Genomic DNA, 99,617 nt, shown 5'->3' with positions numbered 1-99,617 from the left:
AAAAGTGGGAGAGTAGATAGCCGCCGTTTTAGTAAGCGAGAGCTGAAAGGTAGAAAGGAATCAGTCGAAAGATTGGTTCCTTTTTTGTTTATATGAATCCTTAATATGTAAATGCGTATTCTTATATTTGTATTTAATCTAATTAAACAGGAGACAAACGTGGCGAATACAATAGAACAGGACCATACCAAACAGATCAATCGGGTTATTGATTATATAAACTCAAATTTGAACAGACAGATTTCAATAGAAGAACTTTCATCTCTTATTGATATTTCTACTTACCATTTTCATCGGATATTTACATCTTCTATGAGTGAACCGGTCGGAAAGTATATCCTTCGGAGAAGATTGGAGCGTGCTGCTAATGTATTGCTGAGCGATCCTGTAGCTATCAAAGATGTAGCTTATGATTGGGGATTTTCTTCCGCATCTTCTTTTTGTCGTAGCTTCAAGCGTCATTTCGGTGTATCGGCTGAAGAGTACCGTCGCAAAAATGGACAGCAGAATAGCAAGAAATGTCAATTCAAAAGCATAAACGAGCAACATACCTCACTTTATTCACGGTATTTTTGTCGTGATAAAACAATTAAAGTAAATGGTATGAATATGAATTGCACTTTTGAAATTAAACAGATGCCAGAGAGAATCATTATTTATTGCCGCCATCAAGGTGCTTTGGACCAGATGCAGGAGGCTTTTGCTAATCTTATGAAATGGGCTTTACCCAGGGGATTTATCTCTCAACCGGATATGCGATTATTGTCTGTCTATCATGATGATCCCCGTGTAACTCCGGTTGATAAATTAACGGCTGATGCAGCTATGTTTGTATCTGAAGAGGTGAAACCGGAAGGTATGATCGGCTGTTATAGATTATCAGGTGGTTTATATGCGGTTGGACGTTTTGAATTATCGATGTCTGAGTTTCCCTCTGCCTGGAATGCGATGTTCGATCTGTTAGAAGAGAATGGTTGTAAATGTGGTTATGGATATCATTATGAGATTTATCAAAACAATCATGATGAGCATCCGGAAAAGAAGTTTATTGTGGATATTTGTATACCGGTTGAACCCGTGTAAACTGTATTTAATAGAAAAGCCCTATTCATTAGAGCTTGAATAGGGCTTTTCTAAATATGATTGATTTTATAAAGAATCACTTAATACATATCTTAACTGATCCATCATCAGGGATATTTCAGTATCTTCTATTCCGGCCACGATCAAATCCGGGATATCCTGATTGAACTCTTCCTGAAATTTATAGAAATCTCTGTTTTCTTTCTCTACAGCTTGCCTATAGAACTCTATGGCTCCTTTTATGTTTTGTAATGCCCATTCCGTATGGCCTGCGTTTAGCAGATCCTGTGTATTAGGTTGATTGGATAGTATCTTTTTATAGTAGTTTCGTGCCTGGTCATATTTACCGGTCAGGAATGAACACCATGCTATTGGGCGCCATGCCTTATTGTTACCATCCAGGTAATCGACTTTATAGAAACATTTTAAGGCTTCACTGTAGTTCCTGAGTTCCAGATAACAATGTCCTATACTAATTGTAATTGACAAATTGTCGGGATTCAGTTTCTCGTATCTGCGATAATACTTTAATGCTTCTTCCGGTTCTTTCAACGAACGGTAACAGCCTGCTATGCGGCGGATAACCCATTTGCTTCCCGGATTTAAAAGATCCGCCCGCAGATAAGCATCCAAAGCTCCCTGTAAATCGTCATTCATTTGTTTACAGTAACCTATTTTCTGGAAAAGAATATCACTGTCCTGATTTGTTTCGGCAAGCTGGTTGAATATGGTCAGCGCATCACTGAAGTAATTTTTACGCAGATAAAATTCAGCAATGCTGCTTAGACTTTCTTCATCAGAAATATAAGGACGCAGAATGCTCAAATTATGGAAGTCAAGCGGCATAGTAAAAATGTCGTTGAAATCCAGATGTCCCGGATATATTTTAAAGAAGCGGTATAAATCTTGTATATATTGTCCTGTGATAGCTTCCAGTTTTCCCCGTTTGCTGATCAATTCTTCTTTATTCTGTTGGATCATCTCTGTAGCCTGGCTATCGAATTGATTCATCATCATTTTCTTGGCCTCTTCTGGTAATTGCATCATACTGAAGTATAACGAATATTTATCGGAATTGCACATAAATGCAGCAAGCGTCATGGAGTCCAACATCAGCTTTTCGCCGTTGTTCTGATTGAAACGATCGCCGAATGATGAATGTTCGGTTGTGAACGGCAATAGCCAGTTACTCAATTCGCGGAAAAAGGGGAAACTTTTCAAATGAACGAATGTAGAATGCATCACATCGGCCCCTTCCTGTTGTAATTCGCTGAATTCTTCCATTTTTTTGCCTAAAGAGCTGTCTGCAAATATATTTTCCCATTCCGGATTCATTTCTTCTCCCAACTGTTCCGGAGTAATATCCTTCAGATTGATTTTATTGCTGATCTTCGGGCTTAATTTCATCATCTCAGGGATAATCTCATTTTGTAGTTTCCGGGTGATCTTCTCTGTTTCACGAGCCAGGATAAAACGTAATGTGATAGTCCGTATCGCTTTAGTGAAGCCCGGAGTCTCGGAAAGAGCATCCAGCCTATTCGTTATTTGCGGATAAAGAGCTGTTCTTTTTCTGTAAACATATAACGTCAGCAGGATTGAAATCAATGCACGCACTTTTATCTCTTCATTTTCATGATTGGCTGCATCAAACAATAGCATTAGTTTTTCCGGATCGAAAGCAGCTTGTAGTCCTAGCATCAGTGCTGAAACAATCTGGCAACCGGCGGTGAACGGCAGTTCGTTATCGAAAAGTATATTTTTGATTACTGCAGCCTCTTCAATAGTAAAAGGATCGGACACCCATATCTTATTGAACAGGACGATCAGCATAGCGTCGTATTCAGCTCTGTTGCCTGTAGCATAATGCTTGCTTAACTGAAGGTGCAGATTCTCAAACGTCACATTCGGCTGAACCTGCAAACTTCTGCGTCGGCTATAGAAAGCCAGTGGCGACTCGATCGCCAACGCCTTGTTTCTGATACGGTCCGCCAGTTCGTATGAAGACGTCTGTATCCTGTTGTATATCTGTTCCTGCATCGGGTCTTTTGCCCCTTCGATGCGGTAGCGTAACATATATTTATATGTGTCCTGCAGCTCATTCAACTTATCCTGAAACGATATTTCACGACTTCCGGATATGAGCGACTGGATAGAATCAAAGGCATTCTTTAATTCTTTACTGTCCAATGAACCGATTATGCGGTTATATGCTTTATTTATTTCTTGTAGTGTCATATAATATTAACAACAAATGGTATGCCAAAAGTATAGTTTTTGACCTAAAATTCCTATCTTTGCACACCTAAAATAAATTAGCACATGAAGAATATCCGCAATTTCTGTATTATTGCTCATATTGACCATGGTAAGAGTACTTTGGCTGACCGTTTGCTTGAATATACGAAGACAGTCGAAGGCAAAGACTTACAAGCGCAGGTCCTCGATGATATGGATCTGGAACGTGAACGAGGCATTACGATCAAGAGTCATGCCATCCAGATGAAATATAATTATAAAGGTGAAGAATATATCCTGAATTTGATCGATACTCCGGGACACGTAGACTTTTCATATGAAGTTTCCCGCTCTATTGCAGCATGTGAAGGTGCTCTCCTCATTATCGATGCCGCTCAGGGAATCCAGGCGCAGACTATATCCAATCTGTATATGGCGATCGAGAACGACCTGGAGATTATACCGGTAATGAATAAGATCGACCTTCCCAGCGCCATGCCGGATGAAGTGGAAGATCAGATCGTCGAACTGCTGGGCTGCCCTCGTGAAGATATTATCCGGGCAAGCGGTAAGACGGGTGAAGGAGTTTTTGAAATACTTGATGCAATCATTGAAAAGGTCCCTGCTCCGAAGGGAGATCCTGAGGCACCGCTTCAGTGCCTTATCTTTGACTCTGTATTTAATTCGTTCCGTGGTATCATTGCCTATTTTAAAGTAGTGAACGGTGTGATCCGCAAAGGAGACCATGTGAAATTCATTGCGACAGGAAAAGAATATGATGCAGATGAAGTCGGTATATTAAAACTGGATATGTCTCCACGTAGTGAGATCCGCACCGGCGATGTCGGTTATATCATTTCCGGGATCAAGACTTCCCGTGAAGTTCGGGTAGGGGATACGATCACTCATGTAGCTCGTCCGGCAAAAGAAGCTATCGCTGGTTTTGAAGAGGTGAAACCGATGGTATTTGCCGGTGTTTATCCAATAGACAGTGAAGATTTTGAGAATTTGCGTGCTTCGTTGGAGAAGCTGCAGTTGAACGATGCTTCCCTGACATTCCAGCCGGAAAGTTCGGCCGCTTTGGGATTTGGTTTCCGTTGTGGTTTCCTTGGTTTGTTGCATATGGAGATCGTGCAGGAACGTTTGGATCGTGAATTCAATATGGATGTGATCACGACGGTGCCTAACGTATCGTATAAAGTATATGATAAAAAGGGAAATTGCATGGAAGTGCACAATCCGAGCGGTTTGCCGGAACCAACCTTGATCGATCATATTGACGAACCGTATATCCGTGCATCTGTCATAACCAATACGACTTTTATTGGTCCGATCATGACACTTTGTCTGGGTAAGCGTGGTATTTTGCTGAAACAGGAATATATTTCAGGTGATCGTGTAGAGATCCATTACGATATGCCTTTAGGTGAGATTGTGATTGACTTTTATGATAAATTGAAAAGTATCTCTAAAGGATATGCTTCTTTCGATTATCATATCCATGATTTCCGTCCGAGTAAACTGGTGAAGCTGGATATCCTGTTGAACGGTGAGCCTGTGGATGCTTTGTCGACTTTGACACATGTGGATAACAGTGTGACATTCGGCCGTCGTATGTGCGAGAAACTGAAAGAACTGATACCGCGTCAGCAGTTTGATATTGCTATTCAGGCAGCTATCGGTGCGAAGATCATTGCCCGTGAAACAATCAAGGCTGTGCGTAAGGATGTAACGGCTAAATGTTATGGTGGTGATATTTCACGTAAGCGTAAATTGCTGGAAAAACAGAAGGAAGGTAAGAAACGAATGAAACAGATCGGAACAGTGGAAGTTCCTCAGAAAGCTTTCCTGGCCGTATTAAAGTTAGACTAAATATTCCTTCATAAGCGGTTTATATAAACGAAGCGATTAATAATCAAAAAATATAAGGTGATGTTGTCTGTTTAGGACGGCATCACCTTTTTATATGATATGACTCTCTTACCTTTTAGAGGAAACACTGCATATTTTAACTTGTCAGATTATATGTAATTAATGATAAGGTTTGTACAATCTGACTGTTCGACCTGGGTGAAACATAAAGTCGGCCTGGGTCGAACTTGTATTTGACCTTGGTCGAATATGAGTTTCACCAAGGTCAAACGTTTAAAATATTATGACTGATGATATAAGAGGTAGTGTCTTTTTACATAAGAAACTACATATAAAAAACTAAATATCTTTAGGCGGAGATATCTTTTTATAGAATGTTGTACTATTCAGGTAACTGCTCCTGATTTTTTACCAGACTTATACCACCATCTTCCAATGTGATAAGATGTTGTTTGTATAGAGCACCGACGGCCTGTTTAAAACTCTTTTTACTACATTGAAAAAGTGACTGAATGACTTCCGGATCACTTTTGTCATGGACAGCGATAAACCCTCCCTGACTTTTTAAGGATTCGAGAATGGTTCCTGCCAACCCTTCTATTTTCTGATATCCCTGTGGCGTGAGGCTTACATCGATCTTTTCATCTTCCCTGACTTCTTTGATATAGCCTTTGATTTCTTCGCCTTTTTCCAGACGGCGGAAGACTTCATTATAATATAGCAATCCCCAGTGTAGGTTGTTTATAATGACCTTGTAACCGATTTCTGTTTCATCGGCCACTAACAGATTGACTTCCTGATTGGGTGTATATTCGGGCATGACATTGTCCAGGTACTTGTCGATACGCGCAGAAGCAACGATCCGTCCTGTGATATGATCGAGATGGACATACACCAGATACCACTTACCTTCGCGCATCGGCATTTTTTGTTCCTTGAAAGGAACCAGCAGATCTTTCATTAATCCCCATTCCAGAAATGCTCCCGTGTTATTTACCGATTTGACTTCCATAAACTTAAACTCACCGACAATAGCCAACGGATGAGCTGTAGTAGCTATGAGCCTGCCTTCATTATCATGATAAATAAAAACTTCCACCTCATCTCCCGGTTTCACGTTTTTAGGAACATATCGGGCCGGAAGAAGTATCTCTTTCCCATTGCCCCCATCCAGGTAAACCCCGAAATCCAGGTCTTTTACTATTTTAAGTGTGTTGTATTTTCCTACTTCTAACATAACATTTTTGTTTTGAGACAAAAGTACATGATAATTCAAGATAGAGGGATAAAATCTCTTATATTTTTACTTTATCATGCAGCAATATATTAATAAATGCATCGTTATAAATGTAACTTGGACTAGAAGAACACATTTATGTGGTTTGGGGTTGAACTAAAAGTCGTATATTTGCAACTTATTTGAAGAAAAACAAAATTATGAGATTGAAATTAGCTTCGGCAGTGTTGTTTATTATCTTGATGGGAGCTTGTTCTGTTCCTAAAGATATTACTTATTTTCAAAAGGGGAATGATATAACAGTGGACGATATAACTCGTATGAAGAATTATATCGACCCAATGATTAAAGTAGGTGATGTTTTAACGATTGCAGTGTCATCGACAGATCCTTTAGCTGTTGCCCCCTTTAATTTGCCTTTGGTTTCTTTTGTGAAGGAAGGGGGAATTGTATCTAGTTCATCTAATGGAAGTAATTCTGCAGGAACAAAGGATATTGGAGCATCGCAAGCAATGCAAACATATACAGTTAATGCTTTAGGATATATAAATTTTCCGGTATTAGGCGAATTAAAAATATCGGAAATGCGTAAACAGGAAGTAATTCAGTTAATACAAGACAGAATACGTAAGTATGTGAAAGATCCGATTGTTAATTTGAATATTATAAACTATAAGGTAACGGTATTAGGAGAGGTCACCAGACCGGGTAGTTATTCCGTTGGAACTGATCGTGTATCTATTTTGGATGCATTAGGATTTGCTGGTGATTTGACAATTTTTGGTGATCGTAAGAATGTAAAGGTGATTCGGGATATAAATGGTGTTAAACAGATTATAGTATTTGATTTAACAGAAAGTGATTTTTTGATGGATCCTGATTTCTATTTACAACAAAATGATGTTGTGTATGTTGAACCTAATGATAAGAGGAAGAAGAACTCTCGATATAGCCAAACAGAACAATTTACTCTTTCAGTAGTGACCGCTATTGTTAGTGTTTGTTCTACTGTAACTAGTATTATCCTTGCAATAACTAAATAAAAACGAATCGATCTATGGAAAAAGCAGAAATGAAAGAGGCTCCATTGAGTTTGTTTAGAGGGTTGAAAGAAATTATGCAGTATTGGAAATGGTTTCTGATATCTGTAGTAGTTTGTTTATTTTTGTCAGTTTTATATGTTTATATGACTCAACCGGTTTATCAAGTCGATGCAAATGTGTTGATAAAAAATGAATCGGATAAAGGGGGAGGCGCTGGAATGGCTATGTCTTCAATGTTGCAAGGCTTTTCTTTCGGTAGTTCGTTGACTATGGGAGGTGGTTCTGTTGATGATGAGTTATTGCTAATTAATTCTTATACCTTGATTCGTAAATCTGTTGCTGATTTAAATTTGAATACGATTTATACTTCAGGTAGTTTTTTCTCAAAAAAAGATTATTTTGGAGATTCTCCGTTTTTAATAATGCCAAAGGATAGTCTTTTGCCTGAAACATTCTCCAGCGCTTTAGTTTTTAAATTGAATGTAGAACGTGATGGAACAGTGAAAGTTAAAGCAAAAGAAGGTTGGTCATCTGTCGGTGAAGTGTCAGGTAAAACTTTTCCTTTGACTTTATCCGTTGAAGATTATGGAGATTTCCTTATAACAAAGACGCCTTACTTTGAGAAAAATCCTGTGGAATCAATGAAAATAGTTTTTCTGGGATATAATTTGACAACTGAGTCGATTATGAAAAACTTAGTTGTTTCTATAAAGGAGAAAAAGGCTAATGGTATAAATTTGACGGTAGAAGAAACAAATATAAATAGAGGAAAAGCTCTTTTAAATACTATTATCAGAAAGTATAATGAAGAGGGTTTGCAAGATAAAAATACATCGGCATTACGCTCAGTTGATTTTTTTGATCAGCGTATAGCTCTTAATGAAAGAGAGTTAGAACAAATCGAGAAACGTTTGGAAGCTTTTAAGAAAGATAATAATTTGACAGATCTGGAAACAGAAGCTGAAATTATGTTGACAAAAAATGGTGATTTTAAAGAAAAATTGATTGATTCGGAAATTCAATATGCAACAGTAAGTTTAATAGAGGACTTTTTGAAGGATCCGGAAAATAAATTTGCTTTGGCTCCATTTAATTTGGGCATTACCGAAAAGACTGCTGCGGAAGGATTGCAACAATATAATGATTTTTTATTAGCTCGTAAAAGATTATTGAATACGACAACGGAAGATAATCCCAATGTTCAATTGTTAACTGAACAAATAGAGATTATGCGTAATAATGTATTGGAAACATTTAAGAGCATTAAGGCTGGTTTTAATTTTGCACGGCAGGATTTGACGAAACAGGAGCAGGATTTTATTTCCCGCATTAAGAAAATGCCTACCCAAGAAAGAGAATTCCTTGATATAAAACGTCAACAAATGATTAAGTCGGAGTTATATTTGTATTTGTTGCAGCAAAAAGAAGAAGCAGGTATGAAATTAGCAACTTCAATGGAAAAGGCTAAGGTTATAGATTCGGCTTATAGTCTTAGTAAGCCACTTAAACCCAATAAATTATTTGTTTTCTCGATAGCTTTGATTATGGCAATATTTGTTCCGACTGTTATATTGATAATGAAAAGTCTTATGAAAGATATTTAATTGTTTCAGAAGGAGTAGAGTGATGAATAATGAGAAAATACTTTTCTTACTTGGAAAAATCGATTATTTGATTCTTGTTTTGGGGTTATTTTTGATAGTCGTATTAGGATATAGGAATCAATTAATTTCATTCGGAGTTCCATTAGTAGTGTCTGCATACTTTATAGGAAAAAACTTATTAGTTTTGAAGGATTTAAAAGTCCTTATTCCTCTTAGTTTACTATTGGTAATAGGAACGCGAATAGGAAAAGGTTATTTTCTGATCAATATATTGCGTGATTATGCTTATTTTTTATCTCCAATTACAGCTTTTATTATGGGGTATTTCATGCAAAAATATATGTCTTTAAGTAAATTCATGTTATTGATTGTTTTTTTTGGAACATTATATTCCTTGATTTACTTTTTGCAAATTACATTTATTTTTGATACTCTGTTTGTCGCGGATGCTGAGGATACTAGATATTCAGTCGGTACAGGGCTTCCTGCTCCTATTTTGGCTTTGGTTTTTATTGTTTTGGGTAAAAAGTATTTGAAAGAATTTAAGATAAGTTCATTGTATTGGTTTCTTTTTGTTTTAGTCAATCTATTAGCTTTTTACTATTTTGCTTCACGTGTTTATTATTTGACATTGTTATTATATTTTATCCCGCTACTTTATAATTGGCTTATCCGAAAATATAAAAAGATTGGTGTTTATATGTTTGGAATGGTCATAATGATTATAGTCACAGTTATAGTAATATTGTTGAGTGGGGATAATTTCCTGGCTGAAAAAATGCGTAATTCTTTGACAGAAATGTTTATCCAGTCATTTGATGATTACGATTCTGTGATTCATAATTGGCGTGCATATGAACTGTTTGAAGCTATTAAAGCTTTTATGAATGGAGGTTTATTGGATAAGTTTTTGGGTTATGGTTTTGGTAAAACCATTTATTTGGAATTTGAACTGATTATGCCGTTATTAACGATAAGTGAAATCCCTATTTTTCATAATGGATTTGCTTATCTACTTATCAAAACAGGGCTATTGGGACTCGCATTAGAATTATTTTTTAGCGCGTTTTTATTTTATAAGGGATATATCTATTCAAAAGGTAGAGATGATCTGAAATTTCAATTTTATATCTTAGTTTCTTCTATATTATCTTTTAATTTTTCATTATTAGTAGTGAATGGCTTTTTCTCTGGAGAATCTTGTTGTTTATTGATATTGAGTGGCTTTATTTATTCTTTGTTAAAAGATGAAAATCAGAAGGAGATGTTGCTATGAAAAAAATCAGTATAATTATAGCTACTTTTAATGCAGCAGAGACCCTGAGTGATTGTCTTGATGGTATACGTGTACAAAAGAAACATGATATCGAATTGTTGATTATAGATGGAGGATCGTCCGATTCAACAGGAGAAATAGTATCTCGAAATAAGGATATTGTGGATTTTTATATTAGTGAACCTGATAAAGGACTTTACCACGCATGGAATAAAGGTATTTGTAAAGCACGTGGTGAATGGATTTTGTTCTTAGGTGCAGATGATTTTTTGTTGCCTTCTACGTTAGATAGATATAGATCTTTCCTTGATGAAAATGTATTTATATGTGAATATATATCAGCCCGAGCTTATTATGTGGATGAGAATGACAAGCTTATTAAAATAATAGGAGAAAAATGGAATTGGAATGCTTTTAAGAACCGCATGACAGTTTCTCATGTAGCTTCTTTACATAAAAGATCTTTATTTGATGAAATAGGACTTTTTAATCTGGATTTTAAAATATGTGCAGATTATGAATTTTTAATGAGAAAAGAAGATCAGTTGAAAGCTCTTTTTATAGATGAAGTTGTAGTTAAAATGAAATCAGGAGGGGTTAGTTTAAGTAAAAAAGCAGTGAGGGAGACTTGTATAATAGTAAATATGCATACTAAAAAGAAATACTTGAATAGATGTATTTTTGCTTTGGAAAAGTATATAAGTTATTATCTGTTTTTGTTAAGAATAAAAGTAAAAAGGTTTATTTGATATGCAGATTATTAGTTGGTTTGAGAAATTAATGAGAATACGAAATCCTCATTTTTCGTTATCTAAGAACATAACGAACTATACGTTGATGCTGTTTATCTTGCATTTATTTTTCTGCAAAGTCAGAGGTTCTATTATCTCATTATTAGGAGGTAAGATAGTATGGAGTCTGTTTTTGGAAAAAAATGTTTCTTTATATTATTTGAGAAATATGAAAATCGGAAAAATGGTATTAATAGAAAAAGGTTCAATAATATCTGCAATGCATCCTGGTTCTCTTTGTATTGGTGACAGTGTTAAAATATCAGCTTATTCAACCATTCATGTGTCTAAAAATTTGCAGGATATTACAGGCCATATCAAAATTGGAAATGAAGTGGGGATTGGTGAATTTGCTAATTTAGGTGGAGCAGGAGGTTTGGAAATAGGTCATAATTGTATTATTGGAGCTTATTTCTCTTGTCATCCAGAGAATCATAACTTTGAAAATCATGATAAGTTGATTAAACATCAAGGTGTTTCGCGTAAAGGTATTGTAATTGGTGATAATTGTTGGATAGGTGCAAAAGTAACGATACTGGATGGTGTTAGAATTGGTAATTCTTGTGTAATAGCAGCTGGTGCTGTGGTAAAAGGTGAGTTTCCGGATCATTGTGTCATTGCTGGGGTTCCTGCTAGAGTAATTCGTAAATATTGAGTTGGAAAATGAAAAAAATAGTATGTTTCCATTTATATAATGACTATAGTGGTAGTCCTAAAGTTTTTTCTATGATCATTCGTGGACTACTTTCGAAAGGATATCAGATAGAACTTTATACCTCTAGGACAGAAGGCTTTCTTACCGATATAGACGGCGTTACTTACCATACTTTTAGTTATAAATGGACAAAAAGTAAGGTTATGACTCTCTTTAGAATGTTTTATGCTCAGTTGTATATTTTTATATCGTCGCTGAAATATAAACAGAAAAAAGATACATTGTTTTATATTAATACAATATGTCCTGTAGGAGCGGCATTTTCTGCTCTATTAAACCATATACCGGTCTTATACCATGTTCATGAAAAGTATGTTAATCCAAACGCTTTACATCTTTTTTATGAAAAGACTTGGAAGATATGTGCAACGAGAACAATTTTCGTATCTAAATATCTTCAAAAACAGTACGATAAAAAAAATATGGAGTCTGTGGTTGTGTATAACACTTTGTCAGAAGAATTTTTGAGTCATATAGAAATAAAAAATAAAAGGAGCAGACCCTATAATATTCTGATGATTTCTTCATTGAAAATATATAAAGGGGTGGATGTTTTAGTGGAATTAGCCAAGCGGTTACCGCAATATAATTTTTCTTTAGTTTTAAATAGTTCACAAAGCGAAATCACATCTTTTTTTTCTGGTATCTCCTCAAATTTGAAAATATACCCAGCGCAACCAACTGTATATAAATTTTTGCATGAAGCTGATTTGGTTTTAAATTTATCCAATCCTTCATTATGGGTTGAAACTTTCGGTTTAACGTTATTAGAAGCAATGGCTTACCAACTTCCGGTTATTTGTCCACCTGTTGGAGGACCTATTGAACTTGTAAAGAATGACGAAAATGGTTTTTGTATCGATTCTAGAAATATGGATGAATTGATAGAGAAAATTATTTATATTTTGGAATCAGGGAATTATGAAAGATTATCTAAAAACGCAAAAGCCCAATCCTTATTATTTGATTATGGGAATATGATTGATGAAATAGAAAATCAAATTAAAAGAGTCTAACATGAAAATTGCTATTTTAGGGACAAGAGGAATACCTAATAATTATGGAGGGTTTGAACAATTCGCGGAATATCTTTCTGTTTTATTAGTAAAAAAGAATCATAAAGTAACAGTCTATAGTCCTCATTTTCATCCGTATAAGAAAAAAGAATATAAGAGTGTGCATATTAAATATATCTATAGTCCTGAAAAGTATATAGGAGCATCTGCAAATTTTGTGTATGATTTCTTATGTCTGCGTGATGCTCTAAAAGAAGATTATGATATTATTCTGGAATGTGGATATCATAGTAATGCTCCTTCTTATTATTTAATGCGGGGAAGAAAAAGACCTGTTTTGATAACTAATATGGATGGTTTAGAATGGAAAAGGAGCAAATGGAATATTATCACTCGATGGCTAATAAAAAAATTAGAAAAATTAGCGGTCAAGAAATCACATTATTTAATATCTGATAATACTGGTATTCAACAGTACTATTTGAATGAATTTGGTGTTAATTCTTATTATATTGCTTATGGAGCGAATCCGGTTTATGCTTTTAACGAAAATATTTTATTGTCTTATTCTCTATCAAAAGAGAATTATTATGTACTGATAGCCCGTTTGGAACCGGAAAATAATATTGAAATGATATTGGATGGTTTTATATTGTCAAAATCAAGTTTACCTTTTGTCGTCATAGGAAATCATTTAACAAAATATGGTGTCTATCTTAAAAAGAAATATCAAGGATTTAATATTCATTTTATTGGGGGGATTTATAATAAAGATATTTTGGATAGTTTACGATATTATTCTAAAGCATATTTTCATGGGCATTCTGTAGGTGGGACTAATCCTTCCTTGTTAGAGGCTATGGCAAGCCAAGCATTGATTGTTGCTCATTCGAATGATTTTAACCGGGCTGTACTGAAAAATAATGCTTTTTTCTTTTCTTTAGATCGTGATGTGGCTCATGTTATTAATAGTTTAGATAATATGATGAATGATGAGATCGCTATGAAGAAAAAAAATAATTGCGAATTAATAATAAAGGAGTATTCATGGTCTGTAATAACAAATCAGTATGAAAAATTATTTGAAAACATTTTAAAAGATTCTTTATTCTAAGAGATTGATTGATAAAAAGATAATAGAATATCTATATTTCTTTTTTCTTCAGTTTCCTTGGATGTTAAGTAACTATATATATATTTATTCCTGTAGTTATTGTCTATTTTTGATATTTCGATTGATTGAAAATTGCAGGAATCAATATTATACACTTTTTTGCCAAGTATATTGGCTAATACTTTTATCCGTTTTGCTAAAATTGGGGCTGAATTATAGTCGTCAGTAGTGATAAATACCGGCGACTTGTCCCCTAAGACAACATATGAAATTGCATTGCTGGCATGAAGAATTACAATTTGTGATAAGTATATGAGTTCATTTGTCTTATATTTAATGATTGTTCTTCCATTAAATTCATCTCCTTTATATTCGGATTTTGGATGGGCTGCTATTACAACAGGAATCTGATATTTTTCTTCCAAGAATGAGAAGAATTTATTTATGCTTTTATGATATTCCTTGCCATCGTTTTCTTTTATTTTATAGACATGTTTTAGATCAGGATGATAAGGGAAATATGTATCAACGAATACTATATATTGTTTTTTTTGAATATCATTAGTGTTGTTTTTTTCTAGATTCTTGAAATCTTCATAATCTGGATGATTTATTTTGTCTGTGTGAGAAATGATTTCAGAAGATGTGAAAAGTCTCTGAAAAGATTGTATATTGTAATACTTCTTATATATTCTATAAAGAATCCTGTTAGTAAAATTAGATATGGATGTAAAGAAATTTTTAGTGAATAGTTTTCGTATTTTTTCTTGTAAAGGAATAGGTAAAACACTATTACCGTACATGTCTATACATATAGTGTAACAGTTATATCTGTTTAATAACCGGAAAAATTGTCTATTTTTCCAATATTCGTTGACTTCAATAATAAATATATATTGTGAGACATCAATACTTTTCAATTGATTCTCTATCATTTTCAATGTGTTAAATTTTTTAATATAAATCTCTTGTATTTCATCATTTAAATGCATGCCTGGATAAAATACTTGTGAAGCATCCCAGTATGAAGTTGATAATCCTTTTTCAAGATACTTGTCTATAAAAAAATTAGATTTATTTTTTTTTGTCAAAGGCTCATGTCCAATAATAATAATATTCTTCATATTATAATTTTATTTCTGAGTTAGATTTGTTTATTATTTTGCGACTACAAATGTATACAAAAAAAGTGGTACAAATAGAAATAAATAAAGATATATATGCAGTCCATATCATACCGTACCTTGTTAAACATAAAGACAATATACCCTGTATAAAAGACAGAGAAAATGTGATGTACATCAACAAACGAGTCTTCTTATAAAAGAATAAGTAATTTACGTACAATAAATAGATACATTGAAAAAAAGCAGATAAGCATAGGGGAGGTAATAAATAGATTGCATCTTTATATTTAGGTAAAAAAATCGGGATGAAAAGGCTTACAGTAATGAACGTAACAATGGATAGGCCCAGGAAGAATAAAAACATAAGATGTTCTTGTTTACGAAGCGTTATTTGAACTTTTTCATTATTGTTTGATAGCTGCTTATATATAAAAACAGAGTTTGTTGCATTGAAAGCATTTCCTACAATACTTATTATGTTGGCAAAGTTCATGGCGAAACTAAAGATCCCAACTTCTGTGGCTGTAAAAAAGTAATTGATAATGTTCCTGTCTAATCCCTGTCTAAACCAAAAGGATATATTGTGAGGAATGAGTGGGATGCCGAATTTTAAAGTGTCAATAATGATCTTTTTTTCAGGTATTTTGATAGTCAAATATCCTCTTTTAATCATTATAATAATACTTAGAATGAAAAAAATAGATACTACTAACATTTGTGCATAAACTCTACCTAACCATCCCTGGTGAAATATAATTATTAATAATAAAGATAATCCAAAGTTTAAAATAACAGATGACAGACTATAAAAACCATAAGCTATTGTTTTTTCTTCAATTCTCCAAATTTCCAGATTAATTGATGTATATAACTGCATATAGCATATAAGTAGTGCAATAAATTGATATTGGGTAGATATTCCAACCCATTTTTCTACAGATTGATTAAATATGAGTAATATGAAACTGATAAGGACTAATGTGGAAGTTGAGGTAAACAATACAGTATTAATAACCTGTCTAAATTCTTTTTGCGTTTTTTTAAAAAAAGAGACAGGGATATATCCTATTGTACTGAGTGAAATAAAAATACTCAGTAATGATATTAATATGTTAAATAAATTTAATTGGCCATATTCGTTAGGAGTGATATAGTTTGCAAGGATGATTAGTAATAAAAAACTTATTCCATTATTGGCAAAAGAGAATATCGTAAATAAAGTTCCTCTTTTTAATGACGAATTATGTAATAATGATTGAATGTTCATTCTTTCTGATTTATATTTAGATTATTTTTTGAAAAGAGAATAATTTAGTCGGTAAAGATTGATGGAGGTTCCTTCCTTGTAATAAGAAACAATAAAGTTTTGATCATCAAGATTTACTATATCTCCATAACCGATATCGAAACATTCGCTTTTGTCTATAATAATGGGAGCACTTGCTATTTTTCCATCTTTTAAAAGGATTATTCGAAATGAATAATAGTTGTTATTTTTATTAATTTCAATATCCCGATAACTCATAACTAGATAATTATTATGTGCTATAAGGGAAGGAGCGTGGCCCTTTATAGGTAACTCTTGCCAGTTTTTCCATGTCTTACCAAAATCATGACTTTCTGCTATTAGTAAGTTAAGAGGTTCAAATATATCTCTTCTGCAAACTAAATACATTTTATTTTTGTGATAGCATAAAGATGTTTCATTCATCTGGATGTTTTTAATATTATCATTGTCCACTTGTTCATTCAATGCGCAAACGAAATCCCAGGTATATCCCATATCTGTGGACTTTATTAACCAAGTCTCGTTATTAATATTGTATAAGACAGAGTAAATTGTATTATTTATTAAGACCATATTCCCTTGAGTTGCTGTATATGATTCTGTATCTCCGGCATAGGTCATTGGAATCATCTGGGTATAAGAATCTCCGTTATTGTTGGATCTGATTAAATAAACAGAACTGGTATTATCTAATCTTCTTTCAAAAAAACGACATATCAAATCTCCATTGGGTAGATAAAGATATTGAGGATCACGAGCATCTTTACCTTCTGAAGGTTGATAAATGGTTTGGGGAGCCGTCCAAGTCTTCCCTCGATCTTCACTTATCATTTGCATGATTTTTCCATCATAACTTGCGTGATCTGTTCCTTGTCTAAATGCCAATAGTATTCTTTTAGAATTATTAGTTGTAGTAAGTGAAGTAAAAGCAATATGCCATCCGTTATAAATTATACTTTTGGGGCTTATTTCATCCTCTTCTTCTTTTTGGCAGCCAACCAGTATTGATAGCAAAAAAAGAAGACTTAATGTTTTGTGAAATATTATAAATGGATGCATTTTCATAATATTTTGTAGTTTATTGATGAAGACTGCTTAATATTTCTAATCCATAAACCTCTAATATTATGTGTTCTACAAATTCACGAAATACTCCTTCACCTCCCTTTTTAGAAAGAACTATTTGTGCCTGTTCTTGAATATAAATTGGTGCACTGGCTGGTGCTGCAGATATTCCTACTGCATTTAATGTCGGAATATCATTTATGTCATCTCCAATATAAGCAATATCTTTTAAATCAATATTTATTGATTTACATAGATCCGATATGACCTGTAATTTATTTTGTACTCCTTGATAAAGATAATCTATTTTAAGTTTTTTAGCTCTTCGAGCAACTATTTCAGTGCTTTCGCCAGTAATGATTCCAACAGGAATTTTTAATTTGTGACAAAATAAAACACCTGCGCTATCGTATGTATGGAATTTTTTCCATTCATTTCCTGTCTGATCGTAGTACATTCCACCATCCGTCCATACGCCATCAATATCCGTTAAAATTAATTTGGGAAGAATCATATTTTTTTAATATAATTTGGATAAATAATTTCATTTGCTGATATTTCTTTTAGAACCATTTTTCCTACGACTTCATTTTTTTGTGACCATTTGAATCCATCACCGGGACTAAGCAAGTGTATGTCTCTTTCCTCTATAATATCTCCTGGGTATAATGTCTTTTTCGTGGCAATGGAACGTTCAAGTTTTATTTTTGCAGCTTGTACATTTGGTTCAATATATAAGTCTTCTGTTCCTAACCATCGTTCAGCGATGCGGATGTCTCTAACCATTCGGTTTACGCCATCTGGACCTAAAGAGCCTATTTGATCTGTACCTTTCATGTGTCGATCTATAGTGATGTGTTTTTCTATAATTTCTGCTCCCATACCGATTGCAACAATAGGTGCAGATATGCCAATTGTATGATCTGAAAACCCAATCTTATATTGCCCATAATGTTTTTTCAGATAGGTAATACTTCGCAGATTTAGATTATCCGGATGGGTTGGATATTGTGAGACGCAATGCAATATAGATATATTCGAATGATATTTTGTAATCACATTTAATGCAATATCTAGTTCTTCTTTTCCTGCCATACCGGTAGATAAGATTATTGGTAATTTTGTTTCAGCCATGACCTCCAATAAAGGTAAATTAGTTAAGTCCCTACTGGCAACTTTAAGTATGTCTGGTGTAAAAAGTTTTAAGAGTGATAAACATCCTATGGAACATAATGTTTCAACAAATTCCAGTCCAAGACTTTTTGCATATTTATAGATTTCGAAATGATCTTCATCACTTAGTTCAAGAAATGCCCTATGCTCTCCATATGTTTTCCCAAAAGAATTGGGATTATTATATGGCTTGTTCATTTGGGATTGGGTTAGTTCTTCATTAAGATCTCTCTTTGTAAGTTTCACGGCATTGACTGTTTTGAGGTCAATATTGAAGACATCTTCATGTACGGGTCTGGAAACTAGTTCGATGATCAATTTTGCTATATCAACAGAACCATTATGATTCTGTCCTATTTCTCCTATTATGTATGTCTCTTTTGTATTCATTATTTTTCATTTTTTATGATTTCATTTTGCATGGAAAGAAGCCAGTCCGGATGTTTTTCTAAAAAAAATGCTATTTCCGAAATTGTAATATTAGCAGGATCTGTAAGACTTGTATAAATTTTTTGTATAGTTCTGAAATCTTTTTCAGTATCTATGGTCAATCTAATATCTGTTCTTCCGTTTAATTCATCAGGTCCTTGTAGCCATTTTATATTAAAATTTTCAGGATGAGTATATATGTAATTAGTAACATGTTCGTGATATAATGACTCATTTGTCATTGCTTGTATTTGTAATAAAGCTTTTAGTGTGACAAACTCTGTCCAAAATCCAAAATGTGTTTTAATAGAAGGTTTTCCGTTGATATTAAAGCTTATATAATCGGCATTTGTTCGTTTGGCTTCTTGAACTAACAAATTGATGGAGTTTTTTTCTAAAAAAGGATTATCAGAGCATATTCTGATAATTTTGTCTACACCGTAATATTGAGCAGCCTGAACAAACCTATCTAATACATCATTTTCGCATCCTCTGAAAATATGTGTATTTTTATCTTTGAGTACTGTTTCTAATACATCGTTTTCTGAATTAGCCGGTGCTGCTATAATAATAGGTATTCCAGAAAATGAAGACAATTTCTCTACCAGTAATTCTAAGATAGATTTTTCTTTATAAAATGGTAACAATATTTTATTCGGTAATCGAGTAGAACCAACTCGTGCTTGAATTATAAATGCAATCATAATAATCTGTATTTTATTGTTCTATCAGTGATAAAACGAAATATATATGTTTTTGTTGTAGTAAAAACTTATATTTTGTTTAAAAAAGTTTTCTCAAAAATTAAACGCCAGTGTTCCCAGTTTAATTTGTTGTTGTACAGGTGATTACATCCATCTTTCAGTGAGGGGAGTTTATTTTGTTCTACTACCGTTTTTATTTTTTGCGCAAAATCCTCACCAGTACATGATAGAGGTAATCTGTATCCATTAATTCCGTTTTCTACGTAATTGGGTATTCCTCCAGTATCATAAGTGAATATGGGAAGTTGGTATGCGGATGCTTCGCAAAAAGCAATACCTGCACATTCTGCTTTAGTGGGAAGTAATAATATGTCGCATTGTTTTATTATTTTAATAAATTGACAATATTCATTTTCCTTGTTTTTATTTAGAAATCCGATTGATTCTATAAATGATTCATTTTTGTGGTGAATAGGAACATCTGTACCGACTATATATAATTTTGTGGGTATTCTCATCTCATTCAGGCGTTTCACACAGTCTATGGCAATTTCCCCTCCTTTACGTTTCCATTCGACAGCTAAAAAAAGGATATTTAACATGCTGTTTGATTCTTTTTTAGGGGTAACAATATTGTTTTTAATATCTTTTTCATCGACATTCGCTCCAAATTCAATTACATAAACTTTATTTGGATTGATCCCATAATCATTTTCAATAGAAGCCTTACACCAATCGGAACTAGCTATGATTTTTGATGCTTTGTTCAAGGCTGTTAGTTCTATCAGGTTTCCCTGTTTGACATTGAATGGAAGAAAATTACTTACTCTATCATAGTAATTATATAATAATGTAAATGTCGCATCAGCTAAATAAATAATAGGTTTTGTTGTTTCTAGTTTATATAAGTATTGAGATCCGGATACGGCAAATATCAAATCGACAGATTCCAAAAGTGACTTATCAATGGATCTGGATAGTTGTTTGGCAACGAAAGTAGTGTGTATTATCGAATATCTTTTTTTTAAAAGTCTGGTAATTAGAAATAAACATATTTTATATATATGTGTGTGAAAATTGAATTTAACTGGAATCCAGATAACTTCAACATTACATTTACTAATTTGTTCATAGATTTTAGATTTTGTACCAGACCATGTTCTTTTATCCCATGGCATATTGTCTGATATGAAACCTATCTTCTTTTTTTTCATAAATAATTCCTATAACTCTTTGTGATAAACTTATAGTACAAAGGTAATAATAAATTTGTTCATTAGTGTTCATAGAAAAATTAAGTTTTAATTGTATGTTATTTTAACAACAGGAGTACATATAGTTTTGTTTTTCTTTGTTGTATAGTGTTGGTTAACAGTAGATTAAGTTATTGTTTTTAGTGATATAAGGATGATTTGTTGTATTTGGCTTGATGTGTTTTTTTGCTTTTTAAACTACATCCTTTACAGGAACAACCGCAATCCTTTCCTTTTTTATATTGGAAAAAAATATTATAATATTTTTTTCCAATATAAAAAAGGACTACTATGCCAATTAGCCATATTGTTATTTCCTGCCACATAATCAAAGATTTTTTAATTCAATAAATTAATAAACAAACTCCCTGTCTGATAAACCACGAACGAGACGATCCATGCTAAAACACATGTATATACAATCACAAATATTCCCCATTTCCACGATCCTGACTCATTGACGATGGCTGAGATCGTTGCGATACATGGGAAATAGATAAGGACAAATAACATCAGACTCAAAGCGATAAGAGGCGTAAAGACCGGATTTCCTTCTTCATCCAGATCCTGTTTTATGCGCTCGGATAAGGCTTGGGCGTCTTCTTCTTCACCAGTGTATAGCACACTCAAAGTACTGACAACAACCTCTTTGGCTGCCATGCCAGTTAACAGGCTGACGCTCATTTTCCAGTCGAATCCTAACGGACTAAGAACCGGCTGAATGGTCTGTCCTATTGTACCGATATATGAGTTTCTTTGATGCTCCATATTCTTTAACCGTTCTAACTCTGCAATTGTTTCCGTTTTTTCTTTGGAATCCAGTTCTGCATTTTCTACTTCTGCGATTTGCTGGTCAAATGCGTCTCCCATCTCGCTGTGACGGGGGAAATATCCTAAGAACCAGATAATGATGGAAGCCACTAAAATGACGCCCCCCATTTTGTGCAAATACTGCTTGGCTTTCTCCCACATATGGATCATGATCGACTTTCCTGTCGGCATACGGTAGGGAGGGAGTTCCATTACAAAAGGAACATCTTCTTCATTAAATAGAAAACGCTTGAATAGCCGTGCCATAATAACAGCCAGTAAAATTCCGCAAACATATAATGACAAGAGTATAAAACTTGCATTATTCGGGAAGAATGCCCCGGCAAGCAGGACATAAACCGGTAAACGTGCACTGCAACTCATTAACGGATTGATCAGCATAGTGATCATCCGGCTATTGCGGCTTTCGATTGTACGGGATGCCATAATAGCTGGAACATTACAACCGAATCCCATAACCAGAGGTATGAAAGATTTACCATGAAGCCCCATTTTATGCATGATCTTATCCATGATAAAAGCGGCACGTGCCATATATCCGGAGTCTTCCATGAATGAAATGAACAAATACAATATCAAGATGTTAGGAAGGAAGACAATAACACCGCCGACTCCACCTATAATACCATCGACAAGCAAATCCTTTAGCGGGCCTTCGCTCATAGTACCCCGTACAAAATTTCCGATCCAGCCAACCAGGTCTTCAATCCATTCCATAGGGTATGCACCCAAACGGAATGTCGCTTCGAACATGATCCACATAAAAAGGATGAATATTGGAAATCCCAACACTTTATGGGTGACGAATAAATCGATGATCTGCGTACTGGTCGCTTCTTTTATTTTATTTTGTTCGTAGGTCTCCCTCAATGCACCGGAGATAAACCCATAACGGGCATTTGTGAATGCAGTTTCGGAATCCTCCAGTAATAATTCTTCTATTTGGACAACATTCCTGTCCCGTTCTTCCAGGATTGTATCGGAACCGGGTAATGTTTGGATGAATTTTTCTATTTCCGGGTCTCCCTCCAGTAACTTGATGGACAAATAACGTTTGGAAAGGCTTTTAGCTACATTCCCATTTTGTTTTATCGCATTTCTGACATTTTTAATTCCTTTTTCCAGAACTTCTCCATAATTTATATGGATATGACGGATTACAGGATCTTCTTCCTCGTATACTTTTATGACCCGTTTGAACAGTTGTTCAATACCGAAACCGGTTCTACTGATAGTCGGAACAATAGGAGTTCCGATCATCTGGGACAGAGAGTTATGGTCGAATTTATTACCTGATCGCTCCAATTCGTCGTACATATTCAATGCGATGACAGACCGGATATCCATGTCGATGAGTTGGCAAGTCAGATACAGATTTCTTTCCAGGTTGGATGCGTCGATAACATTGATCACCACATCCGGTTGCTCTTCACTGAGATGTTTGCGGACATACAACTCTTCCGGCGTATAAGCGGATAAAGAATAAGTTCCGGGTAAATCTACAATACGGAATGTATAACCGTCTTGCTGAAAAGTACCCTCTTTGGCATCGACGGTTACTCCGCTGTAGTTGCCCACATGTTCATGTGCTCCGGAAGCGAAGTTAAAGAGGGATGTTTTGCCACAATTAGGATTTCCTACCAAAGCGACGTTGATCGTTTTACCCTGATGTATGGCGATTGCCTGTAAATCTTCAGTAGAGGGTAATGTATAAGAGTCTGCGGAACGGGTTTCATTTTGCTGGGATATCTGAGCCTTGGCAAACTCTGCAGAACTGACCACTTCGATCATTGCAGCATCGTTCCGCCGTAAAGAGACGTCATATCCCATTACACGATAATGAATAGGGTCTTTGAGCGGAGCATTTTGTATAACATCCACTTCTTTCCCTCTTATGAATCCCATTTCAATAATGCGCTTACGGAAAGCTCCGCGCCCCATTACTTTTACAATAACACCCTTCTCGCCAGTGTGAAGCTCCGATAATCTCATTTTTCTTAAATTCTTGTGCAAAGTTATAGTGAAATACTTAGATGACCAATACCTATTAATTGGTATTTTTTTTAGTTTTGTATTCAGTAAGGAATGAAAATTAGTATGGCAAATAGAATTATATTAAGTTTGGGGTCAAATACGGACCAGGAAAGGAATATTGCAGATGCGGGCCATCTGCTGGATAGTAGTTTTGTTTCCATCAGTTTTTCTGTTCCGGTTTACACAGTTCCTATAAACATATCCTGTTCCGGTCATTTTCTGAATCAGGTTGCAATTGCATTTACGGAAGAAGGACCGGATGAGGTTAATTATCGTTTGAAACAAATAGAGCGGCAGTTACGACGTACGCCTGAGGGGAATGCAACCGGAGTTATCCCTATCGATATCGACTTGCTTCAATGGAACGATCTTATTCTGAAGCCGGAGGATCTGCAAAGAGATTATGTAAAAGCCGGGATTCGTTTCCTGCAAGAGATAGAATCCGGTGGTCATCAAAAGATAAACTGAATAAATAAATCGTATGGTTAAATACATTGTACTTGTCGTTTTTCTGGTACTGAAGTTCTTTACATTGGATAATTGTTTTTTCTGGGATAATATAGCCGGTTATTCCAAGCCGGCCAGTTACTTGTTGGAATATGGCTTTCTTTCTTTTGTTTATCCGCCCGACTATGTATCGGAACCTCCTTTGGCTCATATGTATTTGGCCGCATTATGGTCCCTGTTTGGCAAAAATCTGTTGATTGCCCATTTGTCTGTAACCTTATTTTCATTGGGTGTCATCTGGCAGGTTTATCGTTTGTGTGAAAAATTGAATACGAAATATACTCCCTATATCTTCTTGCTGGTATTATTGGAGCCTACGCTTTCTACCCAACTGATACTTATTTCGCCTGATGTTATTATGTGTTTTTTTGCATTGTTAAGCATCAATCTGCTTCTGGAGAATAAGAGAGGCTGGCTGGCGTTGTCTGCTTTTTGCCTGGGAATGGTTAGTATCCGGGGACTTGTTGTTTGTGCCGGGTTAGGACTGGGTTATTTAGTCATCTCGAAAGTAATCGATAAAAAATCTTTCAAAGATGCGTTTTTCTATGTTTTCCCTTCTTTTATTCCGGTTTTGCTGGCTTTGGGTGCATGGTTTCTTTACAGAAAACTGGAAACCGGATATTTTCTGTATCAGCCGGGTTTTGAATATCAGGAGCATCGTGAATTGGCAAGCCTGAATCATATAATTAAGAATATAGCGAGTTTGGCAATACGAATGCTCGATTCGGGTAGGGTCGTTGTCTGGATACTTTTGTTTGTGGCTGTAATCAAGATGGGTATAAAGAATTTTATCTCATTTGTCATTCATTCCCGCTTGAGTATTATTTACCTGAGTGTGCTGTTCACCATGTCTCTGGTGACAATACCCGTGACGAATCCTTTTGGTGACCGCTACTTTATCGTATTATATATTTTGTTAGCGTTGATTACCGGCCAGCTTTTGTCGAAAATTTATGAGACAAAGAAAATTAGGGTTATTTTTATCAGTATGATACTGGTACTGGTCAGTGGAAACTTTTGGGTTTATTCCGAAAGAATGTCTAAAGCATGGGATAGTGTTCTTTGTCATCTTCCGTACTATTCGTTACGGCAGGAAATGATTGCATATATAGAAGAACAGGGGATAGACGTGAATGATGTCTCCGCTTCGTTCCCTCTGGTTTCTTTCTTTTCAGATACGGAAGCAAATACGGATAACCGTTCTTTTTCATCTTTGAACCTGGATAAGAGCCAGTACATAATATATACAAATATTTATAATTGGAATGACGAATCTATCAAGACTCTTCATGCTGATTGGAAATTACAGAAAGAGTTTAAGCGGGGATTGATTTTCATTCAATTATATGTCCCTAAATGATATGATATTACCTCCGAACGAAAGTTTAGAAATGACTTATTCGGATATGCTGTTTCTTCTGATCCGGCATAAATACCCCAGTTTATAAAAGGCGAACAGTTTGAGCGAGGGCTTTTCCCCTGTCAGATTTTTCTCGATAGCAGATTGGGTGATCTGGAAAATCCGGGCCACAAATCCGGTTAGCCCGCATCGCTCTAGTTTGGTATACCATTGAAGAAGGCGTACATGGGTTCGTTGTTTCTCTATATTCCGGGAAAGGATGTCGATTGCATTACGTATTTTTCTCAGGTATTCCCTGGAAGGCTCTTTACTGAGGTGATATACCGGATTATCGATGTGGTGAAGAGGTATATGTTTTTGTTCCAGCAGTATGCCGAAGTAAGTATCTTCATATCCGATATGCATGGCTTCATCAAAGCGGACCTGTTTGAATACACTACGATCGGCCAGGAAACTCATCGATATAAATTGTGCATAAGGATGACGGTTTCTTTCTGCTGCTGTTTTTTCTTCGACATGAATACCGTAATAATAGCGTAAGGCATGTTGTGCTGACGGTTTCCCACGCTGGTAGCAGAAGCCGCCGCAAACGACACCTCCTTGTATTGCCTCCTGTAAATAATCTGCGAGAAAAGTCGGGTGAACAGGCAAAACATCCGTATCTAAAAATAAAATATATTGATATTTAGCTTGGTCTGCCAGCCTGTTCCGAAGGCGTGCCGGTCCGATGTTTTCTGTTGCCGGAAAATAACAACAGTTACTCAGTGTTGCTATATGCCGGTTTATTTCATCTATTTCAGATCGGGAACCATCGTCGGCTACCAAAATTTCGAAAGGAATATCTAACCTGGTTGCTTCCGCATGTATTCGAGCGACCAATTCTGTGCATATTGCATTATATGTTGGAATTAATATAGATAACATTTTATCGGATGATTACGGTTTCAAAAATTTCAGAAAACTGTCCAGCCTGTTCTTTACGGGAATAATTTCTCAATACTTTTTTATCGGTCTGCGAAGTCGTATATCCTTTTTCTTTCCACTCCGTAAAGCAATCTTCCAGAAAGCGACAGGCTTCTTCTACATGACGTGCTGCTATACCGGCTTTTGACTCTTCGAGAGCTGATTCCAGATAACTTTCGTCACTGCGGACACAAAGAATCGGTTTTTCAACTGCAAGCGACTCAAAGAATTTTGTTGTCATAATTCCTTTCGGGCCTTTCTCTTTCGAACGGTTGGCAAGCAAAAGCAAGACAGAACTGTTATTGAGTACAGATGGTATTTCCGTAGCTTGTACATATCCCTTAAAATCCATGAAAGACGATACACCGGCTTTATCAGCTTCAGCAGTAATTAGTTTTTGCGAAGCCGGATCGACATACCAGTAAACACGGCATATCTGGTCGTTGATGATATTTTTATCCGATAGTATTTTTAATGCCTCCAATAATAATCCCGGATCGCGCATGGCTGTACTCATCAACCTGCCGGTATATGTAATGATGAATTTGTCTGTCTTTTTTTGTTCCGGATAAAATAATTCAGGATCGAATCCATTATAAATGAGTCCGACATTCGGATTATATTGCTTTAGCGTTTCCACATGCCAGGGCGAGACTGTCGTGACAAAATCAGCCATTTTCAAGGCCCGGTTTCGTTCGTGAAGACTTTTCTTTTTGAAGATCGAAATGTACAATTTATTTAATCCGAAGATATCCGGTAAACGATGTGACATAAATTCATCTCCGGTAAATTGTTCGATGATATCCCTTAAATCGACGACTAGAGGTAATTTATATGTATGGGCGATGCGTTGTGCTGCTGGTAAAGGAAAACTTCTGAAACTACTGCATAATACCAGTTCGAATTTATTCTTCCGAATTAATTTTTGAGCTTCCCGGTACATCCGTACATCTTTATATCCCCAAAGAAGATCGAAAAGAAGTATACAGGCCCATTGTAGTTTTCTGATGATTTTGTTTTTGGCCGTATAGAAATTGATATGGGTGACCTCGCATTTATTAGCCAGGAATGTAAATGTGTTTTGTTCAACGTGTTCAGCCAGAACAACAGGTTCCCACCCGTAATTCCGTAGGTATTTGCATAAATATCCCATACGCGGACCAAAAGCAGGTGGGAAAAGGTCGCAAATAATCAGTATTTTCTTCATAACAAATCAATGATATTTTTAGAAGCATTTCCGGTTCCGTATTCCTGAATTTCTTTTCTTTCCGGTTGATTGCCGAGGCAATACAGGATATTCTCTTTTTTATATCCGGCAATCTGATTCCAGCCAGCTTCGACAGTCTCTACCCATTCTGTCTCATCCCGTAGTGTTATGCAAGGGGTATGATGGAAGTAGGCTTCTTTCTGTACGCCTCCCGAATCTGTCAGGATTGTGGCAGCATGTTTTTCCAGCATGACCATATCGAGAAAACTTATCGGAGGAATGATCAGTATTCCTTCCTGACTTTCGAGTGATTCGAACAGTTCGAGTTTTTCCAGGCAGTTTCGTGTACGGGGATGGAGAGGTAGAACAGTCGGGCAGGAATGAGAAGATATCTCCTTTATCGCATTGACAATTCCGGATATCCGTTCCGGGATGTCTGTGTTTTCAGCCCTGTGTACCGTACAAAGCCTGAACTGTTTGCTGGTCAGGTCCAGGCGGTCGAGTATGTCTGATGTACTGTCTGCCAATTTGCCGAAGGTTAATGCCGCATCGTACATCACATCCCCGACATGGTGGACTCCCTGCTGTATTCCTTCGTTGGCCAAATGCCCGACGGCAGCAAAAGTCGGACAGCACAATAACGTTGCCATATGGTCGGTCAGTATACGGTTGATCTCTTCCGGCATCTGTTTATTGAAACTACGGAGGCCGGCTTCCACATGAACTACCGGTATATGCAGTTTGGATGCCGCTAATGCACCAGCCAGTGTTGAGTTTGTATCGCCGTAGACCAATACATAATCGGGTAGCGTGTCCTGTAATATTTTTTCTATTTCAATGAGCATACGACCGGTCATCTCTCCGTGTGTCCCGTTTCCGCATTGCAATTGCCAGACAGGTTGAGGGATTCCCATGCTTTTGAAAAAGATGTCGCTCATATTTGTATCGTAATGCTGCCCCGTATGGAGAAGCAGTTCTTCATACCGTGTATCATTATTATTGTTGTATTCAAGGATTGCCCGGCTCACCATGGCTGCTTTGACAAACTGAGGCCTAGCTCCGACAATAGTAACAATTTTCATTTTTTTGCGAGTTCGTTTAATAAATGGCTATAAAGTTTACGTAAATAACTACCGGAGTTTTCCATGGCACTGGTGTTATGCCATAGAAGAGTCAGTTCTCCGCCTACGTTTTTTACTTGTTCGATAAGATTCAGGCTATATGCCTGTGCCTCTTCATAACTTAATCCCATATATTTTTTTTCTTCTAAAGAACAATCCATGATAGTGAGCGGATGCTGTAAAATGGAAGAGAGACGCCGGGTAACCGGATTTATCCAGCGTACCGGATAACTGGTACCTAACCTGAATCCGGCCACATCTGCATACCCCATTGTAAAATCATCCGTTATACCGGCAGCTTCCAAATGTGTCATGTCTTCCGGTTCACGGCTGGAAAGAAAATGGTGGCGGTTCAGACGGATACTTTTGCCCGTATTCTCTTCAAGTATTGTCTTTTCTTTTTTTATCAGAGAAGGAGATTTACCGGCTTGATAACTACTGTGAAGGCCGATTTTCATATCATTGGACAAGACGGACTCTATCAGTTGAGATATATCTTTACTGTGCAGGCTATAATGGGGTTTATCTTGTTTGCATTTGCCCCCGCTGCGGATGAAAAGAATCGCTTGGCAGATCTCTTTGCCTGTTTGTTCCCGTAATAAATTATTTTGCTCGAATATCCACGGGAATGTGTAATACGGATCATTTTCCACGGGACCCAACTTCCCTTGTATGGATGAAATAAGCCCTCTTTTATCCCGTATCGAACGGATAAGCCCTTTCCATGTGCGGTAAAGAGTGGGAGCGTCCAGGTCGTGTGTCAACCAGATATGTTGTATCTCTTTCTTTACTTCCGGTAGGCAGAGCCCGTATTGCTGCAACCATTTGCGTAAGAGCAGACGATATTCATCCACGATCGGGCGGTGTAGAAATCCTGCCCGGTAGGGTAGAGACATCTTTCCTGGAAAACGTCCGTGTTCATCTCTTATATTGCGTTGTATAATTTCCTCATAACGGGTTATAAGAAAGTAGGTGCTGGCAATAATGTCTGCATGAATGACCAGTGTGCCGCCTACTTGTTCGACAAGGGGAGAACCGAATAGGAGAGGAGTACCTTCGATCTCCTGTAACGGCAATTCCGGAAGAGAAGAAGTCGTCCCGTATGTATGGTTGGTGAAAAAGCCGGACGGTATGATTACGATACTGTAACGTTCAAAATGTTTGCTGTTATTCGTATATCCGATAGCAGCTACAATTTCTTCGGAAATATCTTCTCCGAGAAGGAAACGTATTATGTAATGTATAGCATGATTGTTCATATCCGTTCTTTTATCTTTAGCCAAACTCTATATAATAAACTGAGATTTCCTTTGGTTATTGTAAAGAAAGGGGTTTGAATTGCTCCGAATTCACGAAAGAAGCGTTCTACTCCGGGGATCATCGAACCTTCGAAGTCGAACAATACCGTGTGACGAGAAGTATAACGGATACAATCCCAAAGAAGCAGGCTATGTGCTCCGGAAGCTCTTAAGGCCGGATCGCCACCTCCTGCCAGGTAATAAGCGGAACTTTCCTGCCAGGCAATGAAAGCTACTGCATGCAAATTCCCTTTATCGTCATACGCTCCCCATAAATCACCCTGGTTCCGTTGGCGGCAGGCTGAGATGAGTCGTATCAGGGTATCCTTTTTTTTAGGAGGAGAGAGGTGCTGGCGTTCGAAAGTCAATGATTGTATCTTTAGAAAATCATCTACGGATATTCCTTTCCGGGTTGTGATGAAGAACTTCTCTTTTGCTTTCGTTATGTTCCGCCGGATATTGGGACTCATATTTTCCCAAAGAAGGTTTTCATCCTGTATATTATTCAACAGGTAAGTATACCGTGTCGTTTGTTTATATCCTTCCCAGTAAAAAGGCAACCAATCTGTTATTCTGTAATTGAAGTTTTGCAGGAAATGGGGATACGCCTTTAGGATGTCGATAAATTCTTTGCATATCGCCTGGCGTTGTCCCAATGTCCGGGTATATTTGGCATCTTTGGGTTCCGGAGTAAACCAGGGACCCATTGTTTGCGTATAAACAGGCATCGATACGACTCCCTCATGGGGAATGTAAAGAGGCATGGCGGCACGTATCTTCCCTTTCTCTTCTGCCAGCAAGACATCCCATTTTGTTTCGCCACAAGCTGCATCCAACCACCAGTCCCGTGAAAAAAGCGGCAGGCTGCTTTCATTACTGCACAGGAGGCGATATTTGTCTTTGTTTGTCATGGCAGGAAGAAAAATATTTTTACTTAATTAGGAAGAGACTGTATCAAAAGTCACAATATGGCACACAGATAACACTGATTGAACAGATGACCACAGAACGTTTATATTCAATATATAATCTGTGATCATCTGTTTGATCTGTGTACTATTTAGTATTTTGACACAGCTCTATTAATATATTACTATACTTAGCTTATCCTTTCAATGCTTCAAATATCAATCCGGATAACTCTTCAGCCAGTTCAGGATTATCATTGACGCATTGTTTTGCAGCATCGCGTCCCTGTCCCAGTTTTGTATCGTTGTAACTGTACCACGAACCACTTTTCTTGATGATGTTCAGATCTGCTCCCAGGTCGATGATCTCTCCGGCCTTGGAAATACCTTCGCCAAACATGATATCGAATTCAGCTTTACGGAAAGGAGGTGCTACTTTATTCTTCACCACTTTCACGCGAACCTGGTTACCTTTCACTTCGTCGCCATCCTTCAATGTACCGATCTTACGGATATCCAGACGTACGGAAGCATAGAACTTCAGTGCATTACCACCGGTCGTTGTTTCCGGGTTACCGAACATGACACCGATCTTATCACGCAACTGGTTGATAAAGATACAAGTCGTGTTTGTTTTATTGATTGCACCGGTCAGTTTACGCAGTGCCTGTGACATCAAACGAGCCTGCAATCCCATCTTGCTGTCGCCCATATCGCCTTCGATTTCTGCTTTCGGTGTTAATGCCGCAACAGAGTCGATAACGATAATATCTACGGCAGACGAACGGATCAGCTGTTCGGCAATTTCCAAAGCCTGTTCACCGTTGTCCGGCTGCGAGATCCATAAGTTTTCCACATCGACCCCCAGCTTTTCAGCATAGAAACGGTCGAATGCATGCTCTGCATCGATAAATGCTGCGATACCACCCGCTTTTTGTGCTTCGGCAATTGCGTGGATTGCCAGGGTTGTCTTACCGGAAGATTCCGGTCCGTATATTTCGATAACGCGTCCTTTCGGATAACCGCCGACGCCTAAAGCGGCGTTCAGTGCGATGGAACCGGTCGGAACCACTTCGATTGCTTCTATACTTTCGTCACCCAACTTCATGATAGAACCTTTTCCGTAGTTCTTCTCAATCTTGTCCATTGCAGCGCGCAATGCTTTTAACTTGTCGGCATTCACAGCCGGTTTACCTTCCGGGGTTTTTCCCTCTTCGAATAAATTGTCTTCTTTTGCCATCCCTTTTATGAATTAAGGATTTGATTAGCATGGTCTTTCGTCTTCACCTCTTTCGGACCGATTATCTTTTCGATGACACCGTCTTCGTTGATAATAAAGGTGGTACGGAGAGTCCCCATGTATGAACGTCCGTACAGTTTTTTTTCTGCCCATACGCCAAAGGCTTGTTGCAGGGCTGTGTCCGTATCAGCAATCAGGTTGAAAGGCAGATTCTGTTTCGCAATAAATCCCTGATGGGATTTTGCACTGTCTTTACTTACCCCGACCACTTCATAACCGGCTGCCTGTAGTTCCTGGTAACCGTCACGCAGGCTGCAGGCCTCTGCCGTACAACCGCTGGTGTTATCTTTCGGGTAAAAGTAAAGAGCTAACTTCTTACCTTTGAAATCGCTGAGTTTTATTTCATTTCCGTTCTGATCAATCCCCAGTACTTCGGGGGCTTTGTCTCCTACTTGTAATGCCATATTATAATTCCAGATCTACATTAAACATTTCGTGCCAGGGTAAGCCCTGCTCGTTCAGTTCCTTCATGAACGGATCGGGGTTAAATTCTTCCACGTTCCATACACCCGGCTTTTTCCATATTCCCTGCATAAAGAGTTTGGCACCGATCATGGCGGGAACGCCTGTCGTATAACTTACACCCTGGGCGCCTGTTTCTTTGTAGGCTGCTTCGTGGCTACAGTTGTTGTAGACATAGTAGGTCTGTTCTTTTCCATCCTTGATACCGCGGATACGGCAACCGATCGAAGTCTCACCCGTATAGTTTTCACCCAGATCGCCCGGGTTAGGCAGTACGGCTTTCAGGAACTGGATCGGGACGATCTCCTGTCCATTGTACATGATCGGGTCGATACGTGACATGCCGATATTCTGTATTACACGTAAATGAGTCAGATATTCCTGTCCGAACGTCATCCAGAAACGGGCGCGTTTGATGGTCGGGAAGTTCTTTGTCAGACTCTCCAGTTCTTCGTGATACATCAGGTACGATTCGCGCGGACCTACATTCGGATAGTTCAGCGGCTTGTGTACCGACAGCGGATCTGTATCTTTCCATTCTCCGTCTTCGAAATATTTACCACGCTGGGTAATTTCGCGGATGTTTATTTCCGGATTGAAGTTCGTAGCGAATGCTTTGTGATGATCGCCTGCGTTGCAGTCGACGATGTCCAGATACTGGATTTCGTCGAAATGATGTTTCGCTGCATAAGCTGTATATACCCCTGTTACGCCCGGATCAAATCCGCATCCCAGAATCGCTGTCAGCCCCGCTTTTTCAAAACGGTCTTTATAGGCCCATTGCCAGCTATATTCATATTTCGCTTCGTCCAGCGGTTCGTAGTTGGCGGTGTCGAGGTAGCTGACACCGTAAGCCAGACAGGCGTCCATGATGGAGAGGTCCTGATAAGGTAAAGCCAGGTTGACAACCAACTCAGGCTTGAAGTCATTAAATAATGCAACGAGCTCGTCCACGTTGTCCGCATTGACCTGTGCTGTCTTCACCTTCACGTTCTTGATATCGGCAGCAATCTGGTCGCACTTGCTTTTCGTGCGGCTGGCTACCATGATATCGGTAAAAACATCAGCGTTCATCGCGATCTTTTTAACAGCAACGGTACTTACGCCCCCTGCACCAATAACTAATACTCTTCCCATTTACAAATAGAATTAATCTTGTTAATATACAGTTTACAAGGTTTTAAACCAAAGGACAAATATACGATTTATCTTTGGAAAAAAATCAAACAGTTGCCTAAAAACAATCAACCTGCTAATAGCCTGTTCTCTCCGTATCGGCAAGGGGAGAAGAGGTCATGGGTTTTGAAAATAGAAGTAGGGACTTTTGATGATGAAATAAGGGACTTTTGAAAACAAAAGTCATAAGCTTTAAGTACGAAAGGGGGAGTTGGATGATAAAAAAAATAAAAAAATCAGATGTCTTATATATCTTTATATATAGTTCTTTCTATATTAAAGAGGGAATTTCTAACCTTCTTACAAAATAATTTCATGATGTCGTTTAATGTGTTTATTCTTAGTTGTTTAGGTAGAAGGGTTTGGTCTCATTTTCAATTTCACTGAATCGGATGAATTTGCGGAGGTTAGTGATGTAAACGTTTCCTGAAGATGCAGCGTTTGTAGACCAAACGGCATCTTACCTAATGAGAACCCAATGTTAGGATAAATATTAAAGTTAAAGTATATATAAATGCTTGGTTCTTATTGGGAACGCGTTATATTTGTATATAGAATGCGAGATTTTTAGAGTTATTAAGAGTGCGCATTTAAACCCTGGCGATGGAAACAGAGTCTAAACAGTAGAATAAATATATTAATGTAGAGGAGAAACGAATATGAAACCCATGAAATTAACATCTTTAGTGGTGATGCTTCTGGTCGGCTTCAGTGCCGCGGCCCAGGAGGAGTTCTTTGATGATGTGTATTTCTCTTCAAGTAAAGAAAAAAAGAAAGAAAAGACAGAAGAGAAGGTTATACAATCCAAAAAAGAAGATGCAAAGGATTCTTCATCTGCAATCGTATTGGCTTCGGCATCGGATTCACAACCGACGCTCGTTAAAGATAGGGATGTGGATGAATACAATAGACGATATACATCTGTCGACGTTGAGGAACCTTATAACGAGGATCTGGATGAGGAGGACGGTACTTATATCGAAGAGTTACCGGATAACAATCAGAAGGTAACGAAGAAATCGGAACGTCGTTCGGATACCGAATATACCGAACGTATCGTACGTTATCATTCTCCGAGTAAGATCACGATTGCCGGTGCAGACCAGGTGGATCTGTATCTGAGCGACGGTTATTACAGCTATGGTTATGATACGGATTACTCCGACGGTAATACGAATGTAAATGTAAATATCAACATGGGTAATAGCTGGGGAGGCTGGTATGGCTGGAACTCTCCGTGGTATTATAACTGGTATGATCCGTGGTATAGTTATAGCCCCTGGTGGACTTACTCATCCTGGTATGGCCCTCGTTGGGGATTCGGCTGGGGCTGGGGTGGCTTCTATGCAGGTTGGAGTAGTCCTTGGTACGGCGGTTATTGGGGCGGTGGTTATTACGGCGGCTACTATGGTGGCGGCTATTGGGGACACCATCACCATCATAATTACTATAATCCCTATAGTTATAGGTCATCCGGACGTTCGACGTCAAGCCGTTATACTTCAGGAAGAAGCTCTTCAAGCAGGTATAATAATAATGGGGTAAGCAGTAACCGGTATTCATCTAACAGAAATTCGTCGACTCGCGCGACATCATTGAGAAGCGAAAGTAATCGTTCGTCCAGTGCCAGAAGTTCTGATCGTTATTCAACGCGTTCCTCTTCTTCGTCTTCAGTAAGAGGGGAATCAACGACAAGAAGTAGTAGTTTGCGTTCTAGCGGAGGTACTTCTTCCGGTCGTGTACAGTCGGATGCAACCGTACGTACCCGTCCAAGTACAACTACCCGCAGAAGTGAATACAGCGGTTCAAGCACTCGTTCTTCATCAGGATCTTACTCAGCTCCTGCCAGAAGTAGCAGTAGTTCTTCCCGCTCAAGTTACAGCACTTCTCCTTCCAGAAGCCAGAGTACCTATTCTGCTCCTGCCAGAAGCAGCAGCAGCAGTAGCCGTAGTTCCGGATTCAGTAGCGGAGGTAGCAGTAGCAGCCGTTCAAGCGGTGGCGGAGGAGGCGGTGGCCGTTCTGGTGGTCGCAGATAATAGAAAAAGAGAATTGGTATAATGTAAGGGCTGGTATTTACTTGCCCTTATATATTTTAATGTATAAGAAATAACAGAAACGATGAAAAGAATAACGTGCTTATTTATATCGGCGTTTTTTTTAGCCGGAGGTATTGCATATGCACAAGGTGAGATGGATGCGTACAAAATGTCACGAAATGAATTGAACGGGACGGCCCGTTACTTGGGAATGAGTGGTGCTTTTGGTGCATTAGGTGGGGATATATCGTCTATGTCTACCAATCCTGCCGGATTGGGGATATATCGTAGTTCTGAAGTTGTTACTACGATAAGTCTATCATCTGCGAAAACGAATTCCGATTGGAACGGCATGAGCGTAGATAAAAGTAAGACAAGGTTTAACTTTGACAATATTGCTTATGTTGGCTACTTTCCGACAGGAAATGATGAAGGAATTGTCGGTTGGAATATTGGACTTTCTTATAACCGGGTAAAGGATTTTAACCGTTCTTACCGGATGAATGGTGCCCAGGCTTATTCAGTCGCTGATTATGTGGCTGATTTATTGTATGGCACAGATCAAAATGATCTTAGATATGGTGATAAAAATTATGATCCTTATTTTGACAGCAGTATCTCATGGCTGGGAATTTTAGGTTTTGACGCCGGTTTCGTGGATAATTATGCTGGAAACAATAAGGAATACCATTCTGCATTCGGGCATGAAAAAGATGGAGAATGGCTTAATTATAGTCCTCAGAACGTTAATCTGCTAGTGAATGAAAAAGGTTCAATAGGGCAATATAACATTTCTTTTGCAACCAATATCTCCGATCGCTTTTTCTTGGGAGCAACGGTTGCGATAACAGATTTGGATTATACTCTTAGTACGGAATATACGGAAGACTTTACTCAAAATAGCCAGTTACGGTTGGATAATGGATTGTCTACTGATGGTACGGGCTATGCATTCAATATTGGGGCAATCGTTCGTCCGGTAGATTTTCTGCGTGTGGGTGTGGCATATAATTCTCCGACATGGTATAAAATGACGGATTATTTTCACGGAACAGCTGGGACAACCATTAATAATAAAGACTGGAATACACAAAATACGCCTGATTATCAGTCTGGTGATTATCGTCTTCGTACGCCGGATCGTTGGATCTTTAGTATTGCCGGTGTCGGACAGAATTTCCTGATTAGTGCCGATTATGAATTGACGAATTACAAGAGGATGGTGTTGAATGACGTGGATGGTTATGAGTTACGCACTACTGAAGATATTAAAAAAGATTTTGGAATGTCTGGAACTTTGAAGGTCGGCGCTGAATATAAGATTACTCCCCAGTTTTCTGTTCGTGCCGGTACCTTATGGAAAACATCTCCGATGAAGCAGCATGTAAAAGATGGAATTCCGCCGAAGAATGAGAAGGGGGAATTTGAAGTCGATGCTATAGGTATCGTAGGTACTATTCCTAGCTATACAGTTGATAAAGGTACAAATTCCTATTCGGTAGGTTTGGGATATCGTTTCACTCCAAATTTCTATATGGATTTGGCTTGCGTTTATCGTGTATATAAAGAAGACGGGTATGCTTTTCCCAGTACATATCAGGCAGGAATAAGTGATATTAATAAGTTACTGGATGAGGGTGTTGTCGTTAAATCCGATCCCGCCTCATTAAAGACTAAAACAACACAGGTCGCTTTAACTTTGGGTTATAAGTTCTAAAGAGTATTTTATATATAATATAGGTGGTACTTCTAATATTGAAAGTATCACCTATTTTTATGTTTGTATTTATGATTAAAGATAACAATAATATACTCTTTATATGTATAAAATTTTACTAGTGGTGAGGTGTTTATTTTATTTCTTTTTTTCTATAGTCTGTATTAGTTGTAATTTAAAAAGTTCTCAACAAATACAAATTGAAAAAATGGAGTTTTTGTTGGACTTATATCCTGACAGTGTTTATTTTGTATTGGATAGTTTAATTAATGAGAACGATTTGAATGAGATTTGTTTTGCTAAATCTTGTCTTCTGGTTTCGAAAGCGGCAGATAAAACAGACAAAAGACTACTGAGTGTAACAGATTATGAAAAGGTTCTATGTTGGTATATTGATTGTGGGACTATTGATGAACAAGGCCAAATTAATTATTATTTAGGTCGCTCGTATTTGGAAGACATGCAATATGAAAAAGCAATGAATGCTTATTTGCATGCACTTAGCCTTTTTAAAAAAATACAAGATTATGATAGTGCTGCATATGTTTCCAGTTATATTGCGGATTTGTTTGAGATACAAAATGATCCTGAAAGTGCGCAAAGAAATTATGAGTTAGCAGCCGAGTATTTTTATAAATCAGGAAATACAAGAAGTTATACGTTAGCTTTAAAGGATATCGCCAGGGAGCTAGCTTTTCAGGACTCATGCGAATTGGCTTTGTCATATTTAGAACGAGCTGATTCATTAGCATTTGTATTGCAAGATTCTATAGTAAAAATAGCCGTTTATAATAGCTTTGGAAACGTATATAGAATTATGAAACGGTATGCAGACTCTGAAAAGTATTTACTTCGTGCGGCCGCAATTGATACGGTTATGTGTGGAATTCCTAATTTATTAGCTTTATCTGATTTGTATATTGAGGTAGGTGATTGGGATAGAGCATCTGATTATCTGGCCCAAGTGGAGAATAATAAGAGTGGACTATATATAGATATGGTAAAGTATAATCAATATAAATTGTATAAAGTTCAAGGTAAATATAAAGAAGCTTTGTTTTATTTGGAACAATATCAAGATGTATTCGATTCTAGTGTAATAGCCAGTAATGAGGCGAATTTATTGGAAATGGAGAAGAAGTACGATAAATTGAAAGTTCAACAAGAAAACCAAAGATTAAAACTTTCGCAGCAAATATATGTGATTTTGTTTATTTTGTCCATATTTATTTTATTGGTTGTATCTTTAGTGTATGTATTATTTAAGAAAAGGGCCAAGGACAAAATACATAGTCAAAAGGCTGAAATTCTACAATTTAATATAGATGTGTTAAATCTGTCTTTCGAATTAGAGCAAAAGAAGAGGTTGTTAGATTCGATGAAAAAGGAATGTTTGGTAAAAAATAAACTTGAAGATGAAATAAAATCTTTGAATGAAGAGTTGAATAGAATAAAGAAAAAACAATTGTTAAACTCAGCAATTGGTAAAAAGCTGTTATTACTCTCTCAAAAACATATACCTGGTAATACAAAAGTCTTGATTTCAGAGAAAATGTTTAAAGCTATAGAAAAAGAAGTGAAGATTGTATATCCTAAGTTTAAATCTCAGATATTGGAATTATGTCCTGGCATATCGGATTCAGATTGGAGGTATTGTTGTTTTTTATTATTCAATTTTGATGTTAAGTCCGAAGCTATTTTGCTTTGTGTGAATCCAGCCTCTGTATGGACTCGTCATTTCAGAATGCGCCAACGATTGAATATTCAGTTAGATAAAGGGAGTCTTTATGATTATTTGATTAATGATGTGTTAAGTGATTGATATTTAATATTATACATCTCTGTAGTGGAGACCTTGATTGTCTATTATTTGTTCTGTAACATCTTGATTATCAGTGTGAGGTTGTGTATGGCGTTTTGAGCGTTTTCATAGTATTACTAATGAGTGATTAGTAATTTTGCATCAAATCCTTAATACTATAATATATGAGAAATTTAAAAATTTGGTTAATAACAGTATTGGCATTATTGGTGACGATGCCTGTGTTTGCCTTAAGACAAATACGTTTTAAAAATTATTGGATTAGGAAACCTAAAAGTGTTACAACTCAAAATCCTATTATTGCTTATATAGAGGATAGTGATAAAACACTTCATTTGCAGTTTCTAGATAATTTAGGAAAAGTCACTGTTTGTGTGAAAGATTTATCTGGTAATATTATTTATGATCAATTGATCAATACATTAAATGATTCTTCTCTCGTTATCCCATTGTTTGATCAAAAGGGTAATTATGTAGTATCCGTATCTAATAAATATAATAGTGTAGAAGGTGAGTTTGATCTTTGATTTATTTATCTACATTATTTAAATTTAATTCATTATGAAAACATTTAAACAACTTCTTACAGTAAGTATTATGCTATGTGGTACTTTCTGATATCATCATGTACGGATGAAATTTCGTCTGATAAGCCAGAATTAGCTACTGGTTGCGTTATTAGTATGACAAACACTGAAATAAAAAAGGAGTTTGGTAAAGCGTTATCGAAAGTTTTGGCAGAAAGTGCTCCGGCTAGAGAATTGATCAAAAAGGAAGCATTGGAGAAAATTGATTATGACTATGACGTTCTTTATCTTATGGTTAAAGATGAAGTGTTGGGCGATAATACGACTTTAGAAGGATTATTGTCGAAATATTTAGATAAGGATTTCTTTTATTTAATTGAAAATCAGATTTCTAACTTGACAATATTTGTTCCAGAGTTGCCTGAAGATTCGTTTTCAGCCGAGTTGTGGAATATAAAAATAGATATTCCTGATGTTGCAATAAGAACATTTGATCAGGAAGGTATCCCTGCCTATAATATTCAAAAAGGAGAATATGTAATTGATGCGGCAGAAATTCCTACATATCCTATTGTTGTAGTAAAAGAAAATGAGAGAATTGCTGGAGGTGATATTCATACTAAATCATCAAGTACACAAGGTGGAACTATTAAAACGCGATCACATTCGAATGTGGTGTTTAGTTTTATAGATGATGTCTTTAATAATCTTGATAATAAAATAAATACAGTTGCTTTAAAAGGTGATAGGGGAGGGAGTCCTAGAGGAGAGCCTGTCTCTCATAATTTGAAAAAAGTAGAAGATGCGTATAGTATTTATAAAAATGTAGATGGATGGCATAGAGATTATGTCTATTATAATTTGAAACCGGAAGATGGTATTTCTAGAGATAGTGTTAGTGGACCATTTATTTATAAATTTAAGGAGTGTATAGTTGGATTTGAATTGCTGGGAAATCCGGAAACAGCTCTTGCCAAGATATCAGATCAAGCTGGAGACCCAAAGAAAAGAGGTTATAGAAGCCCACAGGTTCTTTGGACAGAAGGTGAATTTGAGTTTTTGGTGAAAGTTTATTTAGGGTCTGTATCTCTTGTTGGTAGTGAACTTAAGACTTATTTTAGAGCTAATGGTAATGATTTATTTGGGGCAAGTAACGGTAGCGGTCGTGGTGGTGCTAAATATTCAATGTTTTTAAAAAAGAAAGATATGAAGCTCCCTCTTTTTGAATGGAATTTGGAAGATTATGCTACTTCTGTAAAAATTGCAATAGAGGAAGTCGATGATACAGAATCTATTAAAAATACAGAGTCAACAACTGTTGAATTTGCAGGGAATATCGGTTTTGATATATCTTGGGGTACAACAGTTAAGAAGGGCTTAAAATTTGGAGCTAGTGCTAAAAAAAATCATATTATAGGGTTTGAGTCTACTACAACAAAGGGTAATGATGAATTGGGCGAAGTTGTAGTAAATTTTGGAGATCCTGTTATGGTGGAGGAATCTAGTATAGATTGGGCTGGTAATAAGATTTTCTATCCTGTTCTTAATCCTAAATATTATACAGGTTGGTATCGATTATATATAGCTCCTGAAGAAATGTGACTAATGGGTAAATGAATATAGTTTGTTAGCAAATGTCCCCTGTTTGTACATAAAATGTACAGGTAGGGGACATTTTTGTATAAAAATAACAGAAATATTTGTCTGTTTAAAATACTTTTTGTTCTTTTGTTTTCGAAAACAAAATTGTCTAACATTTAAAACCTCGTTGCCTATAGCATAAACATTACTCAAAGAAACTATAAAACATAGAAGTAATGAAGACTTTAAAATCGATGACCGACGAAGAACTGGTTGTCCTTTATGCGCAAGGTAATAATGCTGCATTTGATGTGTTGTTGAACCGTCATAAAAGTAGTATCCATTCCTATATTTACTTTATAGTCCGCAATAAAGAGTTGACAGAAGATATCTTTCAAGAGACTTTTGTCAAAGTGATTATGACTATTAAACAAGGTCGTTATACAGAAAACGGCAAGTTTAAGGCATGGATTACACGTATTGCACACAACCTGATCATTGACAACTTCCGTCAGGAACGCAGTGAAAATACTGTGTCCAACGATGAAGTGGAAGTTGATCTATTCAATAACATCAAACTTTGCGACGGAACGATTGAAGATAATATCGTACGCCATCAGGTATTGTCGGATGTGAAGAAACTGGTGAAACATTTGCCCGACAGTCAGCGTGAGGTGCTGGAAATGCGTTATTATCAGGATCTGAGCTTTAAAGAAATTGCCGATATTACAGGTGTCAGCATCAATACCGCCTTGGGGCGTATGCGTTATGCGATCCTGAACATGCGTCGTATGGCAGATGAAAACCGTATAGAATTATCTATGGCCTAATCGGTTCGCGTAGCGAGCCTATTAGGATTTTTATCATCCGCAAAAATATTCTCCGGTTCATATAATAAGTAGAAAAATATCCCGTTTTATTATCAAACGATTAAAAAGGGGATTGCCTATGAAGAGATTTTCTACACAATGTATGGATGGATTGAAGGATAAAACTAAAAGAAACCGGAACGAGAAGAAAAGTACACCAAGCAGACAAACGCTTGATTTCCTATCTCAGTTTGCAAGGAGCTACCATGTAGAACCTGCATTGCAACCGGAGTTTTGTGGTTATGTGATGAACTAAGAAATTGGAGGAAAGAGGACACTAACGTAGTGTTCTCTTTCTTTTTTTGTACCTTTGCCAAAAAGACATGAAATTATGAAACATAAGATTGCTCCTTCTTTGCTGGCTGCCGATTTCCTTCACTTGCAAAAAGAGGTGGAAATGATCAATAATAGTGAGGCAGACTGGTTGCACATGGATATTATGGACGGTGTTTTCGTTCCGAATATATCTTTCGGTTTTCCGGTGCTGGATGCTGTCAAGCCTATCCTGAAGAAACCGATGGATGTACATCTGATGATTGTCGAACCCCAGAAATTTGTCAAGGAAGTAGCTGCGGCAGGCGCTTATATGATGAATGTGCATTATGAAGCCTGTACGCATCTGCATCGGACTATCGGTGCGATAAAAGAGGCTGGTATGAAGGCGGCTGTTACTTTAAATCCGCATTCGCCGATCAGTTTGCTGGAAGATATTATTCAGGATTTGGATATGGTTTTGCTGATGTCCGTTAATCCGGGTTTCGGCGGACAACGTTTTATCGAGCATTCGGTGAATAAAACGGCCCGTTTGAAAGAAATGATCCGTGAGAGAGGGTTGGATACGTTGATAGAAGTAGATGGCGGTGTCAATCTGGAAACCGGAAAGCGATTGTTGGAAGCCGGAGCCGATGTGCTGGTAGCCGGTAGTTTTGTTTTCAGTTCCCCAGATCCGATACAAACGATAAAAGAATTGAAAGAGATGTAGATAGTAGCATAACAAACCAACCAAAACCAACCTTTGTATGATAATAAAAGAAATACAAAAGCGGCCGTTTGTCAGGCCGCTTTTTATATGGATAACCGGAATCTTGCTGCAATCCATATTTAATTGCAGTATTATCTCATTCTTATTGATCGTTATTCCGACGGTATTTATTGCGTTTGCCTGGCTAGCTCCTGGCATAGATGTAGCAGGCTGTAATTATGAATTACGCTGGATATGGGGTGTAGTCTTCCTTTCATTATTGCTTAGTTTTTCTATTCAGCGGACTGCCTATTGGCAGGGTGGGAGGGGAGAGTCAGGCACTTCGTTCTTAATGGAATTTGCCGGAGGAAAGCAGGAATATTTATTGAAACCTTTCGATCGGTTGAACTTGTCTAAAGAAGAAAAGTCGGTACTGGCAACTATTACGCTTGGGTATCGTAAAGATATGAGTCGTGATGTGAGAAAACGATTTTCCTTAACAGGTGTTGCCCATCTGTTGGCGGTAAGCGGCTTTCATGTGGCGGTTGTTTGCGGATTTCTTTCTTTGTTGTTTTCTTTTTTACCGAAGAGTCCTTTTTATCGCTGGTTGAAATATCTGTTGACCCTTTGCCTTCTCTGGTGCTTTGTCGTTATTACCGGATTAGCACCGTCGGCTGTCCGTGCCGGTTTGATGCTGACGCTTTATCTTACCGGGCGAGTGTTCAGGCGTACTACTGACGGCTATAATACATTGGCTGCAGCAGCTTTCTGTATGCTGGCGTTTAATCCTTTATATTTATTTGATGTCGGTTTTCAATTGAGTTATCTGGCTGTCTTGTCTATCTTGTTTCTGCAACCTCGTTTACAGGATCTCATTATGGTGCGAAACCCGATCGTGGCAATGCCATGGGGTTGGATTACTGTTACGTTGGCAGCTCAGGCGGGGACAACCCTGCTCTGTCTGTATTATTTCGGACAATTCTCGTTGGTTTTTCTCTGTACTAATCTGCCGTTGACCTTTTTGGCGACCTTTCTTATTCCGGCAGGACTTATCTGGATATTGCTCCCAGCAGGTATTCCCGGATACGGATTGTTACAGTTGTTTGTGGAAAAGATGACACATACATTGTTTTGGATCGTAGATTCTTTTAGCCGTGTGACACAAGTCGCTTTTTATACCCGGATCGGTTTATTGGTTACTGTGCTGGGGTATGGTTCTATACTCTGTTTTTTGTTGTATCTCAAAACCAGGCGTCCGGGAATGCTTTTGGTTGGTTTGCTTCTATTGTTATTTATATTCTTTGATTTGCTTATTGAACGTTTTTTTACTGTGTAGAACGCAAAAAAATACTACCTTTGTCCATGTAAATAAGATTATATATGATTACAAAAATCATTCACGAAGAGAAAATTCAGAAAGCTAAGAAATACGTCGAAAAAGGCGAAAGTTTTGTTATTGTAACCCATGTCACTCCTGATGGTGATGCTATCGGTTCTTCTTTGGGGTTGTACCATTTCCTTACTACTTATGGTAAAGATAATGTAACTGTTGTTGTCCCTAATGAGTTCCCGTCGTTTTATAGATGGATGCCTGGGGCGAAAGATATCGTGATACATGAAAAGTATCCTGATTTCGCAGAACAGTTGATTCATGATGCAGATGTTATTTTCTGTCTGGATTTTAATGAACCTAAACGTATAGAGAAGCTGGCTCCTGCTGTGATTGCTTCGGAAGGACGTAAGGTAATGATCGATCATCACCTGAATCCTGCAGATTTTTGCAGGGTAACGATATCATATCCGGAAATGTCATCGACAAGTGAGATGATTTTCCGTTTTATCTGCCGTATGGGAATGTTCGACCTGATGACGAAGGAAGCCGCTGCATGTATTTATACTGGCATGATGACGGATACCGGTTCTTTTACTTATAATTCCAATAAGCCGGAAATTTATACGATCATCAGTGAACTGATAAAGAAGGGGATCGATAAGGACTTGATATATCGCAAGGTTTTTCAGGTATATTCTGAATCCCGTTTACGGATGCAGGGGTATGTATTATACGAAAAGATGAAGATTTATCCGGAGCATCATGCTGCTTTGATAACTCTTTCGAAGGAAGAGCTGGATCGTTTCCATTATGTGACAGGAGACACGGAAGGTTTTGTCAATATGCCGTTAAGCATCGAAGGTGTAACATTTAGTGTATTCATCCGTGAAGATAGGGATTACATTAAAGTTTCACTTCGTTCGGTAGGTGATTTTCCTTGTAATCTGTTTGCTTGCCAGTATTTTAATGGAGGCGGTCATAAGAATGCTTCCGGCGGAGAGTTTTTTGGCTCTTTGGAAGATGCCATAGCTACGTTTGAAAAGGGATTGAAGGAATTTAATCCTAATAAAACAGAAGAAATAGAGAAACTTGCCTGAGATATGGCAGATATTATATACATTTGTCGCTCATTTATACATTAAAGAATTACAGATGAAGAGAGGTTTTTATATCCTGATGATTTTGTGTGCTGCCTTGATGGTGGTGTCATGCGATAAAACAAAGTCGTACACCGAGCACTTGAAGGATGAGAGGAAAGCGATTGAGAGGTTGATTGATCGTGAAGGATTTAAAGTACTTAAAAACTATCCGTCAGATGGTGTTTTTAAGGAAAATGAATTTGTGAAGTTGGAAAATGATGTGTATCTGAATGTGATAGATTCCGGTAATGGGAATCGGGCAGTATTGGGACAAACAAAGGTCTTTTGCCGATTCGAAGCGTATGGAATATTGGATTCGGATACCGCCTATTTAATGGCTAATAACCTGACTTACGGGCCTTCATATATCTATGGATATCCAACTGAATTTATTTTTGGCCCCAATTCTTATTCAGGAGATTACGTAGGCTATTTTCCTGATAAATTTGTAGGTGAAGGGTTAGCTACGCCTTTATATCATGTGGGAGAAGGGGCTATCGTTCGATTGATAGTGCCGTTTAAGCGAATGGGGTATGATTTTCAAAGTGAATATTTCCCGGTTTATTTTAAAAAAGTAAAATATACATTCGAAAAATAATCTAACATACTTATGACTCTAATTAAATCTATTTCCGGTATTCGCGGTACAATAGGCGGAGCACCGGAAGACGGATTAAATCCGTTGGCCATTGTGAAGTTTGTAGCAGCTTATGCTACCTTCATCAGAAAAAACACAACAGTTACAACAAACAAAATCGTAGTAGGACGTGATGCACGTATTTCCGGGCCGATGGTGAAACAGGTAGTTCTGGGTACACTTACCGGTATGGGGTTTGATGTGGTCGATATCGATCTGGCTACAACACCAACAACCGAATTAGCCGTAGCAATGGAAGGTGCTTGCGGTGGTATCATTTTGACTGCCAGCCATAATCCGAAACAATGGAATGCCTTGAAGTTATTGAACGAAAAAGGTGAATTTCTGAATGCAGCCGAAGGTGCTGAAGTGTTGGATATTGCTGCTTCCGAAAGTTTTGAATTTGCAGATGTCGATCATCTGGGGAAAGTGATCGTCGACAATACATATAAACAGAAACATATTGAGAGTGTACTCAATCTTGACTTGGTGGACGTAGAAGCTATAAAGGCTGCTAATTTCCGGATAGCTATCGATGCAGTAAACTCCGTAGGTGGTATCGTATTGCCGGATTTACTTTACGCATTGGGTGTAAAGGAGATTTTTAAGTTGCATTGTGCTCCTCACGGAAACTTCTCTCATAATCCGGAACCTATCCCTGAGAACTTGACGGAGATTTCAGAATTGATGAAACATGCGAAAGCAGATGTCGGTTTTGTTGTGGATCCGGACGTAGACCGTTTGGCTATTATCTGCGAAGACGGTGAAATGTTTGGTGAAGAATATACTTTGGTTGCCGTAGCGGATTATATATTGAGTCATACTCCGGGTAATACAGTTAGCAATTTGAGTTCAAGCCGTGCATTGCGTGATGTGACTCGTGCTCATGGTTGCGAATATAATGCGGCTGCCGTAGGTGAAGTAAATGTTGTTACTAAGATGAAAGCAACAAATGCTGTGATTGGCGGCGAAGGCAACGGTGGGGTGATTTATCCGGCCAGCCATTACGGTCGTGATGCTTTGGTGGGTATCGCTTTGTTCCTTACTCATCTGGCAAAGAAGAAAATGAAAACAAGTGAACTGCGTGCCAGCTATCCTCCGTATTTTATCTCTAAACAGAAAGTACAGCTTACTCCGGAGATTGATGTGGATGCCATCCTGGCCAAGGTAAAGGAAAAATTCGCTCAATACGATATCACTGATATCGACGGTGTAAAGATCGACTTCCCGGATAAATGGGTTCACCTTCGTAAGAGTAATACCGAACCGATCATTCGTATCTATTCGGAAGCTCACACAATGGAAGAAGCCGAAGAGATTGGCGGCGAGCTGATCGCGGTTATCAATGAGATGTGTAAGTAAAATTTAATACATATAATAAATAGGAGAGGATATTCGAAAGAGTATCCTCTTTTTGTATATATATGCTTTACGGATTTGGCGTTTGTCTGTTTAAATGTAGCGTTTAATCATGATAATTAAAGTTTATACGTTAAAATGGGATTAACCGATTGTAAATGTCATAATATTTTATGTTCTTTGTTAGAAAGGGAAGGCAAGTATGGAAAAACAACAGTTAACGCCATATGGGGTATTCGTTATCCTGTTTAGTCTATTATTGGGTTGTTCGTTTCAAAAATCATCTGTAAAGGAGGCTGAAACGAGCAGGGTCGATTCTTTGCTTTCTTTTTATAGGGACTCTTTGGCTGTAAGGCCGTTAGCTGTTATTTCTAAATTAAGGACTGATCAGGAAAATGTATCGGATAGCATAAACTATTATAATCTGAATCAAACGATCTCCCGTTGTTATTATTTCAGCAATCAGGTTGATTCTGCATTCTTATTGAATGATCGGGTCTTACATTTTGTTGAAAAACAACCGGAAAAAGATGGTCGTCTGCTGAAATTATCGGCAGATGCCTATAATAGCCGGGGTGTTTTCTTTCAGGATATGAATCAATGGGACTCTGCCATTGTGTGTTTGCATAATGCTTCAGAAGCATTATCGCAGGTAAACGATTTTGAACGTTTACCTGCGATAAATGTCTATATTAATCTGGCTGATTGTTATCAGCATCAGGGTGATTATGGCTGGGCCGGTTATCATTACCGTAAAGCATTGTTTCTTTCTGATTCTTTAGGTGTTGGTGATAAGATGAATTATCCTATTTATTCCGGATTGGCAAAATTGTATCAGGAACTGGAGAACTATTCGTTATCTGATTCTTATTTTCGGAAGGCAGAACAATATTGGGATAAAGGAAGCGATTATGAAAAGTACTATTTTGCTAATTCCAGAGGTAACTATTATTATGTAACCAAAGAATATGATAATGCATTAGTTTGGTTCCAGCGGGCAAATGTGATTGTAGCAAACTTTCCTCAACCTATTTATCGGGGTATAGTAGAAGGGAATATCGGTGAAATATATTTGTTGAAGGAGCAGCCGGATTCCGCCCGCTATTATCTGGAACGTTCTGTTGCCTTTTTCGGGGAATCCGCATTGCAGCAATCCGGCATAAAGTTTTATATGGATGGATTGTTTGCATCTTTAGCTTTGCAGGAAAATGATTTGCAGGAAGCTGCGCGGCGATTGAATCAACCTTATGATACGCTTCATACGGATCTCCAGTACCAATATTATCATAACAAGCGGTTGGAAGAGTTATACCGTAAAAAGAAAGATTTTGTCCAAGCGTATTATTATAGGAATCAGGCGAACCTTTGTGGCGATTCTTTGCGGAATATGAAGATTGAGAATAGTATTCGTGAGACCGAATTTCGTTATCGGCAGGATACGACTCTTTTGAAGAAAGATATCATGATTACGCAAACTGAAGCTAAGGCACAGCAATGGATGTGGCTTGCATGGATTGCCGGACTAGGATTAATTATTGTTGTTTTATTAATGATATGTGCGCTGCTTTATATCCGTCGGAAGAAAGAGCTTCGTTATAAACAGCAAATAGCTACTATCACCCAATTGCGTATGGCGGTTGTCAGAAATCGTATTGCTCCTCATTATATATTTAATGTACTGAACTCGGTTATGCCTATCTTCCGCCGTTATGAAGAACTTTCCGAACCGGTAAATTTGCTGATCGATGTATTGAGAGGCGACTTGCTTTCTTCTGAACAACTGGCGGTTCCATTAGAAAAAGAAGTAAGTTTTGTAAAGAACTATCTGAAGTTGAAAATGCTGGGGGATCCGGAACGTATCCGGGTGGAGTGGAGCGTCTCCTCCGGCGTATCTATGGATACGTTAGTCCCTTCAATGTCTATCCAGATACCGGTTGAGAATGCAGTGAAATATGCTTTTAATACAGAATCTTTGAATCCGTGCATCATGATATCTATCTCTGTTGAAAATGAGGAACTTCATGTATCGATAGAAGACAACGGCATTGGTTACCATCCCGGTGCACATGCCAGGGATGAGAGAAGTACCGGCCAAGGGTTAAAAATCTTGTATCGTACGATTGATTTATTGAATACTCGTAATATCCGTAAAATGCAATTTTCAATTCGAAATCTGCATTCAGTTTCTGAAAAAGGGCACGGAACCTGTGTCTTGTTAATTGTTCCACTAAATTACAACTTTATTTTATGAATACGAATGAAATTATTACTATCATTGTTGACGATGAACAGTCTTGTCTTAAATCTTTGGAAAGTGATTTATCACGTTTCCCGGAGATACGTGTTGTAGCAACATGTACATCTCCTGATAATGCAGCCCGCGAAATAGTTCGTTTACAACCGGACCTGCTTTTTATTGATGTCGAAATGCCTGGAATGTCCGGCCTTGAACTATTAAGCCGGATACAATCTGATATCCATTCGGATATGCGTATTGTTTTTTATACAGCTTATGATAAATATCTTTTGGATGCCATTCGCGCTTCTGCTTTTGATTATTTGTTGAAACCGTATAAATTGAATGAACTGGATGCTTTGATAGCCCGGTATCGTTTTCATATTGCCCAAAGCGATAAAGTGAATATTGAGCAGTCTTTGCGTAGAATGTTATTATGTAATACCAAGTTAGCTGTCCAGACAATTTCTGGATTAGTTCTGGTAAAATGTGAAGATATTCTTCTTTTCCTATACTTGAAAGAACAACGATGTTGGCAAATGATGCTTGTTCCCGACCGTAAACTTTATAAACTCCGCATGAGTACTACTGCAAAAGATCTGTTAGGTATTAATTCTTCATTCGTACAGATCAATCAGGATTGTATCGTAAATCTTAATTATTTGTGTACGATAGAGAATGTAACACTGAAGTGTGGATTATATCCACCGTTTACCGATATTGATTTGACTGTGTCGCAGAGGTATTACAGAAGACTAAGAGAGGTGCTGGATATACTGTGAATTTATTAAAATTAGTGTATTTATGAATGAAATGGTATCGCTTATCACAGTGATCTGTTAGATAATCGTTGTTAGCATATTTCCGAAATTTGAGTGTCTCTTTATTAAATACATTTGTCTGTAAACTATGCATAAAATGCATCTGATTGTATGGGGCAGATAATTTACTAAAATTACATGGAATATGAAAAAAAGGTACACTCGTAAACTAGCTGTTATGATGTGGTTAAGTTTAATCGGTCTTTTGCCGATGATGGCCCAAATAACAAAACCCATAGAGATTAAATCTATGGAACAATTACAGAAAGTATTATCATCACCTCGATTAAGAAGTGATGCAGTAACAGATTTACCTATTACTGCAAATGGAATACTCGTTGATAAAAATGTACTAGTGAATGCTGGTTCATTTAGAATGCATGGCGGTCCCTTAATTCGGGCCGAAGGTTATACCGGTATTCTTCTAACAGTAAAAGCCGGTGGAAATATTGCGATTGAAAACACGATTGATGGAGCAAATATTGATGCTCAAAATATGCCATTGATCCAAATCGAGAAAGAGGGGATATTGTCTCTAGAGAAAGATGGAGTTTTCAAAAATAATAAAGGAATAGAGCATGCATTATGTCTCCTGAATTATGGACTTTTTAATTTAAATGGAGGAACAATAACTGGAAATTCGGGTAGTGGAAATCATGTAATAGCTAATTTTGGCATAGCGAATTTGAACAGTGGACAAATAGTAAAGAATGAAGCTTCCGGTTCTGTTTATGTAGGCAGTCCTGGTTCTGTTTCTCTGAATTCATCAAATGTTACTCTTAATGGAACAGATGCAACTCTATTTGTAGATCAGAGCTCTCCTCTGAAATTAACATCTTCTCTAAAATATGAAATTACAATTGAAACCATAATGGACGAAGGCGACATTGTAGCTGTCGGATCAGGTAATTATCGCTTGACAGAAAATGATCTTACAAAGATGATTCATAAAAGTACTCAACACCCGGACTTGGTTTTTAAATTGGAAAACAATCAGGTTATATTATCTAAACCATCTTCGGGAACGGGGGAAATAACTACACAGGAAGAACTACAGGATGCGATTAATAAAGCGTCAGGCACAGCAAATAATCCCACAGTAATAGAAATTAAAGGTGATATAACATTGACCAAAACTATTGAAATAACTAATAAATATGTTATTCTGACAGGTGGTACTATTTCAAATGGCATTACAACAGATCCGGCTACTTTGTTTAAAATCTATTCCGGTCAATTAATTTTTCAGAAAATTATTGTTGATGGAGGGAATACAGGTCCTGCTATGCCATATCATATGTCTTGTCTCGTTAATGTGCAAGGTGGAACAGTAATTATGAATGAAGGGGCTATATTTACTGGAGCAGGTCTAACTGGTGATGTTTCTGCTGTTTGGATATTTAAAGGAGAATTTATTATGAACGGCGGACAAATTACTAAGAACTACTTCTGTGGTGGTTTATCTATGGCCAGTGTTGTTAGTATTTATGACGGAAGTTTCATAATGAATGGTGGTGAGATATTCAATAATGTAGGAAGTGATTATTATATTGTAGGATTGTTCGGTTATTCCAGCAAAGTGAATTTTGTGTTTAATGGGGGAATGATTTATCAAAACACAGGAGGAAATCTTCGTTTAGCTACAGGTGACTTTGTTATAGATAAAAACACTCCGGATCAGTTTATTAGTGATGCTATTCAAATTCAGAATGAGAGTGTAATTTACATAAAACGAAGATTACTTTTTACTCTTACCATACAATTTAATGCAAATTGGACTATCCCAGATAATTTTGTATTAGCCAGAGGATATTCCGGCTATCAGATCACTGAAGATGATTTAAAGAAAATCAAGTTACCGGACGGTTATATTTTGGTTTTATCGGATAATACTATAATAATTAAGAAATCCGGTAGTAGTGGTGAAATTACGGATGTAGACGGACTTCAGGCTGCTATTGATGCAGCTTCGGTTGGATCTATTGATAATCCTACATTAATAACAATCAATAAGTCGTTTGCTATTACAAAAACAATTTTAATTAAAAAGAAACATATTAAGCTGACTGGAGAAACTTTGACTGCGGGAGCTACTACCGGGAATTACTGTCGTATGTTTGATGTGACAGATGGGGGATCTTTGATATTAGAAAAAATCACCTTAGATGGTAAGTTTGGAAGTTTTTGTTCGTTTGCTCGAGTTGATGTTTCTTCTTCATTTATTATGCATCATCAGGCTATTCTGCAAAGTGCACAAAGCGGTACGGATTGGCTTACATTAGAAATAGCAGGCAGTTTTGTTATGGATGGAGGTACTATTCGTAACAATACAGGTAATAAGTGTCCTGTAATTTATTTGGCCCCAACAAGTAAGTGGACTTATACCGGTGGAAATATTATAGATAATAAATCGACAATAGATAACGCTGTGTACTCAATTGTTTCATCTTTGGGGCAGGCTACACTGAAAACATGTGAGATTATTGGTAATTCAGGTATTGCTATTCTATGTGGTGGAACAATAAATATTGATGATGTGAGTTTCTCTCAAAATACTTGTGCTTTAGGGTTATCCAGTAAAGGGACTGTCTATATAAAGAATAATAGGACATTAAGTGATCAGGTTTATTATTTATCGGAATCTGGTACTAACTATTTGGCTATTCAATCATCTCTTGTTGCAGATGTAAATATCAATGTGGTCTCAACGTTTGTGAAGGAAGGATTTGTTTTGGCTAAAGGCTCCGGTTATACTCTTACTGAGTCTGATTTGAAGAGATTTGTTTTAACTTCAGCTTTAGCAAAGAACTGGATTGTGAAATTAGTTGATAATACGGTTGTTTTAGTAAAGAAAGAGTCATCTTCTGATATTGATACCCAAGAAAAACTTCAGGCTGCTATCGATGCATCCAAAGGAACTGTAGATGCTCCGACAACAATTACTATAGCCAAAGAAATATTGATTTATCGCTCTATTTTAATCAGGAATAAATATGTGAAGCTGACAGGGGGAACCTTAAAGAATACAGCTAGTGCTGATTTACGTATGTTCGATGTTGGTTCAGGTTATCTTGGATTAACCAAAATCACATTAGACGGTAATAAGAAAAATACAACAGGTTATTGCACCTTGATCGAAATGAATGGCGGAAGTTGTGAGTTATTGGAAGGAGCAACTTTAACAAATGCACTGGCTAGGGGAGGTAGTGATGCTGTTGTTTCCATAGCTCATGGTTCTTTAACATTTAAAGCAGGTTCTATCTCCGGTAATACAAGTGATGGTGGGGATATCATTTGGGTGAGCGGAGCAGGAAATTTCTCTATGATAGGAGGTTCAGTTACTGGAAATAATAATAGTGGACGATATATTATGGCCGCTATAGAAATGACTTACGGTTCGATGAACTTATCTGGCGGCTCCATTGGTAATAATAGCGGTAACCGGTATGGTTTGTATGTAACTAAACCTTTTACATTAGGGGGAGATGCTAAGATAGAGGAAGTTATTATATTAAACGGCGAAGGTAAGATTTTGGTTTCATCTGTTCTGAAGAATAAAATTACGATTGGTTATATGAAAACTAACATGCCTTCAGGAACGATCGTAGCAAGCGGAACCGGTAATTATAAATTGACTGAAGCCGATGTAAAACAGTTTACATATCGATATGCTAACACCTATAGTTTCTCTTTAAGTGGGAATAATATAGTATTGACTAATCTGGATGCTGTAAATAAGCTGTTTAATGTTAAAGTTGAAAAGTATAAAGATGGAATATTGTCTGTTGATAAAACGACGGCCAAAGAAAATGAGTTAGTGACGGTGACGGTGAAACCTATCTCTGGTAAGAAGCTTTATACAGAAATGTTACGTTATAATGAAGTAAATAAACTGACCTCAACAAATGAAGAGAACGTTTATACCTTTAAAATGCCACCAGCTAATGTACTGATTACTGCTTCATTTATTCCAAAATCGGTAAACGTGACTCCTATTGATACCATAGGTTCAGGCTTTATTCCAGGTAAAGATCCGGTTCCTGATGGAGGTATCAGCGATTTGGACTCTCTCATTGATCGTTTAGGCGGAGGAAATCCCCCAATGGATATGAAACCGAAAGCTAACCCGGTTCCGGAAAATAATTTACCGGATCCATTAAGCGGTGCTGTTGATAAGGCCAAAGGAAACGGAGATGATGTTATCGGTTCATTAGAAGAGTTAATTACTATCGTAACTAAAAATGCAAGTGGAGCTGCCTTGACAACGAAAGTTCTTTATTCATTACCAACTAAGGTTACTTTACGGGTTTATTTGCCTAATCGGTTGATTGTGAGTGAACAGTTGAGAGCTTTGGGCACATCTAATTATTACATTCTGAATGAATGTGAAGGTAATGTGACCCGAATTATACCAACATATGATCAAAATGAGAATACATTGACATTTAGTACTGATAAATTGGGCACGTTTGTCGTACTTAATGAAAATAATCCGACTGCAAACGAAAGTATAACTAATGATGATGTACAAATTTCTATTGTAGATGGGGGAATTGTAGTAAAAGGTCTGCAGTATGGCACACATTACACTATCTATGATTTTTCCGGAAGGGTATTGAAACATGCTGTTTATAACGGTGAAACTGTGCTTTATCATCCGGAGGTTAGTGGCAGTTACATTATTGATTATTTCAGTGGTAGCCAGAAAGTGTTTTTTAGTAAATAAGCATAAGTAAATACGTATTTGTATACGATTTGGCTAGTGAATCGTTCACCTTGAGATCATCTATTTAAACAGAAAAAAGTATGTTTAATAAGTGGAGGTGAACGGTTACTGGTCTTTATTAAATGTCTGTATAGAAACAATGTATCAAATAAATCTGATTGTGTAGAGCAGATAAATTAAATTATTGAGTTATGAAAAAATGGTTTTTATTAATTTTATGTTTTATATCCGTAAGATGGGGATATGCAGAAAATGTGTCAGTCAATCAGGCGATGCGAGTGGCAGAGAATTTCTCGCAGCAGATATCCGGTAATCAGTTACGAAGTGCCCAAACCTTACAGTTGGTTTATACGGAGCGTCCAAACTTGCGCTCGGGAGGAGTAGAAGCTTATTATTATGTATTCAATAATGGAAGTAATGATGGGTATATAATAGTATCTGGTGATGATCGTGTTTATCCAATACTCGGTTATTCTGCTTCCGGTAATTTTTCTTATGAGACTATCCCGGACAACATGAAAGGGTGGCTTCAGGGATATGCAGATCAAATTCGCTATGCTTGTACAAATGATATAGAGCAGGATATTGAAATAAAGGAACAATGGCACAACTTGATTCAGGGTACAAAACTTCCGATTTTACGCAGTCAGACATTGTTGAATACGGCCAAATGGAATCAGGATATGCCGTTCAATAGTAAATGTCCTCTAATTCAAGGAAAAAATGCATTAACCGGATGTGTTGCGACCTCTATGGGGATAGTAATGAAGTATCATAAACATCCATCTCAGGGAGTGGGAAGTGCTTCTACCACTCAAGGTTCTTATAAAGCTGATTTTGGAATTACCTATTTATGGGATAAGATGTTGGACGACTATAGCACAGACTATACGAATGATAATGTGGATGCCATGGCAACTCTTCTTTATCATTGCGGCGTTAGTTGTGATATGAAGTATGGTGTAAGTGCTAGTTCTGCTCAGACTGCGCGTATCATCGATGCATTAACCCAATATTTTAGATATGATAAAACAATTTCATGTATAGAAAAAGATGATTATGATGCTTCTGAATGGCAAAAAATGTTGACAGATGAGTTGGTTACTAATCGACGGCCGGTCATTTACCATGGCTCGGGTACAGATGGGCATACATTTATAATAGATGGTTTTGATGGGAGTATGTATCATATAAATTGGGGATGGGGAGGTTATTCTGACAACTGGTTCTCCTTGACGGCACTAAAACCGGATAATCATGATTATACGTATGACCAAGGTATGATTATTAACATTAAGCCAGATGAAGGCGGACAAAGTTTGAACGAGCTTCGAATTTCAAATGCAAATGGATATACAGGTGGTTTGAAAGTAAATACTACGCCGGCACAGGGAGGTCTGTTTACACTTACAATCTCAGGGATAAGATGTTTCTCTCCAAGTTTTACAGCATCTTTATCCGTCGGACATTATGATAAAAATGAGAATCTGAAAGAAGTGGTTGCAACTCCACGGAATTTTTCTTTTAATCCTTATAAATATTATTATAATGTATCATTTTCGTGTAAAATAATAGAGCCTATAGAAGAAGGAGACCGGTTATTTCTGATTTCTCAGGTGGGTAATGGGGATTATAAAATTGTGGAAGGTGGTCCGAATGTTGCAGATGTGATTAATCTGACAGCCGGGGCTCATGTTAATACGTATCAAATAACCTGGAACGAACTGCCTGGTGTAACTGTCGCTCCAGAGAAGGGCTATAATGCTGATTCTGTTACTGAAGGAGGTGATTTTAAGTTTAAAATTAAGAATACAAACACCAATATTATTGTTGTTAAAAATGGTGAAACAGAGCTCAGCCCTGATGCTAATGGCATATATACCCTGTCAAATATTCGGAAAGATATTTATTTGACCTTTTTTCTTGAGGAACCGCCAATTTCAATCTATACAGTTACTTTACCTTCAGTTGTTGGATTCGATATTAAACCGGCTTCCGGTTATGATCCGCTTTCGATACCTAAGGGAGAAGATTTTGAATTTACAGTTATTCCCCAAACCGGTTATGAGGAATATAGTATAGTGGTACGAGTAAATGGTTCAGTAATATATCCAAATAGTAATGGGTATTATATTATCCATGATATCCATGCTAATCAAACGGTAGAAGTAGTTGGAACGGCACCGGACCCGGCAGTAGTCTATCATATTGTGACATTACCGAAAGTAGAAGGAGTAACTACTGATCCGGAACCGGGGGATTATAAGGTGGAAAATAAGAAAGATTTCACTTTTTCTCTTGTTCTCGATAAAGAATACAACCAGTCTGTTCCTGTTGTCACAATAGACCGGGGAGATATTATTACTCCGAACGGGAATGGCTTATATCTTATTGAAAATATCTGTGAGCCGATAGTAATCAAGATTGACGGAATTAAAGAAAACACGGATGTTGCCAGTGAAAAAATTGAAGCCAGTAAAATTAAGGTTACGGCCTCTGATGGTACTGTTTGTATTTTTACACCACAGCCAATGAAAGTCTATGTAGCTACATTTAATGGTAGTATATATAAAAATCTGGGTGTTGTAAGCGGAGATACACGTGTACAGTTACCAAACGGGCGATATGTAGTGATTGTTGGCGAAAATTCATTTAAGGTTATTTTGTAAATATCTTGAATATACCGTTCACCGTCTACTCCCATTTAATATGGCATACTGGTTTGTTTTTGTTAAAGTGAGTGGTTTTCGGGTGAACGGTTTTATTCCATTTTTTAATATGTTATAAGAATAACCGCCGGAACTCCTGTTCAAAATTCGGAGTAAACACGTTTTTCCCCAGGTTGGTTTTTATATCTTCCATCGACCAGAAACGTCCGCCGTCCAGTTCTTCAGTATCCGGTTGGATTTCTCCGTTATAGACGGTACGGAATGTATTGACCAGTTCTTTTTCGATAGTCGATTCGAATATATAACGAGTCATGAATTGTGGGGTAAATTCGGTGATACCCAGTTCCTCACGAACTTCCCGGCGAAGAGCTTCTTCCACCGTTTCACCATAATCGATATGTCCGCCTACAGCCGTATCCCATTTACCAGGTTGGATATCTTTGTTCATCGAACGCTTTTGCAGGTACAATTCTCCTACCTCATTAAAAATATGCAGATGGATGACCGGATGTAATTGTTTACTACCGCTATGACATTCCCGGCGTGTAGCCTTACCTATTGTTTCTCCCTCTTCATTCACCAGAGGGAACCATTCTTCTTCCATTTTATATAGATATTTAAAGCTGACTGATCACAGAAATCAATTCTTTATCCGATAACCCTTCTCCATAAGTCGCATAATCCAGGCGGAACGTACAACCATTCTTATATTCGGAACAGCCGTATGCCGTTTTTCCCCGTAGGATATTTCCTTTCTTACAGATCGGACAAACAGGTTTTTCTATTTCTTTCGGTTTCTCTTCCTTTTTAGCACGCGGCTTTCGGGGTTTCTTTTCTTTTTTCTCCTCTTTAGTCCCTTTTTCTGCTTTCGGTGCTTCTTTGACTGCCTCCTCTATGGTGATGGTGCGGGTCGACTGGTCGGAAAGAACGTTGATGACTACCTGGTTGACCATTTGTTTCAGTTCTTCCAGGAATGTCCGGGCTTCGTATGTACCCCGCTCTATCTGACGCAGTTTCTTTTCCCATAAACCGGTGAGTTCTGCACTTTTGAGCAACTCTTCATGTATCGTTCCTATCAGTTCCTTTCCCGTTGCAGTAGGGAACAGGTTCTTGCGTTCCTTCCGGATATAATTCCGTTTGAACAGTGTTTCGATAATGGCAGCACGAGTAGAAGGACGCCCGATGCCGTTTTCTTTCAAGGCATCGCGCAAATCCTCATTCTCTACCAGCTTACCGGCAGTTTCCATGGCACGGAGCAATGTCGCTTCCGTATATGGTTTGGGGGGAGTCGTCCAGGTTTCTTTCAGTAACGGCTTGTGAGGTCCGGACTCTCCTTTGGTAAAGTCAGGCAAAACACCTTCTTCTTCGGTTGGTTCTGCATCGGGATCTTTTTGCTCGGCACCGAATACGACACGCCATCCCGGTTTTAATATCTGTTTTCCGGTTACTTTAAAATCGACTTTACCGACTTTTCCAAGTACAGTGGTGGTCGATATTTCGCAATCCGGATAAAAGGCTGCGATAAAGCGGCGGGCAACCAGGTCGTATACCTTTCGTTCATTCTCTGTCAGGTTACGGGCCGGAACGCCGGTCGGGATGATTGCATGGTGATCGGTTACCTTCGAGTTGTCGAATACTTTTTTACTTTTAGGGATCTTGGCGTTCAACAGAGAAGCGGTCAGCTCGGTATAATCTACCAATCCTTTCAGTGTATTCGGGACCTTCGGATAAATATCCTCACTCAGGAAAGTGGTATCTACACGAGGGTAGGTCGTCACTTTCTTTTCATATAAAGATTGTATCAGTTTCAATGTCTCATCCGCAGTGAAGGCAAATTTCTTATTACATTCCACCTGTAACGAGGTCAGGTCGAAAAGGCGGGGAGCATATTCTTTTCCTTTCTTTTCGGATATATCAGTAACGGTAAAGTCTTCCTGTTGGACGATTTCGAGGAACGCTTCCCCTTCCTCTTTCTTGGTGAATTTACCTTTGGTGGCAGAAAATGTCGTATTCCGGTAAACCGTTTTCAATTCCCAATAAGGTTCGGGCTTGAAGTTATCTATTTCTGCCTGGCGGTTTACGATCAGTGCTAGTGTAGGTGTCTGAACGCGGCCGATGGAAAGTACCTGGCGGTTTTGTCCGTAGCGGATTGTGTATAAACGGGTTGCGTTCATACCCAACAGCCAGTCACCGATGGCCCGTGACAGTCCGGCTTCGTATAATGTCTTGAATTCTGTCTGTTCTTTCAGATGCTGGAAGCCTTCACGGATCGCCTCTTCTGTCAAAGAAGATATCCATAACCGGTACACCGGGCAGGTACAACCGGCTTTCTGCATGACCCAACGTTGTATCAGTTCCCCTTCCTGGCCGGCATCACCGCAGTTAATCACCATTTCGGCGTTCTGCATCAGTCCTTCGATTATTTTGAACTGCTGCTCGTAAGTCGGGTTGCTGATCAGTTTGATTCCGAAGCGGGGCGGGATCATGGGAAGAGCGCTCAGGCTCCACCGTTTCCACTCGTCGGCATAGTCATGCGGTTCCTTCAGTGTACACAGATGTCCGAATGTCCAGGTAACCTGATATCCGTTTCCTTCAATATACCCGTTCATCTTTTTTGTAGCCCCCAGTACTTCGGCAATTTCGCGTGCCACACTCGGTTTTTCAGCAATACATACTTTCATCTGCAATTTAATCCTTTCGTAAAAATCACACAAATGTACGGTTTCCTGCTGACTTAATAAAATAGTGAATGGAGTTTGTGAGGTATATAGAATATCTCTATATTTGACAAGTCTTAGGATTGAGAGGGAATAGATATATGCCTTTAGCAATTATTTATGTATAATAATTCAGAACAGGAGAAAAAACTAATTGCAAGTCTGATTCATGATGACGAATCGGCTTTCTGTGAATTATACGCTTTGTATAAGAACAGACTGATGTACTTTGCAATGAAGTTTCTTAAATCCAGGGAATTTGCGGAAGATGTTTTTCAGGATGCATTTACTTCGGTATGGCAAAACCGTCGTTTTCTGAATCCGGATTCACCTTTTGCCCCCTATATTTATACAATTGTAAAGAACCGAATCCTTAATTTACTGGCTGGAATAGAAAAAGAACAACAACTTAAAGATATCATATTAAAAGGCTCTGTGGATATAACTAACGACACGGAGGATAAAATAGTAGACGCCGATCTGAACCAGTTACTGGAAAAAGCCTTGCAGGACCTGACCTCACAACAACGCCGTATTTTCGATTTGAGCCGGAAGGAAATGAAATCTCATAAGGAGATTGCAGAAGAATTGAATATATCTGTGTATACCGTTCAGCAACATATTTCCGCATCATTGAAAGTAATACGTTCTTATTTAGTTAAATACGCCGGGACATATGCCGATTTGCTCTTACTCCTTTTTTGTTTAAATTCATAATAAAAGTTAATAACATCCCAGTTGTACCCGCTTCCGTGGTACTATAATTATACGCACCAATAATATGTCAGAATTGAAGCATATAAACAACATATTAAAACGATTTATTGATGGTCTTTATACCCGTAAAGATGCCGATGATCTATTGAAGCATCTTCATGAGGGAAAATATAATACGGAGATCAGTGAAACGATGGACGCTGTCTGGGAAACAATAGAAGATGATGAATTGTCATTGGCCCGTCAGGAATCCTATAAAGAGGAAGCCCGTCTGTTGCTGGATCGTATCCGGAAACCGGAAAAGCGTCTTTCTTTTACTCCTTATTTTAAATACGTAGCTATGTTGGTTGCCGTATTCGCCATAGGGTGGGGAACCTTTAATATGTTCCGCTCAAACCGGCAAAAAGAACTGGCTTATATTGAAATACGGGTAAAAAACGGGGAGCATAGACAAATCACTTTGCCGGACGGTACTTCCGTTACGTTGAATGCAGGTTCCTATTTGAAGTATCCGGAACATTTTATCTCTGATATCCGTCAGATAGAGATGGATGGAGAAGGTTTTTTTGAAGTGACGCGGAATGAAGAGAAGCCTTTTGTTATCCATACCAAAGATGCTCATGTGAAAGTATTGGGGACCTCTTTTAATGTGAAGGCTTATGATATAGACGAGCAGTTGACGGTGAGTGTCCGGACCGGAAAGGTACAGGTCGATCTGCCGGAAGCCATGATGCGCCTGGCTCCTGACGAACAGCTTGTCCTGGATAAAACGAAAGGAGAGTTCCAGAAACGGAATGAAGATGCAAAGCTTTCTACTATTTGGATAAAGGGAGGGCTTTATTTCAACAGGACTCCGATACGGACTGTGGTAAATGAACTAATCCGTATGTATAACCGTCCGATAGCATTTGCTCCGGGAGCTGAATATGATGAATATATTTATGGAGAACACGATAATAAGAGCCTGGAGTCGGTACTTAAATCAATTCAATATTCGACAGATATAAAATACAGAATAGAGAAAGACAAAATAATTTTATATAAGAATTAATTATTAACTTATTTAATTTGATACTTGCATGAAAGACACCAGTTAACGAAAAATTAAAAGAAAAGGAAGATCACAGAGATCCTCCTTATACTCTACGATTGCCAGGCGTCCACTCCAGGCAATCCATACGGAGTCGTTTTAAATTACTATTCAAAACAACCATAAAACATCCAAATTTATGAACTTCCTTAATATTAAGAAGTATTGTTGGGCTTGTTATTCTGTTCTTTTTGTTTTTTTAGCAGTTGTGTGCGTACAACCGGTAACAGCTCAATCGGTTAAATCAGAAGTGATAACCATTCAGGTTCACAACCAGCCTGTAGAAAAGGTTTTTAAAGAGATTTCCCAACAAACGGGAGTCAAGTTCTTTTATGGCGAGACCGTCATCAATAACAAATTGACGGTTAATCTGGCCTTCAACGGCAAGCCGTTAAAAGACGTCCTCAGTGAAATATCCAAACAAACAGGTTTGGATTTTAACCGTGAAGATAACACGGTTTCTGTAAGTGTCCGTAAAGCAAAAACCGGTGCGTCTCAACAGGCTCAGCCGGAGAAGAAGATATCGGGTGTGGTAACGGACGATAAAGGGGAGCCTGTTATTGGTGCGAATGTCATTGTAAAGGGTACCACAAACGGTACTATTACGGATCTCGATGGTAATTTCAGTCTGGAGGCACCTGACGGCAGCACATTGACGATCTCCTATATCGGATATTTGAATAAAGAAGTACGTGTTGACGGACAATCCCAATATGATATCAGGTTATTGGAAGATACGCAAACATTGGACGAAGTCGTTGTTGTCGGCTTCGGTACTCAGAAGAAAGTCAATCTGACGGGTGCCGTAAGTACAGTCAAAATGGATGAGGTGATGGGCGATCGTCCTGTTGTCTCTGCCAGCCAGGCTTTGCAGGGAGCTATGCCGGGTTTGACGATTACCACGGATGCCGGTAGCCCGGGTAAAAGCATGAAACTGAATGTACGTGGTACCAACCGTCTGAATATAGACGAATATGGCGAAGGGGAACCCCTGGTGTTGGTTGATAACGTTCCAATGGATATCAATATGATCTCTCCGGCCGATATTGAAACGGTAACGGTGTTGAAAGATGCTGCGTCTGCTGCTATCTATGGTGCACGTGCTGCTTTCGGTGTTATTTTGATCACGACCAAACAGGCCAATAAAGAACAGAAAGTTTCTATCAATTATAACAACAACTTTGCTTTTTCCAAACCCCAGTCTTTGATAGAGAAAGCATCGCCTCTGGAGACAGTCCGTTTCTATAATGATATGGGTTATAAGAATGGCCGCTATAATAACGGACAGGACATTTCTGCCTGGTTAGGCTATCTGGAAGATTATCAGGTGAATCCCGGTAAATATCCATTGGGTTACTATATGGATGAGGGCGGAAACCGTTATGACCTGAGAGAAACGAACCATCTGGAGCGAATGATGGATAACTATGGTTTTCAGCAATCACATAATGCTTCTGTCAGTGGTGGTACGGCTAAATCTGCCTACCGTCTGTCTTTCGGTTACCTGGACGAAGACGGTATCCTGGTTTCAGACAAGGACGGTTATAACAGATATAACCTGTCTTCTTTCGTAAGTTCTGAAATTGCTTCCTGGTTTACAGTACAGGCCGATGTTAAATATTCGAAGGCGAAGAAGACGAATCCGAATATGAATACATTGAGAAACTGGTCGCCGTACCGGTTGGCTCAGTTGCTGCCAACTTATTATCCGGAAGGTGACGTCGAAATAGACGGAGAAACGTATCCGATAGGTACTCCCCGCTGGAATATCATGAACTCTCCGGTTCAGTCTGAGAATACGGAAGATATCCGTCTTTTCGGCAAGGCTATTTTTAAACCGATGGAAGGGTTGTTGATCAATGCGGAATATACATTCAACAGAACGAACTACGATAAGGATGAATATCAGAAGACAGTGAAATATGTCAATGCAGAGAACAACTATTTCTCATTGGCCGATTCATATAGCGGCAATTCTTCTTATCAGTTGGATGAACAACATACCAATTATAATGCGATCAATATCTACGGAAACTACGATAAGACTATCAATGACCATTCTTTCAGTGTAATGGCTGGTTTCAACCAGGAATACAGTTACATGCGTAAAGTATGGGGAAAGAAATTACATGTTGTAAATCCCGAACACCCTTCCCTGAGCGGTGCAGACGGAACGATGACTACAGGTGACGAATATGACGAGTATTCATTGCGTGGCTTGTACTACAGACTGTCTTACAACTATAAAGGAAAATATTTATTTGAAACAAACGGGCGTTATGACGGTTCTTCCAAGTTCCCTTCAGGTAACCGTTTCGGTTTCTTCCCTTCTTTCTCATTGGGTTGGAGAGTTTCCGAGGAACGTTTCATGGACTGGTCGAAAGAATATGTCACTAATTTCAAGTTAAGAGGTTCTTTCGGACAGGTTGGTAACCAGGCTATTAAAAACTATGCTTTCCTGGGTGTAATGGCAACGGATGACGGATGGTTGGAAAATGGCGTATGGAACATTACCCGCAAGGTGCCCGCTTTGTTCAGTTCCAGCTTTACCTGGGAAAAGGTTGAAACCCTGGATATCGGTTTCGATCTGGGTATGTTTGATAACCGTCTGGATCTGGTATTCGACTGGTATCGCCGTGATACGAAAGGTATGTTGGCTCCGGGTAAGGAACTTCCTTCTGTGCTGGGCGGTTCTTCTCCTTTGGAAAACTCTGCTGACCTGCGTACGAAAGGTTGGGAGCTGGCAATCAATTGGAGAGACCGGATCGGTAAAGACTGGCGTTATAATATCGGTTTGAATCTCTATGATTCACGTTCCAAAGTAACGAAGTTCGACAATCCGACAGAGATGTTATCTACTGCAAAAGTAACTAATTATCGTGTAGGTCAGGAAGTAGGAGAAATCTGGGGATTTGTAACAGATCGTTTCTATACGGAAGATGACTTTGAATATATCAATGAAGAAGAAGGTATTTATAAACTGAAAGAAGGTATTCCGACACTTGATCCGTACGTTCGTGATCCGAGACCGGGCGATATCTTGTTTAAAGACTTGAATGGTAACGGAAAGATCGATACGGAAGGGGATAACACCGCGAAGAATCCGGGTGACAGAAAGATCATCGGTAATAGTTCCAGACGTTATCCGTATGCCATCAATGCCGGCATCGGCTGGAAAGGTTTCGACCTGACATTCTTCTTCCAGGGAGTTGGAAAGCGTGACCTGATTGTCGGTACGGATGGTAAGTCGAATTTCCTGGCATGGCCGCATACCAATACGGATAATCCGAATGCTGCTGCGACAGTCCTGAAACATCATCTGGACTACTGGACTCCGGAAAATCGTGATGCTTATTATCCCCGCTTAGGTAATCAGACCGGCGTTAACCAGGGAGCGGATAGCTTCAACAGAAGGAATCAGACAAAGTATCTGATGGATGGATCGTATATCAAACTGAAGAATGTCACATTGAGCTACTCGTTCCCGAGTACCTGGCTTGAAAAGACAAAAGCGATCTCTGCCTTTAAAGTATTTTTCAGTGGTGAGGATCTCTGGACAAAACATCATATGTATAAAGGAATGGACCCGGAACAGACAATGAGTATTAATGACTTGTATCCGTTCATGAAGAAATTCTCTTTTGGTATTAATGTTACTTTATAATTTGTATAATACTTGATTCTTATGAAAAAAATATATTTATCAGCTTGCTTGGCTGCATTTCTTTTAGGGGGAACATCTTGTTTGAATGATGAGTTCCTGGACAAATACCCGATTGACAAAGAAACGGAAAATACCGTCTTTACGACTTATGATAATTTCAAGATGTATGCGTGGGGATTGTATAATAAAACGCTGATCGCTTATCAGAATTATCCTCAGGCAGGAGATATATCGGATATGTTATACGATTCGAACGATGCCCGTGGAATAGCCTGGGTGAATAACCGCATGTCTCCCTCGAATGTCAGTGCAGATACCTGGACCTTTGATTTTATCCGCCAGGTGAATCTGATGCTGGATAATATTGATAATTCACAAATGACCGAGAAAGATAAGGCTCACTGGCGTGGGGTCGGTTATTTCTTCCGTGCTCATGGCTATTTTGAGTTGCTTAAAAAGTTTGGTGATCTGCCCTGGCTGGAACATGTGGTCGGCACGGATGATGTAGACATTCTGTATGCCAAACAAGATTCCCGCGAAGTTGTAGCCAATCATATGCTGGAAAATCTTCTTTATGCCGAAGAGAATATAAAAGCACAAGGGGATGGTGATAATACAGTCAATCCGAATGTTGTACGTGCTTTAATTTCCCGTTTCGGATTGTATGAAGGGACCTGGAGAAAGTATCATGGCAGTGTGGATAATATAGATGGTTCGAAATATCTGGAAGCCAGCGTGAAAGCCTCTCAGAAACTGATCGACCAGAATCTGGGCCTGATGGCTGATTACGATGATGTCTTCAATTCATTAAGCCTGAAAGGGCAAAGCAGTATCCTTTTGTACAGGGAATATCAGGAAAATGAAAAAGGGAAAGGGCATGACCTGACTCAGCGTACGACCGGTGAACGTTTATATGAAGGTTCAAAGAAACTGGTTGAACACTATTTGTGTTCGGATGGGAAACCTATTTCAACTTCTGCTGTGTATGATGGGGATAATACCGTTTATGATGAATTCAGGAATCGTGACTTACGTCTGTATTATACGATTTGTCCTCCTTATAAAGTAACGGTTTCTACAGACCTGTCCCATTGGGAATATACAGATGAAGCGGTAGAACGGGAATATATCGATATGATGGGCAAACTGACCAAAAATAATCAGGAAAGAAAGATGTTGCCTCTAAAGAAGACTACTTCCTATATCGCGAATATTCCTAACCTGACCGCAGTGAAAGTCAGTGGGGTAGATACACAGACCGGTTACTTCATGTATAAATATTATAATGCATTGCCCGGTGCCGATAAGGGTGAAGTGCAGGGTACTGACGGACCGATTTTCCGCATGGGAGAGGTGTTGGTGAACCATGCCGAGGCGATGTTCGAGTTAGGACGTTTCGACCAGGCGGTGGCTGATGCAACGATCAACAAACTGCGTGCACGTGCCGGTGTGGCAGCCATGACCGTGAATGCGATCGGATCGGATTTTGATACGCTTCGTGATAAAGATGTAGCTCCTGTTTTGTGGGAGATCCGTCGTGAAAGATGTTCTGAACTGATGGGATCCGGTTTCCGTTTCGATGATATCAAACGTTGGAAGAAAGGTGAGTACCTGAATGAACAACCGGTCGGTGTCAAGATCAATAATATAGGAGATTACAATAGTGAGGCTCTGGCTAAAAGTTTATATAAAGGGACGGATATGCCTCGCTATGTGAATTGCGTAACTTACATCGAAAAGCCGAATCCGGGCTGGGAAGACAAATGTTATTTGTATCCTATCCCTTTGAAGCAGACTGTATTGAATGAGAACCTGGTGCAGAATCCGGGGTGGAAATAATATATACACTATTCTGGAATCTTCCGAATGAAAAAGTAAAATCATTCGGAAGATTTTTATTTAATTTGTATCTTTAACGCTTCTATGCGGTGATATATTGACATTATCTAATAAAAACACGATATCATGAACAGAAAGCTAATGCTTTTAGCAGCAACATCAAGCCTTGCTTTTACCGGCTTCGCGGCAAATTACACAAATTTTATCATCATCAACCTCGACGATGCGGGTTATGGGGACTTCTCCTATAACGGGGCATACGGATATAAAACGCCGAACATCGACCGTATGGCAGCCGAGGGAGTCCGTTTTACTCATTTTCTGGCCGGACAACCTATCAGTGGCGCATCGCGTGCCGGTCTGCTGACAGGCTGTTATCCGAACCGTATCGGTTTTGCCGGAGCACCCGGTCCGGGTTCCGATTACGGGATCAGTCCCGATGAAATGACGATAGGGGAGTTGCTGAAACAGAAGGGATACAGTACGGCTGTTTTCGGTAAATGGCATTTGGGAGACGCTAAACAGTTCCTGCCTTTGCAGAACGGTTTCGACGAATATTACGGATTGCCTTATTCCAATGATATGTGGCCTTACCATCCGCAGCAGGGCGAAGTTTTCAACTTCCCGGATCTGCCGACATACGATGGCAACGAAGTGGTTGGTTATAATACCGATCAGTCGCAGTTTACGACAGATTATACGAACCGCACGGTCAACTTCATAAAGAAAAATAAGAATAAACCGTTTTTTATCTATCTCGCACATTCCATGCCGCACGTTCCGCTGGCTGTGTCCGATAAGTTCAAAGGAAAGAGTGAACAGGGACTATACGGTGACGTGATGATGGAACTCGACTGGAGCGTAGGTGAAGTGTTGAAAGCACTTCGCGAACAAGGACTGGAAGAAAATACGCTGATCGTCCTGACTTCCGATAACGGTCCCTGGGCGAACTATGGAAACCATGCCGGTTCTGCCGGAGGATTGCGTGAAGCAAAGGCGACAACTTTCGATGGTGGTAACCGTATTCCTTGTGTCATGTACTGGAAAGGGGTGACGCAGCCGGGAACAAGTTGTAACAAACTGGCTTCCAATATCGACCTGTTGCCTACATTGGCCGAGATCAGCGGTGCTCCGCTGCCCCAGCGTAAGATCGACGGTGTAAGTATCCTGCCTCTTATCAAGGGAGAGAAGGATGCCAACCCACGTGAATCATTCGTTTATTATTATCATAAAAACGATTTGGAAGCAGTAACAGACGGCAAGTTCAAACTTGTTTTCCCGCATAAGTATGTGACTTATGGTGCTTACGTGCCGGGTAATGACGGTCAGCCGGGTGATTTGACGAACCTGGAACTGAAAAAGGCTGAAATGTACGACCTGCGCCGTGATCCGGGAGAACGTTACGATGTCATTTCCCAATATCCGGAAGAAGCAGCCAAGTTGATGAAGATCGCCGATGATATGCGTAAGGATCTGGGAGATAACCTGACACGTGTGAAAGGGCCGGGACGCAGAGAACCAGGAAAATTAAAATAAAGAAAATGAAAAACGCTGATCTAATTTTGAAGGCAGGTCTGTTAGCAACATGCCTGCCTGTCATTGGTTGCAACTCAAACAAAAAGACGGAGAAAGAGGCGGAAGAACGCCCGAACATCCTCTTTATTTTGTCTGACGACCATACCGGTCAGGCATGGGGTATCTATGGAGGTATCCTGGCCGATTATGTTAAGAATGAGAATATCCGCCGTCTGGCCCAGGAAGGTTGCGTGCTGGATAACTGCTTTTGTACGAATTCGATCTCTGCACCTAGCCGTGCGGCTATCATGACCGGTGCTTACAGTCATCGTAACGGAGTGTATACACTGGAAGACGGGCTGGACCCGGCTGTCGACAATATCGCCAAACAGATGCAGGCAGGCGGTTATCAGACGGCTCTGATCGGTAAATGGCATTTAAAGAGACAACCATCCGGTTTCGACCATTTCAATGTATTCCATGACCAGGGTGAATATGTCAATCCGATCTTTAAGACTGCGGAAAACTGGGTGGACGACGATAAGGGTAAGCAGGGCGTTGAGATAAAAGGCTTCTCGACCGATATTGTTACCGACCAGACAATGGAATGGATACGTAACCGCGATAAAAACAAACCGTTCATGATGTGCTGCCACTTCAAAGCGACACACGAACCCTGGGATTTCCCTGAACGGATGAAGCATCTCTATGACGATGTCGTTTTCCCCGAACCGGAAAGCATGATGGAGTTCGGACCGGAGGAATCGGGAAGAGCTTTCCAGGGACAGCAACTGGAGAATATGGGCTGGCGTTGGGAGACAGCATCGAAAGATCCGGATGCCTGGTGGTGCCGTTATCCGGAACTGCCTTTCTCTACGAAGGGAATGGATAAAGTGGCTGCCCGTAAGAAGATCTATCAGAAAATGATCAAAGATTATCTGCGTTGCGGAGCAACTATCGACGATAATATCGGTCGTCTGTTGAAGATGCTTGACGAAGAAGGATTGAGCAAGAATACGATCATAGTCTATGTTTCCGACCAGGGATATTTCCTGGGCGAACATGGTATGTTCGATAAACGCATGATGTATGAAGAACCTCTGCATATGCCGTTCGTGATCCGTTATCCGAAAGAGATTCCGGCAGGCACACGCAACAAGGATATTATCCTGAACGTGGATTTCGCTGCTACGCTGGCCGACTACGCCGGAATAAAAGCTCCGGAAAGATCACAAGGGGTAAGTTTCCGCGACAACCTGAAAGGCGAAACACCTGCCGACTGGCGCAAGGAAATGTACTACCGTTACTGGACACATCATTCCATTCGTCCTGCCCACATGGGTATCCGCAACGAACGTTATAAACTGATGTTCCTGTACGGCGACCGTCTGAATGCAACCGGTTCGGAAGAAACGCCGACTACTCCGGCTTGGGAATTTCATGATCTGCAGGTCGACCCGAAGGAAGACAAGAACATGTATAACGATCCTCAGTATGCCGATGTCATCAAGGAAATGAAGCAGGAACTGTTGAAACTCCGTGCGGATGTTGGCGATACGGATGCCGATACGCCGCGGATGAAAGAGATCATGGACCAGTATTACTGGTAATATTTATACGCTTTTACTGAAAAGGAGGCTGTGACATAAGGACTGGATAGCCCGTGCCGCAGTCTCCTTTTTATCTCTAAACAATTTATAAACCACTAAAATAATAAAAATGAAGAATGTTTATATTATGACTGTTGCCAGTCTGTTTCTGGGGTTGACCCCGTTGGCGGCACAACAGACGACAGGTAATATCGTCGAGTATTTCGGTAAAGAAAGGGTTGAACGTGTGGACGAAGGCATCATACTTCATTCTTTCAAACAGGGGTATTTTGTTCCGGTGACAGCTCCTTCCGGTTATTTGTTCACTACCTCTGACGGATTGGGATGGGAGATCGCTACCGGGAAGTTCAAAGCTCCTTCCGGAAACGACCTGACAGCAACCAATTACGGACGGACCCGTGAAGCTGTGCAATGGACGCCGATCGAGGCCGACTCTACCGGAAAGTTTGCCAACCGTGCTTTACGCCGTGCCTATGTCTTCACAGAATATAATGCCGACAAACCTCAGATCGCACTGCTCGAATCGAGTGGGAATACCCGCACATTTATAAACGGTATGCCTCACGAAGGGGACCATTACGATTTCGCTTATACGTTGATTCCTTTCCGGATGCAGAAAGGTAATAATGAATTTATTTTCACACCCGGACGTTTCGGCAGGGTAGCAGCTAAACTGATCATTCCGTCCAAACCGGTAATGTTGACCAAACGGGATATGACACTTCCGGATATTATCAATGGGGAAGGAGAGAAGTGGGGAGCTATCCGCATCGTTAACGCACAGGAAAAAGCTCTTTCCGGATTAAAGATACAATGTAAACTGGAAAATGGGGAAACAGCTACCCTGACAACGGATGATGTAATGCCGATGATGGTCCGCAAGGTAAAATTCCGTATCCCTACCGCAACGACGGCAAAGACAGGTGCAACGAATGCAACGGTTATCCTGCAGGATCGATCAGGCAAAGAGATTGACCGCGCCGAAATTGTTTTGCAGCAAAAAGATGCTTCTGTCATACATGAACGTACTTTCATCAGCGATGTGGATGGAAGTGTACAATATTACAGTGTGAATCCTTCGACTACCCAGGGAGATAATCAGGCTTTGTTCCTGTCTGTTCATGGTGCTTCAGTGGAGGCCCGTAATCAAGCCCGTGCCTATGCACCGAAGGATTGGGGGCATATAATCGCTCCGACCAATCGCCGCCCGTTCGGTTTCAATTGGGAAGAGTGGGGGCGTATCGATGCAATGGAAGTATTGGCAGAAGCTGAAAAAGTCTTTAAGACAGACCCTGCCCACACCTATCTTACCGGACATTCGATGGGCGGACACGGTACCTGGTTCCTGGGTGTCACCTATCCCGACCGTTTTGCGGCTATCGCTCCTTGTGCCAGTTATCCGGATATTGCCCGTTATTCGCGGCCGAATGCCGATGCTGCCAATGTAGGAGAGAAACATTTTACGACGATCTGCCAGGCTGCCAACGCCGGACGTGTACTGGATTTGAAAAGGAATTTCCTGCAATCGGGTATCTATATTCTTCATGGCGATTCGGATAATGTCGTTCCTATCCAGCAAGTGCGTCAGATGCGTGAGGTGTTAGGCACATTCCATCCGGACTTTTGTTATTATGAATATCCGGGCGGCTCGCATTGGTACAGTAATGAGAGTGTTGACTGGAAACCTATTTTCGATTATTTCCGCTGGCATAAAGTACCTGCTGCCGGCGAAGTGAAACAATTGGAGTTCCATACTGCTTCCCCGGCCATCTCTGCTAAGGATTATTGGGTAACCATCAACCAGCAGGATACGGCCTATGCTTTCTCTTCCGTTTCTTTCAAACAAACGGATAACGGCATTTCAGGCACGACTTCTAATGTGGCATCGCTGACATTCGATCTACCGGCTTTGAAACTCCCGTCAGCAGCAAGTATCACTATCGATAACGAAACAATGCAGGCAGATGGCACTAAACCGGCTGTACTGAAGAAAGTTTCCGGTAAATGGACGTTGGTGGATGAAGTTTCTGTGACAGAGAAGTATCCTTCCCGTTATGGCGGTTTCAAACAGGCATTCGACAATCATGTTGTATTTGTATATGCAACAGGAGGCAATAAAGAAGAAAACAACTGGTATCAGAATAAAGCCCGTTTCGATGCCGAGACTTTCCTTTACAGAGGAAACGGTTCCATCGATGTGATTGCGGACAAAGATTTTATCCCTTCTGCTTATGCCGACCGGAATGTAGTCCTTTACGGAAATGCAGCCAACAATAAAGCGTGGAACAAGCTTCTGAAGAATGCTCCGGTACAGGTTCTGAAAGGTGAGATTCGTATGGGAGATAAAGTGATGAAAGGTAATAATCTGGGTACTTATTTTGTTTATCCTCGTCCCGACAGTCGTACAGCCAGTGTCGGTGTTGTAGCCGGAACAGGGATTGAAGGTATGAAAGCAACCTATCCGAATGATTACATCTCCGGTATTACCGGTTTTCCCGACCTACTGATCTTCAATGTGGATATCTTGAAGGAAGGCATCCATGGTGTTGAGGTATCCGGCTTCTTCGGTAATGATTGGAGTGTGGAAAACGGTTGTTTTATAACAGAATAAAGAGTAGGCTAAAGATCAAGGCTACACCTGCCTCGCTACTTCGCATCCTGCGTTCGCTGTCGCCTCCGAAACTCGCTACGCTCAAACAGCGGATGCTCCGGGCGCTCCGTCTTTCACCGTAGCAGCGAAGCCGGTGCAGCCTTGAACTTTTGGTTACTTTTCTTTCAAGAGAAAAGTAACATTCATTTCTGATAAATTACCAATCGGAGTAGTTCCTATATCAGGTATCTCTTTAAAAATAAGCCGGAGATAAGCATTTTCCTTTCTTTATTCCGTATATTTGAAAACGAATCAAAAAGAGCGGTATGGAGAATTATTATCTTTCACTTGTATATCTCTGTTGCGCGTGGCTTGTTTCTTCCTGCAACGTCTCCACTTCCCGCAAGCAGACAGACTTAATGACGAAAGACAGTATTTGTGAGACTCCGGCTCACAATATGTCATCCAGGAAAGTCCCTGCCCAGAAAGTACCGATGCGGTTATTGGAAAAGCTGGCAGAACTTTACGGGGATGAACCTCCCGGATTTACCGGTTTTTCAGTCACCAATAAGAACTGTCCTGATTTTATTTGCGGCGTATATGTGAACGAATCCAATAGGTTGGTGGTCCAGATTAAAGGCGATTCTATTGTGGCACATAAACGGTTGGAAGATGTGTTGGATTCGAAAGACTTTCTCATTGAAACCGATGCTATATATACCCAAAAAGAACTGATAGCACTTAAAGAACAACTACTTGACAGACAAATATTATTGGGTGATTTACCCCTTCTCTGGAATGTGTCTTATACTAAAATGAGAACGCATGATATTGAAATATGCCTGATTGTCAATACTCCGGAGGAGCAAAAAAAGTTTCGTGAGCAAGTTATGGACTCTCCGGCTTTCTGTTTTACCGGACCGGAAATCCCCGATGGAAATACAGTGGTGGGAGTGAGTGATACGATGGGGATTGTTCTTCGTCCGGAGTATCCTGTCTATTCAACGGTAACAAAAGAAATCCGGTTTATCTTGTATAATAGTAGCAGGCATATGGTTCATTGCGACAGATATTATTTTATTACCTGTGAGGATGAAGAAGGCGTATGGCATCAATTATCCGGGAATCATTATGCTTTTTTAGATGTTGCTAACGGGGTGGGGAGCGGTGAATATACAGAGTTTTCTGCCGGTCTTAATCTGGATATATATAAGAATCGTGCGGGGTGTTACCGTTTTTTCTTTCATGTAATTCCCGGAGATGTGGGGTTTGCAACAAAAGTACTGATGATGGCTGAATTTCGCCTTTCGGATGATAAGGAGGAACTAAACCGAATAACTAAAAATCCTATGCCCGAAAGCTTCCTGGGAGGTTTGTCTGAACAGGAATTTCGTAAACAGGAAAAGCATATGCTGGAAACAACCGTATTCACAGTCGTAGAACAGATGCCCGAGTTTTCAGAAGGAGGACAAAAAGCCCTGTTAGCTTTTATAGCAGATAACATCCCGGAAAATATAACCGGAGAAGGACGTGCAACAGTCTCTTTTACTGTAGAAAAGGATGGCTCGTTGAGCGATATCAGGGTTGTTCGTTCTTCTTCGTACAAAGAACTCGATGACGAAGCAATCCGTATCATCCGGAAAATGCCGAAATGGATACCAGGTAAACACCGTGGAAAGACTGTCAGAGTAAAATATACCATTCCGGTCACTTTCCGTAAGAAGCAGGAGAGTAATAATCAATAAATCAGATGAAGTGTGGAAAATCGACTTCTTTTATCAGTATGTATCGGTGGCCTGTTGTTTACTTTCGCCTGCAACATCTCCACTTCTCGTAAATCGGCGGACACGATGCCGAAAGACAGTATTAGTGAGACTCCGGCTCATAATATGTCAGGTCGGGAAGTCCCTGCCCAGGAAGTTCCGATGCGGTTATTGGAAAAGCTGGGTGAACTCTATGGAGATAATCCTCCCGGAGTTGTCGGCTTTTCGGTCGAGAGCAAGAAGTGTCCCGATTTTATCGGTGGCATCTATATTGATGATCGGGATACGTTGGTTTTCCAAATCAGGGGTGACTCTGCCACTGTCCGTAAACAACTGGAAGAGATATTGGGATCGAAGGAGTTCATTGTCGAACCAGGTTTGACCTATACTCAAAAAGAACTTTTAGCAATTAACGAGAAACTGACTGAACGATGGAGGCAACTTGAAAGAACTCCTGTGATGCGTAATGTGATAAGTACAGGGGTTGGAACACATGCTATCGAGATATGTCTGATTGTCAATACTCCTGAGAAACAAAAGGAATTCCGTGAGAATGTGATGGACTCCCCGGCTTTCCGTTTTACCGGCCCGGAGGTGCCCCCCGTAAATACAACAGAAGGAGTGAATGATATAAAAGGTGTTGCTCTTCGTCCTGAATACACTGTTTATTCAACGGAAACCAAGCAGGTAAAATTTATCTTATACAATCATAGCGGAGGTCCTGTTTATTGCGGTGCACATTATTACATCACCTATGAAGACGACAAAGGTGTCTGGCGCAAACTGCCTATCAATGATTTTGCAGTCGATATCCTTTATAGTGTAGAAAATGGAGACTGTTGGGAGTTCTCTGCTTCCCTTTACCCCGATGTGTATCCGAACCATACCGGACGTTATCGTTTTTTCTATGATGTTACCATCGGAGATATGCAGGTTGGTGACAAACTGTTGATGATGGCAGAATTTCGCTTGTCGGATAGCAAACAGGAACTGGTACAGGCTGCCAAGACACCTGTTCCCGAAACGGTTCTGGGCGGTTTATCTGAACAGGAATATCGTGAAAAGGAGGAACATTTATTTGCAACGCGGGTATTCACTGTCGTAGAACAAATGCCCGAATTTCCGGATGGCGGTCATTCCGGTCTTTTAAAATTCATTGAGGATAATATCTCGAAGAACATAACAAAAGAAGGACGTGTGGCTGTTTCGTTTGTCGTGGAAAGAAACGGTTCGCTAAGTGACATTCAGGTCATTCGTTCTTCTTCATATAAAGAACTCGATGACGAAGCAATCCGTATTGTTCGGAAAATGCCGAAATGGATACCTGGCAGGCAGCGCGGTAAACCGGTAAAAGTAAAATATACCGTTCCGGTAGATTTCCATAAAGGAGAAAATAACTAACAGAAATGAGATGGCAGGTATTGAATTTCCTGCCTCTTTTTTAATAAGTGAGAAGTACGCCTTCTCTTATCTTTTTTCGCTATATTTGGAAGCTGTATAACGTCTAATAGGAGGGTCTGTTTATGCGAATCATAGGATTTCTATTCGTGTACCTGTTTTCGTTGACCGATTTGGGTGCACAGGTAAAAGACCGGTATCTTGAACTCACTCATGATACTCTTTCTGCCGAAATGGTTGGTACTAACTTCCTGCGTACGACATTTTCTTCCGTTCCGCAGGCTTTCTTTATGAATAAGGATTGCATGAACGATTGTAAAGCCTGGGAAATAGAACAGTTGGACGATATCTATCGGCTCAAAGCGGTTAAGGGCCATAATCTTTTTCATTATTCTACAGACGAATTATCAGCTAAAACGATGGAAGCATTGGCTGACCGGGAGTTATATGACCTGCTTTCGAATCTGTTCCGCCGTGCCTTCCTGCTGGCAGAAGATGCAGACGGATATAGTCTCGGCCTGGATGGGTATACCTGTTATTTCGCTTCTACGGATACTTGTGGAAAAGTGAGCGTCGGTTTGAAATGGGCACCTGAGGTCGGTTCTTTGTGCCGCGAATTGACCGACCTGGGAGATTCTGTTTACAGCCGGATTGTCAGGAATGAGACTGATTGGGCTTTGACGAAGCAGGCTGCTGCCGCCCTTTTGGAGAAATTGGAAAAAGAACCTGTCGATACTGTCCGTAATCCGGTTTATCGCGGCATCTGGCAGCTGGGATTACAACAGAAGAATCCGGTGGAGTTAAGTGAGGAACCTCAATTCCCCGGTTTTGTAGATATTGAAGCGTATTTTTATGATAAGATGGAGTATCCGGCAGATATGTTAAAAGCAAACAGGGGTGGTTACGCCGTTTGCCAGTTTACGATAGACACAATGGGAATGGTAAAAGATGTTTTTACGCTGGACAGTAGTGAGCCAGCCTGTGAAAAAGAGGTAAAGCGTCTGATAAATACAATGTCGCATTGGCTTCCGGCCTATGATAAAGCCGGCAAACGGGTGGAATGTATGTACGCTGTTTATGTCTCGTTCCGTCCGCAACGTTATTATACCCGGCAGAAAATACGCGAAGCATGGGATAAACAGAAAGAACAGCTGTTTGTCAATTATGAATCGGTAGCTGAGTTTCCAGGCGGTAGTGCTGCCTGTTTAGAGTTTATCAGGAAACATGTACAATATCCTTCTTCGTATATCGGTTCGAATAAGAATGTGAGGGTTACTTGTACATATACTATAAATACGTATGGAGAGTTGAAGGATTTTGAAGTTATTCGCAGTAGTAATATTCCTGAATTTGATGAAGAGGCTTTGCGGGTACTTCGGCTTATGCCGCGTTGGAAACCGGCAGCCGGTTGCTATCAGCAACCTCGTTTTATAGAATGCAGATATACTATTCCTGTTATATTTACAGACCCAGGGAAATAAGAATCGTTATCGGTATGTTTTTTAAAGGAGGAGGAAGATAATCTCTAACATCCCCTGCATCTGCCTTGCTATTGCGGATCTTATGTTTACTGTCGTTTGTGAACCGGCTTCGCTCAAACAGGTCAGCGAGTTCACAGACGACAGTGGAATTTATCGGTTCATTACTCGATATTCTTACGAATCTTAGTCAGATACTCCTTCATCGCTTCGGAATCTTTATCTTTGATGATATCTTGCAGGATATTCAATTCCTCCTGTATCCGGGAAATCTGTTTCGGAGTACGCGGATTGAAGAGAATTTCTGTCAATAGATAATCATCTTCAGACAGCAATCCGCGTGCAATCTTCATGTGACGTTTGAACGTTGTACCCGGTGCATCCTGATGTTTCATGATGGCGGCAAATACCATGGTCGAAGCAAACGGTATACCTAAAGAATAAGCAACCACCTTATCATGTTCCTCAAACGTATATTCACGTATATTCAGGCGAAGGCTGGAATAGATATCTTTGAAGAAGATCTTTCCCAAATGGTCACCTTCCGATATGATGATCGTATTTTCCTTTTCCAGATTTCCCAGATTGGCAAAAGTCGGACCGAACATCGGGTGAGTGGAGACATACGGGAATCCGCAGGTTTCGTAGAACTCTTTCAGATGCGTCTTCACGGAAGCGATATCTGAAATAATACAATACGGTTGCAGATAAGGAAGAACGGTTTTGAACGCGTCGATCGTATAATTCAACGTAACGCAGTTGATAACCAGTTCGGGAGCAAAGTCTGCCACCTCTTCCGGCTTTTGTAACCGTACAGCATTGTAGATGAAACGCATGCGCTTCGGATCATTTTCCAATACAGCTACTTCGTGGTCAAAACTCAGTAAATCGGTGAAGAAAGAGCCCATCTTTCCGGCACCTAATATTAATATCTTCATTTCTTATTCTTTTTGTTTTCATTTTGCGTCGTGATGTGACGTAACGTTACATCACGATGCAAGCAGACGTTTCTTATTCATTCATGATGATCATCTGCTGACGAACAGACTCTTCGTGTATCTCTTTCAATATTTCCTTTACAAACTCAACATTCAGCTCCATTGTCTGTCCCATGTCCGAACGTTTTTCCAGTATTTCGCTGTAACGCGGTGACTGCAGGATGGGCATGTTGTGTTCCTTCTTATACACACCGATCTCACGGGAGATACGCATACGTTTAGCCAGCAACTCGAGCAATTGTTCGTCGATACCGTCGATCTGGCGGCGCAGTTCGGCCAGGTTTTCCGTTGTCTGTGTCTCGTTACGGATAACCAGCAGGTTGACAACATAATCCAGCACATCCGGAGTGATTTGCTGTGAAGCATCGCTCCATGCACAATCCGGACACGGATGAGATTCGATCATCAGACCGTCGAAGCTCAGGTCCATAGCCTGCTGTGAAAGCGGAGCGATCAGTTCGCGTTTACCACCGATATGGCTAGGATCGCAGAAGATCGGCAGGTTCGGCATGCGGCGGCGCAGTTCGATAGGAATATGCCACAGTGGCAGGTTACGGTACATCTTCTTGTCATACGAGCTGAATCCGCGGTGGATAGCTCCCAGTTTGTGGATACCGGCTCCGTACAGACGTTCGAATGCACCGATCCACAATTCCAGGTCCGGGTTTACCGGGTTCTTGATCAGGACAGGAATATCTACTCCTTTCAACGCATCGGCAATCTCCTGTACGGCGAATGGATTGACGGTTGTACGGGCGCCGATCCACAAGATATCGATCCCTGCTTTCAAAGCTTCGAATACGTGGTCTTTCGTTGCCACTTCGGTAGCGACATACATGCCTGTCTCTTTTTTCACACGTTTCAGCCATTGTAATCCGACTGCACCGATACCTTCGAATCCTCCCGGTTTTGTACGTGGTTTCCAGATTCCTGCACGGAATATTTTAACGCCTTTCGATGCAAGCTGTTGAGCTGCCTCCATTACTTGTTCTTCTGTTTCGGCGCTACACGGTCCCGAAATGATGATGGGACGCTGAGGGTCCACACCGGGTAATAAGATTGATTCTAATTCCATTTCCATGATTGTATACTTTTATTTGTTTATTTCTAATTGTTTGATTCTGTTTAATGCTTCCTGTAATGCTTCATTCTTGCAGCAAAGGGAGATGCGGATATAACGTTCGCCACAGCTGCCGAAAATAAATCCGGGAGTGATAAAGACATTGGCCTCGTACAACACTTTGTTTGCCAGCGCTTCGCTGCCTTCAGCTTCGGCCGGAATCTTTCCCCAAAGGAACATGCCTACCTGGTTTTCATCATACGTACATCCTATAGCATGCATGATCTGTCCGGCCAGGTCGCGGCGACTGCGATAAGTACGGTTCATATTGTCGTACCATTCTTTCGGAGCTTTCAGGGCTTCCACCGCAGCATGCTGCATCGGTTTGAACTGGCCCGAGTCGATATTGCTCTTAACCTTCAGTATCCATTGAACGAACTGTGCATTTGAAGCCAGCATAGCCATACGCCATCCGGGCATGTTGTGCGCCTTGCTCATCGAATTCATTTCGATGCAGATGTCTTTTGCTCCCGGTACACTGAGGATACTTAGCGGATGCTCGTTCAGGATAAAACTGTACGGATTGTCATTGCATATAATAATCCCGTGTTTGCGTCCGAAAGCAACCAGCTTTTCAAAAAGCTCCATGCTAGCATTGGCTCCGGTCGGCATATTGGGGTAATTCACCCACATCAGCTTCACATTGGAAAGATCGCTCTTTTCCAGTGCATCGAAATCCGGCTGCCATCCCAATTCCTCTTTCAGTTCATAGGGGATCAGGTTTGCCTGTACCAGCTTGCTTACCGAACTGTAGGTCGGATAGCCCGGGTTGGGAACCAATACGCCGTCGCCCGGATTCAGGAAAGCCAGTGAGATATGCAGGATACCTTCTTTGGATCCGATCAGCGGCTGGATCTCCGTCTTCGGGTCCAACTCCACACCATACCAGGTCTTGTACCAGTCTGCGAAACCTTTACGTAATTCCGGAATACCTACATACGGCTGATAACCATGCTCATTGGCATTATGGGCATGTTCGCACAATGTCTCGATCGTCTGTTCCGAAGGAGGCAGGTCGGGACTACCTACGCCCAGGCTGATTACATTTTTGCCTGCGGCATTCATTTCGGCTACCTCTTTCAGTTTCTTCGAGAAGTAGTATTCCTGTACGCTGCCGACGCGGTCGGCAGGTGTGATATTACACACTTTGTTTTCCTTCTGCATATTCACCTAAAATTTTTAAGTCCTTTGTTAATGGTATGATCGCATCCAATGCTTGTTTGTATCTGGTATAATCAGTAAATGTCAGGTCGATATAGAACAAATATTCCCATTCGCGTCCGATGATCGGGAGCGATTGTATTTTAGAAAGATTCATGTCGTAAAAAGAGAGGATGGAGAGCACTTTGGAAAGACTACCGGAGGTATGGGGGAGAGCGAATACCAGTGAGGATTTGTTGATGTCTGCCTTTTCAAGCATGTCTTCAGCCGTCCATCGGTCTGCCAGGGCAAGGAAGCGGGTGAAGTTTCGTTTGTTTGTCTCGATCCCTTCGGCAAGGATTTCCATGTTGTATATTTGAGCAGCCAGCTTACCGCAGACGGCGGCGTGTCCTTTCAGGTTATTCTCGGAAATCCAGCGGGCGCTCATGGCGGTATCTTCTTTTTCCACCATCTTCACGTTCGGCAGGGTATCGAGGAAGTCGGTACATTGCATCAGTGCGATCGGGTGGGAGTTGACTTCCGTTATTTCGTGTATCGTCGTACCCGGCAGTGCAACCAGCGAATGCGAAATACGCAGTTTGTATTCACCGATCACCCGCAGACCGCTTTCACGTATCAGTTCATGATTCTGCAGCAGGCTTCCGGCAATCGTATTCTCGATGGCCATCAGACCCAATATCGTGGAGTCTTTCTTGATGGTCGTGATTACATCTCTGAATGTATTGCATCCAACAATCTCAATTTCTCCACCTTCATAGAAGCTACGGGCTGCGATGTCGTGATACGAACCGGCTATTCCCTGAATTGCTACTCTCTTTTTCATCTTTCTGTCTTAAAGTCATAAAAAAAGTCCCACCGTAACCGGCAGGACTTCATATTATTATTGATACATATTATCTATCATCAACGCTTTACATATAAATTCCTGCCTTCACTTTGCTAAAGTAAAAGTAATAAAAGAAATATGTAAAGCTAAATCGATTCATTTGTCTCGTTTGTTTTTAAATACGCAGCAAAAGTAACGCTTTTTTGGAAACTACAAGCGAAAAGTGATATTTTTTTTGTGTTACCCTATAAAAATAATGTTCAGACTACTTTTAATCCGGCTTGCAGTGTCAACATTTCTTTCGGAACGGACTTTTTAATGCTCTCGATCAGCATGCCTGCGATCGTATGGCGGATAAAATCCTTGCGGGTGATCCAGACGATTTCGCGTGCCGGTTTAGGGATCGCAAAAGGACGTACCAGTGCTTTTTGTTCCTCGCTGAGTTGCAGAGTTGCCAGTTCCGGTATGAAAGTGACGCCATTTCCGCTTTCTACCATTCGCATGAATGTTTCCAGGCTTCCCAGGCGGTAGGCAGCCTGACGCAGTTTTACTTTCTCCATCTGGCAGAAGCGCATCAACTGGTCGCGGAAACAATGTCCTTCATCCAGCAGCCAGAGATGTTCGTCACTGATGTCTGCGGTACGGATCAGATCCTTTTTGAAGACCGGATCGTTCTTGGCAACATACCCGAAAAATTGCTCATAATATAATGTATCGCCTTGCAACTGGTTTTCCGACGGTTGGTTGGCAATGATAGCAGCATCGATCTCTCCGTTCAGTATGGCTGCCATGGTCGGAGCCGTTTTCATTTCCAGGATACGGATATCCAGTTCCGGATGTTTTTCCGACAACTGCTGGAAGAAACGGGGAAGCAGATACGGCGCGATGGTCGGGAGTACTGCCAGGCGGAATGTACCTTTCAGCGACTGTTCTTCTTCATTAACGATATCTTTGATCAGGGAAGCCTGATAAAGAACCGTACGTGCCTGGTCAATTACCTTGCGTCCGGCTGGAGTAGGGCAGACCGGCTGCATATTACGATCGAATAGTTTGATCCCTAGTTCGTCTTCCAGTTTCTGGATCATCATACTGAGGGTAGGCTGTGTCACTCTGCAATGTTCTGCCGCTTTGGCAAAATGGCGGTATGTGTCTACCGCAAGGATGTACTCAAGTTGCTGTATATTCATTGTCTTTCAATTCTCATGATATTAATCCTTACGAAAATCAATTACAAAGATATAAAAATTCTGTTATGTAGCGTATTACTTTAAATCTTTGTATAAGGTGAAATTGTTTTGATAGATTTTATCTATTAGTATATAGTAATTATCTGTTTGACAGATGTTTATATCTAGTGTATCTTTGCAGTATAGAAAAACAAAAACGTATAACATATAAAAATTAAGAATTATGAAAACATTAGATTATTTGCATTTAGATGCATCAGCAGCAAACAAAGTAGTAGAAGCATTACAGCAGTTATTGGCCGATTACCAGGTATTCTATACAAACCTGCGCGGATTTCATTGGAACATTAAAGGACATGGTTTCTTCGTACTTCACAGTAAATTTGAAGAAATGTATGACGATGCAGCCGAAAAGGTAGACGAACTGGCAGAACGTATCTTGATGTTGGGTGGTGTACCTGTAAACAAATTCAGTGAATATCTGAAAGTGGCAAGAGTAAAAGAAGTATCAGGTGTTTCTTGTGGCGATGAGGCTTTGGAAAATGTCCTGAACACTTACGGACAGTTTATTGCGGAAGAACGTAAACTTCTTTCCCTTGCATCGGAAGCAGGAGATGAAGCTACAGTTGCACTGATGAGCGATTATCTGAAAGAACAGGAAAAATTGGTTTGGATGTTAGTAGCTTATTCTACTTGCGACTGCAAGAAGTAATGAGAAATAAGTATAAGTATTAATAATTCATTCGTTGCGTTAGGAAAGAGGTTACCGTGAGGTAGCCTCTTTTTTTTGTGTAGGGTAGATAAAATTTTATGCAGCGTCTGATATGTAAAATGTGAGGTCTGTTTTCATAGTGAAAAGCCTGTCATTGAATCGGATTTTAATAACTCCAAAATTGCTTCTTCTTACAATTTTAAACCTGTGATTGAAATATTTATTTTATTGTGTAACAGCTATATATAAGGAAAAATAAGAGCTGTGGGCTATTTCTTGAATAATGAGTAATGGCTAGATTAAACGATCGTTTTTTTTAGTCACCGCAAAAGTATGCATAAAAAATTGAATAAACAAAATTAAAAAATCATCACCCCTTGTGAAACATGCCATAATGCAAAATTGGAAGTTTAAAATTAACATTTTATCGATACATGAAAATGACTAAAAAAAACGATCGTTTTTGCTAGTCATTTTCGTCGTTACGATTTGTGACTGACGAACTTTTTTGTGCCCTAAAAACAATGAAAAATGGCTAGTATTATGTTGATTATCACAGGGGTGATAATTTCGATCCTACTTTCTTCTTTTATTATACCGCGGATATTGGTTGTAGCTTTCCGGAAGCGGTTATTTGACATTCCTGACGAAAGAAAAGTCCATCAGGGCATTATTCCTCGTTTAGGAGGTCTCTCTTTTGCTCCCTCTATTCTCTTTACATTATCCTTTACAACGGGGCTTCGTTACCTTATCGGTTACGAGATTCCGGAGGAGATGTTGTGCTTTATCATACCGGAATTTTATTTTTTGGTCTGTGGGTTAACATTACTGTTCCTTGCCGGGATAAAAGATGATCTGGTGGGGTTACGTTATCGTTCGAAGTTTGTTATACAGATTATAGCAGCCGCCATGATCCCTTTATCCGGTTTATGGATAAACAATCTGTATGGCATCTTGGGGATTCATGAATTAACTCCCTGGCTCGGAATACCATTGACTATTTTATTGATTGTGTTTATATGTAATGCGATCAACCTGATTGATGGTATCGATGGCCTGGCTTCAGGTTTGAGTTGTGTATCGTTGATCATTCTAGGTTGCTTGTATATTCATAATCATTTATGGATGTATGCTATGCTTGCATTTGCTTCGTTCGGAGTGCTAGTCCCTTTTTTCTATTATAATGTATTTGGCAAAGTCGAACGATGCCGGAAAATCTTTATGGGGGATACCGGTAGCCTGACATTAGGTTATATCCTATCTTTCTTAATTATCCGTTATTCTGTTTGTGCTCCTGATATTATACCTTACTCGGATGGGGCAATCATTGTTGCATTTTCAACAATAATTATCCCTATGTTCGATGTGATGAGGGTTATGTTTGTACGTTGGCGCAGCCATAAGGGGATATTTGTTGCCGATAAGAATCATATTCATCATAAATTATTGGATATGGGGTTAACGCAGTGGCAAGCGATGTTATTTATATTGATTATGGCTTGCTTATTTAGCGGTGTGAATATTTGTTTGATATCATATATTGACAACAATATTCTGATAGGATTTGATATTCTTGTTTGGACAGGCCTTAATCTATGGTTTGACAGGATACGGAAAAAACATCTGGCAGAAAAGTCTACTTAATGTAGACTTTTAGGAATATCGTTGGATTTTGAAATATTGTAAGAATAAGAATAAATAAGTTTTTTATAAACAGAAAAATTATGAAAGCATGTTTTATGGGGTTGGGATATATTGGACTTCCCACAGCTATCATTGCAGCAAAGCATGGAATAAATGTTTTAGGTGTCGATATCAATCCGGGTGTGGTGGAAATGACAAACCAAGGTAAACTTCATATTATTGAACCAGGGATGGAAGAGTATTTGCAAGAAGTTGTAAATGCAGGATTGTTGAAAGCTTCTACCACACCTGAAATCAGCGATGCTTATTTTATGGTTGTGCCCACTCCGTTCAAAGGTAATCACGAACCGGATATTTCTTATGTGGAAGCAGCCACCCGCTCCGTTCTTCCTTATTTGAAGGAAGGAGATTTATATGTAATAGAGTCAACATCTCCGGTGGGAACTACTGAAAAGATGCAAAGTCTGATTTTTTCAGAGCGGCCGGAATTGAAAGATAAAATATATATCGCCTATTGTCCGGAACGGGTTTTACCGGGAAATGTCATTTATGAATTAGTCCACAACGATCGTGTGATTGGAGGAATCAATGAAGAATCGACGGAAAAGGCCATTCAATTTTATGGTCGGTTTGTACAGGGAACCTTGCATAAGACGAATAGTAAAACGGCAGAAATGTGTAAATTGACGGAAAATTCATCCCGTGATGTGCAGATCGCTTTCGCCAACGAACTTTCACTCATCTGCGACAAAGCCGGTATCAATGTATGGGAACTGATCGAATTAGCCAACAAGCATCCGCGTGTCAATATTCTGCAGCCTGGAGCGGGAGTAGGAGGGCATTGTATTGCTGTAGACCCTTATTTCATCACAGCCGAATTTCCGTACGAGTCGCAATTGATATCCAAAGCACGAGAAATCAATAATTACAAATCCTTCTGGTGTGCCGAAAAGGTACAGAATGCCATATTAAGGTTTGAATTAGAGCATCACCGCAAACCGGTTGTTGCTATGATGGGACTTGCTTTTAAACCTAATATTGACGATTTGCGTGAATCTCCGGCTAAATATATTACAACCAAAGTGATGCAAGCCTGTAATAATGCGGATATTCTGATTGTTGAGCCAAATGTGAAAGAGCACAAAGTGTTTAAACTGACCGATTATAAAGAAGCCTATGAGAAGGCGGATATTGTGGTGTTTTTAACGGCACATGAGCCATTTAAAGAATTACCTTATACAAAAGGTAAGGTTATATTAGATTTTTGTGGTATTTATAAAAGGTAATTATCTGAATATTTTATTTAGCCAAAACAGATTTAGCTTAAGTATAATATAGAACTTCCAATACGAGAATGGACCAACTTAAAGCTGGAGCTTTACTTTCTTATGTGGTTTTAGGGTTGAATACTTTAATAGGATTGCTCTATACGCCATTTATGTTGCGTATGCTAGGACAATCTGAGTTTGGGCTCTACTCATTGGCAGCTTCTGTAATTGCTTATTTAACTGTTTTGGATTTAGGTTTTGGTAATGCGATCGTCCGCTATACCGCCAAATATCGTGCAGAAGGTAAACAAGAAGAACAATATGAAATGTTCGGTATGTTTTTTCTGCTGTATCTGTTTATTAGTGCGTTAGCATTTATCTTAGGTGTACTGTTAGTGGCTAATGTAGATTGTTTGTTTGATACCCATATGACGGTAGATGAGATGGGGAAAATGCGGTTGATGTTGCTGTTGATGGCGTTCAATTTGGCGTTTACATTTCCTATGAGTATTTGGGGAGCTATTATTACAGCCTATGAAAATTTTGTATTCCAAAAAATTATAAACATTGCCCGTATTCTTCTGAATCCAATTGTAATGATCGTTTTGCTTTTGTTTGGCTATAAGGCTGTGGCAATGGTAGTCGTGACAACCTTTTTTAATGTAGCCACTTTAGTAATCAATTGGATTTACTGTAAGAGAAAGCTACATGTCCGTTTACGCTTTACCCATTTTAAATGGGGCTTTTTGAAAGAAGTGTCTATTTATTCTTTCTGGATATTTTTGAATGCTATAATGGACCGGATCTATTGGAGTACAGGACAGTTTGTTTTAGGTATTTTTCAGGGTGCAGCGGTGGTTGCCGTTTATGCAGTAGCCATACAATTGCATAATCTATATATTATGTTTTCTACAGCTATTTCCGGTTTGTTTTTACCTAAAGTAACGGCGATGGTGACACGGAATGAGGATAGTAAAGTAATTTCTGATTTATTTATCAGAACTGGACGCATTCAATTTATTGTAATAGCTTTTGTATTAGCTGGTTTTATAATATTTGGTCGTCAATTTATTCAACTTTGGGCAGGCGAAGGGTATGAAAATGCTTATTGGATTTCTCTGTTATTTTTTATACCCTTAACGGTTCCATTAATTCAAAATCTTGGAATTACGATTTTACAGGCTCGTAATGAAATGAAGTTTAGATCTATTTTATATGTGATCATAGCTATCGCTAGTTTGGGACTATCTATTCCAATGGCAAAAAGTTATGGTGGCATAGGTTGTGCTTTTGCAACGGCTTTAGCCCTTACGGCAGGACAAGTTGTGGTAATGAATATTTATTATCAAAGAAAACAAGGTATAGATATTATAAAATTTTGGAAAGAGATAGGAAAAATGTCAATTATTCCTCTTATTGTAACATTGTTTTCTCTCTTGCTTATATGGAAAATGAATATTGACATATCAAATATTACTCGTTTAGCCGGTGGTATTGTTTTATTTTCTTTATTCTATCTTCCTCTTTCTTGGTTTGGAGCTATGAATGCTTCAGAACGTTCGCTGTTTAGTGGCATATTCCTGAAATTGATAAAGAGATAATGTATGATTAAGATAGATAGTAAGGAAAAGTGCTGTGGTTGCTGGGCTTGTGTACAACGCTGTCCAAAGCATTGTATTACAATGGTAGAGGATGATGAAGGTTTTCTTTATCCCAATGTGGACTCTTCGCTTTGTATTGATTGTTGTTTATGTGAAAAAGTTTGCCCTGTAATTAATCAGGGGGAACCAAGAATACCGAAAGTGGTTTATGCTGCAAAGAATTTGAATGAAGAGGTTCGTATGGCTAGTTCTTCCGGGGGAATTTTTACGTTGTTAGCAGAAGAAGTAATAGCTAAGGGTGGTGTTGTTTTTGGTGCCAGATTCAATGAAGAGTGGGATGTAATCCATGATTATGTAGAAACGATAGAAGGTTTATCTGCTTTTCGGGGTTCTAAATATGTACAAAGTAGAGTGGGTAAATGTTATTCACAGGTAGAAGAGTTTTTGAAGAAAGATCGTAAGGTTCTATTTTCTGGTACTCCTTGTCAGATTGCGGGTTTGAAACGTTTCCTCAGGAAAGAATATGATAATCTCTTGATGGTGGATTTCGTTTGTCATGGCGTTCCGAGTCCGGGTGTATGGCGAGAATATCTGAAGGAGGAAACCGCACGCCAGTGCGGTGGAAAAAAATTAATTTTGTCTCACCCTATATCAAATGGCAGAGACGCTCGCATTGAGAGCATCTCGTTTAGAAACAAATGCCTAGGTTGGAAAAAATTCAGTTTTGTTCTCACTATCTCTGTGTCCAATAGACACGGAGAAAAAAAAATAGTTTTGCTTTCAGAACCTTTAAACAAGAATATTTTCCTGCGAGGCTTCTTGGCAGATTTGTATTTACGTCCGAGTTGTCATGCTTGTCCGGCGAAGAGTTTGAAGAGTGGAAGTGATATTACGATTGGGGATTTTTGGGGAATACAAAATGTGATGCCTGAGATAGATGACAATAAAGGCGTGAGCGTGGTGATGGTGAGTACGGAGAAAGGAAAGGAAATCTGGGGAGAAATTGCAACTATTAACTATGAGGTTACTTTTGATGATGTGGTTGCTGCAAATTCAGCCTTGATTCGTTCCGTGAACCTTAATCGATATCGGAATATGTTTTATGGAAACCGGATGAATACGATAGAAATGCGGGTGGCAAGTTTGACAAGTATTTCCTTTTGCCAACGTTGCCATAGGTTGTTGTCTGTGATTTTGCTAAGGTTGGGACTTCTTGATAGATTGAAGGATAAATAGAAAAAATATCATGAAGATTGGTATAATTACACAACCGTTAGGTTTCAATTATGGAGGATTGCTGCAAAATTATGCGTTACAAACCGTATTACGCCGTATAGGGCATGAGGTCGTTACCATGGATCAACCGAATTGCCAGATCGGATTGTTTCAGTTGTTAGCCTCTGCAGTTAAGACTTTTTTACTGAAATTGATTGGAAAAGGAAAGGGACGATGTTATCCGTTTGTGGCGAAACCAAGTCAAATAAAGCACATTGCAAGGTATACCGATTCTTTTATTGACAAATATCTAGTGCATTCTACGAAGATGATTGATGCTAATGAGTCTGCCTGTTATGTGCGAGAAAATCATATAGAGGCATTCGTGGTGGGTAGTGATCAAGTGTGGCGGCCTAAGTATAACGTGGACATATACCATTCATTTCTTGATTTTACCAGAGGGATGGATGTGCGGAGAGTAGCGTATGCGGCTTCTTTTGGTGTGGATACGTGGGAGTATTCTTCCCGGGAAACAGATTGTTGCAGGCAATTAGTCCAAACTTTTCAAGCTGTATCGGTACGTGAGGAGTCTGGTGTAACGCTATGTTCAAAATACTTGGGCGTGAAGGCTATCCCTGTACTTGATCCGACCATGCTTCTTGACAAAGAAGATTACGAGTTTTTAGTGGAACAGGAGAATGAATCTTCATGTGATGGAAATATGCTTTGTTACATATTGGATAAGAATGAAACGAAGAATCGGATAGTAAATGAGGTGGCGGAATACTTACATTTATCTCCTTTCACTGTAATGCCGATTCAACCTTTGAATGGAGAGACGATGAAAAATATCAATCAATGTGTGTTCCCTCCGGTGACCAAATGGCTGAGGGGATTTATGGATGCCAGTTTCGTTGTGTGTGATAGTTTTCATGGCGCAGTGTTCAGTATAATTTTTAATAAACCTTTCTTGGTGATAGCTAATCAGGGGCGTGGGATGGCTCGTTTTTATTCCTTATTACGTATGTATGGTCTAGAGGGTCGATTAGTTACTGATGATATGGATCTCTCCTTGCTTGAGAAGCCTATCGATTGGATCGTTGTGAATAGAAAAAGAGAGGAGATGAAAGATATCTCTTTGGCTTTTTTACGGGAAAATTTGAAATAGATTAGTTATTATGCTTGAAAATCCTAAAGTGTCAGTCATAGTTCCTGTCTATAAGGCAGAAGCTTATTTATATCGTTGTGTGGATAGTCTGTTGGTGCAGACCTTCACTAATTTTGAGATATTACTGATAGATGATGGTAGTCCAGACCGTAGTGGAGAAATCTGCGATGAATACGCAAGAAAGGATACTCGTGTACGGGTATTCCATAAGGAGAATGGTGGCGTATCGAGTGCCCGCAATCTCGGTTTGAAGTATGCACAGGGTGAATGGATAGCCTTTGTGGATAGCGATGATTGGGTGGAATCGGACTTCTTGGAAGTCTTCCGCTTACTGTCTGTCGATGTGGATATGATTCATTGCGGGTTGCAGTTGGAACAGAAGCCGAAAAAGTTTGTTCGTTACTCCATATTTCGTCATAGACAGCAAATCAAGCCCAGCGAACTGCTTAATCCGGTATATTTCTCTTCGTGTAGTGTCTCTTATTTTTATAAGCGAAGTTTGATAAACAATTTAGGATTAAAATTTTGTGATGTCATTAAATATTCTGAAGACAGACAATTCATCATTAAGTATCTGTCCTCTTGTAGTAATAATGTATTACTGATAGATAATCAAGCTTATCGCTATTGTTTGAACGCTGGCTCTGCTGTGCATTCCAAAAGGAGCTATACACGATGTTTAGACGATTTAGTGGTATTACAATCATTGAAGGGGTTATCTTTAGCTACTACAACTCCCTTTGTGTTTCGTCTATTTGTAAAGGGATTTATCCTAGCCTATTGTATTTATTGCGATAAGAGTAAACCTGATTTCCATGTAGCAATAAACGATTTAATACGCTATTCTGAAGGTTATTCGCATGAATACTTGTTGTTTCAATCTTTTGTAAAGCACCCTATGTTGACAGTTCGCGCCTTTAAATGTTATTGGTGGATTCGAACGATTTATCATAAAATGAAGTAGAAAATATGATTACAAGCTTTTTGGTATATCCTTTTATGATTTTTTCGATGTTCATGCTTTTCAGAGTTCCAGTAAACTGCTATAATGGTGGATTATTGAAAGCACGAACAAATATGATGTATTGGCTTCATGTTGCTATTGGCATTTTCATCTTTATCTTCTTTACCGGGGTAAGATGGGATGTTGGTATTGATCAATTATCATATTGGCAAATTTATAATACTCTATCTTTGACTGATACCTTTATAAGGGATGATATGGAGATAGGTTTTGTTGGATTTATGAAGTTACTTTCTGAATTAGGATTACCTTCAACGGTGTTTTTTGCAATTGTGGGATTAATACAATTGTGCTGCACTTTGACGATTTTTAGGAGAGAAAAATTTGTGATTTCATTCTTTTGTATAGGGCTTGTATGCGGTGGGATTTTCTTTTCTTGGTGCAATGGTCTAAGACAACAACTTGTATTGTCTGTTTTTTTATGTATTTGTTCTTTCTTCTTATTGGAGAAGAAAGTCATTCCTACTCTTATTTCCATATTTTTGTTAACGTTCTTTCATCGTAGTGCAGCTTTTTTATTTGCGCTTATACCTTTAATATGGATTGATTTTGAAACGTTTTTTATTAAAAGAAAGTGGCAATATTTAATACTGTTTACAGCTTTGATTTTATCACAATTTTCTGTATGGGAGAACCTATTTAATTATTTGGATAAATTCTTGACATTTGTAGAGTACGACGATAGATACAACTCTGAAGTATTGATGAGAGTAGGCTCTAGAACAATGAATTTCGGAGCAAGAAGGATCATATTTTTGCTCTTTGATATTCTAATTGTTTTCTATTCAAATAAAATGCGCCATTTTTATCCATCTAAGAACTATGGCTTTGTTCATGCTTTGTTTTTGGTTTTAATATTTATACAACCATTGTTTATAAATAGTTTGGCTTTCTCTAGATTTGTAGATTACTTCGTGATTTATCGAGTAATAATGTTGGCTTATCTAATGTATTATTTATTTTATGTTCATTCATCCTTGATGGGATGGGTGATTATTTTATTATTGGCTTGTCATCTTTCCATACAAATAATAGTTGATAAAGGCTATCATAGTGATTGTGTAAGGTATGAATTTGTTTGGAATAGATAAAATTTTAGCGCTCTTTGAAATATGATACAACAAAGTGACAGGATTTTAACTATTGGTCCCGATCCGAAAGCAAAGGGTGGTATGGCTTCTGTGATAGCTTTTTTGGCTCCGATGTATGAACCGTTCCACTTGATTGTTACTTATAAGGAAATATCGAAAATTGGTAAAGTACTTTTGTTTGTGAACGCTGTCCTGAAAACATTTTATTATTGTGTGTTTAGACAAATAGACGTTATACATATCCACACTGCTAATTATATTGACTTTTATCGAAATTCAGTATTGATGTATATTGGTAAATTGTTTAATAAGAGAGTGTTATTGCATATTCATGGTAGCTTGTTCAATGAGTTCTATAGCACTCATCCCTGCTTTGTGGCATCGGTGTGTAGGTCAGCTGATGCTTTGGTAACAGTGTCATCTACTTTTGTAAAGATGTTACGACGATATGGGTTGAATGAACATATATATTATTTGCCCAATTGTGTGGAATTACCTGAGTTATACCGTACAGAGCAACATCACAACAAACTGCGTCTTGTATTTGTGGGGCGAATAAACGAGGTGAAAGGTATATACGATGTGTTAGAGTGTCTACATAAGTATAAGGAACAGCTTCAAGATAAAGTTGAACTACATATTGGTGGTATAGGTGATGAGGAACGATTTTTAAAGATGATGACTGATTATGATCTCTCATCCATGATAGTACAACACGGTTGGGTAGTTGGAAAAGAAAAAGAAGATTTATTTTGTTCGTCGGATGTTTTTATTCATCCCTCACACTTTGAGTCTTTTGGCATAGCTATATTGGAAGCTATGTCCTATGGACTACCTGTTATCACAACATTAATAGGAGGTATTCCCGATTTTTTTGAGGATAAGAAGAGTGGGGTTGCTGTTACTCCCGGCAATGTAGACGAAATTTACGAAGCAATTCTTTTATTTCTGAATGATCGTTCCTGTATCTCTCGAATGGGAAAGTATGGAAGAGAGGAGGCTAAAAGATTTACTCCCCTACAAATAGAACAACATCTGCAAAATATTTATATAAAATTATTTATATGAAGTCGAAAATAGTTGTTTTGATTTATTTGTTATCAATTTGTTTTTATGCAAATTCTCAAATTGGAGAAAAAAAAAATCATGATAAATTTATTTATGCAGCTTATTGTGCTGGCTATACAATTTTGAATGAATCTTATGTGGATAAACTTGATTTCTCTCTTTTTAATTATTATTATCTGATGGCTTTGCCTGTATTTAATCCTAAAGATTTTGATATGACTGGTGATAGTATAACTAAAAAGTATGTTCAAAATTTTGATTATTTATCAGAAAGAAAGGGTATTCGATTTGCCGAAAACTTTATTGATTCTGTTCATGGTACTGGAGGAAAGGTTTTGTTATCTATGAACGCAAAGAATTTTGTAGATCTTGTGAAAACAAACACGCGATGTGATAATTTAGTAGTAATGTTAGTTGCTTTCATTAAAAAATATAACTATGATGGTTTTGATCTGGACTGGGAACAAGCATTGAATATAGAAAAGCATTATTTGTTTTTGAAAAAGATGAAGGAGGCCTTGGATCGCTATTCAGATAAAAAATATTTTATAACTACTGCTTTACCTTCATCAATTTCTTATTCTCAACCGTTGGCTGATTCATTGAGTAGAATCGTTGATTGGATTAATTTAATGACTTATGACTTAGGAGGTGGAAACTGGAAAGTAACACCCTCTTTTAATACACCAATGACTAAGATTGAGCAAAACCTTGAGAAATGGAATGTGTTTTCTCCTCATAAGTTATGCATAGGACTTGCTTCTTATGGTTATAAATATACAAATTTACAACTGGGGGAACGTATCAAATCAATTTCTGAGATTCGTAAACATAGTTCATATATCACTTATCCTGCTATTATTGATTCTCTAAAAATAGGCTGGAGAGAAGAATGGAATAACAAAGAGCATATACCTTATTATTTATCTTCTGATGGTAAGAGTTTTATTACAGCAGATAATCCTCGCTCCATTGAATATAAACTACAATGGGCTATTGATAGGGGATATAGAGGCTTTTTTTGGTGGGAACTTTATCATGATTTTAAACTTGCAACCCCATCAGATAGATATGGTAAATTATTATTGAAGGATTCTATTTACGATTATTTGAAGAAAATAGCACACTAGGATCAGATTGTTGCTGTTAATGTTTTTATTTTATGACAATCTGATAAAATATATTAAATAAATATTTTATGCAAAGTCATTTAGTTGTTTTGAACGGAGTAAACATCCATCCATTCCCTTCCGTTCAGCATTTATTGGATTATGTCGACCAAACTAAAGGTCTACTTGTCGCTATTAATGCCGAAAAGATCCTCCATGCAACAGATCAGATGCGTGCTATTATTAATCGAAATATCGGATACTGCGATGGTGCAGGACCGATGTTAGCATTGAGACGCCATGGATATGATGATGTAATCAAAATACCCGGTTGTGAGCTGTGGTTGAAAATAATCGAAGCGACTTATAAACAAAAAACGTTTTACCTGGTAGGAGGGAAACAGGAAGTAATAGAAGAGACCGTCAGTAAATTAAACAATGATTATCCGGGTATTCACATCGTTAATTTCCGGAACGGATACATCAAAACCGATGAAGAGCGACAATCTTTGATTGCTGATGTGACAGAGAAAAAGCCTGATGTCGTTTTTGTCGCAATGGGTTCACCCAAGCAAGAATTGCTGATGGAGGAAATGTTTAGTAAACATCCGGCTATCTATCAGGGATTGGGAGGTAGTTTCGATGTGTATACAGGAAGAGTGAAACGTGCTCCTAAATGGTGGGTGGAACATAATCTTGAATTTGCTTATAGATTGATAAACCAACCGTCCCGTATCAAGCGGCAGATACATTTAGTCCGCTTTCTGTTTCTTGTCTGGATTGGAAAAATATAATTTGTGAACATGAAAACAATAATGCTCGTCTTCGGGACCCGTCCCGAAGCAATTAAAATGGCTCCCTTGGTGAAGGAGTTTGAGAAGTATCCAGAACAGTTTAAAACAGTGGTTTGTGTGACTGGTCAACATCGCGAAATGCTGGATCAGGTGCTTCATCTTTTTGAAATCCATCCGGATTATGATTTGAATATCATGAAGCAAGGACAGGATTTATATGATGTGACTGCCCGTGTCCTTACCGGCATGCGGGATGTACTCAAAGAAGTACAACCGGATCTCGTCCTGGTACATGGCGATACGACTACTTCGACGGCTTCTGCTTTGGCTGCTTTCTATCAGCAGATACCGGTGGGGCATGTTGAAGCGGGGCTTAGGACACATAACATGTATAGTCCCTGGCCGGAAGAGATGAACCGTTTGATAACGGGGAGGATTGCTACGTATCATTTTTCTCCGACTCAATTAAGCTGTCAAAATTTGTTGGATGAAGGTGTGAAGCAGAAGTCTATTCTTATCACAGGAAACACTGTGATCGATGCTTTATATCTGGTAGTCGATAAAATTAAAGGAAATGAAGAGTTACAAAAGGCATTGACGGAAGAATTAAAAACTACCGGATATGAAATCAGGGATCGTCGCCTTGTTCTTATTACCGGACACCGCCGCGAGAATTTTGGAGAGGGTTTCATTCAAATGTGTAAAGCTATCAAGGCATTGGCGGAGAAGTATCCGGAAACGGATTTTGTTTATCCGATGCATCTGAATCCGAACGTGCGTAAACCGATTCATGAGGTTTTCGGAAATTCGGATTTGCAGAATATGTTTTTCATTGAACCGTTGGAATACTTGCCGTTTGTTTACCTGATGGAAAAATCGACCATTGTGCTTACCGATAGCGGTGGAATACAAGAAGAGGCTCCGGGATTAGGTAAACCGGTATTGGTTATGCGTGATACAACCGAACGTCCTGAGGCTCTGGAAGCAGGAACGGTTAAATTGGTGGGGACAGATTATGATAAGATTGTACATGAAGTTTCCGCTTTGCTGGATGATAAAGGATATTATGATAAAATGAGTAAAGCTGTGAACCCTTATGGAGATGGTAAGGCTTGTGAAAGAATTGTTCATTTTGCAATGACAATTTGTTTCATAAATACATAGTTACTATCATTTGTGATATGAAGCAAACGCGAGAATACATATTATCTGAAATAAAAAAGACTTTACAAACGGTAGCACCGAATGCAAAGGCTATGCTGTTTGGTTCTAGGGCGAGGAATGATGCCCGCGAAGATTCAGATTGGGATATTTTAATTTTGATCGAAAAAGATAAGATTAGGAACGAGGATTTTGATTCTACTGATCCGTGAGATATCCCGGTCGCTTTGTTGCAGCGAATCATGCGTCGGTAGTTTTCTTTGTAACTCATGCGGTAAATAATTTGTACAGACCACCGATCAGTCTCGCAGCCATCAGACTGTAACCGGCAATATCTATGGGTTCTTTTCCAGAAGGCGTTGGGACGTCCGTAGGCGGTGATACTGAAGAAATTGTTATGTTCCTTTGCAGTGTACTTTCTCCCCAGCCGGTTTCGATGGCCGATTGGGCAGGATAACAACCGGATTGATTCAGAAACATTCCCCCGCCTTTTGGGCGGGAGAGTGGTATAGTTTGATAAATTCCTGTTTTAACATGACGGATGATTGATACGTTACTATTCGATTTCCGGACGGTCCGAACCACCTCCTGTAGGCGGAGTGACGGTTTACAGAAGTTACCCAAGCGGCCCATCTGGATCACATCGCCTTCTTCCAGGCGTTCTTCCATGACGGAAAGAAGACCTTCGATGACGAGCATCACATCACCGATAAAAGCGGTGCTTCGAACGGCAATCAGATCGCAAAGCTTATTGAAATCGAGTTTCTTCAATGAACGGACCTGTGCATAAAATAATTTGGAACCGGCGGCAGCGTCTTTACGCATGTCGGGACGTTTTACTAAGTGGAAACTTAAAGCCATAATTTATTAATTGATAATTGATAATTGAAAATTACTGGTTGGTTATTGATAACATGACAAAGATAAGGTGCAGGAAAAGCGGCTGTAACATGAAATGGCGTTACCGATTATAAAGAGTTTAATAAGGGAGAATAAATATACAAATAGCATGTGTAAACTTTGATTTTCATTTCTTTATATGGCATTTATTTCTTATCTTAGAGGTAATTAATACACATGGAAATGGAAGACGAAAAATTTAAAATCCGCAGTTACGGATGGACGGAACTGGCACTTTGTTATAATCCGAATCTGCATCCGAACTCTGCATCACGTTTACTGCACCGCTGGGTGGTGAGAAACGAAAAGCTGGTCAAAACATTGAAAACTGCCGGGTTCTGCGAACGTCAACGGAAACTGACACCGAAACAGGTCGGGGTGATTGTTGATTTTTTAGGGGAACCGTGATTGAATTGAAAATGGAGAATTGAAGATTGAAAATTTGAAAGTCCCTTATTTTAGATGCGAAAGATATATGTCTTGAAGATGAAATAAGGGACTTTTAAAGGTGAAAGATATATGCTTCAAGGAAAAGGAGATCGGTTTAGTTAGCATAGAATGTTG

The 99,617-nt window shown here is 39.1% G+C and carries 78 protein-coding genes; 51 read left to right on the top strand and 27 right to left on the bottom strand.

What is annotated here, in order from left to right; all coding sequences use genetic code 11:
* Positions 1 to 159 precede the first annotated feature (159 nt).
* Entirely contained in the window at positions 160 to 1,083 is a 924-nt protein-coding gene (locus tag DWX23_RS21775) for a GyrI-like domain-containing protein (protein ID WP_122376037.1), read from the top strand.
* Between the two features lie 66 nt (positions 1,084 to 1,149).
* On the opposite strand, the gene DWX23_RS21770 is transcribed toward DWX23_RS21775, so the two are convergent.
* Positions 1,150 to 3,318, bottom strand: coding sequence for a lipopolysaccharide assembly protein LapB (locus DWX23_RS21770; protein WP_122376036.1), 2,169 nt, complete (start codon positions 3,316 to 3,318; stop codon positions 1,150 to 1,152).
* A gap of 84 nt (positions 3,319 to 3,402) precedes the next feature.
* On the opposite strand from DWX23_RS21770, the gene lepA reads away from it, so the two are divergent.
* On the top strand, positions 3,403 to 5,190 hold the full coding sequence (gene lepA, locus DWX23_RS21765) for a translation elongation factor 4 (RefSeq protein WP_122376035.1): 1,788 nt from the start codon (positions 3,403 to 3,405) through the stop codon (positions 5,188 to 5,190).
* Positions 5,191 to 5,572: 382 nt separating this feature from the next.
* Here lepA and DWX23_RS21760 read toward each other — a convergent pair whose 3' ends face one another.
* On the bottom strand, positions 5,573 to 6,427 hold the full coding sequence (locus tag DWX23_RS21760; protein ID WP_122376034.1) for a S1 RNA-binding domain-containing protein: 855 nt from the start codon (positions 6,425 to 6,427) through the stop codon (positions 5,573 to 5,575).
* Between the two features lie 200 nt (positions 6,428 to 6,627).
* Here DWX23_RS21760 and DWX23_RS21755 point away from each other — a divergent pair, with 200 nt between their 5' ends.
* Genes DWX23_RS21755 through DWX23_RS21725 form a run of 7 tightly spaced genes read left to right on the top strand, consistent with a single transcriptional unit; the run spans position 6,628 to position 13,986 of the window.
* Positions 6,628 to 7,470, top strand: a complete 843-nt coding sequence (locus DWX23_RS21755; RefSeq protein ID WP_122376033.1) for a polysaccharide biosynthesis/export family protein — start codon at positions 6,628 to 6,630, stop codon at positions 7,468 to 7,470.
* A gap of 14 nt (positions 7,471 to 7,484) precedes the next feature.
* Positions 7,485 to 9,074, top strand: a complete 1,590-nt coding sequence (locus tag DWX23_RS21750) for a GNVR domain-containing protein (protein ID WP_122376032.1) — start codon at positions 7,485 to 7,487, stop codon at positions 9,072 to 9,074.
* Positions 9,075 to 9,096: 22 nt separating this feature from the next.
* Positions 9,097 to 10,350, top strand: a complete 1,254-nt coding sequence (locus DWX23_RS21745; protein WP_122376031.1) for a hypothetical protein — start codon at positions 9,097 to 9,099, stop codon at positions 10,348 to 10,350.
* Entirely contained in the window at positions 10,347 to 11,099 is a 753-nt protein-coding gene (locus tag DWX23_RS21740) for a glycosyltransferase family 2 protein (protein WP_122376030.1), read from the top strand. Before DWX23_RS21745 ends, DWX23_RS21740 begins: the two co-directional genes overlap by 4 nt.
* A 1-nt stretch (position 11,100) precedes the next feature.
* A complete protein-coding gene (locus tag DWX23_RS21735) occupies positions 11,101 to 11,796 on the top strand; it encodes an acyltransferase (protein ID WP_122376029.1) in 696 nt (231 codons plus the stop codon).
* 8 nt (positions 11,797 to 11,804) lie between these two features.
* On the top strand, positions 11,805 to 12,872 hold the full coding sequence (locus tag DWX23_RS21730; protein ID WP_122376028.1) for a glycosyltransferase family 4 protein: 1,068 nt from the start codon (positions 11,805 to 11,807) through the stop codon (positions 12,870 to 12,872).
* A 1-nt stretch (position 12,873) separates the two neighbouring features.
* A complete protein-coding gene (locus DWX23_RS21725) occupies positions 12,874 to 13,986 on the top strand; it encodes a DUF1972 domain-containing protein (protein WP_122376027.1) in 1,113 nt (370 codons plus the stop codon).
* Here DWX23_RS21725 and DWX23_RS21720 read toward each other — a convergent pair.
* The 9 genes from DWX23_RS21720 to feoB form a co-directional block, all read right to left on the bottom strand.
* Positions 13,983 to 15,110 (bottom strand): hypothetical protein, encoded by a 1,128-nt coding sequence (locus tag DWX23_RS21720; protein WP_122376026.1) that lies wholly within the window; start codon positions 15,108 to 15,110, stop codon positions 13,983 to 13,985. The two genes, DWX23_RS21725 and DWX23_RS21720, sit on opposite strands and share 4 nt — an antisense overlap.
* A gap of 1 nt (position 15,111) precedes the next feature.
* Positions 15,112 to 16,380: a lipopolysaccharide biosynthesis protein gene (locus DWX23_RS25335; protein ID WP_122376025.1), complete on the bottom strand. Its 1,269-nt coding sequence runs from the start codon at positions 16,378 to 16,380 to the stop codon at positions 15,112 to 15,114.
* A 21-nt stretch (positions 16,381 to 16,401) separates the two neighbouring features.
* A complete protein-coding gene (locus DWX23_RS21710; RefSeq protein WP_122376024.1) occupies positions 16,402 to 17,466 on the bottom strand; it encodes a sialidase family protein in 1,065 nt (354 codons plus the stop codon).
* Between the two features lie 13 nt (positions 17,467 to 17,479).
* Positions 17,480 to 17,980, bottom strand: coding sequence for an HAD family hydrolase (locus tag DWX23_RS21705; protein WP_122376023.1), 501 nt, complete (start codon positions 17,978 to 17,980; stop codon positions 17,480 to 17,482).
* Complete coding sequence (locus DWX23_RS21700; protein WP_122376022.1) at positions 17,977 to 19,029, bottom strand: N-acetylneuraminate synthase family protein; 1,053 nt, start codon at positions 19,027 to 19,029, stop codon at positions 17,977 to 17,979. The genes DWX23_RS21705 and DWX23_RS21700 overlap by 4 nt, the downstream gene beginning before the upstream one ends.
* Positions 19,029 to 19,772 carry a cytidylyltransferase domain-containing protein gene (locus DWX23_RS21695; protein WP_122376021.1) on the bottom strand — a complete coding sequence of 248 codons (744 nt, stop codon included), beginning with the start codon at positions 19,770 to 19,772 and terminating at the stop codon, positions 19,029 to 19,031. The genes DWX23_RS21700 and DWX23_RS21695 overlap by 1 nt, the downstream gene beginning before the upstream one ends.
* A gap of 68 nt (positions 19,773 to 19,840) precedes the next feature.
* Positions 19,841 to 20,986: a glycosyltransferase family 4 protein gene (locus DWX23_RS21690; protein WP_122376020.1), complete on the bottom strand. Its 1,146-nt coding sequence runs from the start codon at positions 20,984 to 20,986 to the stop codon at positions 19,841 to 19,843.
* A 179-nt stretch (positions 20,987 to 21,165) separates the two neighbouring features.
* Positions 21,166 to 21,351, bottom strand: a complete 186-nt coding sequence (locus tag DWX23_RS21685; RefSeq protein ID WP_122376019.1) for a FeoB-associated Cys-rich membrane protein — start codon at positions 21,349 to 21,351, stop codon at positions 21,166 to 21,168.
* A 13-nt stretch (positions 21,352 to 21,364) separates the two neighbouring features.
* Positions 21,365 to 23,848, bottom strand: a complete 2,484-nt coding sequence (gene feoB, locus DWX23_RS21680; protein WP_122376018.1) for a ferrous iron transport protein B — start codon at positions 23,846 to 23,848, stop codon at positions 21,365 to 21,367.
* Positions 23,849 to 23,953: 105 nt separating this feature from the next.
* Here feoB and DWX23_RS21675 point away from each other — a divergent pair, with 105 nt between their 5' ends.
* Together DWX23_RS21675 and DWX23_RS21670 are read left to right on the top strand one after the other, a co-directional pair.
* Positions 23,954 to 24,358, top strand: a complete 405-nt coding sequence (locus DWX23_RS21675; protein WP_122356635.1) for a 2-amino-4-hydroxy-6-hydroxymethyldihydropteridine diphosphokinase — start codon at positions 23,954 to 23,956, stop codon at positions 24,356 to 24,358.
* A 13-nt stretch (positions 24,359 to 24,371) separates the two neighbouring features.
* Positions 24,372 to 25,757, top strand: coding sequence for a glycosyltransferase family 39 protein (locus tag DWX23_RS21670; protein WP_122376017.1), 1,386 nt, complete (start codon positions 24,372 to 24,374; stop codon positions 25,755 to 25,757).
* 36 nt (positions 25,758 to 25,793) lie between these two features.
* Here the strand turns inward: DWX23_RS21670 and DWX23_RS21665 are convergent, their stop codons facing one another.
* From DWX23_RS21665 to DWX23_RS21630, 8 genes are all read right to left on the bottom strand, one after another.
* Positions 25,794 to 26,681 carry a glycosyltransferase family 2 protein gene (locus DWX23_RS21665; RefSeq protein WP_122376016.1) on the bottom strand — a complete coding sequence of 296 codons (888 nt, stop codon included), beginning with the start codon at positions 26,679 to 26,681 and terminating at the stop codon, positions 25,794 to 25,796.
* A 1-nt stretch (position 26,682) separates the two neighbouring features.
* On the bottom strand, positions 26,683 to 27,927 hold the full coding sequence (locus tag DWX23_RS21660; protein WP_122376015.1) for a glycosyltransferase: 1,245 nt from the start codon (positions 27,925 to 27,927) through the stop codon (positions 26,683 to 26,685).
* Positions 27,924 to 29,009 (bottom strand): non-hydrolyzing UDP-N-acetylglucosamine 2-epimerase, encoded by a 1,086-nt coding sequence (gene wecB, locus DWX23_RS21655; protein ID WP_122376014.1) that lies wholly within the window; start codon positions 29,007 to 29,009, stop codon positions 27,924 to 27,926. The genes DWX23_RS21660 and wecB (DWX23_RS21655) overlap by 4 nt, the downstream gene beginning before the upstream one ends.
* Positions 29,006 to 30,307 (bottom strand): polysaccharide deacetylase family protein, encoded by a 1,302-nt coding sequence (locus DWX23_RS21650; protein ID WP_122376013.1) that lies wholly within the window; start codon positions 30,305 to 30,307, stop codon positions 29,006 to 29,008. Before DWX23_RS21650 ends, wecB (DWX23_RS21655) begins: the two co-directional genes overlap by 4 nt.
* Positions 30,304 to 31,257 (bottom strand): GNAT family N-acetyltransferase, encoded by a 954-nt coding sequence (locus tag DWX23_RS21645; protein WP_122376012.1) that lies wholly within the window; start codon positions 31,255 to 31,257, stop codon positions 30,304 to 30,306. Before DWX23_RS21645 ends, DWX23_RS21650 begins: the two co-directional genes overlap by 4 nt.
* A 193-nt stretch (positions 31,258 to 31,450) precedes the next feature.
* Complete coding sequence (recA, locus tag DWX23_RS21640; RefSeq protein ID WP_122376011.1) at positions 31,451 to 32,494, bottom strand: recombinase RecA; 1,044 nt, start codon at positions 32,492 to 32,494, stop codon at positions 31,451 to 31,453.
* 5 nt (positions 32,495 to 32,499) lie between these two features.
* Positions 32,500 to 32,958 (bottom strand): thioredoxin-dependent thiol peroxidase, encoded by a 459-nt coding sequence (gene bcp / locus DWX23_RS21635; RefSeq protein ID WP_122356619.1) that lies wholly within the window; start codon positions 32,956 to 32,958, stop codon positions 32,500 to 32,502.
* Between the two features lies 1 nt (position 32,959).
* On the bottom strand, positions 32,960 to 34,153 hold the full coding sequence (locus tag DWX23_RS21630) for a saccharopine dehydrogenase family protein (RefSeq protein WP_122362677.1): 1,194 nt from the start codon (positions 34,151 to 34,153) through the stop codon (positions 32,960 to 32,962).
* A 698-nt stretch (positions 34,154 to 34,851) separates the two neighbouring features.
* On the opposite strand from DWX23_RS21630, the gene DWX23_RS21620 reads away from it, so the two are divergent.
* The 16 genes from DWX23_RS21620 (at position 34,852) to DWX23_RS21550 (ending at position 58,625) form a co-directional block, all read left to right on the top strand.
* Positions 34,852 to 36,228 carry a hypothetical protein gene (locus DWX23_RS21620; RefSeq protein ID WP_122376010.1) on the top strand — a complete coding sequence of 459 codons (1,377 nt, stop codon included), beginning with the start codon at positions 34,852 to 34,854 and terminating at the stop codon, positions 36,226 to 36,228.
* An 82-nt stretch (positions 36,229 to 36,310) separates the two neighbouring features.
* Entirely contained in the window at positions 36,311 to 37,945 is a 1,635-nt protein-coding gene (locus tag DWX23_RS21615; protein WP_122376009.1) for an OmpP1/FadL family transporter, read from the top strand.
* A gap of 208 nt (positions 37,946 to 38,153) precedes the next feature.
* Complete coding sequence (locus DWX23_RS21610; RefSeq protein WP_122376008.1) at positions 38,154 to 39,767, top strand: lipopolysaccharide assembly protein LapB; 1,614 nt, start codon at positions 38,154 to 38,156, stop codon at positions 39,765 to 39,767.
* A 164-nt stretch (positions 39,768 to 39,931) separates the two neighbouring features.
* Complete coding sequence (locus DWX23_RS21605) at positions 39,932 to 40,294, top strand: DUF3244 domain-containing protein (RefSeq protein ID WP_122376007.1); 363 nt, start codon at positions 39,932 to 39,934, stop codon at positions 40,292 to 40,294.
* A 156-nt stretch (positions 40,295 to 40,450) separates the two neighbouring features.
* On the top strand, positions 40,451 to 41,896 hold the full coding sequence (locus DWX23_RS21600) for a hypothetical protein (RefSeq protein WP_199673358.1): 1,446 nt from the start codon (positions 40,451 to 40,453) through the stop codon (positions 41,894 to 41,896).
* 215 nt (positions 41,897 to 42,111) lie between these two features.
* Positions 42,112 to 42,705 (top strand): RNA polymerase sigma factor, encoded by a 594-nt coding sequence (locus tag DWX23_RS21595; protein ID WP_122356611.1) that lies wholly within the window; start codon positions 42,112 to 42,114, stop codon positions 42,703 to 42,705.
* A 118-nt stretch (positions 42,706 to 42,823) separates the two neighbouring features.
* The gene (locus tag DWX23_RS25035; protein WP_187576650.1) at positions 42,824 to 43,000 is read left to right on the top strand and encodes a hypothetical protein; all 177 of its coding nucleotides are present in this window, start codon (positions 42,824 to 42,826) and stop codon (positions 42,998 to 43,000) included.
* Between the two features lie 75 nt (positions 43,001 to 43,075).
* The gene (gene rpe, locus DWX23_RS21590) at positions 43,076 to 43,726 is read left to right on the top strand and encodes a ribulose-phosphate 3-epimerase (RefSeq protein ID WP_122356609.1); all 651 of its coding nucleotides are present in this window, start codon (positions 43,076 to 43,078) and stop codon (positions 43,724 to 43,726) included.
* 40 nt (positions 43,727 to 43,766) lie between these two features.
* Positions 43,767 to 45,041 carry a ComEC/Rec2 family competence protein gene (locus tag DWX23_RS21585; RefSeq protein ID WP_122376041.1) on the top strand — a complete coding sequence of 425 codons (1,275 nt, stop codon included), beginning with the start codon at positions 43,767 to 43,769 and terminating at the stop codon, positions 45,039 to 45,041.
* A 44-nt stretch (positions 45,042 to 45,085) separates the two neighbouring features.
* Positions 45,086 to 46,135 (top strand): bifunctional oligoribonuclease/PAP phosphatase NrnA, encoded by a 1,050-nt coding sequence (locus DWX23_RS21580; RefSeq protein ID WP_122356607.1) that lies wholly within the window; start codon positions 45,086 to 45,088, stop codon positions 46,133 to 46,135.
* 55 nt (positions 46,136 to 46,190) lie between these two features.
* Positions 46,191 to 46,775, top strand: coding sequence for a DUF4827 family protein (locus DWX23_RS21575; RefSeq protein ID WP_122376040.1), 585 nt, complete (start codon positions 46,191 to 46,193; stop codon positions 46,773 to 46,775).
* A gap of 12 nt (positions 46,776 to 46,787) precedes the next feature.
* Positions 46,788 to 48,176: a phosphoglucosamine mutase gene (glmM, locus tag DWX23_RS21570; RefSeq protein ID WP_122356605.1), complete on the top strand. Its 1,389-nt coding sequence runs from the start codon at positions 46,788 to 46,790 to the stop codon at positions 48,174 to 48,176.
* 199 nt (positions 48,177 to 48,375) lie between these two features.
* Positions 48,376 to 50,424 (top strand): histidine kinase, encoded by a 2,049-nt coding sequence (locus tag DWX23_RS21565; RefSeq protein ID WP_122376005.1) that lies wholly within the window; start codon positions 48,376 to 48,378, stop codon positions 50,422 to 50,424.
* Entirely contained in the window at positions 50,421 to 51,191 is a 771-nt protein-coding gene (locus DWX23_RS21560; protein WP_122376004.1) for a LytTR family DNA-binding domain-containing protein, read from the top strand. Before DWX23_RS21565 ends, DWX23_RS21560 begins: the two co-directional genes overlap by 4 nt.
* Positions 51,192 to 51,375: 184 nt before the next feature.
* Complete coding sequence (locus DWX23_RS21555; RefSeq protein ID WP_122376003.1) at positions 51,376 to 55,956, top strand: hypothetical protein; 4,581 nt, start codon at positions 51,376 to 51,378, stop codon at positions 55,954 to 55,956.
* Between the two features lie 191 nt (positions 55,957 to 56,147).
* Positions 56,148 to 58,625 (top strand): C10 family peptidase, encoded by a 2,478-nt coding sequence (locus DWX23_RS21550; protein ID WP_122376002.1) that lies wholly within the window; start codon positions 56,148 to 56,150, stop codon positions 58,623 to 58,625.
* 112 nt (positions 58,626 to 58,737) lie between these two features.
* Here the strand turns inward: DWX23_RS21550 and DWX23_RS21545 are convergent, their stop codons facing one another.
* On the bottom strand, positions 58,738 to 59,229 hold the full coding sequence (locus tag DWX23_RS21545; protein ID WP_122376001.1) for an NUDIX domain-containing protein: 492 nt from the start codon (positions 59,227 to 59,229) through the stop codon (positions 58,738 to 58,740).
* A 13-nt stretch (positions 59,230 to 59,242) separates the two neighbouring features.
* Positions 59,243 to 61,306 (bottom strand): DNA topoisomerase 3, encoded by a 2,064-nt coding sequence (locus DWX23_RS21540; protein ID WP_122376000.1) that lies wholly within the window; start codon positions 61,304 to 61,306, stop codon positions 59,243 to 59,245.
* 156 nt (positions 61,307 to 61,462) lie between these two features.
* Here DWX23_RS21540 and DWX23_RS21535 point away from each other — a divergent pair, with 156 nt between their 5' ends.
* From DWX23_RS21535 to DWX23_RS21490, 10 genes are all read left to right on the top strand, one after another.
* Complete coding sequence (locus DWX23_RS21535; protein WP_122375999.1) at positions 61,463 to 62,059, top strand: RNA polymerase sigma-70 factor; 597 nt, start codon at positions 61,463 to 61,465, stop codon at positions 62,057 to 62,059.
* A gap of 64 nt (positions 62,060 to 62,123) precedes the next feature.
* Positions 62,124 to 63,110 carry a FecR family protein gene (locus tag DWX23_RS21530; protein WP_122375998.1) on the top strand — a complete coding sequence of 329 codons (987 nt, stop codon included), beginning with the start codon at positions 62,124 to 62,126 and terminating at the stop codon, positions 63,108 to 63,110.
* A gap of 178 nt (positions 63,111 to 63,288) precedes the next feature.
* The gene (locus DWX23_RS21525) at positions 63,289 to 66,813 is read left to right on the top strand and encodes a TonB-dependent receptor (protein ID WP_122375997.1); all 3,525 of its coding nucleotides are present in this window, start codon (positions 63,289 to 63,291) and stop codon (positions 66,811 to 66,813) included.
* A gap of 21 nt (positions 66,814 to 66,834) precedes the next feature.
* Positions 66,835 to 68,652 carry a RagB/SusD family nutrient uptake outer membrane protein gene (locus DWX23_RS21520; RefSeq protein WP_122375996.1) on the top strand — a complete coding sequence of 606 codons (1,818 nt, stop codon included), beginning with the start codon at positions 66,835 to 66,837 and terminating at the stop codon, positions 68,650 to 68,652.
* A 126-nt stretch (positions 68,653 to 68,778) separates the two neighbouring features.
* Positions 68,779 to 70,188 carry a sulfatase gene (locus tag DWX23_RS21515; protein WP_122375995.1) on the top strand — a complete coding sequence of 470 codons (1,410 nt, stop codon included), beginning with the start codon at positions 68,779 to 68,781 and terminating at the stop codon, positions 70,186 to 70,188.
* Between the two features lie 5 nt (positions 70,189 to 70,193).
* The gene (locus DWX23_RS21510; RefSeq protein WP_122375994.1) at positions 70,194 to 71,777 is read left to right on the top strand and encodes a sulfatase; all 1,584 of its coding nucleotides are present in this window, start codon (positions 70,194 to 70,196) and stop codon (positions 71,775 to 71,777) included.
* A gap of 109 nt (positions 71,778 to 71,886) precedes the next feature.
* Complete coding sequence (locus tag DWX23_RS21505) at positions 71,887 to 74,388, top strand: alpha/beta hydrolase-fold protein (protein WP_233587734.1); 2,502 nt, start codon at positions 71,887 to 71,889, stop codon at positions 74,386 to 74,388.
* Positions 74,389 to 74,693: 305 nt separating this feature from the next.
* Positions 74,694 to 76,112 carry an energy transducer TonB gene (locus tag DWX23_RS21500; protein WP_122375993.1) on the top strand — a complete coding sequence of 473 codons (1,419 nt, stop codon included), beginning with the start codon at positions 74,694 to 74,696 and terminating at the stop codon, positions 76,110 to 76,112.
* Between the two features lie 12 nt (positions 76,113 to 76,124).
* Entirely contained in the window at positions 76,125 to 77,531 is a 1,407-nt protein-coding gene (locus DWX23_RS21495) for an energy transducer TonB (RefSeq protein ID WP_122375992.1), read from the top strand.
* A gap of 122 nt (positions 77,532 to 77,653) precedes the next feature.
* Positions 77,654 to 79,009 (top strand): TonB family protein, encoded by a 1,356-nt coding sequence (locus DWX23_RS21490; protein WP_122375991.1) that lies wholly within the window; start codon positions 77,654 to 77,656, stop codon positions 79,007 to 79,009.
* A gap of 161 nt (positions 79,010 to 79,170) precedes the next feature.
* Here the strand turns inward: DWX23_RS21490 and DWX23_RS21485 are convergent, their stop codons facing one another.
* The 5 genes from DWX23_RS21485 to DWX23_RS21465 all read right to left on the bottom strand — a co-directional run bounded on the left by DWX23_RS21485 (position 79,171) and on the right by DWX23_RS21465 (position 84,298).
* A complete protein-coding gene (locus tag DWX23_RS21485; protein ID WP_122375990.1) occupies positions 79,171 to 79,944 on the bottom strand; it encodes a prephenate dehydrogenase/arogenate dehydrogenase family protein in 774 nt (257 codons plus the stop codon).
* A 73-nt stretch (positions 79,945 to 80,017) separates the two neighbouring features.
* Complete coding sequence (locus tag DWX23_RS21480; RefSeq protein ID WP_183671854.1) at positions 80,018 to 81,085, bottom strand: bifunctional 3-deoxy-7-phosphoheptulonate synthase/chorismate mutase type II; 1,068 nt, start codon at positions 81,083 to 81,085, stop codon at positions 80,018 to 80,020.
* 12 nt (positions 81,086 to 81,097) lie between these two features.
* Positions 81,098 to 82,288, bottom strand: coding sequence for a pyridoxal phosphate-dependent aminotransferase (locus DWX23_RS21475; RefSeq protein WP_122375989.1), 1,191 nt, complete (start codon positions 82,286 to 82,288; stop codon positions 81,098 to 81,100).
* Positions 82,263 to 83,108: a prephenate dehydratase gene (locus DWX23_RS21470; protein WP_122356547.1), complete on the bottom strand. Its 846-nt coding sequence runs from the start codon at positions 83,106 to 83,108 to the stop codon at positions 82,263 to 82,265. The genes DWX23_RS21475 and DWX23_RS21470 overlap by 26 nt, the downstream gene beginning before the upstream one ends.
* A 263-nt stretch (positions 83,109 to 83,371) precedes the next feature.
* Positions 83,372 to 84,298 carry a hydrogen peroxide-inducible genes activator gene (locus DWX23_RS21465; RefSeq protein WP_122356545.1) on the bottom strand — a complete coding sequence of 309 codons (927 nt, stop codon included), beginning with the start codon at positions 84,296 to 84,298 and terminating at the stop codon, positions 83,372 to 83,374.
* Between the two features lie 223 nt (positions 84,299 to 84,521).
* Here DWX23_RS21465 and DWX23_RS21460 point away from each other — a divergent pair, with 223 nt between their 5' ends.
* The 13 genes from DWX23_RS21460 (at position 84,522) to DWX23_RS21400 (ending at position 98,365) form a co-directional block, all read left to right on the top strand.
* Positions 84,522 to 85,010 (top strand): Dps family protein, encoded by a 489-nt coding sequence (locus DWX23_RS21460; RefSeq protein ID WP_122356543.1) that lies wholly within the window; start codon positions 84,522 to 84,524, stop codon positions 85,008 to 85,010.
* Positions 85,011 to 85,541: 531 nt separating this feature from the next.
* A complete protein-coding gene (locus DWX23_RS21455) occupies positions 85,542 to 86,654 on the top strand; it encodes an MraY family glycosyltransferase (protein WP_122375988.1) in 1,113 nt (370 codons plus the stop codon).
* Between the two features lie 80 nt (positions 86,655 to 86,734).
* On the top strand, positions 86,735 to 87,940 hold the full coding sequence (gene wecC, locus DWX23_RS21450) for a UDP-N-acetyl-D-mannosamine dehydrogenase (protein WP_122375987.1): 1,206 nt from the start codon (positions 86,735 to 86,737) through the stop codon (positions 87,938 to 87,940).
* 68 nt (positions 87,941 to 88,008) lie between these two features.
* Positions 88,009 to 89,523 (top strand): oligosaccharide flippase family protein, encoded by a 1,515-nt coding sequence (locus tag DWX23_RS21445; RefSeq protein ID WP_122375986.1) that lies wholly within the window; start codon positions 88,009 to 88,011, stop codon positions 89,521 to 89,523.
* Between the two features lie 3 nt (positions 89,524 to 89,526).
* On the top strand, positions 89,527 to 90,759 hold the full coding sequence (locus DWX23_RS21440; RefSeq protein WP_122375985.1) for a Coenzyme F420 hydrogenase/dehydrogenase, beta subunit C-terminal domain: 1,233 nt from the start codon (positions 89,527 to 89,529) through the stop codon (positions 90,757 to 90,759).
* Between the two features lie 10 nt (positions 90,760 to 90,769).
* Positions 90,770 to 91,906: a polysaccharide pyruvyl transferase family protein gene (locus tag DWX23_RS21435; protein ID WP_122375984.1), complete on the top strand. Its 1,137-nt coding sequence runs from the start codon at positions 90,770 to 90,772 to the stop codon at positions 91,904 to 91,906.
* Positions 91,907 to 91,934: 28 nt separating this feature from the next.
* Positions 91,935 to 92,870, top strand: coding sequence for a glycosyltransferase family 2 protein (locus DWX23_RS21430; RefSeq protein WP_370450114.1), 936 nt, complete (start codon positions 91,935 to 91,937; stop codon positions 92,868 to 92,870).
* 5 nt (positions 92,871 to 92,875) lie between these two features.
* The gene (locus tag DWX23_RS21425; RefSeq protein WP_122375982.1) at positions 92,876 to 94,021 is read left to right on the top strand and encodes an EpsG family protein; all 1,146 of its coding nucleotides are present in this window, start codon (positions 92,876 to 92,878) and stop codon (positions 94,019 to 94,021) included.
* Between the two features lie 21 nt (positions 94,022 to 94,042).
* The gene (locus tag DWX23_RS21420; protein ID WP_122375981.1) at positions 94,043 to 95,089 is read left to right on the top strand and encodes a glycosyltransferase family 4 protein; all 1,047 of its coding nucleotides are present in this window, start codon (positions 94,043 to 94,045) and stop codon (positions 95,087 to 95,089) included.
* On the top strand, positions 95,086 to 96,219 hold the full coding sequence (locus DWX23_RS21415; RefSeq protein ID WP_122375980.1) for a glycoside hydrolase family 18 protein: 1,134 nt from the start codon (positions 95,086 to 95,088) through the stop codon (positions 96,217 to 96,219). The genes DWX23_RS21420 and DWX23_RS21415 overlap by 4 nt, the downstream gene beginning before the upstream one ends.
* A gap of 68 nt (positions 96,220 to 96,287) precedes the next feature.
* Complete coding sequence (locus tag DWX23_RS21410; protein WP_122375979.1) at positions 96,288 to 96,992, top strand: WecB/TagA/CpsF family glycosyltransferase; 705 nt, start codon at positions 96,288 to 96,290, stop codon at positions 96,990 to 96,992.
* 9 nt (positions 96,993 to 97,001) lie between these two features.
* Positions 97,002 to 98,156 (top strand): non-hydrolyzing UDP-N-acetylglucosamine 2-epimerase, encoded by a 1,155-nt coding sequence (gene wecB / locus DWX23_RS21405; protein ID WP_122375978.1) that lies wholly within the window; start codon positions 97,002 to 97,004, stop codon positions 98,154 to 98,156.
* 17 nt (positions 98,157 to 98,173) lie between these two features.
* Positions 98,174 to 98,365, top strand: a complete 192-nt coding sequence (locus DWX23_RS21400; protein ID WP_122376038.1) for a nucleotidyltransferase domain-containing protein — start codon at positions 98,174 to 98,176, stop codon at positions 98,363 to 98,365.
* 55 nt (positions 98,366 to 98,420) lie between these two features.
* Here the strand turns inward: DWX23_RS21400 and DWX23_RS25215 are convergent, their stop codons facing one another.
* On the bottom strand, positions 98,421 to 99,014 hold the full coding sequence (locus DWX23_RS25215) for a hypothetical protein (RefSeq protein WP_233587732.1): 594 nt from the start codon (positions 99,012 to 99,014) through the stop codon (positions 98,421 to 98,423).
* Positions 99,015 to 99,236: 222 nt separating this feature from the next.
* On the opposite strand from DWX23_RS25215, the gene DWX23_RS21380 reads away from it, so the two are divergent.
* A complete protein-coding gene (locus DWX23_RS21380; RefSeq protein WP_122357380.1) occupies positions 99,237 to 99,461 on the top strand; it encodes a DUF4248 domain-containing protein in 225 nt (74 codons plus the stop codon).
* The last annotated feature ends 156 nt before the right edge of the window (positions 99,462 to 99,617 follow it).

The sequence above is a fragment of the Parabacteroides sp. AF18-52 genome (assembly GCF_003479145.1).
Classification (GTDB): domain Bacteria; phylum Bacteroidota; class Bacteroidia; order Bacteroidales; family Tannerellaceae; genus Parabacteroides; species Parabacteroides faecis.
The sequence above is the reverse complement of the archived record's forward strand: the minus strand, read 5'-3'. Positions and strand labels throughout refer to the sequence as shown.

What these genes read in the sequence shown, in the direction of transcription:
- DWX23_RS21770 (WP_122376036.1), bottom strand. Translation starts at nt 3,318, where the DNA reads ATGACACTACAAGAAATAAATAAAGCATATAACCGCATAATCGGTTCA.
- lepA (WP_122376035.1), top strand. Translation starts at nt 3,403, where the DNA reads ATGAAGAATATCCGCAATTTCTGTATTATTGCTCATATTGACCATGGT.
- DWX23_RS21760 (WP_122376034.1), bottom strand. Translation starts at nt 6,427, where the DNA reads ATGTTAGAAGTAGGAAAATACAACACACTTAAAATAGTAAAAGACCTG.
- DWX23_RS21755 (WP_122376033.1), top strand. Translation starts at nt 6,628, where the DNA reads ATGAGATTGAAATTAGCTTCGGCAGTGTTGTTTATTATCTTGATGGGA.
- DWX23_RS21750 (WP_122376032.1), top strand. Translation starts at nt 7,485, where the DNA reads ATGGAAAAAGCAGAAATGAAAGAGGCTCCATTGAGTTTGTTTAGAGGG.
- DWX23_RS21745 (WP_122376031.1), top strand. Translation starts at nt 9,097, where the DNA reads ATGAATAATGAGAAAATACTTTTCTTACTTGGAAAAATCGATTATTTG.
- DWX23_RS21740 (WP_122376030.1), top strand. Translation starts at nt 10,347, where the DNA reads ATGAAAAAAATCAGTATAATTATAGCTACTTTTAATGCAGCAGAGACC.
- DWX23_RS21735 (WP_122376029.1), top strand. Translation starts at nt 11,101, where the DNA reads ATGCAGATTATTAGTTGGTTTGAGAAATTAATGAGAATACGAAATCCT.
- DWX23_RS21730 (WP_122376028.1), top strand. Translation starts at nt 11,805, where the DNA reads ATGAAAAAAATAGTATGTTTCCATTTATATAATGACTATAGTGGTAGT.
- DWX23_RS21725 (WP_122376027.1), top strand. Translation starts at nt 12,874, where the DNA reads ATGAAAATTGCTATTTTAGGGACAAGAGGAATACCTAATAATTATGGA.
- DWX23_RS21720 (WP_122376026.1), bottom strand. Translation starts at nt 15,110, where the DNA reads ATGAAGAATATTATTATTATTGGACATGAGCCTTTGACAAAAAAAAAT.
- DWX23_RS25335 (WP_122376025.1), bottom strand. Translation starts at nt 16,380, where the DNA reads ATGAACATTCAATCATTATTACATAATTCGTCATTAAAAAGAGGAACT.
- DWX23_RS21710 (WP_122376024.1), bottom strand. Translation starts at nt 17,466, where the DNA reads ATGAAAATGCATCCATTTATAATATTTCACAAAACATTAAGTCTTCTT.
- DWX23_RS21705 (WP_122376023.1), bottom strand. Translation starts at nt 17,980, where the DNA reads ATGATTCTTCCCAAATTAATTTTAACGGATATTGATGGCGTATGGACG.
- DWX23_RS21700 (WP_122376022.1), bottom strand. Translation starts at nt 19,029, where the DNA reads ATGAATACAAAAGAGACATACATAATAGGAGAAATAGGACAGAATCAT.
- DWX23_RS21695 (WP_122376021.1), bottom strand. Translation starts at nt 19,772, where the DNA reads ATGATTGCATTTATAATTCAAGCACGAGTTGGTTCTACTCGATTACCG.
- DWX23_RS21690 (WP_122376020.1), bottom strand. Translation starts at nt 20,986, where the DNA reads ATGAAAAAAAAGAAGATAGGTTTCATATCAGACAATATGCCATGGGAT.
- DWX23_RS21685 (WP_122376019.1), bottom strand. Translation starts at nt 21,351, where the DNA reads ATGTGGCAGGAAATAACAATATGGCTAATTGGCATAGTAGTCCTTTTT.
- feoB (WP_122376018.1), bottom strand. Translation starts at nt 23,848, where the DNA reads ATGAGATTATCGGAGCTTCACACTGGCGAGAAGGGTGTTATTGTAAAA.
- DWX23_RS21675 (WP_122356635.1), top strand. Translation starts at nt 23,954, where the DNA reads ATGGCAAATAGAATTATATTAAGTTTGGGGTCAAATACGGACCAGGAA.
- DWX23_RS21670 (WP_122376017.1), top strand. Translation starts at nt 24,372, where the DNA reads ATGGTTAAATACATTGTACTTGTCGTTTTTCTGGTACTGAAGTTCTTT.
- DWX23_RS21665 (WP_122376016.1), bottom strand. Translation starts at nt 26,681, where the DNA reads ATGTTATCTATATTAATTCCAACATATAATGCAATATGCACAGAATTG.
- DWX23_RS21660 (WP_122376015.1), bottom strand. Translation starts at nt 27,927, where the DNA reads ATGAAGAAAATACTGATTATTTGCGACCTTTTCCCACCTGCTTTTGGT.
- wecB (WP_122376014.1), bottom strand. Translation starts at nt 29,009, where the DNA reads ATGAAAATTGTTACTATTGTCGGAGCTAGGCCTCAGTTTGTCAAAGCA.
- DWX23_RS21650 (WP_122376013.1), bottom strand. Translation starts at nt 30,307, where the DNA reads ATGAACAATCATGCTATACATTACATAATACGTTTCCTTCTCGGAGAA.
- DWX23_RS21645 (WP_122376012.1), bottom strand. Translation starts at nt 31,257, where the DNA reads ATGACAAACAAAGACAAATATCGCCTCCTGTGCAGTAATGAAAGCAGC.
- recA (WP_122376011.1), bottom strand. Translation starts at nt 32,494, where the DNA reads ATGGCAAAAGAAGACAATTTATTCGAAGAGGGAAAAACCCCGGAAGGT.
- bcp (WP_122356619.1), bottom strand. Translation starts at nt 32,958, where the DNA reads ATGGCATTACAAGTAGGAGACAAAGCCCCCGAAGTACTGGGGATTGAT.
- DWX23_RS21630 (WP_122362677.1), bottom strand. Translation starts at nt 34,153, where the DNA reads ATGGGAAGAGTATTAGTTATTGGTGCAGGGGGCGTAAGTACCGTTGCT.
- DWX23_RS21620 (WP_122376010.1), top strand. Translation starts at nt 34,852, where the DNA reads ATGAAACCCATGAAATTAACATCTTTAGTGGTGATGCTTCTGGTCGGC.
- DWX23_RS21615 (WP_122376009.1), top strand. Translation starts at nt 36,311, where the DNA reads ATGAAAAGAATAACGTGCTTATTTATATCGGCGTTTTTTTTAGCCGGA.
- DWX23_RS21610 (WP_122376008.1), top strand. Translation starts at nt 38,154, where the DNA reads ATGGAGTTTTTGTTGGACTTATATCCTGACAGTGTTTATTTTGTATTG.
- DWX23_RS21605 (WP_122376007.1), top strand. Translation starts at nt 39,932, where the DNA reads ATGAGAAATTTAAAAATTTGGTTAATAACAGTATTGGCATTATTGGTG.
- DWX23_RS21600 (WP_199673358.1), top strand. Translation starts at nt 40,451, where the DNA reads ATGACAAACACTGAAATAAAAAAGGAGTTTGGTAAAGCGTTATCGAAA.
- DWX23_RS21595 (WP_122356611.1), top strand. Translation starts at nt 42,112, where the DNA reads ATGAAGACTTTAAAATCGATGACCGACGAAGAACTGGTTGTCCTTTAT.
- DWX23_RS25035 (WP_187576650.1), top strand. Translation starts at nt 42,824, where the DNA reads ATGAAGAGATTTTCTACACAATGTATGGATGGATTGAAGGATAAAACT.
- rpe (WP_122356609.1), top strand. Translation starts at nt 43,076, where the DNA reads ATGAAACATAAGATTGCTCCTTCTTTGCTGGCTGCCGATTTCCTTCAC.
- DWX23_RS21580 (WP_122356607.1), top strand. Translation starts at nt 45,086, where the DNA reads ATGATTACAAAAATCATTCACGAAGAGAAAATTCAGAAAGCTAAGAAA.
- DWX23_RS21575 (WP_122376040.1), top strand. Translation starts at nt 46,191, where the DNA reads ATGAAGAGAGGTTTTTATATCCTGATGATTTTGTGTGCTGCCTTGATG.
- glmM (WP_122356605.1), top strand. Translation starts at nt 46,788, where the DNA reads ATGACTCTAATTAAATCTATTTCCGGTATTCGCGGTACAATAGGCGGA.
- DWX23_RS21565 (WP_122376005.1), top strand. Translation starts at nt 48,376, where the DNA reads ATGGAAAAACAACAGTTAACGCCATATGGGGTATTCGTTATCCTGTTT.
- DWX23_RS21560 (WP_122376004.1), top strand. Translation starts at nt 50,421, where the DNA reads ATGAATACGAATGAAATTATTACTATCATTGTTGACGATGAACAGTCT.
- DWX23_RS21555 (WP_122376003.1), top strand. Translation starts at nt 51,376, where the DNA reads ATGAAAAAAAGGTACACTCGTAAACTAGCTGTTATGATGTGGTTAAGT.
- DWX23_RS21550 (WP_122376002.1), top strand. Translation starts at nt 56,148, where the DNA reads ATGAAAAAATGGTTTTTATTAATTTTATGTTTTATATCCGTAAGATGG.
- DWX23_RS21545 (WP_122376001.1), bottom strand. Translation starts at nt 59,229, where the DNA reads ATGGAAGAAGAATGGTTCCCTCTGGTGAATGAAGAGGGAGAAACAATA.
- DWX23_RS21540 (WP_122376000.1), bottom strand. Translation starts at nt 61,306, where the DNA reads ATGAAAGTATGTATTGCTGAAAAACCGAGTGTGGCACGCGAAATTGCC.
- DWX23_RS21535 (WP_122375999.1), top strand. Translation starts at nt 61,463, where the DNA reads ATGTATAATAATTCAGAACAGGAGAAAAAACTAATTGCAAGTCTGATT.
- DWX23_RS21530 (WP_122375998.1), top strand. Translation starts at nt 62,124, where the DNA reads ATGTCAGAATTGAAGCATATAAACAACATATTAAAACGATTTATTGAT.
- DWX23_RS21525 (WP_122375997.1), top strand. Translation starts at nt 63,289, where the DNA reads ATGAACTTCCTTAATATTAAGAAGTATTGTTGGGCTTGTTATTCTGTT.
- DWX23_RS21520 (WP_122375996.1), top strand. Translation starts at nt 66,835, where the DNA reads ATGAAAAAAATATATTTATCAGCTTGCTTGGCTGCATTTCTTTTAGGG.
- DWX23_RS21515 (WP_122375995.1), top strand. Translation starts at nt 68,779, where the DNA reads ATGAACAGAAAGCTAATGCTTTTAGCAGCAACATCAAGCCTTGCTTTT.
- DWX23_RS21510 (WP_122375994.1), top strand. Translation starts at nt 70,194, where the DNA reads ATGAAAAACGCTGATCTAATTTTGAAGGCAGGTCTGTTAGCAACATGC.
- DWX23_RS21505 (WP_233587734.1), top strand. Translation starts at nt 71,887, where the DNA reads ATGAAGAATGTTTATATTATGACTGTTGCCAGTCTGTTTCTGGGGTTG.
- DWX23_RS21500 (WP_122375993.1), top strand. Translation starts at nt 74,694, where the DNA reads ATGGAGAATTATTATCTTTCACTTGTATATCTCTGTTGCGCGTGGCTT.
- DWX23_RS21490 (WP_122375991.1), top strand. Translation starts at nt 77,654, where the DNA reads ATGCGAATCATAGGATTTCTATTCGTGTACCTGTTTTCGTTGACCGAT.
- DWX23_RS21485 (WP_122375990.1), bottom strand. Translation starts at nt 79,944, where the DNA reads ATGAAGATATTAATATTAGGTGCCGGAAAGATGGGCTCTTTCTTCACC.
- DWX23_RS21480 (WP_183671854.1), bottom strand. Translation starts at nt 81,085, where the DNA reads ATGGAAATGGAATTAGAATCAATCTTATTACCCGGTGTGGACCCTCAG.
- DWX23_RS21475 (WP_122375989.1), bottom strand. Translation starts at nt 82,288, where the DNA reads ATGCAGAAGGAAAACAAAGTGTGTAATATCACACCTGCCGACCGCGTC.
- DWX23_RS21470 (WP_122356547.1), bottom strand. Translation starts at nt 83,108, where the DNA reads ATGAAAAAGAGAGTAGCAATTCAGGGAATAGCCGGTTCGTATCACGAC.
- DWX23_RS21465 (WP_122356545.1), bottom strand. Translation starts at nt 84,298, where the DNA reads ATGAATATACAGCAACTTGAGTACATCCTTGCGGTAGACACATACCGC.
- DWX23_RS21460 (WP_122356543.1), top strand. Translation starts at nt 84,522, where the DNA reads ATGAAAACATTAGATTATTTGCATTTAGATGCATCAGCAGCAAACAAA.
- DWX23_RS21455 (WP_122375988.1), top strand. Translation starts at nt 85,542, where the DNA reads ATGGCTAGTATTATGTTGATTATCACAGGGGTGATAATTTCGATCCTA.
- wecC (WP_122375987.1), top strand. Translation starts at nt 86,735, where the DNA reads ATGAAAGCATGTTTTATGGGGTTGGGATATATTGGACTTCCCACAGCT.
- DWX23_RS21445 (WP_122375986.1), top strand. Translation starts at nt 88,009, where the DNA reads ATGGACCAACTTAAAGCTGGAGCTTTACTTTCTTATGTGGTTTTAGGG.
- DWX23_RS21440 (WP_122375985.1), top strand. Translation starts at nt 89,527, where the DNA reads ATGATTAAGATAGATAGTAAGGAAAAGTGCTGTGGTTGCTGGGCTTGT.
- DWX23_RS21435 (WP_122375984.1), top strand. Translation starts at nt 90,770, where the DNA reads ATGAAGATTGGTATAATTACACAACCGTTAGGTTTCAATTATGGAGGA.
- DWX23_RS21425 (WP_122375982.1), top strand. Translation starts at nt 92,876, where the DNA reads ATGATTACAAGCTTTTTGGTATATCCTTTTATGATTTTTTCGATGTTC.
- DWX23_RS21420 (WP_122375981.1), top strand. Translation starts at nt 94,043, where the DNA reads ATGATACAACAAAGTGACAGGATTTTAACTATTGGTCCCGATCCGAAA.
- DWX23_RS21415 (WP_122375980.1), top strand. Translation starts at nt 95,086, where the DNA reads ATGAAGTCGAAAATAGTTGTTTTGATTTATTTGTTATCAATTTGTTTT.
- DWX23_RS21410 (WP_122375979.1), top strand. Translation starts at nt 96,288, where the DNA reads ATGCAAAGTCATTTAGTTGTTTTGAACGGAGTAAACATCCATCCATTC.
- wecB (WP_122375978.1), top strand. Translation starts at nt 97,002, where the DNA reads ATGAAAACAATAATGCTCGTCTTCGGGACCCGTCCCGAAGCAATTAAA.
- DWX23_RS21400 (WP_122376038.1), top strand. Translation starts at nt 98,174, where the DNA reads ATGAAGCAAACGCGAGAATACATATTATCTGAAATAAAAAAGACTTTA.
- DWX23_RS25215 (WP_233587732.1), bottom strand. Translation starts at nt 99,014, where the DNA reads ATGGCTTTAAGTTTCCACTTAGTAAAACGTCCCGACATGCGTAAAGAC.
- DWX23_RS21380 (WP_122357380.1), top strand. Translation starts at nt 99,237, where the DNA reads ATGGAAGACGAAAAATTTAAAATCCGCAGTTACGGATGGACGGAACTG.